This is a genomic window from Enterococcus sp. C74, from assembly GCF_040887125.1.
Taxonomy (GTDB): Bacteria; Bacillota; Bacilli; order Lactobacillales; family Enterococcaceae; genus Enterococcus_B; species Enterococcus_B hirae.
On record NZ_JBFOFA010000003.1, the window covers coordinates 1 to 115,343 of the forward strand.

Consider the following 115,343-nt stretch of genomic DNA (forward strand, 5'->3'; position numbering starts at 1 on the left):
GAAGCAACTCCTCAGCAATAAGCGATGATTTTCTAAAATATGGGAAGCTATTTTAAAAAATCCTCTCTTATTTGCTCGGAGTTAACCGCTTCTTTCACGACCTCTTACACGGCGTTCAAAGAGCTGACCTTTGATAATAGTTCAAAAAACTGCAAAATATGAGAAGCTATTTTTCAGTTTTCTTCACTATTTCTCAGGTCAAACCGCTCTTTTCACGACCTCTTACACAGGAGAATAAATCATGCTTAATCAAAAAAGTTTTAAAGGACATCATGAAACTGGCTCGCTTTATTTAGTACCGACTCCGATTGGCAATTTAGAAGATATGACTTATCGTAGTGTACGGATATTACAAGAAGTAGACTTGATTGCCAGTGAGGATACACGAAATACCCAAAAATTACTGAATCATTTTGAGATCCAGACACCGCAAAAAAGTTTACATGAACATAACTATAAGGAACGAATTCCGCAATTGATCGCTGAGTTGATGTCTGGTCGCTCGATTGCACAGGTAAGTGATGCTGGGATGCCTTCTATTAGCGATCCAGGACATGAGCTGGTACTTGCTTGCATCCAAGCGGGGATTCCAGTAGTCGCTATTCCAGGACCAACTGCTGGGATGACTGCGTTGATTGCTTCAGGCTTGTTACCTCAGCCATTTTTATTTTATGGTTTTTTAGGAAGAAAGAAAAAAGAACAACAAACAACGTTAGAAACATTGAAAGAATACACAGCTACATTGATTTTTTACGAATCTCCTTATCGGATCAGTGCAACTTTAACGAATATGTTGACTGTTTTTGGTAACCGTCAAGTTGTTTTGTGTCGAGAATTAACAAAAATCCATGAAGAATATTTACGTGGAAGCATTGAAGAGTTATTAGACTACATTGAAGAACACCCTGTAAAGGGAGAATGCTGTTTATTGGTTGAAGGAAATACTGGAAGTGAAGAGCCACAAACACAAATTGAAGGATCATTGAAAGAACAAGTCGAACAGTTGATTGCTCTTGGGGAAAAAACAAATGCAGCCATTAAAGCTGTTGCTGTGAAAAACGGACTCAAAAAGCAAGAAGTATATCGACAATTTCACGACTTGGACTAGTTGTATCGAAAAAGATATTTTTTGAAAGAAAGTTATGTCCGAATTGCATAGGAAAGAACGTTTCTTTCTTGGTAATGACCATTTGATTTCAATGAAAATTTAACTGATTTGAGACTTTTTCTAACGATTATCGAGGTGATCAATGTGAAAACATATGTAGGTTTACTTGATAAGATCAGAGTGATAAAGACGCAACCATTGCTTGTTCGGTTTACATTGGAAACCATTCATCAGCCACTTAATTGTATTGTTGCAAATGTCGAGATTGCGGATAAGTTGATGATGATGGAAGAAAGAAAATATAACATTGCTGTTACAGGACACTTGAATCGACGTAATCAGCTAGTTGTTGAGAGTTTGCAAGTGAGAAATCCAGATCAATATACACGAAATCTCAAAATCTAGAGCGAGTGCGAGAAGTACTATGAAATTAGTGCGGTGCAATGTTACCCGCAGATTTCAAATATTAAAACACCATGGAGATTGAATGAAGTTCAACCTCTATGGTGTTTTTACGTAATGTCAACTACATAGCTAAATAAACCATAGTGAAAAAAATACTAGAACGAATTTCCAAAATTTCGCCCATAGTAAGATGAAGGGAACTTAAGCAAACCTAAGTAAACCTAAGAGGTATTTTATCCTATCTAAAGGTTAGCGCGCATTAATTGTCTTCATATGGCTATAGTATAGGTTAAGACAACGATTACTGAAACAATTCTTCATAGCTGATCGTTTCATCAGAGTTATTTAACTGATCCAGCAACGTTTCTAGTTTCGCAAAATTGATAAAGCGTGCTTGTCGTTCGACTTCTTTATTTTTATGGTAGATCAAAATAACAGGAGCAGTCAATATTTGAAAGGCGCTAGCTACTTCAGGTGTTTCCACAGCATCTAAATGAAAACTAGGAAAATCATACTGATCCAATAATTTCTTCAAACGAGGAAGAACAGCATGACATACGCTGCAATTTGGCATAGATAAGTAAAGAACTACCGTTTCATCTTGTGCTAATGACTGATGTACTTCTGATAGATTCGTGGTTTTTTTCATATAAAAAACGTCCTTCCTAATCAAAACAGCGAGACTGGGACAAAACTTGTCTCAGTCTCTTCTAGTATCTCTAAAAACGAATAAACGGTGTTCAAAGAGCTGACCTTCGGCGATAAGTCAAAAAATCTCAAAACATGGGGGGCTGTTTCGAGATTTTCATCCTTAACGCTCAGGTCAAAACACTCTTTTCACGACCTCTTGTTCACGGTGAGACAAAAGTAGCATCTTCGGAAAATTTGCCGAAATTTACCAAAAATTTGAGAAGCACCAAGTAGGTAACAATCAACATCAAAAACTAGTTTTTGTGTTTCTTGTCAATTTTCGGAAATTCCTTCTTATTTCTTGATGATAAACACTTTTGTCTCAACCTAATTTCGTGAACCAATTTAATCACAATAAGAAAAAAAGTCAACTAACTTGTCTTATTTTTATCAAATAAAAGATAAGAGTTAGGTAAGAAATAGAAGTAACCTTGTTTTTTTTTAGCGAAAAGCGTATATTATTCTGGCAAATGATGTTTATAGTAAGGAGCGAAAAAATGTTTTCTTTTATACCAAATTCGGTATTGCAGATGAGTACGATTTTTCTATCAATCGTTATTGAAGCTTTACCATTTGTACTATTAGGCTGTCTCATCTCTGGGGCACTACAAGTCTTTTTAACACCTGAGCGAGTCAAACGCTGGTTACCAGATAATCGCTTTTTATCCATTTTGACTGGTTCTGTTTTAGGATTTTTCTTTCCATCCTGTGAATGTGGGATCGTACCGATCGTTCATCAGTTTGTCAAAAAAGGAGTTCCTGTGCATACCGCTTTTGCATTTATGTTAACAGCACCTATTATCAATCCAATCGTCATTTTTTCTACTTTTATTGCATTTGGGAACTCTTGGGAAATGGCCGGTTGGCGAATGGTTGGAAGCTTTGTGGTAGCGTTGATCATTGGTATCTGGCTCGCTTATTTTCAAAAAGAAAGTGTATTGAAAACGAAGATCCAACAAACAATCGATCATAACCATCATCACAACCATCATCATGACCACACCCATGGTACCAATAAACACGAGGAGGTCAAAATTGGGAGAATCAAGCAACTTAGTCAGCAAACAGGTCATGTCCTCACACATTCAATCGATGAATTTTTTGATACGGGTCGGTATCTGATTGTCGGTGGTCTGATTGCCGCTAGTATGCAAACTTACTTGCCAACTCGTGTCATGTTGACACTGGGCTCAACCAAACTACTAGCAATTATTATCATGCTTCTTCTAGCTTTTACGATGTCCCTATGCTCGGAAGCAGATGCGTTCATCGGGTCCTCCTTACTCAGCCTTTTTGGTACAGCTCCTGTGGTGGCATTCTTAGTATTTGGACCAATGGTGGATATCAAAAACCTTTTGATGATGAAACGCTATTTTAATGGTCGCTTTATTTTGATGCTCATTGGTTTGATAGCCGTTAGTGTGATTGGTTTTACATTATTTATCTAGGAGGAGCAGTATGATACGATTTTTGATATTATCTGGTTATTTTGAGCTAATGATGTATTTACAAGTATCTGGGAAATTAGATCAGTACATCAATGTTCATTATCGTTATTTGGCTATTTTATCGATGATTTTATCTGCTTTACTTGCATTGGTCCAATTGTATATTTGGGTCAAGAGTGATTCAGTAAAAGGGAAAAAACAGGTAGATGAAGAAGTACACCATCACCACGATCATGATCACGATCACGGGTTAACCAAACCCTCACAACGAGTGATCGCTTATGTTCTGTTGGCTTTACCTGTTATTGTCGGTACTTTATTTCCGACAGTCAGTTTAGATACGACGATTGTGGAAGCAAAAGGATTCAATTTTCCAATAAGTAAGGAGTCGGTTGGAGACCCTGAAATGCAGACACAATATTTAAAGCCTGATACGAGCATTTATTTTAACAAGTCTGACTATTTGGATCAGATGAAAAAATTAAAAGAAAAATATGATGACAAACAGCTTATTAAGATCACTGATGAGAATTACTTGGAAGTCATGGAATTGATTTATAATTACCCAAGTGAATTTATTGGGAAAAAAATCTCTTATGAAGGCTTTGTGTATAAAACGCCAGATGGGGAGAAAGAAGATAATTTCTTATTCCGTTTTGGAATCATCCATTGCGTTGCTGACTCAGGTGTATTCGGTCTATTGACACATATGCCGGAAGGAACGAATGTCAAAAATGATGAGTGGTATAAAGTAGAAGGCACCATCCAATCTGACTACTATGAACCCTTCAAACGGGACATTCCAGTTGTAGAGGTCAATACTCTAACCAAAATCGAGGCACCTAAAAATCAATATGTGTATCGGTCATTTTAAAGCAAAGACTAAAATGATTAGTGACAAAAACAACTGATGTGACAATAAAAAACCAAAGTGCTTGAAAATAGCTTGTAGCTTGCCTATTTTGTAGATACTTTGGTTTTTTATTCATGGCACGATTATTTTCGCCGTTACTTTTTCATTTATGAATGTTTTTAGTTGTTCTTTTTTTTCGTTTCAAAAAAATGGCTTCTCGTTTTAATTTGAAGTTTCGGATATTGTGGTTGAAGACCTCTGATAAAACGAGTCCTAAAGCAATAGCACCAGCAATCATGATCGCTTGAACTGTATAACTTGCAGCTGCCTGATACGAGCCAGTTACTAGATTTCTCACTGCTTGATAAGCCAGACCTCCAGGAACTAGTGGTACCATGCCAGGGATATTAAAGATGGTTACAGGCATTTTTAATCGTTTAGAAAAAAGATCACTGATAAATGCAACACCTAAAGAACCCAGTAACGAACCAAAAGCCGGCGTACCACCTAAGTCCACACATACCCAATAGATCATCCAGCCAAAGGCACCAGAGAGCCCGCAACAAATCAAGGCACGTCTAGGAACGTTGGTGATGATCGCAAAAGCCGCTGTGGCTAAAAAGCTAAAAGAAAATTGAATAAATAGATTCCACATCATCATGTTCCTTTCTCAATAAAAAAGTTGGAAGATAAAGGCAATCGCAAATCCGATCATTGTGGCAGTCATCATGGCCTCTGTACCACGAGAAACTCCAGAAACATAGTGTCCAGCTAGTAAATCCCGAATAGCATTTGTAATCTGTACTCCAGGAACAAGGGGCATGACACAACCGATGATGATCAAATCCTGATTGGCACCTAATCCGACACGAACGCTGAGAATAGCTGTAAGACCAATTAACAAGGAGGATAAGAACTCTGACAAAAATTTGATCCGAAAAAATTTTAAACTATATAAGTAAATCGCATAGCCGATACCGCCGATCATCAAAGTGATTGGTAGATCACTCATTTCTCCACCAAATAATACCATGATCGTTCCGCTAATCACCGCAGCACTTAAAATTTGAAGCCATACTGGGAAAAATGACCGATCTTTTTCAATGGCTTGTAAGGCAATGTAGAGATCATTCAAAGTTAACTCACCAGCAACATATTTTCTAGAAAGATTATTGACATTGACAACTTTTTCCAGATTAATGGAGCGATTGGTGATTTGTTCCATTCTAATGGTTGACGTACGGTCAAGACCAATAAACAAACCCGTTTGAGTAACATAGCTGACCAGGCGATAATTGCCAGAAGCAAGAGCGATTCGGCTCATTGTGTCTTCTACTCGGTACATCTCAGCATTGCTTTCCATCATGATTTTGCCAGCTAATAAACAAGTATCAAGTAATAAATCCAACTCTTTTTCTGTCATAATATTTTCTCCAATAGTTCATTTGTTGCTTTTATTTTACTACAAATGACTAAATAAAAGAGAAATAAATAAATACTTGAGTATGAAAAGAAAGAGGCGTATACTGATTTTTGTAAGATGCGGGTGTAGTTTAGTGGTAAAATCCCAGCTTCCCAAGCTGATGTCGCGGGTTCGATTCCCGTCACCCGCTTAAACGAACGATAAGAATGAAGAGAAACAGTATTGATCACATGTTGTTTGATCAATACTGTTTTTTGTTTTTGAGTCACAAGGCATTTTTTGCTTGATTAAGTGAAAACATACTGTTTTAAGATCAATGATTTTTTATGACGTATTCTTTTTAAGAAGAGATCAATTTTTAATTAGTATAGAGAATTAAAGGTAGAAATAAATGGAATAAAATAAGTTTAAATATTTTAAAAAAGGGGAACGTATGTTAAAGTTTAGAATAGTTGTTTAGAAAAGGAGTAAAGAAATGCAGAAAAAATCAACAAAAGCCATTCTGGGTGTGGTTGTTGCTGTTTTAGCAGGGGCACTAGGACTATCAACACAAAAAAATTCAGATATCGTTCAACAAATTACTGGGTTATTTGACTCAACCCCACAAGCGTCAAAAGTAGCAGACGTACCAGAATATGATGGGAAGCATCAAGAAATTGAGATCAATCAGAATCGTCCGGATTTCACTGAAGAAGATTTGAGCTTAGCTAAAGGAACATGGCAAAGCTATTCAAATATTGATCGATTGAACCGTGTAGGTGCGGCCAATGCGTTATTGGGAAAAGACCTTTTTCCCAAAGAAAAACGCGAGCCGTTGTATATTGATCCAACTGGTTGGAAACAAAAAAAATTAAGCGATGGCCAATGGCTTTATAATCGTAGCCATTTGATTGGTTATCAATTGACTGGACAAAACAACAACATCAAAAATTTGATGACAGGTACTCGTTCATTAAATGCGCCGTATATGCTAGTCCATGAAAATGATATTGCCGCTTATATCAAAGAAACCAATCATCACGTTCGTTATCGTGTCACTCCACATTTTAAGGGGAATGAATTAGTTGCCAGAGGAGTGCAATTAGAAGCAGAAAGTATTGAAGATAAAAAAATAAAATTTAATGTGTTTATTTATAACGTTCAAGAGGGTTATGAAATCAACTATGATACTGGACAGGCGAGAAAAAAATAGCTAATGACATTCGATAGTATACGAAAAAAGTATGAACTTTTTGAAGAATTATCGAAAAAGCTTATATTTATTTAAATATAGCGTATACTTTGGTTAAGATACGATCAAGTAACTGAACATTTGATCACAAATATGTTAAAGTAATGAGAAGTCTGTTTATTAATTTAACCGGAAGTTTTTTAAGATTTATTTGTAGTTTTAAGGTAATTCGAGTAAAATAAAAGTGTAGAAGGTAAATGAATACCTTGCGGGAAAGAGGTGTAGAATCATGGGTTTTACAGATGAAACCGTACGTTTTGGTTTTGACGATAGTCGTAAAAAAGAAGTAAGTGAGACATTAGCGATCGTTTATCGGGCTTTAGAAGAAAAAGGCTACAATCCAATTAATCAGATTGTTGGCTACTTGCTTTCTGGAGACCCGGCCTACATTCCTCGTTATCGTGATGCAAGAAACTTGATACGCCGTCACGAACGCGATGAAATCATGGAAGTAATTGTTAAAGATTATCTAACAAACCATGGGGTAAGTATATGAGAGTAATGGGCTTAGATGTGGGCTCAAAAACAGTTGGTATTGCTGTTAGCGATCCATTTGGTTGGACCGCTCAAGGAGTAGAGATCATTCGTATTGATGAAGAGGCGGAAGAGTTTGGCTTTGACCGTTTGAAAGAACTAGTCGATCAATATGAAGTAGACCGATTTGTCGTAGGCTTACCTAAAAATATGAATAATACAATTGGACCAAGAGCAGAAAGCTCAATGGCTTATGGAGAAAAAATTAAAGAATTGTTCTCGTTACCAGTTGAATATCAAGATGAACGACTAACCACAGTTCAAGCTGAACGAATGTTAGTTGAGCAAGCCAATACATCAAGAGCTAAAAGAAAAAAAGTGATTGATAAATTAGCTGCTGTCATGATTTTACAAAATTATTTAGACGGTTCAGGAAAAAAATTATTTTAATTTCAATGAAAAGAGGGAGACTTATGACAGAACATAACCACACACATGACCACGATCACGAAGGGCACGAGCATATCACCTTAGTAGATGATCAAGGAAACGAAACGTTATATGAAATTTTATTAACAGTTGATGGACAAGAAGAATTTGGCCGTAACTACGTATTGCTTTATCCAGCTGGTGTACCAGAAGATGAAGATGTTGAGTTGCAAGCCTATGCTTATGTCGAAAATGAAGATGGCACAGAAGGCGAACTAGAACAAATCGAAACTGATGCAGAATGGGACATGATTGAAGAAGTATTCAACACGTTCATGGCTGAAGAAGAAGAATAGTCTTCAAATGACGGCTGAACCCTTGATGGATAAGGGTTCAGCTTTTTTGTGTTTTGCTTTGACCATGGTTATTAAAAATCGGCTCTTTGTCAAGAAGGACTGATGAGTGGAGTAAAATCAAATCTGAGTCTGAACAATCAACTCGGTTTCATCAGCCACATAAATAATAGAGTCAAAATAGTTAAGTGTATTTTGTTTTAAGGAATGATCAAGAATAAAGTATGCAGAAAATATCTGATTTCTAGATAGGAATATAAAACCCTTCGTAGGGTACGATATAATAATAAGAGGTTCTTTGTGATGAAGTATGTGACTTGTCATTGTTTCTAAGAATGAAATGACAGATAAAGTGAATATTCTTGTCCACTTTTTCAGATGTTCAAGCGTTGTATAGATGAAAGGAGAAAATGAAATGAAACAGGAGGGAACATTTGAAGAAGTATTACTTTTATTAGGGCAAGAAGTAATCAGAGTGCTAATAGAAAAGGGGAGTACGTTGGAAGACGCAGAAGATGCTGTTTCTAAAACCTATGATACTATATTTTCTTCTCTTATCTATATGACACAGGATAATTTACGTCCTTGGTTTTTTAGAGTTTCTTTCAATAACTATATTGATCTATTCAGGAAAAAGAAGCGTGAAAAAGAGCTTATTTTTCGCTATGTTGACTCGCAGTCGAATGGAACTAATGAATCAGAAAATTTATGGATGATTATCGACTCGCTAAAAAGGCAAGAACAAGAATTACTGATTTTTAAGTATTATTATCGACTATCGTATGAGGACATCGCGAGTATGTTAAATCAAAAAGTAGAAACCGTGAAAAAACAATTATACAGAGCACGAAAAAAATTAAAGGCAAACTGGGAGGATGAGTGATGGATTTGAATAGGAGTATCAAAAAAGCCAAAAGAAAGCAGATAATAATGGTCAGTTGTGTTTCAATCATAATTTTTCTTACGATGTCGGGTATCTTGGTTTTTATATTAGATAAAGTCGCTACGAAAAATTATCATGAGCTAGATCAGTCGTTATTTGCTTACCAAACAATTGCGTCACCAAATACACAAATTGACTCACAAGTGATTGCTAACAGCTCAATTTTGGGCGGGGAGGTCGTAACTAACCAATCGAAAAACATTGATGGCTACATTGTACCCTGGAGTAGTTTACATAGTAAGTACAATGTTTTTGGCAACGAAGTGGACAATAATGAACGGATGACATCTTGGTATCATTCCCTTAAAAATTCATATGAATATAATCGTCAAACCAAACAAAAAGTCGCCACATTCTACAATCCGACGATTGAAAACTATTATGGTGGGGTGAAAAATGAATTAGCGGATTTAAAAAGCACGGATGATTTACTTGCAGAAGTAGCGATTTCCTTTGATCGGCCCTATCGCTATAGTGAAGTGAAAAAAATGTTTCCGGAAAATGTCAATGTTGTCTGGTTGTATTTGTTTTCTGAAGAGAGAGACGAAAGCAAAGGACGTTCCGGTATGCCAACGTATGGTTTTCAGTTAAGTTTTGATGAAAAGAATCAGCTGATTGATGCAGAAGCAGATAAAGATTATTTTTTCAGCTCATTTGAATCACACGTTTCTTCTGTGAATAATAAAGCAATGGTAAATTTTCTAAAGGAAAACGAAAATAAGAAAGTAGATGACCTAGAAGTCTTAGGAGTAATGATTACAGGACAAGCAAAGAATTTAGCAGAACTAAAAGACAAACCCTTTGTTAGAGGCAGTTCTGTTGGTGTAACAGTACCGATTGTTCCATACATTGAACCAGAAAAATAGTAAGCTATCCTAAACAAGGAAATTGATTTAGTTCGTTTTATTTTATAAAGGTAAACAGAGGGTGTTCAGAAGACAACGGATTTCTGGACACTTTTGTTGTAATCGAATATGAAGTGTATCCTATTCTTTTTGTGTCTATAAACACTCAAACAAAGTTCATTAAATGTTTAGATGTGCTGCAAGTTTTTTAATTGCTTTATTTTTAGTCGCTTGGCTAAGGTTAACCATCGGTGTCTATTTTCTTGTTAACAGCCAACTGATGAACCTATGTTATCTAATACAATAGAAGAATTGAGGTATAACAGGTAATTAGATATCGTGTTTCTTCTGAAAAATAAAATACTCCAAGCAAAAGAGAAATTCTCAATTGCTTAGAGTATTCGCAAGCCCTTATTTCGATGAACTTTTCCAATTCTCGTATTGTTCTTTCAACTTCTTGATATACCAAGGGATTCGTTCAGGATTGTTGCTCAGAAAAGTCAAAGCATTTTCTTCAGATTCAACAATTTTTTTATCAATCACATAGGCAAATTTTTGTATGTCCATTTCTAACTTATCAATATCACTTATGAAAAATAGTTGTCCGTTAGTTTTTGCGGTCTTATTTAATGAACTCCATTTTATTTGTTTATTTTCATATGAACTATCATTAGACTGATTGTTTTCAAAACGAAATTTTATTTTTTTATTCATAAGCTTCCTCACCCTTTATATTCATCCTAATTTTTTGGTTTCAAGAAATATTTCATTAAGATAGATTGGCTAGACTTATCTTTTTAAGTTATTTTAATTCTTTTTGTTAGTTGGAATTCTCTTTATTTGATAACATATTCATTTTTGCTCAATTTTTTTAAAAAGGTTTTAATTTTTGAATTTAGATAGTATCTGTATATTTCCGCTACAATTTTCGGATAGCGATAGGTGCATGCTATTTCTACCAAATGAGTATAGATGTCATAGAGTACAAGCCTAATCTTATCTTCTTGACTAAACGTAAAATGATCATTTATCACTTTACTGTAACCTGAGATGAAATTTGGATCTTTTTCTAATCTATCTAACATGAATGAAGGGAATGTGGCTAATGGATCTCCGAAAAAGAATCGTTCAAAATCAATAATACCAGAGATAGTCAACTTTTCTTTTTTGGGTGCCAAATATATGTTTCCAGTCCACATATCATAATTAACAAGCTTAGGTGTTTGAATTTCATCCAGCAGTTCTTTTCTTTGTTCTATAGCAGATAAGATTTCAGTATACGGAATTTTGTACCCGTGCTTTCGCGCATCCTCTAACAAATCGCTAACCATAGCTGTAAATGCTTCACTCCAAGATGTGTAACGATAATGACGTTCTTCTTTGATATAGCCAAACCATTTGCCTTCAATCCCATGTAATTTAGCATTGATTTTCCCGAGTTTTTTCATCAACTCAGGTCTTGATTTATTTAAAAGCAAGTAATTAGAAAAATAGTTGGACCAAGTTTTTCCTTTAACACACTCTAATAGAATGTAATTATAAGGAATCACTTTTCTTGAAAAATCATATGCATACATTTTGGGTACAGGGACATGATGATCTTGGAGCAACTGATAAACATAAACTTCTGTGTAAAGTCCGCCTTTTTCTAACAAAGGTAAACCAGCACTTTCGTCAGGTGCAGTCTTTAATACTACTCCGTTGCGTAATTCTTGGGTGCCTTTTATTAGGTAGACTGTATTCAGCGTTCCTTCCTTAAATTGCTTGATACTCGTAACTTCAGAATGTTTAAATTGTTTGTATATAACTGTTTTGATTTGTTCATTTGTTAGCGCATTTTTTGTTGAAATCTTCATACCTTCCTCCATACGTTACTTGCAATAATTTAGTTTCTTCATTCGTCGAAAGAGCATTGATACCAAGCACTTAGATTAGGCTGCAAATTGGCTATTATATAAATCAGCATAGAACCCATTTTGATGAATCAATTCTTCGTGATTTCCTTGTTCAATAATCGTTCCTTTGTCCATGACCAGAATATGATCAGCATCTTGAATTGTTGAAAGACGATGTGCGATGATAAAACTTGTACGGTTTTTCATCAGGGCATCCATTGCTTTTTGAATTTCAGCTTCCGTACGTGTATCTACGCTAGAAGTTGCTTCATCTAAAATTAGAATTGCTGGATCTGCAAGAATAGCTCTAGCTATAGTTAGTAATTGCTTTTGTCCAACAGAAATATTTGATGTTTCATCATCCAAAATAGTTTGATAACCATCAGGAAGGGTACGTATAAAATGATCGATTCGTGCAGCTTTAGCGGCTTTGATAATCTCAGTTTCTGGAGCATCTCTTTTTCCATAAGCAATATTTTCAGCAATAGTACCCGAGGATAGCCAAGTATCTTGGAGAACCATCCCAATGATCGAACGCAATTCTTGACGAGTCATTTCCGTTATATTGACATTATCGATAGAAATCTTACCTCCATTTAATTCATAAAACCTCATGATTAAGTTAACTAATGTTGTTTTGCCAGCACCTGTAGGACCAACGATGGCCACTTTACTTCCCGCTTTAACATCAATATTGATGTTATCCATCAACATCATGTCTTCTTTGTAGCCGAAACGAACATTTTCAAAACGCATTTGTCCTTTGACTTTAGGTAAGCTAATGCGTTTGTTCGTTTCAGGAATTTCTTCTATTTCATCTTCTATTTGATAGATCCGCTCAGCAGCGGCAATAGCTCCTTGAAGTGAATTAGAGATATAGGCAAATGTAGACACTGATTCAGATACTTTTTCAATATATTGTAAAAACGCTTGAATATACCCAATTGAAATACTTCCATTTAAAACAAGAATTGCCCCGCCAATTGCGATTACAACATAGCCTAAATGGTTCATAAATTGGATGATTGGATTGATGACGTAAGTAATGAACTTTGCTTTTTTTTCTTTCTGACACAGATCTTCATTTAAAGACGCAGTATTCTGAATCATTTCATCTTGGATATTAAACGCCTTAATAATTATATTTCCTGTGAATGCTTCTTCGATCTGAGCATTCATGTTTCCCAAAGCTTTCTGGTTCTCAGCATGAGCAACCTGTGTTTTTTTCGTGAACATTGAAGCAATTACCAGACTCAAGAACACAGTGCCTAGTACAATCAAAGACAGCAAAGGACTAATCATAAACATGATGAACAAGGCACCAATCATTGCTACAAATGAAGAAAGCAGTTGAGAAATTCCATCTTGTAAGGTTGTCGAAACTTTTTCAAGGTCGCTAGTGATACGACTGGATATATCTCCTTTTTTATGTGTATCATAAAATCGAAGTGGCACTCTATTCAGTTTTTCACTAATTCGTTTTCTCATTGAAAGCGTGACATTTTCTGCAACACTTGCCAAGACATATTGTTGCAGATAACTAAACAAAGCTCTGGCGGAAAAAATACCAACTAGCAATAGCAGCAACGTATTCATTGAGTGTATGCCTATTGTAAATGCGTTACTTGTTTGTACAGGTAATTGAACTTCTTGGGCAATAAGATTGATAGCCTGAGCTAATAACAAAGGATAAATTATACTCAGTAACGAACTAATCCCTACACCTATAAGAGTTAATAGTAGTTTCCATTTTTGTCCCATGAGATCAGTGTACAGACGAGAAGTTGTTTTTTTCACACTCTTTATTTTTGATGGATTTCCATTTACGGTCGTGTTACTCATGCGATATCCTCCTTGCTAAACTGAGAATCAACGATTTGTTTATAAGGTAAGCAAGTCTCTAATAAAGTCTGATGGGTGCCAATACCTGCTACTTTACCTTCGTCCAAAACAATGATTTGGTCGGCATCGATAATTGTATTGATTCTCTGAGCTACAATGATCATAGCGGCTTCTCTTGTTTCCTTTTTCAAGAGTGATCGAAGTTTCGCATCCGTCTTATAATCTAGGGCTGAAAAGCTATCATCAAATACATATAACTCAGGCTTTTTAATTAATGCACGTGCAATGGCTAGTCTTTGTTTTTGTCCACCAGAAAAATTATTTCCTCCTTGTGCTACTGATGTTTCAAATCTATCATTTAAGCTGTTAATGTAATCATTGACCTGAGCAATTTTACAAGCATGAGTGATTTCCTCATCTGTTGCATCTTTCTTACCATGTTTAAGATTATCTAAAATCGTGCCACTGAATAAAAAAGCTTTTTGAGGCACATAGCCAATTTCCTCTCGGAGGGCTGCACTAGATAAATTTTTGATATTTTTCCCTTTATAGGAAATAGTTCCTGTATAAGAGTGATAAAACCCCATAAGTAAACTTGCGATTGTTGATTTTCCAGAACCTGTACTTCCAACGATAGCTGTAGTTTGACCTTTCTTTACACTAAAACTAATGTCTTCCAACACTGGTTCTTCAGCATTTGCATAACCGAAAGACACTTTATCAAATTTGATTACTTCCGTTACTTCAGCAGTTTCATTGATAGAAGTCTCTGAGGAATCATCTTCCTCAACATTTAAAACAGCTAGTATCCTATCTGCACTTATTTTTGCTTTCGGAAGGCTAGTGATTCCTGCAAGTCCCATGATCAATGACATAAGAATGATAGAAGAGTATCCGATGACGGCAATGATATCTCCTAATTGCATTGATCCATTGGTTACTCTGATATTTCCTAGATAGACAATCAACAATGTAGAAAAATTCATGATAAGCGTAATGATCGGCATGAGGATGGCAAATAGTTTATTTATACTAACTGCTGTTTTATTGTAGTCAAAAAAGGATTTATCCATACGGCTCTTTTCATAATCCATACGATTAAAGGCACGAATGACTCTGACACCAGTAATTTTTTCCCTAATATTCTTATTCATCTTGTCAAAAAGCGTTTGCTGTTTTGCTAGAAGAGGAATCGCTTTTTTGCTAATTAAAAAAGCTAAGAAAAGAATGACCACCATGATTCCCATGATGCTGATTGCTAAACCAGTATCTTTTGAAAAAGTGAGAACTAATCCAGCAATTGCCATGAAAGGAGCGGGTAAGAGCATTTCAACTGATGAAGAAAAAGCTTCTTGGATTTTTGTTACATCGCTGGTATTTCTACTGATCATTGAAGCTGGCCCGAAATCATTGAATTTATCTATTGATAGATTTTGTGCTTTTTGAAATAACGCATTTCGAAGGTCACGGCCTAGATAGGCAGAAATTTTTGAAGAAAGATAAGTACCAAAGATGGAAAAACTCATGATAGTAAGTGCTACCAAAATCATCAGCGTACCAATTTTCCAGATATAATCTAAATCCCCTTGAAGAATACCATTATCCACAATATCTGCAGTGAGGGTAGGGATATATAATGTTCCAAATCCTTGTATGAAAACACATAAGATCATTACTATAGTTTCTTTATAATATGACTTTAAGAAGGAAAATAATTTTTTCATGATTCATTTCTCCTTTTTAAGTAATCTTCTAAAGAGAAAAAGAGTTCATTGGAAAATCTCTCAAAATCATCAATAAAAGTTGGTGCAATTTTCATAGTTTCTTGAAGGGCTTTATTTTCAATCTCATATACCGGTTTTAATACTTCTTGGGCATAGAGGAGACCTTTTTCAGTTAAACAGATTTGTAATTCACGTTTTTTCCCAGGAATATTTTTAAGAGTAATGTATCCATCTGATTCACATTCTTTGATCAGCGTATTGATTGTTGTTTTGGGAAATGACCAATCCTCGCAGATTTGTTTCTGTGAATGGAATTCTCCATCGTCTAAAACATATAAGAGCCAAAATAAATTTTCTTTGACACCAGATAATTTTGAAATTTTCCAATAAACACCATCAAGTGTAGAAGTTATTTTTCCAATTCGTTGATTCGTGTGTTTTTCAGCCATTTATGAACCTCTCCTTTATAATCCTAATTCGTACTTATGATAATAATACGAATTCGTACTAATGTCAATGATGGGATTTAGTTTTTTGATAGGGTTCTTTGTTTTTATTATTAGAGAATAATAGTTGGTCGAAAAAAATAAGAAGTGACTAGTATAACGACTGGATTCATAAGAATGGAGGACACATTTCTAGTAGGGGAAATTTGAATGCTAAAACAATTTCTTAAAACGACTGAATTAGGACTTACTAGATGTGAGGAATGGAATAGGATATTTATTGAGGACACATTTGATTGTTTTTCTTTACTGGAGGGATCAAATGAGGGAAATGAAGGGGGAAAAATGAAAAGATGTTGGTGAACTTCACCAACATCAAAACGTATAAAGCCATTCTATATAGAGCATTTCTTAACTGAAAAACTGTTTTATTTCTAGTGATACTTTGGAGTGACAGCTTTCAATATTTAGTCAGTTGGCAAACATAGTAATCAAATGTACTTTTCTTTTCAAAGCCCATGTTTACATATAAATCATATGCAATTTGATTGGTTGCGTCGACTTCTAAATAAATTTCTTTTTCTTCTTTGATTAATAATTCTTGGATCAAACGGTTCAAGCAAAGTTTACCTAACCCTTGACCACGAAAAGCCGGTGCTACGACTAAGCCGTAGATACCATAGGAAGATAGATCCTCTTCGATTCGGGCACAAGCAATCAGTTGATTTTCTTTATGAAAAACAACTGTTTTCTCTAAATCTTCAGATGACAATGGAGGAACCGTTGCCCCAATTTCTCCTAATTGGAGTTGGGCAATTAGGGAAGATTCCTTTAGAGTAGCTTTTTGTGGTCGATAAGGAGAATCTAGCTGTTTAAATTTGTTTGGCTGAAGAATCAACCGATACTCAGTAAACTGTTTGTTCAATTCTTTTTTCGACTCAAAGTAATTTTTCAAAAAAAGGTCACGTGGATCAGTGATGTAAAGAATCGTTGTTCGACCGATGGTTTGAGCGAATCGCATTATTTCATCAAGTAGTTGTTGTAAACAAGCCAAATTTTCATGCACGATCATTGTCACTTCTAGTTCGCTCTCATCATAAAAACTTAAAAAAGCATAGGCAATAAGTGTCTCTTCTTTAAAACAAAGGACATGGCGGATCTGGTCGTTCGTTTGTTCAGCAAAATCAGGAGCTAGTTTAAACTGGCAGTGACGCTGCTGTTCGATCTGTTCTTTCAATTCACGGATCGTTTGCTTGGTATCAGGTTGTAGCTGTCTTGTGATAGATGCTTTCATTTGTTTTCCCCAATCAAAAGATTTTTCTCATCTTATCTTATTTTTTTAACCAACACAATAAGAAAGTGAATCGCGGTAGTTGGTCGTTCCTTCATTTGGTCATGAAGCCAGAAAGCGAGTCATTGTATTCAACGAGAGTGTCATACAAATGCAATGCTCATAAAAATATAGTTTATAAGGAAAAGTGACATATAAATAAAATTTATGGTAGGTATTAGTTTTGACTATATTCTTTTCTCACGCCTATACTTCCCTTGTTACTAAAACCTAGGAGGAATTAGCTATGTTGACAGGATTAAACTTATTAAATAATCCATTTTTAAATAAAGGAACAGCTTTTACGAAAGAAGAACGTGCGAAATATGGGATTACAGGTATGTTGCCAAGCACAGTCCAAACGTTAGAGGAACAATCGATTCAAGCATACGGACAATATTTGAGTAAACAAAGTGAACTTGAAAAACGAATCTTCTTAATGAATTTATTCAATACAAACCGGACACTTTTCTATAAATTAATGGGACAACATTTAGTTGAGTTTATGCCAGTTGTTTATGATCCAGTCGTTGCGGATTCAATCGAACAATACAATGAAATTTTCTTAAAACCGCAAGATGCTGCGTTTCTTTCAATTGATGAACCAGAAAATATCAAAGCAAGTTTACAAAATGCTGCGGACGGTCGAGACATTCGCTTGATCGTGGTGACTGATGCAGAAGGAATCTTAGGTATGGGTGACTGGGGAGTCAACGGTGTAGATATTGCGATCGGTAAATTGATGGTTTATACAGCAGCTGCTGGAATCAACCCTGCCCAAGTATTACCTGTATCGATTGATGCAGGAACAAATAATGAAGAATTACTAAATAATCCATTGTATTTAGGAAATCGCCATCGTCGTGTGACAGGACAAAAATATTATGAATTTATCGATCAATTCGTTGATGCAGCAACGGATCTTTTCCCAGAACTATTACTACATTGGGAAGATTTTGGACGAGGAAATGCTGCAACGATCTTAGAAAAATATGAAGATAAAATCACTACTTTCAATGATGATATCCAAGGAACAGGGATTGTTGTTCTTGCTGGTGTACTAGGTGGACTGAATATTTCTGGAGAATCATTGAAAGACCAAACTATTTTGACTTTTGGAGCCGGTACTGCGGGCGTAGGTATTGCCAATATTCTATTAGACGAAATGATTCGTCAAGGTGTATCAGAAGAAGAAGCTCGAAAACACTTTTATCAAGTAGACAAACAAGGGTTATTATTTGAAGATACAGAAGGTTTGACTCCAGGACAAATTCCTTTTGCTCGAAAACGATCTGAATTTACTAATTCTGCTGAATTAACAACTTTAGAAGCGGTCGTAAAAGAAATTCATCCAACAATCATGATTGGAACATCGACTCAACCAGGTGCGTTTACGGAAGAAATCGTTAAGGAAATGGCAAGCCATACACCACGTCCAATCATCATGCCATTGTCTAATCCAACGAAATTAGCGGAAGCGAAAGCCAAAGATTTAATTGAATGGACTGATGGGAAAGCATTAGTAGGAACTGGGATTCCGGCAGCAGACGTGGAATACCAAGGAGTAACTTATCAAATCGGACAAGCAAACAATGCGTTGATGTATCCAGGGTTAGGACTTGGTTTGATTGCTTCAACGGCTACACGTGTGAATGCTGAGATCATTTCTCAAGCAAGTCGTGCATTAGGTGGAATCGTTGATGTTACACAACCAGGCGCAGCAATTTTACCTCCAGTTGCGAAGATCACTGAATTTTCTCAAACAATTGCAGAAACAGTAGCGAAATCTGTTGTTTCTCAAAAATTGAATCGTGAAGAAATCACTGATATCAAAGCAGCAGTGGAATCTGCTAAATGGGTACCAGAATACCAAGAGTTAGACAAATAAGCTTGACCAAATTTCTAAAACAAAGTGAATGAAGGATTAGTTGAGCACAATCATACACAGAGTACGTTAATCGGTGAAAGGAAAGCAGCTGATTAGGTGCAACGAGGTGAAAAATGGGAATCACCTGATGAAGAAGCTATAAAAATCAGATATTGAACTATTTTTCAACGTACCTCAGCCTTTCACCGTGCTTTTTTATTCAGAAAGGATCTGTATGAATGACACAAAGAGAAGAATCAACTACAAAAGTTGAAGAAAAAACAAAAGAAGGATTTTGGACAACTAAGATTACTGGAGTAAGTCTTCCTATCTATTTTGTTATGGTATTAGTCCTGATCGTTGCAATGGCACTTGGAAAATTACCAACGAATATGATTGGTCCGATCGCTGTTCTAGTGATATTCGGGAATTTATTTCATTTTATTGGTACAAAAATCCCAATCGTTAGAAGTTATCTAGGTGGAGGTTCCGTATTTGCGATCTTTGCCTCAGCTGCAATTGCGACTTTTGGTATATTACCAGAATACGTGGTGAAAGCTACTGAAAATTTTGTAAGTAACATGGGTTTCTTAGATTTTTATATCGCAGCTTTAATCACTGGGAGTATTTTAGGGATGAACCGTAATTTACTAATGAAAGCATCGGTACGTTTCATTCCAGTAGCACTTATTTCAATGATTGTCTCGTTTTTTGCTGTTGGTCTAGTTGGAATGTTAATTGGTAATGGGTTTGGACGTTCCGTACTGTATATCTCTTTACCAGCAATGGCTGGAGGAGTTGGAGCTGGCGCAGTTCCATTATCTACGATTTATGCGAACGTCTTAGGAACGAATGCTTCCTCTATTATTTCTCAATTACTCCCAGCTACAGCAATGACTAATGTCTTAGCCATCATTGGAGCAGCTTTGGTTGCTCGTGCAGGAAAATCAATGCCTAAATTGAATGGTGAAGGCAAACTTATGGCAAAAGGCGATCTTGGTGACGGTAAACCACGGAATGTGAAACCATCGATCCCTCAATTAGGTGTAGGTCTAATGGTGTCATTGACATTCTTTATTTTAGGACAAATCGGCAACTACTTTGTGCCAAAAATCCATGCGTATGCGTTCATGATTATCATTGTCGTGATTTGTAAAATTACAAATCTCTTACCTGATTATTATGAGGATGCAGCAATTATGTTCAATAATCTGATCGTTAAGAATTTAACAGCAGCTGTCCTTGCAGGAATAGGGATTGCGCTATTGAATCTAAATGTCTTAGCTTCAGCGTTAACTTGGCAATTCGTTGTTTTATGTTTGACAAGTGTTGTAGCAATCTCGCTCACTTCAGGATTCGTGGGCCGTTTATTCGGTTTGTACCCAGTTGAATCAACCATTACAGCTGGATTGTGTAACAACTCAATGGGTGGTACAGGGAACGTAGCAGTATTATCTGCGGCTAATCGAATGGAACTAATTGCTTTTGCGCAAATGGGAAATCGTTTAGGCGGTGCAATCGTCTTGATCATTTCAGGATTTTTGATGCAACTATTTTCTTAAGAAACGAAGACAATAATTTTTTTCCTACTTTAATCGATAAGAAAAACATAGATCTGGAACAACGTTTGTTCCAAATCTATGTTTTTTTGTTTACATTCTTCTAATTGAGCAGGAACTACCCATGATGAAAGTCATGAGTGTTCTTGGATAATCCATCAAACCAAAAGCATGAATCGTAAAAGAAACCAGATCAACAAAAAAATTGGGTTTATCTGACAAAAATCTTCAAGTACTTGCGTATCTCTATTATGAAAAGAGAATGACGAACGTGTTGGTCAAATAGATAGAAAACAGGAAGAGGATTTATGAAAAAACAAAAAATGTTGTATCGTTTAATGAAAATTTTAGGGATAGCAGTAATCATAATCGGAGGGATTGTGTACATGAAACAAAAGCAGCTTAATGAAGAAATGGTCAATATGATTAAGAGTGACCGAGTAGCGCAACTGATCGAATCTGAGTTAAAACGGTTAGATCCCAAAGCATTAGCAGCTGAAGGAATCGTCCATTCGTATGAAATTGATTACGAAAGTATTGAACCTAATCGTTTAGGAGGAATCAACGTTGAATTGATCATTAATCAAGATAAAGAGTTAACATTAGGATTGGTAGTCAATGAGCGCAGGAACCAATTAGTGAATGATGGATTAGTTCTCTCAGAAAAACTAGATAGGCTGATTGAGAGAGCGGATCAGTCATGAGGATGACTGATGAAGAGAGAATAAGAATGATAAGCCAAAGCTATATGAATCTCGAAGTGAACAAAAAAATTTCAGTGAATCGTCAAACATATGGTTATGTATCAAAGATAATAGATAACAAAAAAAGTGGAGAAAAAAGTTTTATCATTACCGACGGAAATCCAAAAGTGCAAAAGCCAAAAGAAGTGAAACAGATAACTATCCTTTATCAAGGCTCGATAGGGATCAATAAAATACTGGTAAATCCTGGAGATGTATGGCGAGATTGGGGAGTAAACAATCTTCCTACGGCTGTCCAAGTGATCAATGAAGGAGGAGCAACTGCGATGCCGCAATTAAAGTCTGCTGCGCATACATTACAAGAAACCATGCAAATGTATCCCAATGCCAAAGTTTCAGTATACGGCCATTCTTTAGGTTCAATGAATGGACAATATGCTATTTCAGATTTGCCGACTGCTTTTCATGATCGGCTAGAGGGAGTATATCTCTACCAAGGCCCCAACATTTACAGTATTTTAAATCCCAGACAACAAGCAGCGGCAGATAAATTAACGAATGAAGGAAAGATTTTCAATTTTATTGACACAAGAGATTTAGTACCAATCGGGTATTCACTGACAAAAAAACAAGTGGGCACAATAATTGAAGTAACATCTAAAAAAGTGAAGTTGGGCAAACAGCATATGTTGGGCGGTTATTTATTTGATCAAGATGGGAATCTAGTGACACAGTCTAAAGGGATTATCCAATTAGCAAAACATCAGACAAGCAAAGAGTTGGATCGGCTCGCTGAGATTCATCATCAATTTAGTCACAGCGGTAAAGGAATTTCTTCTTCACAAGAGATTTTTTTAGATGCGATGCAAGCGAGAACGATTACCTTGGGATACAAACAAGCGATTCAATCTGAGATAGACACAGTGGTCAAGTGGCTAAACAAGGAGATTGAACAGGCTAATCTTCTTTGGAGCCAAACGAAACGGGATACGAACCGCTGGGGTGAACATTTGAATGATACCGAAAAAATGGCTATTCTGGCAGAAAATCAGGTGACAGAGTACACACTAGTCCGTCAGCCAGTGGATACCTATGAACAACAACTAACCCTATTGCAAAAGGTCCAATATGAATTAGATACGCTGCTGAAACAGATAGTAACCACCATTGAAGAACAGGTGAGGACAGATAAAACATTGTCCCAATATCTTTCATAAAATGGAGGGGTTATGGATGAAAAAAGGTAAAGGACAGTCTCAACCTATGGAAAAACAGTTATATTCAGAAAAAAAACAATTAGAAAATCAACTCGACCAACTAAAGAAAGAAAAAAGTAAATTTGATCATTACTTAGATCACTTAGCAGACCAGTTCCATGATTTTTTGTTTTTTGATGTTTCCCCCCACAGAAAACAGTTCTATCATCTGTTAAATGATAGTAAAGAAGAGGCGGAAGGGATTTTTCGCAGAGAGAAAAGAATGATCGAATGTCGCATTGAATGTCCATTAGTAGAGAAGTATTCTGCTTTAGAGAAAGAATCTAATAACTAATAAAAACGAAATGGGAGAAAAACATGTTTGAAGAATTACAAAGAACATTGGAGAAACAACTCATACGGCTTATTGTTGCAACACCAAGTCATGCCACATCGCAAAATAGAAAAAACTTGACCAAACAAACACTTCAACAGAAGAAACAAACGTTGAAACAGCTGACTACAAGTTATGCAAGTCATTTAAGTCACGTTTCTAAAGGAACATGGGTCAAGACAGCTATCCAAGTGATCGAAAGAACGGCGAATCAATTCGAATGGCTTACTTAAGGAAGTAAAAAAGTTGAGCATGAAGTTGTGCTAAACTTTTTTACTACGAGTAAATGATCGATTCAATGATGAACCGCAATAGCAAGAGAAGACGTTCTAAATCAAGGGAGTGATGGATCTTCTTTTGTTTGCCAGTGATTGAATGATTTTTTGAGTATACCTAAGAATAGAAACTAAAAAATCATAAATAAGCATCGATTTCTTCTTTAATGATCCGTAATCCTTTCTTTAAAATCTCCAAATGATTGGATGATAAGGCGATTCGGATAAAAGGATCAGCTTGTTGTTGACTAGTGAAGCGATTCGAGTGATAGATTCTTATCCCTTTGTTCAAAAAATGTTGTTCTACATCTAAGGGAGAAATATCGGCTCGGATCGGAATATTTCGATAATAAGGATAAGGATTCGAAGGACGAGGTAAATCAAAATACGCATCAAAGCAGTCATTTGCTTCGGCTGTTCGCTTTAATTTTGTTGTTAAGATTTTCTGGACTGTTTCTGGTGAGTGCAAGATTTGAGTGATGATTTCTGCATCTAGACCAGATGTTTTGACGTTTATATTAAAGATTGCTCGTTCAATTCGTTCTCTTAAACGTTCTGGGAATACAAGATAGGCTACACGAAGACCTGAACAAATGAATTTGGTCATTCCTGACAAGTAAATGGTTTGGTCAGGTAGCAGCTGTTGAAACGGTGGCAAAACTTGTTGTTGAAAATGGGTCGTTAAAAAAGAATGAATATCGTCTTCAATAACTAATAACTTTTCTTTGGAAATAATAGCTTTCAATTCATTACGCCGTTGGAGAGACATTTGAAAACCAATGGGGTTACTACAAGAAGGCATCAGATAAATCCCTTTTATTTTCTTTTTATGACACTCTTGTAGCAATAATTCAGGTTTCATTCCTTCTTGGTCGAAATCGATCGGAACTACTTCTAAGTGATACAAATGCGCTAACTCAATAAAATTGGAATAGGTATATCGATCAATAGCGATTCGATCTCCAGGAGAAAAAAAGGCGGCAAGTGTCACAGCAAGACCATTTTGAACACCAGAAACGATTGCGGTATGATGAATCGTTGTTTGAACCCCTTGAGTCTGTAACCACTCGACTGCCGTCTTTAATTGAAAATTGGTTCCCATAGGGTCACGATAATTCAATAAACCCACGATATTGGGGTTGAGACTGACTGAATGGATAAAAGGCAGGACAAGATGGTTGCAGTCTTCAAAAGAACTAACTAATCCAAAATCAATCACATGCTCAGCTACTTGATTAGTTGAAATCGTGATTGAAGTAAAAGCATTAGGGGAAACGAACGTACCACTTCCAATATTGGTGTACAAGAGACCTTTCTCAATACCATATTTATAGGCCTGACCGACAGTTGTAAAATTGATATCTAAATAGTCGGCTAATTCTCTCTGAGAAGGAAGTTGGGTATTTTTTTGTAACTTACTTGTAAGAATATCTTCTTCTAGCTGTTGGATCAGAGATTTATAGATGGGGCGTGTTAATTTTGTTTTATCAGGTCGCCAAGTGATCGGATAATCTTCATAAGAATTTATGGGCATTTTATTCACCTCTAAAATTGTATTCCATACAATTATACTATTGAATGTATATAATTCAATGATAATATATGGACGTGAGGGGGAGATTTTTATGAGAAAAATCGATTTTGAAGAAGCAGTATCACGATTAGATTTTCAAGAGGCAATTGAAGTAATGCGTCAGTGTTTTAGCGATTATGGCGAAGGAAAAATTAGTCAAAATACACGTATGGTAGAGATTTTGCCAGATGGTAAAAACAAAAATGTTTTTGCGATGATGCCTGCTTATCTTGGTAAAGATCGTTATTTTGGTGCAAAAATCATTACTGCATTTCCTGATAATCATTTACAAGGACTATCTTCACATTTGGGGGAAATTCTATTATTTGATTCTAAAAACGGTGTACCTGTAGCGCTAATCAACGCGAATGCAGTCACTTGGATTCGTACCGCTGCAGTTTCCGCTTTAGCCACTGATATATTGGCGAAAAAAGAAGCGGCATCATTAGCTTTAATCGGGGCTGGACAACAAGCAAGCTCGCATTTGAATGCGATCTGTGCTATACGTTCAATCAATAAAGTATCTGTATATGACTTGAGTAAAGAAAGAAGTCAACAATTTATTGAGGAGATGCAAACAGCATACCCGGAAATTGAATTTTCAAGTGGAGAAACACTCGCAGAAACAGTGGAACAAGCTGAGATCATTTGTACGCTAACACCTAGTAAAGAGGCGTTTTTGAAAAAAGAATGGCTTACTCCTGGTGCGCATATCAATGCTATTGGTACGTTTACACCAGATACACGTGAAATCACTAGTGAATTGATGAAAAGCAGTGCCATCTATGTCGATGATTATGAAGCTGCAATGAAAGAAAGTGGGGATCTACTGATTCCGATTGCTGAAGGAGAATTATCAGAATCAGCGATCTCAGGCTCGTTAAGTGAATTGGTTTCAGGAAAAAGATTACTAAAAGACCAACAAGAAACAATCACGATTTTTGATGCCGTTGGCTTAGCGATTGAAGATCTATGTTGTGCAGAATATATTTATCAAAAAGTTAAGGAGTCTGAATAAAATGAAGTTAAGTTATTATGTTGTTGATGCATTCACACAAGAAGTGTTTAAAGGGAATCCAGCAGCAGTCTACGTTTTAGAGAAGTGGTTACCAGATACAGTGATGCAAAAAATTGCTATTGAGAATAACTTATCTGAAACAGCATTTACTGTCAAAAAGGAGGAACACTATGAGTTACGTTGGTTTACTCCGGATCGTGAAATCGACTTATGTGGACATGCTACTTTAGCAACAGCGTTTGTTTTGTTCAATTATTATGGGGTAGAGGAAGAAACAATCAAATTTACTAGTCAAAGTGGCGAACTTCTTGTGACAAAACAACAAGAAACTTACTATATGGATTTTCCAAGTATCATGCCTAAAAAAGTAGCAATTTTACCTGAATACGAAAAAGCGATCGGTGCAAAAATCAAAGCTGCTTATTTAGCGCGAGATTTATTTTTTGAACTGACAGATGAAGAAACCGTAAAACAGTTGCAACCAAACTTTTCAGCTATTAAAAATTTTGATTTGGGCGTTGGCGTGATCGTGACCGCACGTGGTCAGAAGGAAGATTTTGTTTCTCGTACATTTTTCCCGAAATTAACGATCAATGAAGATCCCGTTTGCGGTTCTGCTCATTCCAATCTTATTCCTTATTGGGCAAATAAATTAAGTAAGAAAAAAATGATTGCCCATCAGCTTTCACCAAGAGGTGGCTACCTTGATTGTGAGTTACGAGGGGAGCGGATCATGATTGGTGGAGAAGCAGTGCTATTCGCTCAAGGAGAAGCTTATATTCCAGAAAAATAAGCATCGCAAATGAAGCAGGAGTTCCCTCTGACAATCTATACCTTTTTCTTCCAGGGCGATTTCCAGAGGATAGAAGTAAGCCTGTTTTTAGAGATACTAGAAGAGGCTGAGGCAGGTTTTGGCTTAGTCTCTTCTTTTCAACCATAATATTGAAGCTTTCCTAGAAAATCTCTCTATTATTTTACTACTACTTTACTGCTAGAGTTCAAACAGATTATTTGCCTGTATCATTTTTGAGAGGTACGATAATAATGCAAACGCTATCATAAAATTCATGGTTCTTAATTCGAGAGAAAGAAGGCTTTATTATGGAAAAAGTTTATCAAGCTGGTACACATGAAGGGATGATTGATTTCATCAATATGGAAGATCTGGAATTAGCAGCTACTCAAGTAATCCCTAGTGGTGGATATGGCTATATCAGTAGTGGTGCAGGGGATTTGTTTACTTATCGAGAAAATCAAAAAGCCTTTAATCATCAATTGGTTATCCCTCATGTTTTGAAAGATGTGGAATTACCTGATACAACGACCTATTTTTCTGATGAAACATTAGCCGCACCAATCATTATGGCACCAGTAGCAGCGCATGGATTAGCCCATGAACAAGCTGAAAAAGCTTCGGCTAAAGGAGTATCAGAATTTGGAACGATCTATACAGCTAGTTCTTACGCTTCTTGTACCTTGGAAGAAATTAGAGCAGCTGGTGGTCCTGAAGCTCCTCAATGGTTTCAGTTTTATATGAGTAAGGACGATGGGATCAACTTGGATATCTTGGAAATGGCAAAAAGAAACGGAGCAAAGGCGGTTGTTTTAACAGCTGATGCAACAGTTGGCGGAAATCGTGAAACAGATCGGCGAAATGGTTTTACTTTTCCGTTGCCCATGCCAATCGTTCAAGCTTACCAATCGGGAGTCGGTCAAACGATGGATGCAGTCTATAAATCGTCTAAACAAAAATTAAGTCCAAAAGATATCGAATTTATTACGACCCATTCAGAGTTGCCAGTTTATGTCAAAGGGGTACAATCAGAAGATGATGTGTATCGTTCTCTTGATGCTGGTGCACAAGGGATTTGGGTCTCCAATCATGGTGGTAGACAGTTAGATGGTGGTCCAGCTTCTTTTGATTCATTACGCTATGTAGCTGAAGCTGTGGATAAACGTGTACCTATCGTATTTGATAGCGGTGTTAGACGAGGGCAACATGTCTTTAAAGCGATTGCTTCAGGAGCTGATTTAGTTGCCATTGGTAGACCAGCCATTTATGGACTTTCTTTAGGTGGAAGTACAGGGATCAAACAAGTATTTGATTTTTTCAAAACAGAACTTGAAATGGTCATGCAATTAGCTGGAACTCAAACTGTTGAAGACATCAAAAACGCAAAATTGAGAGAAAATCGTTTCATGTGTTAAGACAAAAAATCGGTTTATCAATAGGGATTAAGTAGCAAAATAGCTTGAACAGATAGTGATTTTGGATAGAATTTTTGAATGATCGTGCTTATTTTAGGAAAGAATATTTCAACAAGATATTAACCAGTTTTATAGCGATAATCAAACGAGGTTGAGACAAAAGTGTTCAGCATCAAGAAATAAGAAGGAATTTCCGAAGATGCTACTTTTGTCTCACCGTGAACAAGAGGTCGTGAAAAGAGTGTTTTGACCTGAGCGCTCACCAAGTAAAAACTGCGACGAGTAATCGCAGGAGCATTAAGGATGGAAATCTCGAAACAGCTTCCCATGTTTTGAGATTTTTTGACTTATCGCCGAAGGTCAGCTCTTTGAACACCGTGAATCAGAGGTCGTGAAAACATCGGGTAGCTCTGATGACAATAAGAAAGAATTTTTTGAAACAGCTCCTCATGTTTTGAAAAATTCAGGCTTATTTCAAGGAGCTGATGTTTGAACACCGTTTAGCAATAGGCTGTGAAAGAAGCGTTTAGCTCCGAGCGAATAAGAGAGGAGTTTTTAAAATAGCTCCTCCTATTTTAGAAAATCATCGCTTATTGTTGAGGAGTTGCTTTTTGAACGCCGTTTATCCGTTTTTAGAGATACTAGAAGAGACTGAGACAACTTTTGTCTCAGTCCCGTTTTTTTGTGAGCAGATTATTCCTCTAAAAATTTATCAAGTGATAAACTTGTATTATTGTTTGATAAACTTTTAAAGGAGGAGTTAGATGTTTTTAGCATTAAATGAAATCATACATTCAAAATTACGCTATGCGTTGGTTGCTGGGGTGATGTTTTTAATTGCATATTTGGTCTTTTTTTTAACCGGTTTAGCGTATGGACTGGCACAAGATAACCGAACGGCTGTCGATAAGTGGGAGGCAGACTATATTGTACTGTCAAAAGATGCCAATACGAACCTAGGGATGTCAATGATAACGAAAAAGACAGCGCAAGAAGTAAAAGGGGATAAGGTGGCTTACTTGGCACAAACACCAGGTGTCGTAACCAGTAAAGACAACGATGAGGCAGGAAAAATCAATGTGAGTTTTTTTGGTATTGATCCAGATCAATTTATCATGCCTAATATTGTTGAAGGTAAGGCCTTTGTTGGGAACGATGAAGCAGTGGGTGATATTAGCTTAAAAGAAGAGTATGGTCTAGGAATTGGCGATACAGTTAAACTTTCTGGTAATGACAAAACCTTTCGATTAACTGGATTTACCGAAAATGCGAAGTTCAATGTATCGCCAGTTTTATATACAACACTTGATGCTTACCAAGAAATTCGTTTTGAAAAAACAGATACAAGTGAGAATGCTCGAATCAACGCTGTGGTTGTTAGAGGGCAGATAGATGATTTACCAAATGATCTTGAAAAAATCAGCATTTCTAAATTTATCAATGAATTACCTGGCTATAGTGCGCAAGTACTCACTTTTGGTTTTATGATCGGCTTTTTGATCGTGATTGCAGCGATTGTAATCGGAATTTTCATTTATGTGTTGACCATGCAAAAAATCAATATTTTTGGTGTTTTGAAGGCGCAAGGAATGACAGGAGGGTTTATCGCTCGCTCAGTAGTGGCCCAAACTTTCTTACTCTCATTCTTTGGGATCGGTCTTGGCTTGTTGGGAACAGTGGGGACCTCGTTCCTTTTACCAGATACCGTACCTTTTCAAAGTAATTGGTTATTTTTCGGAGTTATCAGTGTTTTGATGTTAGTGGTCGCCATTTTAGGTGCGCTGTTTTCGGTACGAGCAATTGTAAAAATCGATCCATTGAAGGCAATTGGTTAGGAGATGAAAAAAATGAAAGCAATCGAATTTAAAGATGTCGAAAAGAATTTCAAAGATGGTGATCAAATCGTCCACGCACTGAAAAAAACCAATGTTAGTGTAGATAAAGGCGAATTTGTTGCGATCATCGGTCCTTCTGGTTCAGGAAAAAGTACTTTCTTGACCATTGCAGGTGGCTTACAAACGCCTAGTAAAGGGTCTGTTTTGATCAATGGGCAAGAATTTAGTGCTCAACCTGAGAATCAGCGGGTAAAATTACGTTTTAAGGAAATCGGATTTATTTTACAAGCGTCTAATTTGGTTCCATTTTTATCGGTCAAAAAGCAATTGATATTAGTGGATAAAGTCAAACATGAGAATCGTCAGAAAGAAGCGAATGAACTATTTGAACAGTTAGGTGTTGCCGAATTGGTCAACAAATATCCAGAAGAATTATCAGGAGGAGAACGGCAAAGAGTCGCCATTGCTAGAGCGCTTTACAACGATCCGTCCATTATTTTAGCAGATGAACCAACAGCCAGTTTAGATTCAGAAAAAGCAAGAGAAGTCGTAGATATTTTAGCGAAAGAATCGAAAGAAAAAAATAAAGCCATCATTATGGTCACCCATGATACACGCCTGATTGACAAATGTGATAAAGTGTTTATGATGGAAGACGGTGTTTTTCAAGAAAAAACAGAATAAGCATAAAAAGAAGGTGTGTATGTGGTTCATCGCTATAACAAAGACACGCAAAAAAAGATTTTACATGAAGCCAATCATTTGTTTATGTCAAAAGGCTATCTCGGCACGTCTACTCGTGAAATTGCTAAGAACGCCGGGATTACCCAACCCAATCTTTATCATTACTTTAGTGACAAAGAAAAACTTTACCAGGCAGTTCTGGAACAACATTTGAAAACAGTAGGGGACGATTTGAGGAAGATCGCCGCAACGAGTGCCGATGATTTTCAACAAACGTTGACTAAGATGGCTGAATATCTTATCGAAACCCATCTCATTGATTTGTTTATGATGCTGCATGATTTGAAGCTCAATCTTTCAGCTGAAACAAGAAATCATTTGTTTTGTTTATGGAAAAAGAATTATCGGGAACCTTTTGAAAAGATTTTTGCCAATCATCAACAACTATTACGAAAAAACGTCACACAGGAACTGGCAGCGAAACATTTTTTCCTTTTACTAGCCCCTTATATTACTGAATCTGGTCATTCAGAGGAACAGCCTTTTGATGTGGCGACTTTGATCGATCTTTACTTAAATGGGGTTATTGTTTAGCTTGAGACGAATAACGGTTGTGTAAGCTCCGTTCGATTGGATGGATCTGATGCTTTGGAGACACTATATGCTGTCTCCAAAACATCAGATCCATTTCAAAGAACGAACACTTGCACACCGTTTTTTTGTGTTAATGTTGCCGATGGGATTCATTCGTTAGTTGAAGCGGCTTTTCTATTAGGGGATTTCAATAGTTTTTTTTTTTTTGAAAAAAAAGGAACGTTTCTCCCTATTTTCCACTTTATACTTAAGCTCAATGAATAAACGAGAAGGGAAAGAGAAATGAAAAGAACTTTGTTCTATTTAGATAGGGATAGTTATGTTTGCTATTTATTAGAGAAAATCAAAGAGATAGATGAAAAACGAAGTATCGAACACCATTTATTAGTGGAAGGTGCAAATCGAAAGTCTATAGATACAGTCAGTCAAATCAAGAAGATGGATTTCTTACCAATATTTAAGGATAAAACCCAGCAAGAGATAGTTAACGAAGCCACTCAATACTGTCAATCGCTGCTAAATGTTTTTAATAGTGCGATAGGAAAAAAAGCTATTACAAATTATCTTATGCTACATGACCTGAGTCCAGAATTGACTAAAGAAATTGTTGAAGGACTAGTTTTTAAGGGAACTGTGAACAAACATGGATTTTTTAAAAAGATAGAAAAGAAAAAACAATTACATAAAAAGTTCAATGAAACATTGGTCAAATATGGCACAAATGAAGGGATAAAAGCAATTGAAAATCAACTCATTTTAAATGAACTTCCTCGATCTGAATACAACAAAATAAGTGCAACAATTGGAGAATTTTTGTTTCCTACATGGGAGAATTCCAGATACTCTAAACAAATTACTTTGACGGCCAAAAGATGTAATGTTTTTTTAGAGGATTTCGGTGAGACAGAAGGATTATTAGCTGTTCAATATTATTTATTGTTGCAAAATACAACAGCAGACAGAGCGAAGGATATACTTAATGAAGTTCAATTACCCAAGACAATCAATCAAAAAGAGTATAAAGACCTTCTCGTTACAACGCTCTATTATAATAATATGGGGGCAACAGAAGTAGAAAATCGGCTAGTTCTACAAGGAGTAGATCGTAAATTTTTCAATCGGATAGGAGAAATTTTAAACATCAATTTATTGCCTTCCTTGAAAGATGAACCTTTATCAAAGGAGGAGAAAATAACTAAAGCAGTCAAATATTGCCAAAGTTTTTTAAATTACTGGTATCCAAACAAAGTAAATGGAGTTAAATCAGTCAATAATTACCTTATGTTGGAAGATTTCTCTCCTGCAATCAATATCGAAGTCATAGAGCGAATAAAAGATTCTATGAATGATGAGGACCGAAAAAATTTCCATTTTTGTTTAACTAGATATATAAAATATAGCCAATTTGTTCGAGAATTAGGATCAGAAATGGGCAGAAAAAAATTCGAGAATTATTTTATTTTAACTTATCCTAGTTTACAACAGCTTCATCAAATGAATGAATACATCGATCAATCAATATTCCCAATGATAGATATGACTAAAAGAGGGGCAATTAGCACATTAGTTGATCGGTGCAATTCTTTTTTAGAAGACTTAGGACCAAAAATAGGCTTTGTAGCGATTCAAAAATACTTATTGTTACAAAATACAGCGCCCAAGTATGTTGATAAAATTTTTAGAGATCTAAGGTTTCCTAAAACTATCAATAAATTTTATTTACAGAAACAATTCGAGGAAGTGTACAAGTGCCAATCGATGTTGATAGGATCTGAGGAAACTTTTGGAAAGAAACTATGTGAGGAATATCTTGTTTTACGAGGAATGAATCGAATGCAGATCGATCAATTGAGTAAGATACTAAATGTCACCTTGCTTCCTTCTTTGAAGATGAAGTCGTCTCAAACACTCATTGATGAAGTAGTCCAACGTTGTGAACGTTTTGACCGATTGGCAACACGGAATTATCTCGTGCTTCAAGAGCTGCCTCCAGATATTCTTGAGGAAATTTTTACAAAAATCCCTTCAAAAGTAAATGTTGTTCTTGATAATAGTTATTTGACTATCAAAGAAGAAGTAAGACTTGTTAAGGAGTGCCAAGCATCTTTTAATAAATTAGGGCTCATTGAGTGGAAAAAATCAAGTGAAAATGCCCTTGCCTTAAGGGGAGCGAATCAAGAATTAGTCACGTTGATCAATAACCATGTAAATGAAGAGTTATTCCCCAAAGCTGGACGTTTATCTGGACAATTGAATCGTTGTCACTCGTTTTTAAAGGATTTAGGTAATGAAAAAGGAATGAAGGCTATTGTTCATTTTCTATTATTTACAGAGAGACCACTAAAGGAAACACTCCATGTGATTGATGGGTTTGATTTTTCTTTGCCGGTTTCTTCAGATGCATTAAAGGTGAGCATCATTGAGAAGTATTGTGATCATATCGTACAAAAAAAGGATGATTGGCTCTGGCGAAGGAAAGAAATAGAAAATACATTGATTTCCATAGGTGCAAGTAGAAGAATCAGTAATCGATTAAGTGATCGTTATGAGATTCCATTATTTCCACCGATTTTTGATGGTAAACTCTCAGCAGATGAGATTAACAAAGGGAAAAGGGATATAAGGGAACGTTGTGATGAGTTAATCAAAGAGAACCGATCCAAGGGGGGCATATACATGCGCTGGTCAATTACTTTTTCTTACAAAAAATGCCAGTCAAAATTGCAAAAGAAACCATCAAAAAGCTAAAATTAGAGACCATCACTAAAGACGAGGTAAAAAGAGTCGTGTTAGCTAATTATTATACTTATCTTGGAGAAAAAAAACCACTAGCTGAACATTTAAAATCGGCTAAACGATACTTACGTACATTAAATTGTTTTAGAGAGCAGGAATCGCAGATTAAATATGATCGTCAATTTCGTTGAAAAAGTTTTCAGTTAAATGTTAATGATGAAACGAAAAGAATCAGGAAGATCCAACTCTAAGAGGATACATTCAAAAATGAACAAATCATACATAAAAAGATTCGCAGCATTTTGTCCAATTTATTTTGGCGGAATGCTTTTTTTGTTCTTTTATAAATATAAAAATAAAAAATAATAGTTATTTTAAATAAAGCAGTAAAAAAAGATGAAAAAGAGAAAAGAGAATAGGGATATTTATTAGTTATTTTAGATAACTATAAATATATAAATGTTAATATGCAATACAAAAATATCAAATCATTTGATGCTTTGATAAGATAATGTTAACCTTGTTTTGTAAGGGTTATCATTTTTTGTTTTTTAGGAGGTTGGTTTATTAAAAAATAACTTATTTATTTTATGGGTAATAAGTTTTATTAGGGGAGTTCGTATAGAAAAAGAGGGGAAGGGTTAAAAATGAAAAAGTTGAAAAAAATTAGTTTGGCAGCAATGTTATTTTCTTCTGTTATTTCTCTGACAACGCCATTATTCAGCCACAAAGAACATGTGCATGCTGAAGAAGCACAGGAAATTACAAAAAAAGCGTCTTATCGTAATGTGATGTATTATGGTGATTGGTCGATTTGGGGAGGAGAACAAGAATTTTATCCTAAAGATATTGCCGCAGACCAATTGACGCATTTAAATTATGCCTTTTTGGATTTTGATAGTAATGGTGAGTTGAGATTTACAGATAAAGAAGCCGCTGTAGGCGTGCCAGCAGGTGAAGCAGAAGTCGGATGGGGAAATGCTGCTTCTGGTTTGTTGAATGCGCTTCAAAATTTGCGTGGACAAAATAAAAACTTAAAAATTGGCGTGTCATTAGGTGGTTGGTCAAAATCGGGTGATTTTTCTGAAGTTGCAGCTAGTCCTGCGAAACGAAAAAAATTAGTGGAAAACATTACTAAATTCTTAAAATATACCAACATGGATTTCGTTGATATTGATTGGGAATATCCAGCAGATGTTCGTGAGCCTGATCGTGTCGACAACAAAAATGATGAAGGAACACCTAACGCAAAACCAGAGGATAAAGAAAATTATATTTTACTATTAAAAGATATTCGAGCGGCGATCGATAAACAAGGAGTGGAATTAGGTAAGACTTATGAACTTTCTGTAGCATTACCTGCGTCCCAAGGAATGTTGGACAAGGGAGTTGACATCAAACAACTATTTGAAGTAGTTGACTTTGCGAATATGATGACTTATGACATGAATGGTGCTTGGAGTGCAACAAGTGGTCATCATACTGCACTTTATGGTAATCCTAACGACCCGAACTATGCAAATGGGTTGTCCGTTGATCAGACCGTTCGCTTTTTGAAAGAAAATGGGGCTCCTTCAGAAAAAATCGTTATCGGCGCAGCTTTCTATACTCGTGGGTGGAATGAAGTAGCTAAAGGGACAGACCCAAATACTCCTGGATTATTCCAACCTGCTGAAAAAAGCAATAAAGATGCAGACCAAACGCCGACATATGGTGCGGACAATGAACATTCTCTGGCACTTGGGGATGGTGGCCGAGCAGGTGGAGTTTGGTCCTACCGAAACATTGATGAATTAAAAACTAAAATCCCGACTCTAAAAGAATATTGGGATGATACAGCCAAAGCACCATTTTTATACAGCGAAGTTTCAAAAGAGTTCTTTACCTATGACAATGTAAAATCAATTAATTACAAAACGCAATATGTGAAAGAGCATGAATTAGGTGGTGTAATCTCTTGGATGCAATCGCAAGATAAACCAACAACGAGTACGAAAAGAGATGAACTGACCAAAGCAATCAAAAATGGGTTGTTTGGTACAGAAAAACTTCCAGAGCATAAAATTGTATCAAGTGATCTAAATGTCGAGGTAGGGATTTCTACTTATTCTGAAAACAGTTCAAAAGGGTATGAGTTAGTCATCAAAAATAAAGAAACACTAAATGAAAATTCGGACGTTTTATCAGCTATTGAATCTTCTCACAAGATAATTAAATTACCACGATACACTTTAGCGTTGAATTCAAATGAAATTCTTAGTAGTGGTGATTACAAAGCAGGCGAGGTTTCAACCTCAAATGGAACGGTGACGATCGATTTAAGTGGGGTTTATGAAGGAAAAGAGCTTAAACCAGGGGAGACATATACGTTTAGATTAAAATCAAATGCAACTGATGTATCCGTTGATCATATTGCTTCTATAAATCTAGCACAAAGAATTACAAAAGCCGGTATAGATATCTCGCAACAAACGATTTATGGAGAGGATTCAACTAATCCAACACCAACGCCAACACCAGATCCAGAAGATAAAGAAGCACCATCTATTCCGACTGATCTGACAGCTTCAAATGTGACAGAGACAAGCGTGACGTTGAACTGGACCGCTTCGACGGATAATAAAGGAGTAGCAGGTTATTATGTTTATCGTGACGGACAACAAGTTGGTCAAACAGCTACTACCAATTATATTGACAAATATTTAATGGCTGGTTCAACGTACATTTATACTGTAAAAGCGTTTGATCATTCTGGTAATGTTTCAGAACACAGTCAACCTTTGAGTGTAACAACACTAGATAGCACATCTTCATCAAAATATGAAGCATGGAGTGCTACAAATATTTACAAAGCTGGTGATAAGGTGTCTCATAAAGGGCAAAACTATCAAGCGAAATGGTGGACAAGCGGGGAAGAACCAGGTACTGAACAATGGGGACCTTGGGAGTTGATTGATTAAATTGCTGGTTATTAATGGGTAAAACATACTAAGTTTTAACGTTTGGGACTAATTAATGGGCTCCCATCGCAGTGGAAAAAAGTTCTATTCTACTGTGATGGGAGTTTTTATGCTATCTAAAAGATCAGGCTATGCTCTTAAGGTCAAATGACCAATTGGATAGCCTGTTTTAAGAGGTCTTATGACCGTTGCTTCAACGCTTCATTCCTATAGAATGATTTCTGAAACAACGTTTATTATTTTTAGAATAAAGCGTTAAAGGGATATCATAAACTCATTTTTTTTGCTTTTTCAGTATTCGCAAAATGTAATTTTGCATAATTTGCTAACAAATCAACGCCACCTTGTTCAATGATTTTTGCAGCTATTCGATCCGACTTTGTTCCAGCGCCAGAAGGTAACTCTAGACCGATCTCTGCTGATTCTTTAGCTAATTCTTCTAGAAAACTTGCTCGGCTGATGATCGATGCCGCAGCTACCGCTAAGTGGTATTGTTCTCCTTTAGTCACAAAATAGAGTTTTTCTTGCACTTGATTTTTTTCCAAACGGACATACTTTTTATAATTGCTTTCTGGTGTAAACTGATCGATCAAGATTGCCTCTGGTTTGACAGGAGCAATTTTTTTCAGCAGTAGCTGGATCGCTTGATTATGCAAAGCAACTTTCATACGCACAGCATTGTATTTCGGTTGGATCTCGTTATATTTTTTAGGCTCGAGTACTAAAAGTTGATAAGGGATCGTCTTCTTCAAGATACTAGCCAATTGAATGATTTGAGGATCTTTTAATTCTTTTGAATCACGAACGCCTAGTTTTTTTAGTTGTGTTAGTTGCTCCTTGGCCACGTAAGCAGCACAAACTGTCAATGGACCGAAGTAACTCCCATTTCCCACTTCGTCACTTCCTAATACAGATAAAGATTCGATGTTCTTAGGCAAAGATGCAGCTGTTTTTCCAGCTTTGGGTTTTGCTGAAGCTGCCTTTCCCCATTGACTTGCTTCTTTTTCGGCATTTGCACCTTGGAACATGACTTTTCCTGAGGTGTATGCAGTGATGGTCGTGCCATTTTTTTTAGCAGCAAATACGGTATAAGGAATTTTTTTAGGTAAAAGATAAGAAAGATAAGCTTGTTTCATTTTTTCCATTTGGGCAGTCGTTACTTTGATGATAATATTACTCATTATGTACCTCCAGTTTAGTTAAATTAATAAATTTAGATGCTTGTTAGATGAAAGATCCCTCAATAGTTCCTTGTCGTTCAGTTGGGGACGAGACATAGCATTTTTTCAAAGTTTATCATATAATGATAAGGTAAATATAAGAAAATTTGTGTACAACTGTTAAATCATTAATTTCATGGTACACTAGATAATAATTTTATCAATAGGGGGAAATGATTCGGATGGCGCACGAAAAAACACGCTATAAAGCAGTGATTGCCGACCAAACTTACACGATTATTGGACGTGAAACAAAGCACCATATGGATATCGTGACAAATTTGATCAATGAACAACTAAAAGAATTGAAGGATTTGTCTCCGCAAATCGATAATGAACAAGCAGCGATCTTAATGGCTGTCAATGCGCTCTCGGATCAATTGAAGAAGCAAGAAAGAAATCTCGAACTTGAAAAAGAAGTAGCAGATTTAAAGAAAAAAATGATCAAATTTGTGGAAATGGAAAATCGAATCAAAAGAATTGAAGCGATTGAAAACGAAGCACGAGAAGTGTTGAAAGAAAACGGACAGGCAGATCGAGAAATCAAGAATCATGTGGAAGCCCAACAAATTTTAAATGAAAAAAGAAAAGGTCAAATCAAACAAAAATCTTCAAATTAATGAAAGAGAAAGGAACAAGACATGTTAAGTCTTTTGATTTTATTTATCTTGCTGCTTGCATTTTTTTCAGGTGCGCGACGAGGATTCTCTATGCAGGTCGTTTATACGATCGGTTATATTTTGTCTTTTATGGCAGCACAGCACTTTTATAAGGATCTAGCAAGTCGTCTGGAATTATATATTCCTTATCCTGCGGTAACATCTAATTCCCAAATGGTCTTTTTTGATCAGACATTTTCTTTCAGATTAGATGAAGCTTTTTATGCAGGAGTCGCCTTTTTGCTGATTTTATTTATCGGAGGATTGCTTACTCGTTTTATCGGGATTTTTGTTCATAGCTTGACCTATATTCCGATCCTAAAACAAGTCGATTGGCTTGCGGGAGGCATCTTATCTTTAATCGTTGCCTATGTCACGATATTTTTGCTCTTGAGTTTATTGACTTTTGTGCCAGTAGATATCGTTCAAAAACAATTTAGTGGAAATAGTCTTGCCCGCTTTATCGTAGAGCAGACACCATTTCTAACCAATAAAATCCATGATTTATGGATAACGAATGTGATAAACTAATCAAAAATTTTTTGTAAAAGTGTAACAGTAAGTAGTGAAAGAAAAAAAACGAAGTTGTGACAGGACAGCAAAGACCAATGAGTCAATGCGAAATGTGACAACTTCTTTTAGTGAAAGTTAGGGTGATAACGTGAATAATCGAATCCTAGAAACATTAGAATTTGAAAAAGTGAAACAGCTTGTTCGTCAGTTTGTGGTAACCGCGCAAGGAACAGAAGAACTCGCAAAGTTAGTGCCGATCAACCAACAAGAGAAATTAACAGATTGGTTAGCAGAAACAGAAGATGGCTTAAAAGTTCAAAGGTTACGTGGGGGAATCCCTATTCCTAAGTTAGAGAACATTCGACCTCATATGAAACGAATTGAGATCGGTGCTGATTTAAATGGACTCGAATTAGCGCAAGTTGCGCGTGTTTTATCGACTACAAGTGAATTAAAACGATTCTTTGCTGATTTAGCAGATAGCGAAATTGAATTTTTACGTCTTTATTTCTGGGCAGAACAATTGGTGACGATCCTCGAATTGAATCGACGTTTAAAAGAGTCGATCGATGAAGATGGGCGAGTAACAGATGATGCTTCCCCTGAATTAAAAATCATTCGTCAAAATATTCGTCGAAGTGAACAAACGGTGAGAGAACAACTAGACGGCATTGTTCGGGGGAAAAACGCCAAATACTTAAGTGATACGATCATTACCATGCGAAATGATCGCTATGTGATTCCTGTCAAGCAAGAATACCGGGGTGTCTTTGGTGGGGTAGTCCATGATCAAAGTGCTTCTGGGCAAACATTATTTGTTGAACCAAAGCAGATCGTTGAATTAAATAATCGCTTGAGACAGTATCAAATTGCAGAGCGTAATGAGATCCAACGTATTTTAAGTGAACTTTCTGCTGAACTGGTTCCTCATCGACATGAAATCATTCATAACGCATACGTGATCGGTAAACTAGATTTGATGAACGCCAAAGCACGTTTTGGGAAAGAACTGAAAGCCATCGTTCCTGCAATCAGTGTAGAAAATCATGTCATTTTAAAACAAGCAAGACATCCGTTGATTGATCAAGAAAAAGTGGTGGCTAATGATATCAGTATTGGGAAAGAGTACCAAGCGATCGTGATTACTGGTCCAAATACTGGAGGAAAGACGATCACTTTAAAAACTTTAGGATTGTTACAATTGATGGGGCAATCTGGTTTACCGATCCCTGTAGATGAAGAAAGTCAAATCGGTATTTTTGAGGAAGTATTTGCTGACATTGGTGATGAACAATCCATCGAGCAAAGTCTCTCAACATTTTCTTCCCATATGACAAACACCGTTGATATCTTAGCACATGTGAATGAAAAAAGTTTAGTCTTGTTTGATGAATTAGGTGCAGGAACAGATCCCCAAGAAGGGGCAGCTTTAGCGATTGCTATTTTAGACGATCTTGGGAAAAAATCGGCTTATGTGATGGCTACGACACACTATCCAGAACTAAAAGTTTATGGATACAATCGGGCGAATACAATCAATGCAAGTATGGAATTTGACGTTGATACACTTAGTCCAACGTATCGTCTGTTGATTGGTGTACCAGGGCGAAGTAACGCATTTGAAATCTCTAGCCGCTTAGGATTAGATCAATCAGTCATCAATGAAGCCAAACAATTAATGAATGACGAAAGCCAAGATTTAAATGAAATGATCGCTGATTTAGAAAATCGACGAAAAATGGCTGAAACGGAGTATTTAGAAATGCGCCACTACGTTGATGAAGCACAAGAGTTATATGAAAACTTAAAAGAGGCGTATCGCTATTTCTTTGAAGAACGAGAAAAAGAAATCGAAAAAGCCAAGAAAAAAGCCAATGAATTAGTTTCTGAAGCACAAGAAAATGCGGAAAAAATCATTGCAGATATTCGTAAAATGCAACAACAAGTAGGACAAGGAAATGTAAAAGAGCACCAATTGATTGATGCGAAAACCAAATTGGCAAACTTACATCAAGAAGAACAACTGAAAAAAAATAAAGTGTTGAAAAAAGCCAAAGAACAAAAAACATTGAAACCAGGCGACGAAGTTTTAGTGACAACTTATGGTCAAAGAGGAACCTTGTTACGTAAAAACGGGGAGCAATGGCAAGTGGAAATCGGGATTTTAAAAATGAATGTTTCTGAAAGTGAATTAACGCCCGTTGCACCACAAAAGGAACCAAAACAGCGGGTCATTCATGCTGTACGTTCTGAATCAGCTAGTCACGTGTCGAACCAACTAGATCTTCGTGGCAAACGCTATGAAGAAGCGTTGAGTGAGGTTGACCAATACCTTGATTCAGCGATCCTTGCTGGCTATCCCCAAGTAACGATCGTACATGGAAAAGGGACCGGAGCTTTGCGTCAAGGAATCACCGACTACTTGAAAAATCATCGAAGTGTCAAAAGTTTTGAATTTGCTCCTGCTAACCAAGGCGGTAATGGGGCGACGATCGTTAAATTTAAATAAAACTTACTAAATGTAAGCAGAAGGCTCGTCTCGAATCAAGAAAGGTGCTATAATGACTCTAGACTAAAAAATGGAGGTCTTTGATATGTCACAAGTAGTTACAGATACGACATTTAACGAAGAAACAGATAAAGGCTTAGTATTAATCGACTTTTGGGCAACTTGGTGTGGACCTTGTCGCATGCAAGCACCAATTTTAGATCAGCTGTCAGAAGAATACGATGAAGATGAATTCCGAATCGTAAAAATGGATGTAGATGAAAACCCACAAACACCTCAACAGTTTGGGATTATGAGTATTCCAACATTATTGTTGAAAAAAGATGGGCAAGTCGTTGAAAAAGCGGTTGGTGTACACTCGAAAGAGCAATTACGTCAAATGATCGATCAATATTTATAAACATCTGGAATGTTACTGAGATATCAATCAATGGATTGATATCTCGGTTTTTTTGTCCTTAGCACAAATTTCAGTAAAACCTTTCTCTAGTTTATCTAAACCCTCAAACAAGTCTAGGAAACAAATGAGCCGATTACGATTCTTTTTGACAGACATGTTATAATTAATTCAATGAAATTTGAAAGGAAGTATTTCATGAACGAACGTATCAAAAATAAATTAGCCTTACTTCCTGATCAACCTGGCTGCTACTTGATGAAAGATAAAAATGGCACCATTATCTATGTTGGGAAAGCAAAGATTCTCAAAAATAGAGTCCGTTCCTACTTTACAGGTAGTCATAATACCAAAACCGAACGATTAGTTAGTGAGATCGAAGACTTTGAATATATTGTTACAGAATCCAATATCGAAGCTTTACTTTTAGAAATCAATTTGATCAAGAAAAATGATCCTAAATACAATATCATGTTGAAAGATGATAAAACGTATCCTTTCTTGAAAATCACAAACGAAAAGTACCCACGCTTAGTCATTACACGTAAAGTGTTAAAAGACAAAGCAGTTTATTTTGGACCATATCCAGATGTTGGCGCAGCCAACGAGACCAAAAAAATCCTTGATCGGTTGTTTCCGTTACGAAAGTGTAAACCTAGCCAAACGAAAGAACCGTGTTTGTATTATCACTTAGGACAATGCCTTTGTCCTTATTATTTTGATGTTGATCCACAAGTTTACACGAAAATCGTTGATGAAGTTAAAAGCTTTTTAAATGGTGGCTATGAAAAAGTTGAATCAGAAATCCACCAAAAAATGGTCCAAGCTGCTGAAAAGATGGAATTTGAAAAAGCGGCAGAATACCGCGATCAGATACGAGCCATTGAAACGATTATGACTCGTCAAAAAATGACCAATACAGATCTGGTGGATCGAGATGTTTTTGGTTATGCCATTGACAAAGGCTGGATGTGTGTCCAAGTATTCTTTGTCAGACAGGGGAAATTGATTGAACGGGATGTGTCGATGTTTCCTTTTTATAATGAAGCAGAAGAGGATTTTCTGACTTATATCGGGCAGTTTTATCAAGAAAATGAACATTTTATTCCTAAAGAAGTCTTGATTCCTAACACGATCGATCAACCGAGTGTGGAGGCATTGTTGTCCACAAAAGTTTTACAACCCAAACGTGGTGAAAAGAAAAAATTAGTAGAACTTGCGAATAAAAATGCTACGGTTGCATTGAATGAACGATTTGATTTGATTGCTAGAAAGCAAGAACGAACGATTGGGGCAGTGGAACGTTTAGGGAATGCCATGAATATTCCTACACCTGTTCGGATTGAATCCTTCGATAATTCGAATATCATGGGAACCAATCCAGTAGCGGCAATGGTGGTATTCATCGATGGAAAGCCAGCAAAAAAAGAATACCGCAAATATAAAATCAAAACGGTCACAGGACCAGATGATTATGCTTCGATGCGAGAAGTGATTTATCGAAGATATTCTCGTGTCATTCGAGAAGGGCTTCCTTTACCTGATTTGATTTTGATCGATGGTGGGAAAGGGCAAGTAGATGTCGCCAAAGATGTTTTAGAAAATCAACTTGGGATCGACATACCAGTGGCTGGTATGGCTAAAAATGATAAGCATAAAACGAATGAACTCCTTTTTGGAAATGAACTTTCGGTGGTTCCATTGGAAAGAAATTCGCTCGAGTTCTTTTTACTTCAACGGGTCCAAGATGAGGTCCATCGGTTTGCGATCACATTCCATAGACAACTACGAAGTAAAAATAGTTTTGCTTCTAAGCTGGATGAAATCGAAGGATTAGGACCGAAAAGAAAAAAATTACTTCTAAAAGAATTTAAATCGTTGAAAAATGTTACGGCAGCGACGATGGAAGAACTCCAACAAATTGGGCTACCAAAAAATGTTGCTCAAAATGTTTTTGATAAATTGCATGAGAACTAGCATAGGACACTTTACAAACTACGTAAAGTGTCCTATGATTTTTTGTATAACAAATGATGTAGAATTCGTTTTAGTTCGACGAGGCGGGAAGCGCTATGATGACTATTGGAAATGATTATAGCCAACCTAGATTGAATAAATGTCAAAATGGTCGTTGTTTCAATGAAAAAGTGGGAAAGAATGGTTTTCTTTTTAAACTATTCATTTTTCAATAGACTTTGGACCTTTAATTGATAAAGAATCTCTGGACTATTTCATTTTTTGCATTTGTATGCGATTTAAGTTGTCTGAACTATCTGAATATGGTAGAAGAAATGGAGACGAAGGAGTGAGACGATGTTAGAAGTGAAAGATTTGGTTAAGACGTTTGGAGACTATACCGCTGTTGATCATGTGTCTTTTCCAATACCTGATGGAAAGATTATGGGGCTGATCGGACAAAACGGGGCAGGAAAAACCACAACTTTTCGATTGATCTTAGATTTTTTGACACAGGATCAAGGGGAAGTTTTATGGAATGGACAACCTTTGGGAGAAAAAGACTATGACATTATTGGCTATCTTCCTGAAGAACGTGGGTTGTATCCGAAAGTAACGATTCAAGAGCAATTGTTGTATTTTGCTGAATTGAGAGGCAAAAAAAGAAAAGAGATCGAACCAAAAATCGATTTTTGGATGGAAAAGTTCCAAGTAAAAGGAAAGAAAACCGATAAAGTAAAATCATTGTCTAAAGGAAATCAACAAAAAGTCCAATTGATTGCTACGTTGATCCATGAACCTAAATTAATCATATTGGATGAGCCGTTTAGTGGGCTTGACCCAGTCAATGCAGAATTGCTGAAAGACGGGATCATTGAGTTAAAAGAACATGGCTCATGTGTTATTTTCTCCAGTCACAATATGGATAATGTTGAAAAAATCTGTGATCATTTAATTATGTTACGTAATGGAAAAATGGTGTTAAGCGGGAAAGTCCATGAAATCAGAAATTCTTTTGGACGTACAAAGTTATTCTTAGAATCTGGCTTGTCCCAGGAGGAAGTTGCAATGATCGAAGGGGTCGAAAAAGTCGTCACTCATGAAGATCAAACGCTTGAAATCACTTTAAACGATCCTGATGTAGGAAAAGAAATCTTTACCCGAGCAACACAATTTGGCTATATTCCAATGTTCAATCAACAACCGCCTACCTTAGAAGAGATATTCAAAATGAAAGCAGGTGAGATTGATGCGTAAATTTTGGATCATTACAAAAGATGTTTATTTAAAAAATGTCAAATCTATCTCTTTCTTGATTATGATCTTAGTGCCATTCATTATGATAGGGATCGTTTATTTAGCAGGCAATTTTGCTCAGCAAAACAGTGAGATTAATAAAATTGGTGTATTGTCCGAAAATCAACAAGTAACGCAACAGCTTGAACAAGTAAAAACCGATGAGTTCAGCTTTCAAGCGGTTGATTCGCAAACACAAGCTCAAAAAGAATTAGCCGATGAAAAAATTGATGCCTATTTAGTCGTCACAGTCGAAAACGATCAGCTAAAAGGTCAACTTTACAGTGAAAATTCGTTAGGACAAAGTACACAATTGTTGATCCAACAGCAATTAACTGGATTGCAATCACTATTGCGAGCTAGCCAACTGGGACTTTCTCCTGAAGAAGTAGCTAGTCTTAGTCAACCAGCAAGTTTGACTAGACAAAAAGTAAGTTTTGATAGTAATAACAAAATGAAAGTTGGAGAAGATAATTCTGGCGTACAATATGCGATTAGTTATGCAGCAACCATTATCTTATTTATCATTATCCTGACTTATTCACAAATCATCGCGCAAGAAATTGCTTCTGAAAAGGGAACTCGAATCATGGAAGTCATTTTATCAAGTACGACAGCTCAAAAACATTTTTATGGTAAATTGACTGGTGTCTTGTTAGTTGCTTTAACGCAGATGGCTCTATACGGAGTGATCTTGACTGTGGGATTCCAACAATTTAAACATATGGATTTTGTAAAAAGTATCATAGAGAATATTTCACTAGATAAGATCATCGGACCATTTTTATGGTACGCATTGTTGTTTATGTTCTTTGGTATCTTGATCTTCTCCGTTTTAGCGGCTTTATGTGGATCATTAGTCAACAAAGCAGAAGATACAGCAAAAGCGATTTTACCAGTTACTTATCTTTCTTTAGGTGGCTATATGCTTGGGTTGATCTTAGGCGCATCTGATCCAAACAATATCGTGATTCGGATCACGTCCTATATTCCGTTCCTTTCTTCTTATATTATGCCGATTCGTTTGGCGAATGAGACAGTTGGGATGACTAGTGTATTGATTTCACTTGTAGTGTTAATCATTGTCACATTCCTGCTAATGTTCTTCTCAGCGAACATGTATAAATCAAATGTTCTTGTTTATAGTGAAGGTGGCTTATGGAGTTCATTGAAACAGTCACTTTCAATTATGAGAAATGAACGTAAGAAATCCTAACCGACTGACTATTAAAAGCAGTATCGGCACAACAAAATGGTAAATGAAAAACTAAATGCTGGCGTTATTTCGGTTGATCTACGAAATAACGCCAGCATTTTTTAGGATATTCTAAAGGAAAAAAATCGTTGCCCAATCACTTCAGGACTAAAATTCTTGAACAAAAAAATCAAATAATCCTTGATCAGTGGGATTGCTTGAATGTGTCAGCTCTGGATGCCATTGTACACCAAATAATCGAACATCCTTATCGAGACTTTCAATCCCTTCCACTAGACCATCAGGTGAAAAGGCTGTGGCTTTTAATGAAGGTGCCAGCTCTTTCAACGCCTGATGATGATAAGAGTTTACTAAATAAATATCAGGTAGTAGCTGATGTAAAAGAGTATCGGGTAAAATCTTTACTTCATGAGTAGCAAATTGTGGGGCGGTTGGATGCTGTTCATGTTTGACTGACCACTTAGGATAAGTGGTTAAATCTTGATACAAACTACCCCCAAGCACGACATTTAAGAGTTGCATTCCACGACAAACAGCAAAAATTGGTTTGTTTTGTTTGAGTGCCTCGCTGATAAGTGCTGCTTCAAAGAGATCTCTTTGAAGGTTGGTTTCTAAAAGTTTTGGATGGGGAGGTTCATGATACAGTTGTGGGGAAATATCCTGTCCACCGGCTAAGATCAGTTTATCGATTTGGTCAATATAAGCAGAAGCGGTCTTAGGGGATGAGATCGGTAAAACGATCGGTAAACCATTCGCCTGCTGTACAGCATTGACAAAGCCTTGGGGAGTATAGGTTACTTGATTTCCTTGAAAAGTATCTGTCGCTCGGATCAACTGATTTCCAGCAATTCCAATAATGGGTAACATAAACATTCCTCCAAATCGTCTATTCGTTCTATTCTATCAAGAATAAAAAAAATTTAAAACTATTTGAAATAGATCTAGTTTGGGAATACATATGAAGAAAAAATTTTTTTATGAGAATTTCTTATAAAAAAACAGAGTTACCGAGGAAAAATATGGTGTTCTTATTGAATTTTTTCGTCATTTTGGTACAATAGAATTAAATCACGAATAAAATGGTTGGGCATAATGCTTCAAGGATCGCGTTCTTCAAGGGGTGAGAAGAACATATTGAAGGGCTCAGCATCATTAGTCAACTAAAGGGCACATACTTTCAATGTAACGAGAGCATGTGTCCTTTTTTAATCGAAAGGGGGAAGTGATTGTGACAGAAATGGCACGAATTTTGACAAGAATCAAAGAAGCAGAAGAGAATAATCAGAAAAAAGAAGAGCAGGTCAAAGCTGAACTTGCTCAATATGAACAATTAAAAAATAACGAATTAATCGATTTGAATAAAGAATTCCAAGAACGATTAACCAAGCTGATGAAAGAAAAAAGAAAAAATGAAGAGGAAGTAACTGAAGATGAACAGCACAAACTGGAATTGATTTTAGAACAATTTCGTCAAAAAGTTCTTGAAATAGAAAAAACATATTTAGAAAAAGAAGAAGAGGAAATAGCGAAGAAAAAGAACTTAACAAATGAGATCATTGAAAGGATGAAACAAAAAAATGGCTGTCACTAAAATGGAAAAAGTGACTCTCATTTCAGATAAGAAAAATCGTGAAATCTTGTTGCAAGCAGTTCAAGGACTTCATGCAGTAGAAATCCGTGATCTGTTCCAAGAATCTGAAAACAATCAATGGGTAGAGACGTTTTTTCCTGAACCAGAGATGATCGATAAGGACAAGGAACTGGCGAAATTATCCTATAAATTAACGGATATTCGTACAGCTATCCAATTTATCGAACATCATGGCGAAAAAAGTCAGAAAAAACAACACTTAAAAAGGCGTGAACTTTCGTTAGATACTTTGGAAAAAAATTATTCAGAAGAAGCTTTTTCGAAAAAGCTGGAAGAAGTCTTACTTTTGAAGGAACAATGGGAGCAACTGGTAGACGAACGCCAACAATTGGAAGACCAAGAGAATTGGTTGCTCAATTGGCAAAATCTGGATCTGGCACCTAAAGCATTTGATAGTCAAATGACCAAGCTAGTCATTGGAACGGTCAATGCTAAAAATGCTGAATCTTTTAAAGCTGAAGTTGCTGAGATAAACGAAGCCTATTTAGAAGAAATCAACTCTTCACCAACAACGACTTACTTTGCCTACATTGTTTTACGAGCTGACGAGTCACGCATGGAAGAAATCGCCAGTCGTTATGGATTTGTTAAAGAAGACTATCTGTATGAGGGGACACCACAGCAACAGTTAGTTGCTGCAAAACAAAGTTTACAGGAAATCAAGGACCAACAAAAGAAACTCTCTTCAGCCATTGGAGCTTGTAGTGGGTATATCAAAGATTTCGAATGGACGGAAGAAATCTTCTTGGCTCGCTCTGAACGAGAAGCAATCAAGGACCGGATCATTCATACTCCTTATCTGATTCTGATTCAAGGCTGGGTGGATCATGAAGAAAAACAAGAATTGATCCACATGCTACAAAATGTCTTAGCAAGTGAAGAAGTCTATTTGACCTTTGACGAGCCAACGGACAATGAAATTGCTGAAGAAGTACCGACCAAACTAAAGAATCATCCGATCGTTGCTCCTTTTGAGATGTTAACGGAGATGTATAGTTTACCAAAGTATGAAGAAGTTGATCCAACGCCGTGGATGATGCCGTTTTACCTCGTCTTTTTTGGCATGATGGTGGCGGATATCGGGTATGGGTTACTGATGTTTTTAGGGGCATTTTTACTCCAAAAATTAGTGGTATTGCCACGGGGAATGCAACGTTTTGCAAAATTCTTTGAGATTCTAGCAATCCCTTCGATCATCTGGGGATTTATCTACAGCTCATTTTTTGGGGCGGCATTGCCTAAAGAAATTTTTGGTATTCATTTACCATTTCCGATTTTGTCTACTACAGATGATGTCAACACGATCTTGATTTTATCCGTAATTTTTGGGTTGATCCAAATTTTAGTCGGACTATTTATTGCTGCTAAGGAACATATCAAACGAAAAGCATATGTCGATGCCGTGAATGATGGGTTTGCTTGGCAAGGGATCTTGCTTGGTATCATTCTGATTTTATTGGGAACGATGATCCTTAAAAACAACGCCTTTGTTTATTTAGGCGGTGCATTAGCTGTTCTTTCAGCCGTATGTATTTTGATCATTCCTGTTTTCCAATCTTCTTCAAAAGCCAAGGGGATCGCCAAAGGTGCGTATAATTTATATGGTCTAACTGGCTATATCGGAGACTTAGTCAGCTATACACGACTAATGGCACTGGGAATCTCTGGAGGAAGTATTGCCGCAGCTTTCAACATGTTAGTTGCTTTTATGCCTCCAGCTGCTCGTTTTAGTGTCGGAATTTTATTGATCATTGTCCTACAGGCTTTGAATATGTTCTTAACACTTTTGAGTGCCTATGTACATGGCGCACGATTACAATATGTAGAATTTTTTGGAAAGTTTTACACTGGAGGAGGGCGTTCCTTCAAACCACTAAAAACGGTGGAGAAATACGTCAACATCAATCATAAGAAAAAATAGAAATATTGGAGGAATTTGATACAATGATGGATTATTTGATTACTCAAAATGGTGGAATGGTATTTGCAGTATTAGCGATGGCAACAGCAACGATTTTTTCAGGAATCGGGTCTGCTAAAGGCGTTGGAATGACTGGGGAAGCGGCAGCTGCATTGACGACCAGTCAACCAGAAAAATTCGGACAAGCGTTAATTTTACAATTACTTCCAGGTACCCAAGGATTATACGGCTTCGTTATCGCCTTCTTGATTTTTATCAACTTAGGCAGCGATATGTCTGTCGTTCAAGGATTGAACTTCTTAGGAGCTTCCTTACCGATTGCCTTTACTGGTTTATTCTCAGGGATCGCTCAAGGGAAGGTTGCAGCTGCTGGTATTCAAATTCTAGCGAAAAAACCTGAGCATGCAACGAAAGGGATCATTTTTGCTGCGATGGTTGAAACATATGCCATCTTAGGTTTCGTTATTTCTTTCTTACTGGTCTTAAATGCGTAATAGCCTAGCTTATAAGGAGGAATGACGGTGGATGCGATTGATAAAATCATCACTCAAATAAATGAAACAGCACAACTCGAACGTGCATCATTCGAAGAAATGAAGCGCAAAGAAATCGATCAAAAATTTGAAGTGAAAAAGTGGCAGATCGAAGCAGATTTTCAGAAAGAAAAAGCAAGTAAACTGGAAGAAATTGAACGAAGTTATCGCCAGTTGAGAAACAAGCAAAAAATGCAAGTGAAACAAGAAATCTTAAATGTGAAACAAGAAGTTTTACAGCGTTTATTCACGGAAGCAACGCTTCAGTTAGAAAATGAACCAAAAGAAGAACAACTTGCATTGATGAAGCAAATGATCCAAACATTACCGATCAATGGCACAGCTCGCTTGATCCCAGGAGAAAAATCAGCGGATATCTTAACACCTGCGGTCATCGCTGAATGGAATGAAGAACTTCCTTTTGAATTAATCCGGGAAGACTTTACTGAAAAAGCACAAGCAGGGTTGATCATTGATGATGCTGGTATCCAATATAACTTTTTATTTAGTCACTTGATCAAGGAAATTCAAGAGACGATGAGTGCTGAAATTGCCAAAGAATTATTTGACTAAGGAGGGATTGTTAAATGGAGTATCATGAATTAAATCCCTTGATACGTGGTAGAGAATTAGAGTTGATTTCAAAAGACACGTTTGAGCAAATGATCCAAACCGATTCGATTGATTCACTTGGAGAAATCTTACAATCCACGATCTATCAGCCGTATATCTATGACGGCTTTGACAAGGATTTTGAAGCCAATCTCTCTCAGGAACGCAGCAAATTATTCCAGTGGTTGAAAGAATCTGCACCAGAACCGGAAATCGTTTGGATCTATACGATGCGTTACACTTTCCATAATTTGAAAGTATTGACAAAGGCTGAGATCACAGGGCAAAACCTTGATCACCTTTACATCCATGATGGATTTTATTCGCTGGAAGTGTTGAAAGATGCGATTCACACGCAAGTGTCGGTGGAATTGCCAGACAGTCTCATGGATTATATTCGAGAAGTTCATGAATACTGCGAAGAATCGACTATTTTACAAGGGATCGATGTGATTTATGACCGTTGTTTTCTAACCGAGCAACGTCGCTTAGGGGAACAGCTTGGTTACCCTGAACTATTAGAAGAGATCATTGCTTTTATCGATTTAACGAATATCACCACGACAGCAAGAGGGATCTTGCAGCATCGTTCTGCAGGTTTTATGACAACAGTTATTTCAAGTTCAGGAAGTATTCCGAAAGACACATTGCTTTCCTTTGTTCGTGGGGAAATGGCATCTTTTACTCAGTTTTTACTGACAACAGATTACAGTGAGCTATTAAAGCAAGTCATCCATGAAGAACAGATTGATCTAGTCAGCTTGGAACAATTGAAAGATGATTATTTAAGTTCTTTTTATCAAGTAGCACAGACACAAGCGTTTGGCCCGTTACCATTACTAGCTTTTTTGAACGCAAAAGAAGTCGAAAGTAAAAATCTGCGCCTTTTGATCATTGGCAAACGAAATCACTTTTCACTGGAACAACTAAAAGAAAGGATGAGACAGGTCTATGACTTATAAAATTGGAGTAGTAGGTGACAAGGATTCTGTCTCGCCTTTTCGATTATTTGGCTTTGATGTACAGCATGGTACGACAAAGACTGAAATAAGAAAAACAATCGATGAGATGGCTAAGAATGAATATGGTGTGATCTATATCACCGAACAATGTGCAAATCTGGTCCCTGAAACGATTGAGCGCTATAAAGGACAATTGACACCTGCGATCATTTTGATTCCTAGTCATCAAGGAACCCTTGGTATCGGTTTAGAAGAGATCCAAAATAGTGTGGAAAAAGCTGTTGGACAAAATATTTTATAATAGGAAAAGGAGATAGTCATTTGCAAATTGGAAAAATCATAAAAGTCTCCGGTCCTCTCGTTATGGCAGAAAATATGTCAGAAGCAAGTATTCAAGACATGTGTTTAGTGGGAGATTTAGGAGTCATCGGCGAAATCATTGAGATGCGTCAAGATGTGGCGTCTATTCAAGTATATGAAGAAACTTCAGGAATTGGTCCCGGGGAACCTGTTCGTTCAACTGGGGAAGCACTATCTGTTGAGCTAGGACCAGGAATCATTTCACAAATGTTTGACGGGATTCAAAGACCACTGGATACATTTATGGAAGTGACTCAAAGTAACTTCTTAGGACGTGGGGTCCAATTACCAGCTTTAGATCATGAGAAACAATGGTGGTTTGAAGCGACAATCGAAGAAGGAACAGAAGTAAGTGCTGGAGACATTATTGGGTACGTGGATGAAACGAAGATCATTCAGCACAAAATCATGGTCCCTAATGGTATCAAAGGAACTGTACAAAAAATTGAATCTGGATCATTTACGATCGATGATCCGATTTGTGTGATCGAAACGGAACAAGGCTTAAAAGAGCTGACGATGATGCAAAAATGGCCAGTACGTCGTGGTCGACCAATCAAACAAAAATTAAATCCAGATGTACCGATGATCACCGGTCAAAGGGTCATTGACACGTTTTTCCCAGTAACTAAAGGAGGAGCGGCAGCCGTTCCAGGTCCGTTTGGTGCAGGGAAGACAGTTGTGCAACACCAGATTGCTAAGTGGTCGGACGTAGATCTAGTGGTTTACGTTGGTTGTGGGGAACGAGGAAATGAAATGACGGATGTCGTCAATGAATTTCCTGAACTGATCGATCCAAATACGGGCGAGTCTTTGATGGAACGAACTGTGTTGATCGCTAATACATCGAACATGCCAGTAGCTGCTCGAGAAGCTTCTATTTATACGGGAATCACGATTGCTGAGTACTTCCGCGACATGGGGTATGATGTAGCAATCATGGCAGATTCCACTTCTCGTTGGGCAGAAGCACTGCGTGAAATGAGCGGACGTTTAGAAGAAATGCCTGGTGATGAAGGTTATCCCGCTTATCTGGGCTCTCGTCTAGCTGAATACTATGAACGTTCAGGACGTGTCATTGCTCTAGGCTCTGACCAACGTGAGGGCAGTATCACTGCCATCAGTGCGGTTTCTCCTTCTGGTGGAGATATCTCTGAACCAGTGACTCAAAATACCTTACGAGTGGTAAAGGTTTTCTGGGGATTAGATTCTAGTCTTGCTCAAAAAAGACATTTTCCATCGATTAACTGGATCCAAAGTTACTCATTATATTCAACAGAAGTTGGCAGATATATGGATCAAATCTTACAACAGGATTGGTCTGATATGGTAACTGAAGGCATGCGGATCTTGCAAGAAGAAGAACAATTAAATGAAATCGTGCGCTTGGTAGGGATCGATTCGCTTTCTGATAACGATCGCTTGACCCTTGAAGTAGCAAAATCGATTCGAGAAGACTATTTACAACAAAATGCTTTTGATGATGTAGATACGTTTACTTCAAGAGAAAAACAATTCAACATGTTGAAAGTTATTTTGACTTTTGGGAAAGAAGCACGAAAAGCCTTATCGTTGGGAGCGTACTTCAATGAAATCATGGAAGGTACAGTAGCAGTCAGAGAACGCATTAGTCGGAGCAAGTATATTCCAGAAGAAGAGTTAGCCAAAATTAGTAGTATAAATGAAGAAATCAAAGAAACGATCCAATTGATTGTTTCAGAAGGAGGGATGACCGATGATTAAAGAATATCGTACAATCAAAGAAGTGGTCGGCCCTTTGATGGCAGTCGAAAAAGTTTCGGGAGTCAAATATGAAGAATTGATTGAAGTTCGGATGCAAAACGGCGAGATTCGTCGTGGACAAGTACTAGAAGTCCAAGAAGACAAAGCAATGGTTCAGATCTTTGAAGGAACAAGTGGAATCAATCTAAAAAATTCTTCCGTACGTTTTTTAGGACACCCTTTACAATTAGGGGTATCAGAAGACATGATCGGTCGGGTTTTTGATGGTCTTGGTCGACCAAAAGACAATGGACCTGAAATCTTGCCAGAAAAATATTTAGATATCAATGGCGAAGTAATCAATCCAATTGCTAGAGATTATCCCGATGAATTTATCCAAACAGGGATTTCAGCAATCGATCATTTGAATACATTAGTTCGTGGTCAAAAATTGCCGGTTTTTTCTGGCTCAGGTTTACCACACAAAGAGTTGGCTGCCCAAATTGCTCGCCAAGCAACTGTTTTGGATTCTTCCGATGATTTTGCTGTGGTTTTTGCTGCTATCGGTATTACTTTTGAAGAAGCCGAATTTTTTATGGAAGACTTTAGACAAACAGGTGCGATTGACCGCTCCGTTATGTTTATGAATTTAGCTAATGATCCAGCAATCGAACGAATCGCCACACCAAGAATGGCATTGACGGCTGCTGAATATTTAGCTTATGAAAAAGGCATGCACGTCTTAGTCATCATGACCGATATGACCAACTATGCAGAAGCGCTCAGAGAAATTTCGGCCGCACGTCGAGAAGTTCCTGGCCGTCGTGGTTATCCAGGCTATCTTTACACAAACTTAGCCACCTTATTTGAACGAGCTGGACGGATTAGAGGATTGAAAGGTTCTGTGACTCAAATTCCGATCTTGACGATGCCAGAAGATGATAAGACTCATCCGATTCCCGATTTGACGGGTTATATTACAGAAGGTCAGATCATTTTAACGAGAGAGCTTTATAAGAGTGGGATTCAACCACCGATCGATGTCTTGCCTTCTCTTTCACGGTTGAAGGACAAAGGAACAGGTGCCGGTAAAACGAGAGAAGACCACGCAGCAACGATGAACCAATTGTTTGCCGCCTATGCGCAAGGAAAACAAGCGAAGGAATTAGCTGTCGTTTTAGGTGAATCTGCCTTGTCAGATATTGATAAAATCTATGCAAAATTTGCGGAACGATTTGAAAACGAATATGTCAACCAAGGATTTTACACCAATCGGACGATCACAGAAACGCTTGACTTAGGTTGGGAACTGTTGGCGATGCTTCCAAGAACCGAGTTAAAACGAATCAAGGATGATTTACTGGATAAGTATTTGCCAGAAGGGAAGTGAGTTCCTTATGCGATTAAACGTTAATCCTACGAGAATGGAGTTAACTCGTTTAAAGAAACAATTAACGACAGCGACAAGGGGACACAAACTTTTAAAGGATAAACAAGATGAATTGATGCGTCAATTTATTTTACTGATCCGTAAAAATAATGAGTTACGCCAAGCAATAGAAAAAGAAACCCAAACAGCAATGAAAGATTTTGTCTTAGCAAAGTCAACAGTCGAAGAAGCCTTCATTGACGAACTTTTAGCATTACCAGCGGAAAACGTCTCACTTTCTGTAGTTGAGAAAAATATTATGAGTGTCAAAGTTCCCCTCATGAATTTTCAATACGATGAAACATTGAATGAGACACCATTAGAGTATGGCTATCTTCATTCTAATGCAGAGTTGGATCGTTCGATCGATGGTTTTACGCAGCTCTTACCAAAGCTTTTGAAGCTGGCAGAAGTTGAAAAAACATGTCAACTCATGGCTGAAGAGATCGAGAAAACCAGAAGAAGGGTCAATGCGTTGGAATATATGACGATTCCTCAATTGGAAGAAACGATTTATTATATTAAAATGAAGCTGGAAGAAAACGAACGAGCAGAAGTAACTCGCCTGATCAAAGTGAAAAATATGGGAACAGAAGAGTAAGGCTGATCCAATTCAGCATTCTAATGACTTTTTTCATGATCAAAACAAATCGAATTTAGCGTAAGAAGAAAAAGTAGTCATTTATTTTTCTTCTTGCGCTCGTTTGCTTATAATGGAAAGAGGTCGTGAAAGAAGCGGTCAGCTCCGAGCGAATAAGGGAGGATTTTTTTAAATAGCTTCTCCTATTTTAGAAAATCATCGCTTATTGTTGAGGAGTTGCTTCTTGAACGCCGTGAGTAAGGTCGTGAAAAGCATGGTCTGCTTCAAGAATTAAGAACTAAAAATTGAAAATAGCTTTTCATATTTTTGATTTTTTGAGCTTAATTCCGCAGAAGTAATGCTTTGAACACCGTGAGTAAGGTCGTGAAAACATCGGGAACTCCGATGACAGTAAGAAAGAATTTTTTGAAACAGCTTCTCATGTTTTGAAAAATTCAGGCTTATTGCCGAGTAATTGCTTCACGCCAATGATTCATTTTGTACCTATTTATGATCGCAGAACAAAATGTCGTTCTGAGATCTTAGATAAAAATTAAGCATAAGGAATGACTATCATGAAAAAAAGAGTAAGAAAACGATTATCACCTGTCCAGCTAATTGCTGCTGGTTTTTTTATCTTGATCCTGTTTGGAGGTAGCTTACTGACGTTACCATTTTTTAGCCGCAGCGGAGAAAGCACCCATTTTATTGATGCCTTATTCACTGCAACCTCAGCTGTTTGTGTGACTGGTTTGACGACACTGAATACTGCGGAGCATTGGAATAGTGCAGGACAGTTTTTGATCATGACCTTGATTGAAATCGGTGGGTTAGGCTTTATGATGATCCCGATCCTCTTTTTTGCTATTGCGAAGAAAAAAATCAGTTTTAGTATGCGGATTGTACTAAAGGAAGCCTTAAACCTTGAAGAGATGTCGGGTGTAATTAAGTTAATGATCTATATCTTAAAATTTGCGGTGGTGATCCAAGTAATCGGGGCGGTTGCTTTGAGTGTAGTTTTTATTCCTGAATTTGGTTGGGTTAAAGGAATCTGGTTTAGTATCTTTCATGCCGTTTCTAGTTTTTGTAATGCAGGATTTGATTTATTAGGAGACAGTTTACTCGCGGATCAAACAAATGTTTACCTGATCATGGTCGTTTCAGCGTTGATCATTGCAGGTGGATTAGGTTTTATTGTCTGGCGTGATATTCTAAGTTATCATCGGGTCAAAAAAATCACACTACATTCAAAAGTCGCCTTATCTGTAACTGCACTCTTATTAATTGGTGGATTTATTTTATTTTTCATCACTGAAAGAAATGGACTGACTTTAGTTAAAGGTACGTTTACAGAAAGATTAGCGAATACATTTTTTATGAGTGTGACACCAAGAACAGCAGGCTATTACTCTATTGATTATTTACAGATGAGTCATGCAGGATTGATTTTAACGATGTTTTTGATGTACATCGGAGGAACTTCTGGTTCGACAGCTGGAGGACTGAAAACTACGACATTAGGAATTTTATTGATCCAAATGCATGCCATGTTCAAAGGAAAGACACGAGCAGAAGCCTTCGGTCGAACCATTCGCCAAGCAGCCGTGCTACGTGCATTGACTCTTTTCTTTGTAACTCTCTCTTTATGTGTTGTTGCGATCATGGTCCTATCTGTGACGGAGACGATTCCTAAAACGTCAGGAATCGAATATATTGCGTTTGAAGTCTTTTCCGCTTTTGGGACAGTTGGTTTGACGATGGGGTTGACCCCGGATTTGACATTGATTGGAAAACTAGTCATTATTTCTTTGATGTATATCGGTCGAGTAGGAATCATGACAGTAGTTTTTTCACTACTAGTAAAAGCGAACAGGGCAGAAGCCAATTACAAATACCCAGAAGAAAGCATTATGCTTGGGTAGTTGTGAAGGTATCGGGGAGTTCTGATAATAATAAAAAAGGAGAGGTTGGGACAATAGTCAGAAAAACTGATTATTGTCCCAACCTCTTATGATAGGATAATAAATTGGGAAATATTTAATATGTACTAAGTTAGGATGAATGATTTAAAATTTGCGGTAGCCGTCCAGAATAAAGTTAAAAAATTCTGGTAATAGATATAAATAGTTTTTCTTTTTGACTAAGTAAAGTATTTGTTCTATTATTTATCATATTTTTGAGCTTGATAAAACGAACCACTTATCTCATATCCTAATTTTGCATACATTTCTTTAGGTGTATCTGCATAGTCAGCGATAACAACTATAGTGGTATCATTATAAAATTTTCCTACGTATTGTTGTAACGCGGTTGCAACATATCTATTCCTAAATTTTGGAAGTGTGTAAATATCATAAATTTCAATGTTAGAAATATGCTTAATGACATTAACAAAACCAATTACTTTTTGATTTAAAGTAGCGATAAAAATATCTAGTATTCCTTCTTTAAATAAAGAAAGAAGAAAATTTTTATTTATGTTTGCAAATTCTTCTCCGTATATGATATCTTGATTAAATTTTACTTCTAAAAATTTATCCAGTGTGTTTGTAGTTACTTTTGAGATTTCAAAATTCTGAGATTCTTGAAATACTAGTTTGCTACTTGGAATAGTAAAAATTAACATTTGTTCTGTAAAAAATCCTTTGCTTTCTAGCGTAGCTATGAATTTAGCAGAAGGCTTAAAGTCAAATTTAAAGAGTGGGGAATCATTTAACCATTTTGACATAAATTTAGTATTTATATCATCTAATTCAAGTGTCGAAGGTTCTTTTTTTAACCAAATAAAGTTTTGATCATATAGATAATTAGAATAATTACTGACATGATTTTGAAATAAAGCATTTTCGCTAGAAACTTTTGATCCAGTAAAAAATTTTTTATTCATAGTGATTTTCTCCTTAATAAAGAGAGTAGGACAATAGTCAGAAAAAAACTGATTATTGTCCCAACCTTTTCTTTTTTGCATTTTCTGCGGTTACTCGCTTCGTAAGTTCTTCTGTGGAATGAAGAAGACCATGTTTTCACGACCTTATCCACGGCGTTCAAACATCAGCTCCTTGAAATAAGCCTGAATTTTTCAAAACATGAGAAGCTGTTTCAAAAAATTCTTTCTTATTATCCTCGGAGCTACCCAATGTCTTCACAACCTTATCCCCGAATAACTTCGATTTTATATCCGTCAGGGTCAACAACGAAATAATAAGAAGGAGCTGTTCCTGGAAGTCCTTTTAGGTCTGTCACATTGAATCCTTCTGCTTGGTGTTTTTCGTGAAGTGCTTCTAAATCATCCGCAGCAATAGCAATGTGTCCATAGCCATTCCCTAGATCATAGCCTTCATGATCATAGTTATAAGTTAATTCTAGTTCGTAGTCATCTCCTGGTAAAGTTAAATAAACAAGGGTGAATTTGTTTTCTGGAAAATCACGACGACGACTTTCTTCAAAGCCAAACGCTTTTTGGTAAAATTCTAATGAAGCGTCAAGATCTTTTACTCGAACGCAAGTATGAGCCATTTTCATAAATAACTACTTCCTTTCCTTTTTTTTCATCATAACAAAAAAAGAAAGAGCAATAGAAGATTTGCGCTTGTTTATGAGAAAACTCTCATGTAAAATAAAAAGTAAATAAGCTTAAGGTGGACAAAATGATGGATAAACCAGTATTTGGTGAAAAAGAAGCAGGGGTCCAGTATTCCCCACGATATGCTGCCTATATCATCGTGGAAGAAAAGAACAAACTAGCTTTGATTGAAGCTCCAAATGGTGCTTATTTTTTACCTGGTGGAGAGATCGAAGCGATGGAAACAAAAGAAGCAGCTCTTAAGAGAGAACTCCTTGAGGAAATGGGGATCGTCGCAGAAATTGCGACTTATCTAGGGGAAGCGGATGAGTATTTTTATTCCAATTACCGTCAGACCTATTACTATAACCCAGGCTACTTTTACGTGGCAAACGGCTGGCAACAAGTGGCAGAACCAACTGAAAAGACGAATACCATTTGGTGGGTCACACCACAAGAAGCCATTGAAAAATTAAAACGAGGTAGCCACAAGTGGGCGGTTGAAAAATGGTTATTGAACAATTAAAACAATTAAATCCAGAAAAAATCCAAAACCAGCGTACAGTCAGTGACGAACTGGTTTTGGATTTTTATTTAGTAGCAAGTGTTATTTTTATTATGATAAAACATACGTTTTGATCGCTTCTGCCACACCATGTTCTTCATTTGTTTTAGTGACCACGTTGGCAGCTTCTTTAACTAGCGGAACTGCATTTCCCATCGCAACGCCTAAGCCAGCATATTCAATCATCGATAAGTCATTTTCGTTGTCACCAATCGCCATGATTTCATCCTGATCGATTCCAAGATGTTGCGCTAAGTTCGCAACGGCTGCGCCTTTACTTGCTTCTTTGTTTAATACTTCAAAGTAATAAGGTGCACTTTTCACTGTCGTGTATTTTTCACGGAATGTTTGTGGCAAACGAGCAATCGCAGCATCTAAGATATCAGGTTCGTCGATCATCATCATTTTAACCAAATTGATATCTGGTGTCATTTCTTCAGGTGTGCGGTATTTCAACGGCATATGAACTAAGCTGGCTTCATGGATCGTATACGCACTGATATCACGATTAGAGGTGTAAATCGCCTGATCATCAATGGAATGTAGATGACTGCCAACTCGACGAGCCATCACTTCGATTTCTAAATAATCTTCATGTGTCAAACCATGACGTGCGATGATTTTTCCTGATTTTGTTTGTTGGACAAGTGCGCCATTGTAGGTGATCACGTAGTCATTTTCTTGGAATAAATCGAGTTCATTCAACTGTTCCTGGACACCAGGCAACGGTCTGCCGGTACACAAGACGATAGCTACTCCTTTAGCGACAGCCTGAGCAATCGCTTCTTTGACGTCTGCTGTAATTTCTCTTTTCTCATTTAATAAGGTTCCATCGATGTCGATGGCGACTAACTTGATAGACATAATTTCCTCCAGTGATCGTGTGTTTTAGTTTGTTTGGGTAATCAGTGAACCATTGCGGATATGGCTTGCAAATTCTTGATAGGTTTCGTCAAATAGATCGTAGTGATTTCTTAAAGACGGATCAACCATTTCTTTTGGAAAGAAAAATCGTTCATCTCCTTGTTCTTGTCCAGCAAGAGCAGCCACAAGTTGGCTCACCTCTGATAATTCTACCAAAGTTCCATCATTTCGCAAGATTTCGATTTGTGTTCGATGGCGTCCTTCTTCGGGGCGATAAAAATCATAAGGCAAATCATAACTGGAATTGATGGCAGTATAGTAGACAGGATTGTAGCCAACTTTTTCCACAAGAGCAGTCATTTCCTTGATCAAGGAAGAAGAGCGATCCCCAGAAAAAGTTGCCGATTTTAACGGTTTACGGTATAAGAAACGTTTAGCTAAATCACTTAAGATTGGATCAGAAAATTCTGTCCATTGGGTAAAATAAGTTCCTAAAACGCCATCGTCTAATTTTAAATACTCATCCAGTGTAAAGTTTTCGTCAAGAAACGGTAAGAGTAGTTGAGAATGGGATTCAAACACATTGGGATCTTCTCGATACAACTCATGCGCCCGATGTAACAAGTGTTCTAAAATTACTTCCATGCCACGAGACACAGGGTGAAAATAAACTTGAACGTACATTTGATAGCGGCTCACAATATAATCTTCGACTGCGTGCATCCCATTCATCGAAAAGGCGATCCCGCCTTTATAGGGACGAATAACACGTAAAATTCGGGTTAAATCAAACGTACCGTATTCTGTCCCAGTGTAATAGGCATCTCGCAACAAGTAATCCATTCGATCAGCATCGATCTGACTAGAAATCATTTGGACGACTTGGGGATTAGGATATGTTTTTTGGATCACACTGGCGACTTTTTCTGGAAATCCTTCTTCCACACGATTCAAAATTTGATAAACTTCCGTTTCGGGAGAAGTAATGATCTCTACAGTGATCGCTTCATGATTCGTATGGAAAATATGCTCAAATGTATGAGAATAAGGACCATGACCAACATCGTGAAGCAATGCTGCGCACAATGTAACCAAACGTTCTCGATCATCCCAGCCGTCAGCGCCAATTTTTTCTTGAGGGAAATTGCGGGAAAAGATATCACAGATCCGTCTTGAAATTTCATAGACCCCTAATGAATGAGTGAATCGACTATGTTCAGCGCCGTGAAAAGTAAAGGAAGAAGTGCCTAACTGTTTGATACGGCGCAATCGTTGGACTTCTTTTGAATTGATCAAGTCTAAAATGACTTGGTGTTGGACATGGATATAGTTATGGACCGGGTCACGAAAGACCTTTTCGATCGGTAATAATTGATATTTATAAGGAATAGTCATCAGCAAGCTCCTTTAATTTATTTCGTTCTTCCATTCGATTGATTTGATCCGTCCACTGTTCAGAAGTGACATGTGCCTCTTTCCAGCAGAGCGCATCAACTGAACGACTCTCTCCATAGAGTTGTGTGAGTGCCAATTGGAATTGTTGTTTTACATCCTCAATGGTTAAAGGCGTTTCAAGTAAATCAGCTAAGGTTGCCATACTTTCAGGAACGACCGCCGGATAACCATTCGTACCGAAATCCTCTTTCAGCGCTTCTTGATAGAATCGTTTCATCGCTTGACCTCTGGTTTGTTGTGCGCCATTGACACTAACATACATCATCACAGAAATCCCATTTTTTATGCGACGTTGGGCGATCCCCGCAAACTTTTTACCGTTGATACTCAGGTCATACGTACCAGGACAATAAGAATGAGTCACTTCAAAAGCTTCGATTGATACGGTTGGAAAAGCCAGACGAGTCAATGTGAGCATTTTTTCATAGGCAGCATCAATCGATATCTTCTCCTGTTCGTTTTGAGGGAAAATCAATGAGATATTTAAAACCCCTTGATCAGAGATGATCCCTAATCCACCAGCGTTACGAACGATTGGCTGATAGCCTGCTTTTCTTAGCTCCTGAATGCCTTCATGGAAGTAGGGCGTTCGAGTATCTTTCATTCCTAAGATCACCGTTTGTTCATATTGCCAAAAATGGAGAAAGTTTTGGTTGTTTTTTTTTGAATACTCGGTTAAGATATCCGTCAGAGCAAAAGGGGTAAAATCATTTTTTTGATAAATTTTTTGATCCAAAATAATTGTTGGATTCATTACATTCGCTCCTTTATATAATTAATCATCGATTGACATTCCAATGATTCACGTTTGTCATCGTTTCATGGGAGTTTCTCTCATTATTATACTATACTCTAATATACTCTAAAAAAAGAATTTATTGAGTCTGGGACAAAACTTGGCTCAGTCTCTTCTGGTAGCTCTAAAAACGAATAAACGGTGTTCAAGCATCAGCTCCTTGAAATAAGCCTGAATTTTTCAAAATATGAGAAGCTATTTTAAAAAATTCTTTCTTATTGTCATCGGAGCTCCCCGATGCTTTCACAACCTCTTCGATGACGAGTTGTTTGACAAATAGACGAAAACTAGGAACAATGTACCTATATGAAGTAAAGGAGAAGGTAAAATGGCACAATCGCAAGGAACACCCATTTCAATCAAATTACGGACGAAAGTCATGCAAAATGGGGAGCATCAAGACTTTTTCTTTGATCTGAAAGGTCAAATGGTCAAAATTGGGGATACGTTATACATACGATACCAGGAAATTCAGGAAAATACAGCAGAAGAAATCCCTGTAACGATCAAATTGATGCCCGATGGACAGGTTCAATTGATTCGTGCGGGAGAAACACGGATGCGACTAAAATTCGGGTATCGTGAACGTTTGGAAACAACGTATCGGACACCTTATGGCATGCTTCAAATTGAAACGTATACCAAAGAATTACATGTTAGTCTGAAAGACCGACCAACCGCTGGGAAAGTAATGATTGAATACGACTTGCTAATGGGACCAGAAAAATTAGGGGAATATTATTTAACTTTAGATTTTACTGCTTAAATCGCAAAGAAACGTTTGATTTTTTACGTATGATTTTGTATGATAAGGAGTAGACTGTGAAAGGACGTGTCCTGATTGGAAATTAGTGTATTTGAAGGTGCAAACAAAAACGAATTATCAATGATCGAAGTAGCACATGCGATCTTAGAACAACGTGGCGATGTGATGGATTTTTCTGATTTAGCCAACCAAATCCAAACCTATCTTGGAAAATCAGACAGTGAGATTCGTGATTCACTGGCACAATTTTATACTGACTTAAATATTGATGGTAGCTTTATTTCATTAGGTGACAATCGTTGGGGCTTGCGTTCATGGTATGCGATCGATTCGATCGATGAAGAAGTAAACCATGGAATTGACGAAGAAGATGAAGATACACCTCGTCGACGCAAACGTAAAAAAGTCAATGCCTTTATCAACGATGATGAAGATGCGATCGATTATAATGATGATGACCCAGAAGATACTGACTTGTCTGACGAAGATGACGATGATCTTTTTGAAGATGATGATGACGATGATGAAGAAATCGCTGCTTATAACTCTGACTTGCAAGAAATCGGTGCAGACGACACAAGTGACGATGAAGAAGAATTACCAGGCAACATCGAAGAAGATCTAAGCATCATTGAAGATGACGATGAAGACGAAGACTACGAGGACGAAGAGTTCACCGAAGAATAGACTTTCGGATTCATAGCTGCAGATCCCCCAATAAGGGATCTGCAGTTTTTTTGTATTGTTTTTTTACATAAATTAAAAAAATTGAAACTTTTTGATTTGTTTGATCGTCATAGTAAGTGAGAGGGAAAGGAGATGGGTCCGATTTTTAATCGTTACAAGAAAAAGAAGCAAATCGAAAAATCAAAGAATTTATTAAGTGAATTGATCCAAGAGGAATATGAGAAAATGTTTCGGATCACAATGAATTATGTTCATAACAAAGAAGAAGCATTGGACGTAATGCAAGACAGTTTTCATAAAGCGTTAGCTGCTATTGAACAAGGGAAAGAGATTGAACGATTTTCAGCTTGGTTTTATCGTATTTTGATACGAACAGCGATCGATGCTTGGCGTAAGCAAAAACGAAATCAATCGGAAACATTGGAAGAAGAAACGATTCAACTCGCTCACACAATGGACGATTCATTGACTGATTTACATGGAATCATTGAAGGAATTGATAGCCCCGAAAAGGAAATTTTGATTTTACATTTTTTTGAAGGCTTTCGTTTAAAAGAAATTGCAGAGATTCTTGATTTGAATGAAAACACCGTCAAAACCAAAATGTATCGTACGTTAAATCAGCTAAGAAAAATCTTACAGTAAAAATCACAATAAAGGAGAGAAAGACGGATGTATTCAGCTCAGAAGGAACTAGAACAACTGAAACAAGTCTATCAACAACAAGAAATCCCTCATGGTATCAAAAATGAGATGATCAAGCGCTACTCACTGGAAGAACAAAGGTTTAACCAGCGAGTGAAACGAAAAAAACAAGTGAAAGGACTTATTCTATCTTTTGCTATTATTGCGATGATGTTCAGCAGTGTTTTTTTTAACAATCAAATTCGTAGTTTTGCTGAAGATTTACCCTTGATTGGCCCAGTCGTGAAATTAATTTTAGGGAAAACACTGTCTGATGAAGCAATCGAGATCCGAGTGCCGCAAATCAGTACAAAAGATAAAGAAAATAGTCAGACGATTGCTGGACTGAACAAAAAGTACTTTCGTGAAGGACAAGAAAACTTTGAAAAAGCAAAAGTACAGTACCAAGACTTTAAAACAAATCATTTTCAAGTTACGGGAGATTATCAGAAACTGTTGGATGATCCGCGTTTTTTAGTGATTGAACGAAAGATGACACAAACTGCCGCAGACAGCTATACGGAAAAGCGTTATGATACGATTGATAAAAAAAGCGGAGTAGTCTTATCTTTACCACTTTTATTCAAAGATGATCAGTATCTTTCCGTTTTGACAAATGAAGTCAAAGAGCAAATGCAAAAAAATAGCAAAGAAAACCCTGATCAGTATTATTGGACAGATGATGATTTTAAAGATGGACTAATCAAAAAAACGCCATTAGTTACTAAAGACACATCTTTTTATATCAATAAAAATCACGAGCTAGTCTTAGTTTACGATCAATTTTCGATCGCACCTGGCTATATGGGCACACCAACCTTTGTGATACCTAAAGAAGTGACACGTTCACTTTTAGCTTCTCCAGATTACTTAAATGATTAATTCAACTGAAATAGAGCATAGAGAATAGGAAAACTAAGGTTTGCTATACCCTCATCGTTGTAAAAACGCCTGTAGTTTTCCAAAAAAGACTGACAAATGAACGGATCGAAACAGATTAAGCATAGTGTATAACATCATCCATTGATGTGTTTAACTGCTATGCTTAGTCTGTTTTTTTAGTGAATATACTGAAAGTATAGATGAATAGCCAAGGGAAAACCTTTGAGAAAACGAGTGTCTATCGCTAAATCGGTCAATAAGGATCTGTTGTCCAGGGACAACAATGCTTAACCATATTCACTGAAAAATCACTCTAATTTAGAAGAATTAAAAAAAAACGATCAAAATTTTAAAATAATAAGTGGTTAAATTGAGCGTTTATTAGGGGTTAAAACGAGTAAAATAGCGATACAAGTAAATCAAGTGGATTTGCTTGAATATAGAATTAGTTAGCGACTAGGCAGAAAAAAGGAGGGAAGAAATGAAAAAAACAATTGGACTTTTCGTAGCTGGAATTGCCTGCTTTTGGGGATTGAGCGCTTGTGGTACGACGCATTCGACTACAACGACTTCTACTAGTACTGCTAGCCATACGCAGAAAAAAGCAGAATCGTTGATCGTCAATGGGGTCGAGATGACGCTTACTGATTTTGGAGAAAAGACATTGCTCGATACGAATCAAAAAAAACAAACCATCTATAGCGTACACGTCAAAGGGAAGAATGTATCTGCTGATATGAAAGGCTTAGGTGCGATTGATTTCTTATTGAAAACAGATAAAGGGGAACAAACCATCAATATGGATTTTGCCAGCTTCGGGGACGAAATGGACAAAGGAGAGACGATTGAAGGAGACCTCTATTTCCAATTGAAAAAAGGCGAAACGCCTAAAGCCATTGAATACAAACCAACAGATAAAGTGATGTATTCATGGAAAATAGATGATCAAAAATAAGGACATGAAGGAGTAAAAAAATGAGTAAGAAAAAATTAACAGCAAAACGTAAAAAACAGCTATTAACGATGTTTGCGGTGGCTGGTGTGATGGGAAATACTGGGATTGCACCAACGATGGCATTAGCGGATACTTTGTCACCAACAGCTGAAACTGCTACTGAACAAACACAGGCGAATGAAGCAAAAGAAGTCATCGATCAAACGATACAAAACGTTACAGATCCGTTAGTAAACCCAACGGATTCAACCACTACAACTAGTGATTCATTAGCACCAACCGATGAAACAACTGATGAAACAACTGAGAACACCCAAGAACAAGCAACAGAACAAGACCAAGCAACAGCACCGACTGCTGAAAGTGAAGGGGATGCAACTAATCCAACAGCTGAAGCGCCAAAAGTAGCGCAAAAAGCGAACGTGGCAGCAGCTTCTAAGATAACTGGCACATGGGGTACCAGCTCGTATACGTTTGATGAAGATACAGGAGTATTGACAATCGGAGCGGGTGAGTTAAGTAGCACTTCAGGATCACCATGGAACAGCAAAAAAGTGGATAGTACAGCCATCAAGAAAATTGTCTTGTCTGGAAAAGTAGTTGCTCCAGAAAATGCTAATTTATTATTTACTGGAAGTAGCATTAACCTTAAGAATGTAACTGAAATCGAAGGGTTAAGTCAACTGGATACCAGCAACGTAAGAGAGATGGCTTCTATGTTTGATGGTATGAGCAGCGTAACAAGTTTAGATTTAAGTGGTTTTGATACCAGTAACGTAACAACTATGGGTAATATGTTTTACAATATGAAGAGTGTAACAAGTTTAGATTTAAGTAGTTTTGATACCAGTAACGTAACAACTATGAGTAATATGTTTAACCGTATGAGTAACATAACAAGTTTAGATTTAAGTGGTTTTGATACCAGTAACGTAACAACTATGAGTAATATGTTTAAAGGTATGGATAGCGTAATAAGTTTAGATGTAAGTGGCTTTGACACTAGCAAAGTAACAGATATGACTTCTATGTTTTATAATACTCCACTTAAGAAATTAACACTAGGAGACACATTTAAATTTGTTAATGGACAAGGATCTCTTACTTCTGCTTGGAAGCGAGAAGATGGCAAAGGAAAGGTTTATACAGCAGAAGATTTCATGAAAAACTATGGCACTGGTGATCTGACTGCTGGCACGTATATTTCCGTTGAAACAGGCACGTGGGGCACTAGTCCGTACACGTTTGATGAAAATACAGGGGTATTGACGATCGAAGCAGGTGAGTTAAGTGGTTATGAAGAATCACCATGGAACAGCGGAACAGTGGATCTTGAAGCAATCAAGAAAATTGTTTTGTCTGGAAAAGTAGTGGCTCCAGAAAATTCTGAATTCTTATTTAGTACAAGTGCCGGTGGTAAGGATCTTACGAATGTAACTGAAATCGAAGGGCTAAGTCAAATGGATACCAGTAACGTAACAGATATGGGTTATATGTTTTATGGTATGAGCAGCGTAACAAGTCTAGATTTAAGCAGCTTTGACACTAGCAAAGTAACATCTATGAAGAGTATGTTTCATAATACTCCACTTAAGAAATTAATTCTAGGAGATACATTTAAATTTGTAGGAGCAGACGGAAAAAACGCAAGTCTTACTTCTGCTTGGATGAGAGAAGATGGCAAAGGGACGTTTTATTCAGCAGAAGATTTCATGAACAACTATGGCACTGGTGATTTGACTGCTGGCACGTATGTTTCCGTTGAAACAGAGACGTGGGGTACTAGTCCGTATATGTTTGATGAAAATACAGGAACGTTAACAATCGGAGCAGGTGAGTTAAGTGGCGCTGCAGAATCACCATGGAACAGCGACAAAGTAGATATTAAAGCCATCAAGAAAATTGTCTTGGCTGGAAAAGTAGTTGCTCCAGAAAATGCTAATTTATTATTTACTGGAAATAGCACTAGAGGTAACCTTGCGAATGTAACTGAAATCGAAGGGTTAAGTCAACTGGATACTAGCAACGTAACATCTATGGAATCTATGTTTCAAGGTATGAGCAGCGTAACAAGTTTAGATTTAAGTGGGTTTGATACCAGTAACGTAACAGATATGAGGTATATGTTTTACGATATGAGTAACTTAACAAATCTAGATTTAAGCAACTTTAACACCAGCAAAGTAACAGATATGGCTTCTATGTTTAGTAGTATGGGTAGCATAACAAGTCTAGATGTAAGCAGCTTTGACACTAGCAAAGTAACAGATATGAGTGATATGTTTGCTGATACTTCACTTAATAAATTAACACTAGGCGATCACTTTAAAGCGGTTGGAGACACTGGTTTATCAGCACCGAAAGCATTGAACGATGGAGATCAGCTGACAGGAAATTGGATTCGTGAAGATGGTCAGTCCAAAGGCTATTCACCTGCTGACTTTATGACAAATTACGGAACTGGGGATTTAACGGCAGGAACTTATGTGGCAGAACTAGTGAAAAGTGAGTTGAAACCACAAGAATATCATGTAGGAGATGTCAATATTACTGGAACTTACACAGGGGATATGTCTCTCGGCCGATTAACCGTTAATGGCAAAGTTGTCAGCTGGGGCGGTAGCTTCAAAGATGGTCAATTCAGCTATTATGTCGGTGCTGGCAAATTAAAAGTCGGTGACAAAGTCGTATTAGATGGCTACAACAAAGAGAAGGAATTGATGGATTCCAAAGAGATTGAAGTGATTTCCGAATCTTCAGGATCAATCGATCAAGTGGACGAGTATCAGTTGGGGGATTCAACGATTACTGGAACTTATACGGGGGATATCCATAAAGGGAAATTAGTAGTAAATGGAGAAGTCGTTAGTTGGGGCGGAACCTATAAAGATGGCAAGTTTAGCTATTATGTGAACTCTCAAATCATCAAAGCAGGGGATCAAGCAACGATTCAAGGCTATGATAAATTCAATACGCCACTAGGGGACCCACAACCAGTGACTATAGGAGAACAACTGGGTCAATTAACAGAAGCCCATCGTGTGGGAATCAGTACAGTGATCGAAGGAAGCTACACAGGCGATGTTTACCAAGGAATCTTGTTGGTCAATGGCGAAAAAGTTAGTCAAGGCGGTAGCTTCAAAGATGGCAAGTTCAGTTATTATGTAGGAAACCTTAAAGTATCAGAAGACGATCAGGTAGTCTTGATGGGTGCCAACAATCGAGGACAACAAATTCCAGGATCAGAGATTGGGGTCACTATTCAAACACCAACAGCTGAAATCAACGAATTGACTTATAAAATCGGCACACAAACGATCAAAGGAGCCTATGGTTCTGATACCCAAGTCCACCAAGGACACTTGTTTGTCAATGGTAAACTGATCAGTAAAGGTGGGAGCTTTAAGGATGGGGCAATCAGTTATTATGTGAAGCCAGATCTAATCAAAGCTGATGATCAAGTAACAATGAATTTCTATGATGGAAGTGGCAACTTATTGGCTGAAAACCAAACAGTTTCTGTTAATTAAGAAAAAAATTCCATTAAGATGAACTAAATGGTACTCGCTGATTGCCAGTACCATTTAGTTTTTTAAGTACTTAGTTATCAGAAAGATATCCTTATGAAAAAGCAATGTTCAAAAATAAGAGTAACGAAATGAATAATCAACGAGAAAACAGCTATTAACAATTAGTAATAGAAGAATTTATAAAAAATTATCTTTTATAGATAGGGAGATATTATGAAAAAGATGGCTAAATTAAACGATTTGATCAAAAGATGGGGTTTTTGTTTTTTATTGATGGCGATAACTTGGCAGGTTAGTTCGATGGTTGTTCACGCTGACACGAACGAATTAAAGACGCCAACTGTGGATGTTACTGCTATTCCAAGAGGAGATCTCTATACAGATTATGATAAAGAGCGGAGAAATACTACTCACAATAACTTGGAAGTGACAGGGCTATTTTTACCTCGTGGAGAAGAAATTACGGTAGAAGTCAAAGAGAATCCAGAAAATGTTAGCTTAGTAATCGGGCAGTATGGTAAGTACGAGAATCTTAATTCTGCACCAGAAAGCATTGGTTCAAATCCGGTTGATTATCAGTTAACTAAGGGGATCAATCATATTACTAGAGAAGACAGCGATGGCATGGTTTATATTCGTAACCAATCTTATGACCAAACGATTCATGTCACTTTAACAGGTGGAGTCGAGGTTCCTGAATTTCGATTAGGTGGCAAAAATAATCAAGCAACCTTTTTTCAACGATTGAATGATTCAACGACGAATGTTCCTTTTTTTGTCATTGAGGGAAAATATGTGTTTGGAACATTTCAAATGAGTGAACTAAAAAATATAACGCCTCTTTCCGAAGATCGTTTAAATGAATTGGCTAGTTATTGGGATAAAGTATATCAACTGACTGTAGAATGTTATGGGTTTAATAATCAAGCAGGCTATGCTGCTGAGAAGAACATGAATCAAAGAATTCATATTGCCAATCCTGATTCAGGGGCAGGCTATGCTTATGCGACCAATAACTATATCTCTTTTCAAATAGATACGGGCGCTTCTCAGGATATTTTAGGAAGTAAACCGACAGATCAGCAATGGGGATTTTGGCACGAAATGGGGCATACGTTCCAAACACCTCAATACAAATTTGATGGCATGACAGAAGTGACGGTAAATATCTCTTCTATGTATGTCCAACAAAAATTAGGCTTCCCTTCACGACTTGCAAGCAGCTCAACACAAAAGGTCATTGATGATTACTTTAATATTGATGTAGATAAACGTGATTTTAGTAGTTTAGGCGATGAGCTATTTGCTCAGTTGGGGATGTTTTGGTCCTTAGAGCGCGTCTTCGGTTTAGATTACTATAAGACTGTTTCTCAACTATATCGAACAATGGAAACAAGAGAACTCCCTTCATCCAATGATGAGGAGATTCAGACAATGGTTAAAGTATTTTCTCAAGCGGCAAATCGTAACTTAGTTCCTTACTTTAATCAATGGGGAATAAAAACAACTGCTGAAACAGAAAAATATTGCCAACAGTTTAAGAAACTAGAAAAAGAAATTTGGAAAGATGTGGACGGTCGTGGGGAGGATTATGCACTCCCAGGAGCTGTTAAGCCTTACACCATTCCGACACTGGATTCCTTTACATTGACTAATCTGCCAATTTTTACCACAGCAGGCCAAGTTTCGTTAGAAAACCTCAAATCTATTCCACTTGCTAGTCCTACGAAGATTTCAAATGTTTACTATCAAGGGATTGGCAACTATTCTGATTATCCAGGGAATACCATTAAGCTAACGAATGAGAATGGTGTTTCTAACGTTTTACCTATTAAAGAGGTAACTGGGGGAGAAGCAGTCAAACTTTTTGGTAATGCTTATGGTTTCCAGATCATTGCACCTAATCCAGAAACTAAAACTTTCTCCATGGTGGGGAGATCAGGTAAACTTCATTTTAGTTGGGGAGATGATGTATATGTAACGATTCACCAGTATGATCATCAGATGAAACAGAAAAAAGCGGTTGAATTGTCAGGTGAAGAAGATAGCGACAAGTTAAGTCAAGTGTTTAAAGATGCTCCTTATGAAATCGGTGATTATGTTCATATCACCCATGAAGAATCAGATAATCGGATTGAACGTTACCACAACAATAAATTGATTCCTAATGATTATGAAAAAAGTTATTGGTACCAAATGACAGATAAAGGCTGGAAAGAAGTGGATCTAAAACCAGTAGTTAAATCTCTCACAAAAGAGTTGTTCTTGGGATTACCAGTGGATGCTAAACAATTAGTAGATACAAGCTCAGAAAAAAATATTGTACCAATCACTAAAGTTGAATATGTACAAGAGCCAGATTTTGCAACAGTAGGACAAACCAGCACAGAGATCAAAGTTACTAACAGTGTGGGAGAAACCACAACAGTTTCAAATGATGAGCTGACTGTTCGAGGAGGAGAAGCAGTCAAACTTTTTGGTAATGCTTATGGTTATCAGATTATTGTGCCAAATGTACAGACCAAAACTTTCTCGATGGTTGGAAATTCAGGTAAACTTCATTTTAGTTGGGGAGATGATGTATATGTAACAATCCAACAATACGACCATCAGATGAAACAGAAAAAAGCGGTCGAATTGTCGGGTGAAGAAGATAGCGACAAGTTAAGTCAAATGTTTAAAGATGCTCCTTATGAAATTGGCGATTATGTTCATATCACTCATGAAGAATCGGATAATCGGATTGAACGTTATCATAATAGTGAATTGATTCCTAATGATTATGAAAAAAGTTATTGGTACCAAATGACAGATAAAGGCTGGAAAGAGGTTGATCTAAAACCAGTGGTTACATCAATCACAGAAGATTTATTCTTGGGATTACCAGTGGATGCTAAACAATTAGTAGATACAAGCTCAGAAAAAAACATTGTACCAATCACTAAAGTCGAATATGTAAAAGAGCCAGATTTTGCAACTGTAGGACAAACCAGCACAGAGATCAAAGTTACTAACAGTGTGGGAGAAACCACAACAGTTTCAAATGATGAGCTGACTATTCTGGGGGGAGAAGCCGTTAAACTTTTTGGTAATGCTTATGGCTATCAGATTATTGTGCCAAATCCAGAGACCAAAACTTTCTCAATGGTTGGGAAATCAGGTAAACTTCATCAAAGTTGGGGAAATGACGTGTATGTCACGATCCAGCAATATGATCGTTACCTGAAACAGAAAAAAGCAGTTGAATTGTCAGGTGAAGAAGATAGTGACAAGTTAAGTCAAATGTTTAAAGGCGCTCCTTATGAAATCGGCGATTATGTCCATATTACCCATGAAGAATCAGATAACCGGATTGAACGTTATCATAATAGTGAATTGATTCCTAATGATGATGAAAAAAGTTATTGGTATCAAATGACAGATAAAGGTTGGAAATCAATCACTGAAGAGGAACTTCCAGAAGAAACCAAAGGAACGATTCAGGCGGATCAGTATATCCTTGGTAAAACAACAATTACTGGAAAATACTATGGTAATGTGAAAAAGGCTCGATTAACCGTCAATGGAAAAGTGATCAGCTGGGGAGGAACTTTTAATTCAGATGGAACCTTCTCATATTATTGTGGACCTAAAACAATCAGTGCAGGGGATACAGTTGTTTTAGATGCTTTTGATGAAGAGAATAAATTACTGGATACCGTAACTCTAACGATCACTAGTTATTCTGGAGCGATTACGATGGCTGACTATCAATTAGGTGCTTCTGTTATTACCGGAACATATACAGGAGATGTTCGAATGGCTCACTTAACAATCAAGGGACAGTCCATTAGCTGGGGTGGGACTTTTAAAGACGGGACATTTACCTACTATGTGAAGCCTTCTCAAATTAAAGATGGGGATAAGGTATCGATCCAAGGATATGATCCAAATCAACATTCGTTAGGAGAAGAACAACCGGTCAATCTAAAAAAAGTAACAGGAAAAATAACTCAAGCAGTGAAGAAACAAGGAAGTACAGTCATTGAAGGGACTTATGAAGGCGACATCTACCAAGGTCGTTTAACTGTCAATGGAAAAGTGATCAGTTGGGGAGGTGCCTTTAAAGATGGTAAATTCACTTACTATATTGGTCAACTGGAACTATCTGAAACGGATACGGTGGTTCTTGAAGGAGTGGATAGAAATAAAAATATCATCGAAAACAGCAAAATTAACGTAACCTATCAAAAAAGTGAGGTAAAAGTAACTGATTTAAGCTATACCTTAGGCACACAAACGATTTCTGGAACCTATCAAGGAGAAGTTAAAAAAGGACAATTGTTTGTTAATGGAAAATCAGTCAGCTGGGGCGGTAGCTTTGCTGAAGGAAACATCGATTACTATGTGAAAGCCAATCAAATAAAATCAGGGGATAAAGTAACAATGAACTTATACGCACCAAATGGCCATCAAATTAGCGAAGGAAATGTTGTGACGATCAAAGAAAAATAATCACTCATTATTTTGATTACGTCCAGCTACTATGTAAAAGTGAAAGGTAAAAGTGAAAGGTAAAAGTGAAAGCATCCAGAAAGTCATTGATCTCAGTGAGGCACATAATGTTTTTTCAGAAAACTAACACGAATCGAATTGGTATCAATGACTTAATGATGTTTTACTTTTGAAAGTGAAGAAATTCAAAAATGCCCCGCACATTTTTTGCGAAATATTGTTCTTTCACTAGGGATTAACGTTTACACCAGTTTTTGTCCTTAACTTATCAGAGAGTGTTTATCGTAAAAATTAGTGGCATTTGAATGAGAGGAAAACGATGAGAGACAAACGCATTGATATTTTAAGAGGAGTGGCTATCTTATTCATTATTTTAGCCCATATTTCACCTCCTAATAATCTACTTCAGCTAAGAACTTTTGATGTTCCATTAATAACTATGTTACTAGGGATGAGCTTTAGCTTATCCACAAAAGAAGAAAAATACCGAGTCTATCTTTTTAAAAGATTTAAGCGGTTAATTATTCCTACTTGGAAAGTGTTACTAGGCTATTTTATTCTCTTTGGGGCCATCGCATTATTGAGACATAAGGATTTTCCATATCATTTTGAATATATCATTTCTTCGTTTGCGATGTCTTCTGATAAAGGTATCGGTTATATGTGGATATTAAGGATATTTTTTGAAATAGCCTTATTGAGTCCGATTTTCAAGTGGTTATATTCACTGAAAGAAAAACGGACAGTGATCATCTTGCTATTCATTTTTTGTATGCTGCTATTGGAGTATGCGCAAAATCTGTCATTGGTTTCAACGGGACATTTTTGGATTTTGTTTGCTTTAGAATTAGTTGGCTATTCATTTATCGTATTTATTGGAATCTGTGTTTACAATAATCGGATGGTAGATAATCTCAAATTTTGTGGTTTGTTTGTTTTTCTATTTTTTGTTTCAATCCTTAAAACAAGAAGTTTTGACATACAAGCTTTCAAATACCCACCGCAATTACAGTATATAAGTTATGGCTTAAGCCTATCTATCCTTTTATTTCTAGTGACTACACTATTGAGTAAAAAGATAGTTCAATATAAACTCGACCCAATCATATGGTTGTCAAAAAATTCTATTCAAATTTATTATATCCATATCTTTATCGTACGAGTAGTTGATCGATTACCTGTAGTAAATAATTGGTGGGAGACAAGATACCTTATAACAGTAGGCATAAGTAGTATTGCTGTCTATCTATTTGGTAAAATCAAAACTATGACAGTGAGAAAAAGTACGTTCAAACTTTCTAATAGTCAGTAAAATTTAATAAATAGTATTTGTCCAAGAGGTTATTGATTGTTGCATGTATAGAATTATTGACGGTTTGTAAACGATGCAATGAGAATTGTTCCTTGCATCGCAATAAAAGTCCGCTGTACCACTCAATGAAAAATAGTAAGTGTAAAACTAAATTATTCGAACGATAGTTGATGGATGTTTTGATCATCGATCCTGATGGAGTATCAGGAATATTTCACTATCGTTCGGATATTTTTGTTCTGTTTCCTGATGCTTTTCGATCTTGCTTAGCAAAATCGTCTCTTTGTAAAGGAAAATCAAACAAGAGAAATTGCAAAATGAAAAAACGGTAAGTGGCATTTTTGAAGGGTCAATTTTGTGATTCCTTATAAAAAATAGATAGCCTTACTGGGGTTCTTGAAGTGTGTTTTTTTAGGTACCAACCTTTATATTATTTGGAAAATAAAAATGAGGAATGAAAGTATATTCTTTTTGGTATATACTTAATCCATACTATTTCCTATGGCAAACCATCCTGTTCATTGCTCAAAATGATCGTGTTAACAGGAGCTTGGAAAATATATAGGAGGAATCTCGTGAAAAAACAACCAAAATTTCAAGAAATTGCGAATGAGATTGAGAAGCGAATCATGGAAGGAATTTACGTTTCTAGTCAAAAATTACCTTCAGAATATGATTTAGCAGACGAGTTTCAATGTAGTCGTTTAACTGTTCGTAAAGCAATCGAATTATTGATCAGCCAAAATAAGTTGATCAAAGAAAAAAGTAAAGGCACGTATGTCATGAAACAACCTAAGATCCAAAGTGGCTCTGGAGGATTGCAAAGCTTTACCGAAACTGCTCGAATCCAAGGGAAAAAGACAAAAACGCAAGTCTTAGAATGCGAAGTTACTGAACAACTACCAACGAATGTTAAACAAGCTTTTGGTGAATCGATTTCTGAGCCAATCGTTCATTTGAGACGATTACGTTATTTTGATGACGAACCAATGACGGTTGAAAATCTTTATATTTTAAAACGTTATCTGGGAGAAGTCTCTCAAGAAGAATTAAGTGGGTCACTCTATCAAGTGATCGAAAAAAACGTGGAGATCGCTTATTCTCACCAAGAAATCGAAGCAGTGAAAGCGACGGCTGACGTGGCAAAACTCTTGCAAGTAGCTGTGGATGAACCGATGTTGTTTGTCCATTCAATGACATATTCGCCAGCAGCCAAACCAATCTTATATGACTGCTCGTTTTATCGTGCAGATAAATATACATTCAAAAATACATTGATTCGTCAAAAAAGGAGTGAATAAATTGAAAAAAAGCAAGTCGATGATCGATGATCATTGGGAAGAATTTCTTGAGTTTCTTCAAACAGTTATGAAAGTACCAAGTGTGAAAGGGGAGCCGGAAGATCATGCTCCGTTTGGGAAAGCACCTCGAGAAGTGTTGGACCTTGTACTTAAAAAAGGAAAAGAAGTAGGGTTTAAGACCAAAGTGATTGATGATGCGATCGGGTACGTCCAATGGGGAGAAGATGATGAGGACTATATTGGGATCATTGGTCATTTAGATGTGGTTCCAGCAGGATCGGGATGGGATTTTCCACCCTTTGATTTAAGCGAAAAAGATGGACGCTTTTATGGACGAGGGATTTTAGATAATAAAGGGCCGATCATTAGTTGTTTTTATGCTCTGATCCTGTTGAAAAAAATGGGAGCGGTTCCTAAAAAAACGATCCGCATTATTTTTGGGACTGACGAAGAAAGTGGGATGTCTGATGTGGCTCATTATTTACAGGCTGAAGTTCCGCCATCATTTGGTTTTACGCCAGATTGTAAATATCCAGTTGTTTACGGCGAAAGAGGAGTAGTCAACCTAACGATTCATTTCCCATTAGTTAAAGAAGAAGTTATTCAAATCAGTGATTTTGCAGGGGAGCAATATCGAGATCATGTGCCAGACCAGCTGAGTGTTTCGATTAATGCGAAAAAATTTGATGTGGAAGGAAAACGTTCTCCAAGTAATGCTCCTGAATTAGGAGAGAATGCGATTACACTGCTTGCCGAAAAAATCAAAGCAGATTCAGCTGTTCCAGAACAAATACGAGCTTATTTTGATTGGATCTGGCAAGCTTTCCACAATAAACATTATGGAGAAGGAATCGAGCTTGCTTTGTCTGATGAAGATTCAGGCAGGTTGATTCTTACACCTGTGAATTTGCAAAAAAACACTAACGGGTTAGATTTAGAAGTTGCTTTTCGTTACCCTGTTTCAGTCACAGAAGAAGAAGTCGTGAGTGGGTTGGCTAAACAGTTGCCCGAGAAAGCGACTTTTACAATCAATCGCAGTATTCCAGGGATCTGTCAGAAAAAAGATTCGCCCGAAATCAAAAAACTATCTCAAATTTATGGCGAGATTACTGGGAACGACTCCACGCCAGTGACGACAACGGGTGCTACTTATGCCAGAAAGATTCCTAATGTATTAGCGTTTGGTCCCTCTTTTCCTGGACAGAAAGGAATTGCGCATAACAAAAACGAGTATATGGAAGTAACAGATCTGCGCATGAATTTAGAGATATACCTGCGAAGCATTCAAGCATTGATCGAATAAACAGTTATATATTTTTTAAAAAAAAGATTATCAGAGACTTCTCTTATAAATCAATTAGATTTTAAGAAAAGTCTCTTTTTAGTATAGACATAATAGTATATACTAAATAAAATAGATGTAAGCGCTGTATATAGGAGGAGTAAACATGTGGGGAATTATTGCAACGTGGCGTATGGCACATGATGGTGTGTTAGCTGCCAAAGAATTATTAGAACAGGAAGGAACATGCGGAGATGCCGTGGAAACGTCAATCAAATGTGTAGAAGACTATCCATTTTATAAATCAGTTGGCTATGGTGGCTTGCCAAACGAACGAGGCATTGTAGAAATGGATGCGGCTTTTATGGATGGAGATACGTTCAAAATTGGGGCAGTGGCTGGGATCGTAGATATTGCGAATCCAATATCAGTTGCCAGAAAATTAAGTAATGAAAAATTCAATAGTTTTCGCGTAGGACAAGGAGCCACTGAATATGCAATGCTAGCAGGATTCGAACGGAAAAACATGCTAACGCCAAGAGCTAAAAAAATTTGGCAAAAACGAGTGGCAGAAGTGGCGAAAACGAATCTAAGCCCCTATGACGGACATGATACGGTGGGCGTGGTTTCTTTGGATCAACACACTGGCATGGCTGCAGGAACGTCTAGTTCTGGATTATTTATGAAAAAGCAAGGTCGTGTGGGAGATTCCCCTTTATCAGGTTCTGGTTTTTACGTCGACAGTCAAATCGGTGGTGCGACAGCAACTGGTCTAGGAGAAGATCTAATGAAAGGCTGTCTAGCTTATGAAATTGTTCGCTTGATGGGAGAAGGAGTCACTCCACAAAAAGCCTGTGATCAAGCTGTGTATTCTTTTACTGATTTATTAAAAGAACGGTATGGCAAAGCAGGTGCTTTTTCATTAGTTGCTATGAATAAAGCAGGTGAATGGGGAGTTGCGACCAATGTCGAATTTACGTTTACTGTTGCAACTGAAAAGGAGCAACCAGCTATCTACTTAGCTAATCCAGGAGTTGATCAGACAACGATCATTGAACCAATCACCAAAGAATGGCTGGATGCTTATGAAAAACGCATCAAAGCCCCAGTTTGATCCCAGTATCGAAGTCATTTAGCTGATAATCAGCATATGTATATATAAGGAGGAGAAAAAAATGGCAACAAAAAAAATCTATTTATTCTGTGAAGCAGGGATGTCAACGAGTATTATGGTCAATAAAATGATGGAAGTAGTCACAAAACATCAGATGCCACTAGAAATCCATGCGTTCCCAGCAATCCATGCAGAGGAAAAAGTTGAACAAGAGAAACCGGTAGCCATCTTATTAGGACCACAAGTTCGTCATTTAAGTGACAAAATGAAAAAAACGTTTGAGCCGTTAGGCATTCCTGTAGGCACAATTGCCACAGAAGCATATGGCATGATGGATGGCGAACGTGCGATGAAAGATGTCCTGAAAATGATCAAAGAAAGTAGAAAATGAGTTTTTGTAAACGGAAACAGTCGGAGTCAACAAAAAGATCGGGGGAAAAAAGATGCAAAAATTTTTGAATTGGTTAGAAAAAGTTTTGACACCAATGGCAAAAACGGTTGGAGAAAATAAATATTTGATTGCTATACGAGATGGCTTTTTACTTTCTACACCGTTATTGATCGTGGGGTCATTGTTTCTAGTATTGACCAACTTTCCAATACCAAATTGGAATGAATGGATGGCTGGATTTTTAGGGGAAAATTGGGCAGTCATGTTGAATAAGCCTGCTACCGCCAGTTTTGATATCATGACGATTTTAGCAGTTGGGGGCATCGGTTATAGTTTAGCAAAGCAATTTAAAGTGGATGCGATGCAAGCGGCAATTATTTCTTTAGTTTCATTCTTTATCGTAACGCCTTTTACCACATTATTTACGCCAGAAGGTTCGACTGAAGTATTTGAAGTCGGAAGTCTTCCTTTACGTTGGATGGGATCAAGTGGTTTATTTTTAGGGATGGTAGTTGCTTTAGTAGCGACTCGTATGTTCGTTGCTTTGATTCGCACAGGGTGGACAATCAAAATGCCAGATGGCGTGCCGCCTACTGTTGTTAAATCGTTTGAAGCGTTGATTCCAAGCTTCGTCATCTTAACGTTCTTTATGGTGGCGAATTGGGTAGCGAGTTTAACCACATATGGGAATTTACAAGAAATCCTGTTTAAATTCTTACAAACACCATTGTTAAGTTTAGGGAATACCTTAGGTGCTATGATCATTGCGTACTTATTTTTACATTTTTTCTGGTTTTTCGGAATCAACGGTTCAAGTGTCGTAGGTGCAGTCTTCAATCCAGTTCTTCGTGCTTTATCGATTGAAAATCTAAATGCGTTCAAAGACGGACATGAAATTCCTAATATCATTACAGGTCAATTTCAAGATATGTTTGCAACATTTGGTGGGGGCGGTTCTACCTTATCATTGATTTTGATTATGATTCTTGTATGTAAAAGTCAGCGAGTGAAAAAACTTTCACAATTATCGCTTGTACCAGGAATTTTCGGGATCAATGAACCGATCATCTTTGGTTTACCGATCGTATTAAATCCAATCATTTTGATCCCATTTGCTTTAGTACCGACAATCAATATCATTATTGCTTATTTTTGTATGGACCTAGGGCTAGTTGCTTACACCAATGGGATTCAACTTCCATGGACAACGCCACCGATCATTTCAGGCTTTTTAGTCAGTGGTTGGCAAGCTTCTGTCCTTCAGGGATTACTTATTTTATTAGGAATGGCAGTTTATTATCCATTCATCAAAGTGTTAGACAATCAATATCTGAAAGAAGAGCTTGAGGCAGAAGAATCAACAGCAGAAGAAATCAATTTTGATGACTTTGATTTTGATACCTTATAAAAAGGAGTAGGAGCATGAAAAAAATCATTTTGATCCTCAACCATGTGACCGCAGGTATGGGAAGTGACAAACAAGCACAATTGCCTCCAGGTGGAAAAAAAACAGCTCTAGGACCGGGAGAAACATTAGCGCCATTGTTTAAAGAAAAAAAGGCAGAGATTATTGCTACTTTATACTGCGGTGATCGTTATTATTCAAGTCATCCAGAAGAAGTCAAACAAAAATTTATCGGATTCGCCAAAAAGTTTGGAGCAGATGCGATATTATGTGGACCAGCTATGCATTATCCTAATTTTGGAGAGATGGCAGGCGGGTTAGTCGAAGCTTTTAACAAAGAAGGCATTCCTGCTGCCGCTGCAATGTCTGTTGAAAATCCTGCTGTAGCAAAATATCAGCAAGTGATCCCCATCGTTAAAATGCCAAAAAAAGGTGGGATCGGACTAAATCAATCCTATAAAAATATGGCAACAATCGTGACACAGTTAGCGAAAGGGGAAGAACGAACTTCCTCAGAACAAGAAATGATCTTTTGAATCAAAAGTGAATAAACGGAGCATAATGTCTTTTCTTAAGTTGAAAAGCTGTTTCGATAGATGACGGAAAAAAGCCAATCATTACGTATGTTTTGATTGGCTTTTTGTGTGAAGAAGCTTGCAAAGAATGGTTTGCCACAAGCTGGATCAAGGGAGATGAGGAACACGTAAGGCTTTGATCAATGTCAATGTTTGGGTAGAAAGATTCGATCAATTAGCTAACTGAATTTCATCGTTTGCCAACTTGCTCCTTCTCTTTATTGATTTATTCCTTCTCTTTATTAAAAAGTAGAGTGAAAAATAGACTTGAATCTCAATGGATCGTCCAATAAACTATTTATTGTAAGCGATTTATTCTTAATTGAAGAAAAGTGGTGATGTATGAACAAAGTAAAGATACTCATGACCTTGTTTGTTAGCTCTATACTCCTATTTTTGATTTCTCATCCCCAAGAAATAGCGGCAACTACAAGCAAGTCTAATGTAGAAACACATGCAACATTTTCCAAAGTAATGACTTATGATCAAATGATTGAGCAACTCACAAACGATCTTCAGCTTTCATCAACAAAAGCAAGGCAAAAACTCGAATCTTCGGACAAAATTGTTCACACAGTTACTCGAAATAGAGCAACCTTTCGAGTACTGTCGCATACTGTGACGGTGAATAAGACATACAAGCCAACGATGCGGTTTTATTGTGAAACGAGTGAAAGTGGTCATTTTAGAGCGATTAAACGAATAATAGCAATAAATTTGGTTAGAGAAGACCAGGAAGTGGCAAAAGCCTTTTCCGGAACTGTCTATGTCAACTTAGAAGAAGCCAATCGTATCTATTATATCGTGAATGGTGACTTCTTTAATCAAGGTACGACTTCATGGCAAATCGGATCAACGAGTGGTGTAGACAGTGCGCTAGATCTAAGGTTTACTACAAAGGATGCCGGGAGCCATTACCAATACAGTTATAGTGAACACCGAATCACTTTTTGATTTGCAGGCGGGTAAGGAAGTGGACAGCGATCGCTAACCATTGCTGAATAATAGTGAATGGTTAAAGAAAAGTGATGGGAGAGATATGGGTGGCTCGTAAAACTTAGTTTACACAAAAAATAACGAAAAAAGCTGATCCATACATGCGGATCAGCTTTTTATCTTTTAAATTTAGAAAGCAAAACATTCCCAAATATGCTAAGATAGCAATAGACGCGTCCTGAGGGAATCGAACCCCCGTCTCAAGAACCGGAATCTTACGTGATATCCACTACACTAAGGACGCAAGTACAGACACAATTGTAACGAAACTAAAAAAAAATTACAAGGGGAATGGACAAAAAAATGAAATTTCAACAAAACTTTTCACAAAAACAACAGCAAACACAAAAATTAGCCATGACACAACATCTGCAACAGTCCATCCAGGTATTGCAATATAACAGTGAAGAGCTCTTGGCATTTGTTGAAAATCAAGCATTAGAAAATCCATTGATAGAAGTAGTGGAACCAGAATGGCAATCTGACTATCAGAAGATCAGATCAGCCAATGATAATGAAGAAACCAACTACTTAAATCAAATTCCCGATACCAGTGTTTCCTTATTTGAATCATTGATCGAACAGATCCATTTGAACTATCGGCAGACCTTCTTACGTCAGTTAGTTCTTTATTTAGTCGAGTACATTGATTTAAATGGATTTTTGACGATTGATTTAAAAGAGGCACAAGAACAAACAAATGCTACTTCGATTGAGATCCTTGATGCACTGACGCTGGTCCAACAACTTGAACCAGCAGGTGTGGGGGCACGAAGTTTACAAGAGTGTTTGATGTTACAAACGGAAAGAGATGACTTTGCACCAGAGTTAGCGTATATCGTTTTGGAAGAGTGTTTTGAGTTGCTGGTTGATCGCAAATGGAAAGAGATCGCTCAACGCTTTTCAATCGAACTTAGTGAAGTACAACGAATCTTTGATTACATCCAAACACTTAGCCCAAGCCCTGGACGGATTTTTGATCGAAGCAGTGAATTATATATCATTCCTGATGTCAAAGTGATGGTTGATAAGGACCAAAAAGTGTCTGTCCTTTCTAGACGAGGAAATCAACCAGATGTTCGTTTCCAAGAACATTATTTTAATCAGATGCTTAAAAAAGCAGACAAAGAAACGCAAGCGTACTTGAAAGAACGGAAACAAGAATTTGACTGGTTGAAAAAAACGATTCTACAACGAGGGGATACGATTTTACGGGTGGCTCAAATCATTGTTTCCCATCAACAAGCCTTTTTCACAAATAAAGAACGACCAATTAAACCGCTGACATTAAAAGAAGTGGCAAAAGAGTTGGAAGTACATGAATCCACTGTCAGCCGTGCCGTCAATGGAAAATACCTGGAAACTGAATTTGGGGTTTTCGAGCTTAAGAAATTCTTTACAACTAGACTACAGCAAAGTGGGACAGATACTGAGACCGATCTCTCAGCTGATACTGCACAAAAGAAAATCCAAGAACTTGTAGATCAAGAAGACAAAATCAAACCACTTTCTGATCAAAAGATCGTAGAATTATTAAAAAAAGATGAAATATTGATTTCAAGAAGGACGGTAGCAAAATATCGTGACCTGCTGGGAATCCCAAGTTCATCGAAAAGAAAACGTTATGATAGATAATGTGAATCTCGACTAGAAAAAAATGAAAAGTTTTTTCTAGTCTTTTTTTATTGAAAAAAACGGGTAAAACTGTTAGACTTACATTCGTGAGGTTGAGATTTTCCTTTTAAATACTTAGTAGTAGGAAAGTCGCTTTTCTTTTTTTATCGTACATGGGTCGTTTTGAGTCTACATTGGACAAATATCGTCCAACTAAGGAGATCGCTATGCTTGATGAATTGAAAATGATTGAATCTGTTGCACCGGATATTATCGAGGTTTTACAGGAAAGATATAAAATTTTACGTAATATTTATTGGATGCAGCCAATAGGTCGTCGTAGTTTATCAGAGAGTATGGGCATCACAGAACGCGTATTACGAACAGAAACAGATCTATTGAAACAGTTAGATTTGATCAACACCTCTAAAAGCGGTATGACTTTGACCAAAAAAGGAGAAGAAGTTTATCAAAGTCTTGAGAACTTCATGGATCAACTTTTAGGAATGCATCAGACAGAAAAAAAACTGGCTGAGTATTTTGGAAATCAACGTTGTATCGTGGTATCAGGAAACAGTGAAGAACAGCCTAAAGTGGCGGATGCTTTTGGTGAAGCATTAAATGAAGCTTTAGATTTGTTACTACCGGAGGGCAATAATATCATTGCTGTAATGGGCGGAACAACGATGGCTGTAGTAGCTGAACAACTGACAAATTTGGAAAACAATCAGCGACATAATCTATTTGTGCCAGCTCGTGGTGGTATCGGAGAGGCTGTGACTGTACAAGCAAATTCCGTAAGTGCTAGAATGGCTACAAAAGCAAGTGGAAATCATCGTGCATTGTATGTTCCAGAACAATTAAGTTTAGCAACGTACAATTCCTTGCTCAATGAACCCTCTATTCAAGAAGTGTTAAACTTGATTAGTCAGGCGAATTGTGTTATTCATAGTATTGGACGCGCACTCCATATGGCAGCACGTCGAAAAATGACTGAAAAGGAATTAGTCATGCTGAAACAGGCGAATGCGGTGGCGGAATCTTTCGGCTATTTTTTCAATGAAAATGGCGAAGTCGTATATAAAGTTCCTCGCATCGGAATCGAATTGAAAGATTTGGCAAATGTACCCATCATTCTTGCGATTGCTGGGGGCAAGTCAAAAGCAAAAGCGATTCGCGCCTATATGAAAAATGCACCAAAACAAACGTGGCTCATCACTGATGAAGCTGCAGCAAAAGAGATTTTAAAAGGGGTATCCCTTTAAAATAAATATTTTTTTGATTTTCATAAGGAGGAAATCTTAAATGACAGTTAAAGTAGGTATTAATGGTTTTGGACGTATCGGACGTCTAGCATTCCGTCGTATCCAAGATGTAGATGGAATCGAAGTAGTAGCAATCAACGACTTAACAGATGCTAAAATGTTAGCACACTTGTTAAAATATGACACAACTCAAGGACGTTTCAACGGAACAGTTGAAGTTCACGAAGGTTCATTCAACGTTAACGGAAAAGAAGTTAAAGTTTTAGCTAACCGTAACCCTGAAGAATTACCTTGGGGCGAACTAGGTGTTGACATCGTTCTAGAATGTACTGGTTTCTTCACTTCAAAAGCAGCTGCTGAAAAACATTTAACAGCTGGTGCTAAACGTGTTGTTATCTCAGCTCCTGGTGGAAATGACGTTCCAACAATCGTTTATAACACAAACCACGAAACATTAACTGGTAAAGAAACAGTTATCTCAGGTGCTTCATGTACTACTAACTGTTTAGCTCCTATGGCTAAAACATTAAACGACAAATTTGGTGTTGTTGAAGGATTAATGACAACTATCCACGCTTACACAGGTGACCAAATGACTCTAGACGGACCTCATCCTAAAGGTGACTTCCGCCGTGCACGCGCTGCTGCTGCAAACATCGTTCCTAACTCAACAGGTGCTGCTAAAGCTATCGGTTTAGTAATCCCTGAATTGAACGGTAAATTAGACGGAGCTGCTCAACGTGTTCCTGTACCAACAGGTTCATTAACTGAATTAGTTACAGTTCTTGAAAAAGAAGTAACTGTTGACGAAATCAACGCAGCAATGAAAGAAGCTTCAAACGAATCTTACGGATACAACACAGACGAAATCGTTTCTTCTGATATCGTTGGTATGACTTTCGGTTCATTATTTGACGCTACACAAACTAAAGTAATGACTGTTGGCGACAAACAATTAGTTAAAACTGTTGCTTGGTATGACAACGAAATGTCTTACACTGCACAATTAGTACGTACTTTAGAATACTTCGCTAACTTATAAGATAGACCAAACGTACAAGTGTAATTTATAAGCATGTACACTTAAAAGCGGGGAAGCAATCGCGCTTCTTCCGCTTTTTTTGATAGTAAGTTTATTTAGGAGGAAATAAAATGGCTAAGAAAACAGTGAAAGATATTGATTTAAAAGATAAAAAAGTTCTTGTCCGTGTTGACTTTAATGTTCCTTTGAAAGATGGCGTGATCACAGATGACACACGTATCAAAGCAGCATTACCAACAATCAACTACGTATTAGAACAAGGCGGAAAAGCAATTCTTTTCTCTCACTTAGGACGTGTAAAAACGGAAGAAGATAAAGAAGGTAAATCTTTAGCTCCAGTTGCAAAACGTTTAGGCGAACTATTAGGAAAAGAAGTAACTTTCGTTCCTGAAACTCGTGGTGCAGAATTAGAAGCAGCAATCAATGGCATGAAAGATGGCGACGTGGTTGTTTTTGAAAACACTCGTTTTGAAGACATTGATGGCAAAAAAGAAAGCAAAAATGATGCAGACCTAGGTAAATACTGGGCTTCATTAGGTGATGTATTTGTCAATGATGCATTCGGTACAGCTCACCGTGCGCATGCTTCAAACGTCGGAATTGCTTCAACTGGTATCCCAACAGTTGCTGGATTCTTGATGGAAAAAGAAATCAAATTTATCGGTGAAGCCGTTGAAGAACCAAAACGCCCTATGATCGCAATCTTAGGTGGCGCAAAAGTTTCTGATAAAATCGGTGTAATCGAAAACTTGATTCCTAAAGCAGACAAAATCTTGATCGGCGGCGGAATGACTTACACATTCTACGAAGCTAAAGGAATCAAAATCGGTAACTCTTTAGTAGAAGCTGATAAAGTTGAATTAGCAAAAGAATTGATTGAAAAAGCTGGCGACAAATTAGTCTTGCCAATCGATAACGTTTGTGCTCCAGAGTTCTCAAACGATGTTGAAACACAAGTAATCGAAGGCGATATCCCTGAAGGATTGATGGCTTTAGACATCGGCCCTGCATCAGTGAAATTATTTGCTGATACATTACAAGGTGCAAAAACAGTTGTTTGGAACGGGCCAATGGGTGTGTTCGAAATGAGTAACTTTGCTAAAGGTACAATCGGTGTTTGTGAAGCAATCGCTAACCTTGAAGATGCAACAACAATCATCGGTGGTGGTGACTCAGCAGCAGCTGCAGAACAATTAGGTTTTGCTGACAAATTCACACATATCTCAACAGGTGGCGGCGCAAGCTTAGAATTACTAGAAGGTAAAGAACTACCTGGTTTAGCTGCAATCAACGATAAATAAGCATCGTTCGTTGTATCTGATTTAGATGAAGACAGCTGCTTTTTGCAACGGTGAATTGATTCAAACTCAAATAAACTTAACCAAAAAGCAGCTTTTTCTTTTTATACGTGGAGGAGAGTTCCACGACTCATAATTTTAAAGGAGTGCATACTGTCATGCGTAAACCAATTATCGCTGGTAACTGGAAAATGAACAAAACTGCATCTGAAGCAAAAGAATTTGCTGAAGCAGTAAAAAACAACATCCCTTCAAATGAAAAAGTTGATTCTGTTATCGGATCACCTGCTTTGTTCTTACAAGAACTAATGGCTTCAGCTGAAGGAACAGAATTAAAAATCTCAGCACAAAACTGCTACTGGGAAAACTCAGGTGCATTCACAGGTGAAACTTCACCAGCTGCTTTAGCAGACTTAGGTGTGGACTATGTGATCATCGGACATTCAGAACGTCGTGAATACTTCCATGAAACAGATGAAGACATCAACAAAAAAGCGAAAGCTATCTTTGCAAACGGCATGATCCCAATTCTTTGCTGTGGTGAATCTTTAGAAACTTACGAAGCTGGAAAAACAGCTGAATGGATCGAAGGACAAATCACTGCTGGTCTTGAAGGATTAACAGATGGCCAAGTAAGCAACATGGTTATTGCTTATGAACCAATCTGGGCAATCGGTACTGGTAAATCAGCTGATGCACAAATTGCTGACGAAATCTGTGGCGTTGTACGTCAAACAGTTGAAAAATTATACGGCAAAGAAGTATCTGATGCAGTACGTATCCAATACGGTGGTTCTGTAAAACCAGAAAACATTGCTGAATATATGGCGAAAGAAAATGTTGACGGAGCATTAGTTGGTGGCGCAAGCTTACAAGCTGATTCATTCTTAGCATTATTAGACGCTGTAAAATAATTAGTGAAAATTTGCGAAAAATGCAAGAAATGTTTGCACTAACGCCTAAAATTAACTAAAATCGTATATGAGGGAAATCCCTTAGGAAAAAACAAACTCAAAGGAGAGACAAAACATGTCAATTATTACTGATGTTTACGCTCGCGAGATCTTAGACTCACGCGGTAACCCAACAATCGAAGTAGAAGTATACACAGAAAGCGGAGCTTTTGGCCGTGGAATGGTTCCTTCAGGTGCTTCAACTGGTGAATACGAAGCCGTTGAATTACGTGATGGAGACAAAGCTCGTTATGGCGGTAAAGGTGTAACTAAAGCTGTTGACAACGTAAACAACATCATTGCTGAAGCAATCATTGGCTACGATGTACGTGACCAAATGGCAATCGATAAAGCTATGATCGCTTTAGACGGAACTCCTAACAAAGGTAAATTAGGTGCGAACGCAATTTTAGGTGTATCTATCGCTGTTGCTCGTGCAGCTGCTGACTACCTAGAAGTACCTTTATACCACTACCTAGGCGGATTCAATACAAAAGTTTTACCAACTCCAATGATGAACATCATCAACGGTGGATCACATGCGGATAACTCAATCGACTTCCAAGAATTCATGATCATGCCTGTTGGCGCTCCAACATTCAAAGAAGCTCTACGTATGGGTGCTGAAGTATTCCACGCATTAGCAGCAATCTTGAAATCTCGTGGATTAGCTACTTCTGTTGGTGACGAAGGTGGATTCGCTCCTAACCTTGGTTCAAACGAAGAAGGTTTTGAAGTAATCATCGAAGCAATCGAAAAAGCTGGCTATGTACCTGGTAAAGACGTTGTTCTTGCTATGGATGCTGCTTCTTCAGAATTCTACGACAAAGAAAAAGGTGTTTACGTATTAGCTGATTCAGGCGAAGGCGAAAAAACAACTGACGAAATGATCAAATTCTACGAAGAATTAGTTTCTAAATATCCAATCATCTCAATCGAAGACGGATTAGACGAAAACGACTGGGACGGATTCAAGAAATTAACTGACGTATTAGGCGACAAAGTTCAATTAGTTGGTGACGACTTGTTCGTAACAAACACTCAAAAATTATCTGAAGGTATTGAAAAAGGAATCGCTAACTCAATCCTAATCAAAGTTAACCAAATCGGTACTTTGACAGAAACTTTTGAAGCAATCGAAATGGCTAAAGAAGCTGGCTACACAGCAGTTGTTTCTCACCGTTCAGGTGAAACAGAAGATTCAACAATCTCTGATATTGCTGTTGCAACAAACGCTGGTCAAATCAAAACTGGTTCTCTATCACGTACTGACCGTATTGCTAAATACAACCAATTACTACGTATCGAAGACCAATTAGGCGAAGTTGCTGAATACAAAGGTTTGAAATCTTTCTACAACTTAAAAAACAAATAATTTTAGGACGATCAAATAAGTACGGCGATAGCAGAGCGTCGATTATGTAGCTGTGCTGGTCTACTTCATTCTAAAGTTATTAAAAAGTACCTTTCTCTTATCTTGAAGATAGGAGAAAGGTCTTTTTTTGCAGAAAAAATTTAGAGATTATCCTAACAAAAACTGAATTACATAATCGTTTTTTGTCACGTTTACAAACGATTTAATTATTGCTAAAATATTACGATAAAAGCAAAAAACAGAATAATGGGGAAAGTGTATGAAAGCAAAAATTTTAAAGGGGTTCAAATGGTTCGGTATTTTGCTTCTCAGTACCATTTTATTGGTCGTGATCGCTTTTCAAGTTTCGCCAAGACCAGGTGCTTATGTGATCCGACATCTGTTTAGCGACGCTGTAACGATCACAGATAAAGAAACGTATGAACAAGCAAAAGCAACCACTAGTTTGCTCGCCGATCGTTCTTATCAGTCGCAATTCAAAAAAAACAACTATGATATCTATTCTCCTAAAGATAGTGAAGCACCATTGCCAACGTTGATCTGGGTTCACGGTGGAGGTTATGTGAGTGGGGATAAAGCAGGAGTAAAAGAATTTGCAACAAAATTAGCTTCAGATGCGCACATCGCAGTTGTTGCTATGAACTATGAGCCGGCACCTAGCTCTCAGTATCCCAATCAAGTAGTCCAAGTCAATGAATTAGTCCAACAATTAAAAAAAGAGAACAATCCGAAGTTGGATCTTTCGAAGCTGATTTTTGGGGGTGACAGTGCAGGCGCTCAGATTGCCTTACAGTATGTCACTATCCAAACAAAACAGCAGTATGCAAAAGAAATGAAGATGAACCAAATAATCGATCCATCGGCGATCAAAGGGGCCATTTCTTACTGTGGGCCAGTTGACTTGCAACAAACAGCAAAACAGCAATCGAGTGATCGATTGATGCATTTCTTCGTTAAAACGGTAGCTTGGTCTTTGATTGGAACGAAAGATTGGCAAACAGACGAACGCTTATATCAAGCTAGTTTAGTTGATCAAGTGTCAAAAGACTTCCCGCCTACGTATATCACAGATGGAAATGCGTATTCTTTCCAAGATCAAGGGATTGCTTTCGCAAATAAATTAAAAGAGTTAGACGTTCCTGTAGACGAACTATTTTATAAAGACCAGAAAAAAGAAATCAGTCATGAATATCAATTTAATTATTCATTGCCAGAATCAAAAAAATGTTATGAGCAGACGGAGCGGTTCATTGAAAACTGTTTTCGATCTACAACAGCTCAATAACGAATTGCCGAAGCATCCCGAAATAGCTCCTTCTATTTTGGGGTGCTTCGGTGTCTTTAGACATAGGAGTGTCAATGGCTGCTGCTAGCTAATCGACTGAGAATGGATGAATGATTGAAAATGATACACTGTTTCAGTAAAATAGAAAGAAACAGCAGGAGTGTGGGACAGGATGGGAAATGAAGAAAAAATAGCTATTTTACAAGAACTGATCCGAATCAAGTCAGTGAATGGGAACGAAGGGGAAGTAGCCGCCTACTTAAATCAATTATTGAATCAACATGGAATCCAAGGAGAAATCATTTCTCACACTGAGGGGCGTGATAACTTGGTGGCGACGTATCAAAATGGTCATGGAAGAGTATTAGGTTTGTCTGGTCACATGGATGTTGTGTCTGTAGGAGATGAATCGAATTGGACCTATCCGCCTTTTGCAGCAGAAATAAAAGGTAATCGCTTGTATGGACGTGGTACTACCGATATGAAAAGTGGGCTAGCCGCTATGGTGATTGCGATGATTGAATTGAAAGAGTCTGGGAAACCGTTTAACGGGACAATCAAATTATTAGCGACAGTAGGGGAAGAAGTCGGAGAATTAGGTAGTGAACAACTGACAAAAGCAGGTTATGTCGACGATTTAGACGGATTGATCATTGGTGAACCAACCAATTACAATTTGATGTATACTCACATGGGTTCAATAAACTATACCGTTGTTTCTCATGGTAAAGAAGCCCACAGCTCAATGCCTCAAGAAGGCTACAATGCGATCAACCATTTAAATGACTTTATTACGCGTACAAATGAGCAAATGGATGCTTTAGCGAATGATTTCCAAAATTCAGCGTTAGGAAAAACGATTCATAACGTTACAGTGATCAACGGAGGAAATCAAGTCAACAGTATTCCAAGTCAGGCGCAATTACAAGGAAATATCCGCTCAATCCCTGAATTTCCAAACGATCAAATCATTGATTTATTACAAAAGATCGTGGATGAATTGAATGAAGGAACGAACTATCACTTAGAATTGACGATTGACTACAATAAGATTCCTGTGAAAGCAAATCCTGATTCTTCGTTGATCCACCATATTCAAAAACAGTTCAAGCAACCATTGCCCCTAGTAGGTGCAGCAGCAACGACAGATGCAGCTGAATTTACTAAATCCGCTCACTCCTTCGATTTTGTGGTATTCGGTCCCGGAGTCGTAAACTTGCCTCATCAAATAGACGAGTATGTAGAAATCGATAATTACTTGGATATGATTGACACATATCAAGCAATCATCTTGTCTTATTTAGCATAACAGCCTATTTTGGTTCAAAGTACAAAAAAGTACAAAATAGATCCTTCAATTAAATCAAAAAAAAGCAAAACATGAAATTTGTTTTGCTTTTTTTTGATTTACTAATTGAAGTAACCGACTTCTATTCGCACGTATATTTACTCCAGCTCATCACAACTACGCAGCTCAAATCGCTCTGTTCACAACCCTTTTCGGCAATGCCAAGACGACAAGGGTGACGACGACTACTGAGAGCAGGCGGTCGAGGTAATCGGTACCCGCTTGAACGAGAATCACGCTCATTGTTTGATTGAACCCAATTCCATGGAGGAACTGAACGATCATGCTTGAACCAGAAGAAGTGACTCCCCCAAAGAGTTTTACAGTGATTAGGGAAGAAAGGATGGTTCCAGGCAGTGATAAGACAAGTGCCCAGAAAACTAAGGTCCAGCGGTTCTTACTTCGAGTAAATCGTTGATGGAAAATCACTCCAGCAAGTAAACCTGTTACCATTTGAACAGGTGAATAATACAACGAGAAGATATCGGTGGTAACACCACTTAATACCCCGCTGGCTAAGCCAGTGAGTAACCCAAATACCGGTCCTAACAAAGTCCCAGCGAATATGGTACCGATCGAATCAAGATAGATCGGTAATCGTAGCCATAATGCAATGGTTCCGCCGATATAATTGATTCCGATACATAAAGCGACGATCGTAATCGTCTGTGTGGTGATTCTTTTTTTGCGCATGTTTTTCATCCCATCTTTAATCTTTCCAGATCTTTTTTAATCGTTTCTTCTTGTGCATTTAAAAGAACGGTCAAAAACTTCCGAAAAAATAGATGAGTATCAACTTCTGTCATAATGGTGCTGTTTGGTGCTTTTTGCCAAAAATCAAAGCGATCGACTAGTGTTTGCCCACGGCTGATTCCTTGCGTTTCAACAGCGGTATAACTAGTAAATCCCTGACAAATGCTTTCGTCGATAAAGTAGGCAACGGCCAGAGGATCATTGATGACGCACCCTAGGATTCTTTCTTGTTGCCAGTGAAAATCGAAATAAAAACGAGTGATCGCTTTTAGAAATTCTCCTTCTTCAGGATTGAGCTGACAACAATATTCTAATAAGGTAGGTGTCAAAACGATTTCTCTCGTAACATCTAAACCGACCATTTCAATCGTGTTCCCTAAATTTTCAAACACAAAGGCAGCTGCATCAGGATCGCACCAATAATTGTACTCAGCAACTGGTGAACAGTTTCCGTGGCTTTTGTAGGTGCCACCCATTGAAATAAATCGCTCGAAATGTTTCCCTAAATGTGGATTTTTCATCAAAGCACGAGCAATATTGGTCAAAGGGCCAAGTGCAATGATCGAGGTGTTTGTTTCTTTAGAAAAGTATTCCGCCAAAAAATCGACTGCTGATTTTTCTTCTATTTGTTTTTCTTGTACTTGAGCAAAGTTTGTCTCGCCTAATCCGTCCATCCCATGAGTGTCTTGTGCGCTAATAAACGGCTGTTTCAACGGTTGTGTTTGCCCTTGATAGACGGGGATGTCTAAGCGTCCGCAACGTTTCAAACATTTGAAAACATTTTGGCTACCGATCGTCACAGGTACATTACCGCAGACCGTCGTGATCGCAACTACCTCGATTTCGGGGGACTTGATGGCTAACATCAATGCTAAAGTGTCATCGATTCCAGGATCGCAGTCAATAATTACTTTTCGCATTATTTCCAATCTCCTTTCTGTAGAGATACTTAGTTTTTTATTCTGGGAAGTTTCCGAACCAGTCCAAGGATACTCCTTGATTAAAATGCACGGAATCAGTATACTGGCTTTTAAATAAAATGTAAATGTTATCTTATTTTTTATTCCTATTTGATTGGTTTTAAATTTCAATGAAGCCTAGGGTGAAAACTTGAGCAGTTTTTTTAGAAAATGGTACAATGGAATAGAAGGCTATACGGATTGATAATAGAAAAAATATTTATGGAAAGCGGGGAAGATAAGTGATTGTCATGTATCTTATTCTTATAGTTCTCATTTTAGGCGCAGTCATTTATCGTGGACTTTCTTCTTACTATGCGCAAAAATTAATTCAATCGGGTTTACAAAGAGGATATGATTGGTATGAGAAAACTGGTCATCAGTTGATGGACCCATCGGCTTTTACGATCGTGGAAAAGCAACGGCAACTTGCGGAAACAGAAGCTGAGGGCTTTTGGAATAAAGGCAAAGAAATCGAAGTCAAAAGTCATGATGGGTTAAAACTGTTAGGACGAATCTTTCAAAGTTCCTCTACCAACAAAAAATGGGTTGTTTGTGTCCATGACTATCGAAGTGATGGGAAAACAGATATGTCTTATATTGGAAAGAAATATGCAGAAGCAGGGTTTAACGTCTTGATTCCTGATTTGCGTGCTCACGGCAAGAGTGAAGGAGAAATCATCGGAATGGGTTGGTTGGATCGTTTAGACTTGATTATCTGGATCAACTATATTTTACAGATGCAGCCAGATGCTAACATTATTTTACATGGGAGTTCAATGGGTGCCTCTGCTATCATGATGGCTAGTGGGGAAAAACTACCTCCTGCAGTTCGAGGGTTTATCCTGGATAGCGGGTTTGTTTCCGTCTATGCGGAGTTTCGCTACATGTTGAGCAAACTAACCTTTCTTCCTAAAAAAATGATCATGCGCCATGCAAATCGCTATGCAAAGAAATATGCTGGTTATTCTTTGAAACAGGCGTCAGCAACCCGTCAGTTGGGCAGTAACCATCTGCCAGTATTGATCATTCATGGGGAAGAGGATCAGTTCGTTCCAGTCAGTGCCGCTTATACGATCCAAAATGCAACAGCTGGTGAAAATGATCTTTTTCTGATCCCAGAAGCCCAACATTTAGAAGCAGCCGTGAAAGATCCCACCAAATATTGGACGGTTGTTTTCTCATTTATCGAACAGCGAATCGATTGGAGAGAATCAGGTTATTCCGAGTATAAATAATTGTTTGCTGAGAACTAGACTGTTAGAATCAAGGAGAACAAATTATTTGGTCAATACGGGGAGTGGCGAAAATGGAAATCAAAGAAGAAAAAAATCGTTTCGTATTATTGAATGATGAAGCAAAAGAAATCGGGGAAATGACTTGGTCTGATGCAGGACCAGACATCATGATCATTGATCATACATTTGTAGAACCAGAGTATCGTGGACAAAAATTAGCAGAAAAATTAGTGCTTAATGGCGTAGAACTAGCTCGAAGAGAAGGTAAAAAAATTATTCCATTGTGTCCATATGCGAAGAAAGAATTTGAAAGAAAACCTGAATATCAAGATGTGCTTCGTAAATAATCGACTCGTTTTCGTACGATCGTCAATGAATGAAATGATAAAAAGTGGATCTATCCGCTAAATGAACTTTTTTTAAATTAGAGAAACCGAAATTGTAGCAACCGGCTATCAGCGGTGTTATTCTTTCGGTTTTTTCGTCTTTTCAGTCTTTGCCCATGAATAAGTACTAATACTAAATGTTATCTAAAATTGGAGCCCCATTCGCAAGAGAAGGTTGTCAGAGTTTTTTTTATATGATAAAGTAAAATAGATGATATTTTACGGAAAGGAGGCTGCTTAATGTATAATGTAATTTTAGGAATCGTGATCGTGTTATCGATTGTAATGGTCATTGCAATCATGATGCAACCAAGTAAACAAAACAGTGCAGCAAGTGCATTTACTGGCGGAGCGGATCAATTATTCGGTAAACAAAAAGCACGTGGTTTTGAAGCAGTCATGCAACGTTCGACAGCGGTAATGGGTGCCATTTGGATGATTTTATTATTTGTACTAGCCTTTTTATCTTCTAAATAAAAAGTTGATTTAACGATTAGTCGAAATAATTATGAATCGTTTTTTCGTTCAAAAAATTTCGGCTTAATTTTTTAAGTAGTTGATTTGAATGAGCGAAAAAAGAATTCCTTTCATGCAGAGCAGTGATTGACGTCGCGGCTCTTTTTTATTTGCCAAAAGAGCGGTTTTGTCCTAAGGGATCGCCAATCTATGTTAAAATGAGAAGAACGAGGTGAACCTAATGAAAAGTCTACCAAAACCCCTTTATGCAAAACATAGCAAGAAAGCTGTGCTACTCTTACATGCCTATTCTGGAAGTCCGAATGATGTGCGCATGCTGGCTCGATATTTGGAAAAGTCAGAATATACTGTCTATGCTCCATTATTTACTGGACATGGAACGCTAGCTCCACAAGACATTTTAGCGCAAAAAACGGAAACATGGTGGGAAGATACGAAACAAGCCATCCACTTTTTAAAAGCAGAAGGTTTTTCCCAAGTTGCCGTTTTTGGATTATCAATGGGAGGAATCTTCGCTGTTCGAGCATTAGCAGAACAGTCAGAGATCATTGGCGGCGGATGTTTCTGCTCACCGATTTCACCAGTTGAAAATCATGTACCAGAAAATTTTGAGCGATATGAACGTTATGTGCTAAAACTTGCAGGGGAATCTGAACAGGAAATCGAAGAAACTGTCGCTGCGCTTCGACCAAATGTTTATCAGCAATTAGCAGAGATACAAAATCAAGCAGCAATTACAGAAGGAAAACTTAGTGACATCCAAGCACCTGTTTTTTTAGCCCAAGCCGGTCAAGATGAAATGATTGATCCAGCTGGAGTCTACGAAACAGCAAAAAAATTAGCCGATAAAAGAGTGACCCTTCAATGGTATCCCAACAGCAAACATGTGATCACCGTTGGAGAGTCTAGAAAATTACTGGAAAAAGATGTGTTGGAGTTTCTAGAGAATTTACCTTGGAATGAGGAATGAAAATGACAAAAGAAACATTGAAAGAAAAAATTATTTTTTTTATTGAGAGCGAGCGCAAAAAAAGCTTTTCAATGGAAGAAATCGCCCAAGGATTGGGCTTGCAAAAAAGTGAAGATTTCAAACTACTCGTTCAGACAATCGCTCAAATGGAACGAGAACAAAGTGTGGTCTTTACCAAAAAAGGAAAAGTGAAGCTACCATTAAAACCAGTATTGATCGAAGGAACGTTTCGGGCCAATGAAAGAGGATTCGGCTTTGTGACGATTGATCCAGAAGAAGATGATATCTATATTCCTAAAGAAGCAACTGGGTATGCCATGGATGGCGATACGGTAGCGATCGATATCATAAAAACGGCCGATACTGCGATGGATCGTGGAGCAGAAGGTAAAGTAGTTGAGATCCGCAAACGAGCAACTACGCAGTTAGCTGGAGAATTCGTGGCTTACACAGACGACGAGATAAATGAAACGGATCTTTATGGGGTGGTTATCCCAAAAGACAAAAAATTGAATCAGTTTAAAGTTTATGCAGCAGCTGAAGGGATTCGACCAGTTGATGGGAGTATCGTAATGGTTGAGCTGACCCATTATCCTGAGAAAAACTATGCGACCAGTTTAGAAGGTATTGTCAAACAAGTCATCGGCCATAAAAATGATCCTGGAATGGATATCCTATCGATTGTTGTCTCAAACGGGATTCCGACAAAATTTCCAGATGATGTCTTGGCAGAAGCTAATCAAGTGCCAGATACGATCAATGAAAAAGACCTAGTTGGCCGGAGAGACTTACGTGAACAACTGATCGTGACGATTGACGGAGAAGATGCCAAAGATTTGGATGATGCCGTTACTGTGAAAAAATTAGCCAACGGTAATTATTTCTTAGGTGTACACATTGCAGATGTTTCCAATTATGTGACCGAAGGAAGCCAGTTAGATCGTGAAGCTTACGAACGAGGAACGAGTGTGTATTTAACCGACCGTGTCATTCCAATGATCCCACAAAGATTATCAAACGGGATTTGTTCATTGAATCCTCACGTACCAAGACTAACAATGAGTTGTGAGATGGAGATTGATCCAAATGGTCAGGTGGTATCTCATGATATTTTCCCAAGTGTCATCCAAACGACGGAACGAATGACCTATACAGCGGTCAATCAGATTTTAGAAGAACAAGATGAGCAGGTAATGGAACGTTATCAGCAATTAGTGCCGATGTTTCAAGAGATGCAAGAGCTACATCAAATTTTAGAAGAAATGCGGATTCGTCGAGGAGCGATTTCTTTTGAAGACCGTGAAGCAAAAATACTCGTAGAACCAGATGGACAACCAACTGATATCTTATTGCGAAGCCGTGGCGTAGGCGAACGGTTGATCGAATCTTTCATGTTGGCAGCAAATGAAACGGTGGCGGAACATTTTAATAAACGCAACTTTCCATTCATTTATCGGATTCACGAGCAACCTAAAGAAGAAAAGATGCAACGTTTCTTTGATTTTGCTTCCGCACTAGGAATCGTCGTTCGTGGAACAAAAGGAACGATCACACCTAAAGATCTTCAAAAAGTCATTGAAAACGTTGAAGACAAGCCGGAATCAGCTGTTATCAATACGATGCTGTTGAGAAGTATGCAACAAGCACGTTATTCAGAAGATAATTTTGGACACTATGGATTAGCTGCGGAATATTATACGCATTTCACTTCGCCTATCAGACGTTATCCAGATTTGATCGTTCATCGCTTAATTCGCTCGTATGGACAAGACCCAAGTGAAGCAAATCAAACTTATTGGGAAAATGAGCTACCCGAAATTGCGGAGCATAGTTCGAAGATGGAACGTCGTGCGGTCGAGGCAGAGCGTGAAGTAGATGCAATGAAGAAAGCTGAATACATGATGGATAAAGTAGGAGAGGAATTTGAAGGGATCATCAGTTCAGTTGTTAAATTTGGGTTGTTTATCGAATTACCCAATACGATTGAAGGGTTGATCCATATCAATGAGTTGAAACAAGACTATTTCCACTTTATTGAGAATCATTTAGCATTAGTAGGCGAACGAACAGGGTTAACTTTTAAAATCGGTCAAAAAGTGCGGGTAAAAGTCATCAAAGCAGACCCGGAAGAACGTGCAATCGACTTTGAATTGATTGATGCAGAAGAAATCGTTCCATTAGAACGTCCAAAAACGTCAAACAAAAATCGTCCTTCTAATCGTCATCAAAAACGTTCATCAAAATCTCATACTGAACGGAATGGAAAGAAAAATTCCTATTCAAATGAGCGGAAAAAAGGAAAAGGACCATCTAATAAAAAAGGGAAAAAACCTTTTTATAAGGGAATTAAGAAGAAAAAGAAAAAATAACCAATAACCACTATGAATACCAGTTTGGAGGAATGTCATATGCCAAAAGGCGACGGAAAGTTAATCGCCCAAAATAAAAAGGCTCGCCATGATTATTCGATTATCGATACGATGGAAGCAGGAATGGTGCTGCAAGGAACAGAAATCAAATCGATCCGAAACAGCCGAATCAATTTGAAAGATGGATTTGTCCGTATTCGAAACGGTGAAGCATTTTTGCATAATGTTCATATCAGTCCCTATGAACAAGGCAATATTTTTAACCATGATCCGTTACGAACAAGAAAGTTACTATTACACAAAAAACAGATTTCACGGCTAGAGACTGAAACAAAAAATACCGGGGTCACGATCGTACCCTTAAAAGTATATATTCGTGATGGGTATGCCAAAGTTTTGATTGGTCTTGCGAAAGGGAAGAAATCTTATGACAAGCGAGAAGATCTAAAACGAAAAGATGTGGATCGTCAAATTGATCGAACATTAAAAAATTTCTCTAGATAATTTCATTATCCTTTTTCGCATATTCGGTGCTTTTAGGTTTACTTAATGATAAAATTTGTTAGCATTTAATCTGATAAAGCATGATATCACAGGTTTTTTCTTGTAAAACGCCACGATGATTTTTAGGAAAAAGCAAACTTTTTTGACTGAAATAAAAAATTGTCTGATTTTCATGAAAATGTTTTGAATTTTCTGTTTCATGGTGGTATGATACCGTTTGGTTAGAAAACGATTTAGAAAAACCAGATGTACACATGAATTTGATTTTATGTGAAATTCAGGGAAAAGAGGTGAAATGGATTGGATGAACGCTCGCTAACGTTCCATATTGGACCGGTTTGGTTTGATGGTACTGTTTGTATGATGGTGTTATTGACCTGTTTGATTGTCTTCTTCTTAGTTTACTTCTTTACAAGAAATCTTAAGATGAAACCAACGGGGAAACAAAATGCGCTGGAATGGGTCATTGACTTTACCCGAGGGATCGTAACAGATAATCTGCCTAGAAAAGAATTGAATAATTTTCATTTGTTGGCTTTTACATTGTTCTTGTTTGTCTTCGTGGCAAATAATATAGGTTTAATAACGAAAATCGTCTTACCTAGCGAAACAACACTTTGGAAAAGTCCGACAGCAGACCCGTTTGTTACTTTAACTTTGGCATTTATAATGATCACACTTACTCATTTATTCGGGGTGAAAAAGCTTGGATTTAAAGGGTATTTTGTAAATTCGTTCTTGAAACCATATAGTTTCATGTTTCCAATGAAGCTGATCGAAGAATTTACGAACCTATTAACACTTGCTTTGCGTCTTTACGGGAATATCTACGCGGGGGAAGTTTTACTTACCTTGATTGCCAATATGATGAATAATTTAGGTTGGTTCTCATTACCGTTAGCAATTCCTTTAGAGATGGTCTGGATCGCATTCTCATTGTTTATCGGAAGCATCCAAGCATTTGTCTTTGTCACTTTATCGATGGTATATATGAGCCATAAGATTGAAGTAGAAGAGTAACATCGTTTTTAACAAACTACTATTTATCTATATTTAGGAGGAAATAAATTATGAATTATATCGCAGCAGCAATCGCAATCATGGGAGCAGCTATCGGAGCTGGTTATGGTAATGGTCAAGTAATCTCTAAAACAATCGAATCAATGGCACGCCAACCTGAAATGTCTGGTCAATTACGTACAACAATGTTCATCGGGGTAGCCTTAGTTGAAGCTGTTCCTATTCTAGGTGTGGTTATTGCCTTGATTCTAGTCTTTGCTGTTTAATCAATTAACTGTTTGAGGATAGGACTACTGTCACTAATCCTCTTTTAATTGTCAAAAACTGAAAAAAAACAACCTGATTATTTTCAAAATAATTGAGTTGTTTCATCATAATACTAGAACAAAAGGCGTTGAGGAGGCTGTTTCAATCATTGAAGTCAGGATTCCTTCATCATCCATGAGATACACCTTAAAGAAAGGAAGGCTAGCCTATGCTGAATCAATTGGCAATTGCAGAAGTTGGTAATCCGATGTTAGGTAATATCATCGTTGTCAGCGGCTCATTTTTGATACTAATGTTTCTATTGAAACATTTTGCTTGGGGACCAATCAGCGATATTTTGAAAAAACGTGAAGATAAGATCGCCAATGATTTAGATTCTGCCGAAAAATCTCGCATCAATTCAGCAAAAATGGAACAAGAACGCGAACAACAATTGTTAGCGTCTCGCTCTGATGCAGCTGATATCATTAAAAATGCGAAAGAAAGTGGAGAATTAAGCCGTCAAAATATTTTGAAGGAAACACAAGAAGAAGTTGCACGTCTAAAAAGCAAAGCGCAAACTGATATCATGTTAGAACGTGATACAGCTTTAAACTCTGTAAAAGATGATGTAGCAGATCTTTCTCTTCAAATCGCGGCTAAAATCTTGAACAAAGAATTGTCTCCAGAAATGCATGAATCTTTAATCAATCAATATATCGAAGGTCTAGGTTCTTCAAATGAAACTAGATAAATATACTGTCGGCAGACGCTACGGTAAAGCACTATTTGAACTGGCGATCGATTCAAATAGCGCAGAAGAAATTTACCAAGAATTACTAAGCTTACGCCAAATCTATAGTGAAGTACCTGGATTAGGCAACGTACTTAGTGACGTCCGCTTAGAACCTCACGAAAAACGAATCATTATGGATAAACTTGTCAGTGGGTTTGACGGTATCGTGAAAAACTTTTTAGAAGTGGTCTATAGTTATAATCGGATGTCTGAATTATCGTTTATGATCGATGAATACGAACACCGTTACAACGATTACAAAGGACTACTTTTAGGTAGTGTAAAAACAGCAGTACCACTTTCTGATGAACAATTACAAAAACTAGAAATGAATGTTGCAAAAACAATGGACTATCAAACAGTTGAATTGAAGCAAATCGTTGATTCTTCTATTATTGGTGGGGCAATTGTTGAAGCCAACCATCGAGTGATCGACGGAAGCATTCGCACGCAATTAGAAAAAATGCGTAATCAATTAAATAGATAGTACAAAGAGGTAGGTGAATCGAATGGCTATCAAAGCAGAAGAAATTAGTGCCTTGATCAAAGAACAAATTGAAAATTATCAAAACGTGCTTTCAGTCGAAGAAATCGGTACCGTGACTTATGTCGGTGACGGGATTGCTCGTGCACACGGTTTAGAAAATGCGATGAGTGGTGAGTTGCTTGAATTTTCAAACGGCTCATACGGAATGGCGCAAAACTTAGAATCAAATGATGTAGGTATCATTATCCTTGGTGATTTCGAATCCATTCGTGAAGGAGACAAAGTAAAACGAACAGGTAAAATCATGGAAGTTCCAGTTGGGGACGCCTTGATCGGACGTGTCGTTAATCCGCTAGGTCAACCAATCGATGGGTTAGGAGAAATCGTTACAGATAAAGCTCGTCCAGTCGAAGCAATGGCACCAGGCGTTATGCAACGTAAATCTGTCAATGAACCAATGCAAACAGGTCTAAAAGCCATCGATGCTTTAGTTCCAATCGGACGTGGCCAACGTGAATTAGTTATTGGTGACCGTAAAACGGGTAAAACATCTATCGCAATCGATACGATCCTTAACCAAAAAGGTCAAGATATGATCTGTATCTATGTGGCGATCGGTCAAAAGGATTCTACTGTGCGTACACAAGTAGAAACTTTGAAAAAATATGGAGCAATGGATTACACGATCGTAGTCAATGCGGGTGCATCACAACCTGCGCCATTACTTTATATTGCGCCTTATGCAGGAACTGCAATGGGTGAAGAATTCATGTACAACGGCAAACATGTATTGATTATCTTTGATGACTTATCAAAACAAGCTGTTGCTTATCGTGAACTTTCATTGCTATTACGCCGTCCTCCAGGTCGTGAAGCTTATCCAGGGGATGTTTTCTACTTGCACTCACGTTTATTAGAACGTGCGGCAAAACTAAGTGATGATTTAGGTGGCGGTTCAATGACTGCTTTACCATTTGTTGAAACACAAGCCGGAGATATCTCGGCTTATATTCCAACAAACGTTATTTCAATCACTGACGGACAAATCTTCTTAGAAAGTGACTTGTTCTACGCCGGAACTCGTCCAGCCGTTGATGCTGGGTTATCCGTTTCCCGTGTAGGTGGTTCTGCTCAAATCAAAGCAATGAAAAAAGTGGCAGGAACATTACGTCTTGACTTAGCAAGTTACCGTGAATTAGAAGCATTTACCCAATTTGGTTCTGATTTAGATGCTGCGACTCAAGCGAAATTGAATCGTGGACGTCGTACAGTTGAGATCTTGAAACAAAAACTTCATGCACCACTAGCTGTTGAAAAACAAGTAGTTATCTTATATGCTTTGACACATGGATTCTTAGATAGTATTCCAGTTGACAGCATCTTAGATTTTGAACATGAATTATTTGAATATCTAGATACGAATCATGCAGATATCTTTGAAACGATCCGTACAACGAAAGATCTTCCAGAAGAAGAACGATTGAATCAAGCGATCCAAGAATACAAAGATATTTTCTTAGCGACAAAAGGAAACACTTCTTCAACAGAAGACAAATTGAAATCCATTCAAAATGCATAGTGAGGTGAGATGAATGGGCGCTTCATTAAATGAAATCAAGACTCGGATTGCTTCAACGAAGAAAACGAGTCAAATCACTCGAGCAATGCAAATGGTGTCCGCTTCTAAACTGACAAAATCTGAAGCTTCTTCTCAGAAGTTTCAGATTTATGCAAATAAAGTCAGAGAAATCGTCACTCATTTGACAGCTACTCAACTAAATGATATTGCTTCTGATAATCCTCGTGGAGATATCAATTACAATAGTATGTTAATCAGCCGTCCGGTAAAGAAAACGGGGTATATCGTGATTACCGCTGATGGTGGTTTAGTTGGTGGCTATAACAGTTCGATTTTAAAGCAAACAATGTCTATTTTAGAAGAAGACCATAAATCTCCTGACGATTATGTGATGATCGCAATCGGAGGTACAGGCGCAGATTTCTTCAAAGCTAGAGGAATTAATTTAGCTTACGAATTACGTAATTTATCGGATCAACCAAGTTTTGATGAAGTGCGTAAAATTGTAGGTATGGCAACAACGATGTATCAAAATGAAGTATTTGATGAATTGTACGTATGCTACAATCATCATATCAATTCACTAACTAGCCAATTTCGTGTAGAAAAAATGCTGCCAATTTCAGATTTAGATCCAGAAGAAGCAACTACTTTTGACCAAGAATACATTTTTGAACCTTCAAAAGAAGAAATCTTGGCGCAGTTATTGCCTCAATATGCGGAAAGCTTAATCTATGGTGCAATCGTTGATGCGAAGACAGCAGAACACGCTGCCGGCATGACTGCCATGAAGACAGCAACGGATAATGCTGCAACGATCATTGATGATTTGACGGTATCTTATAACCGTGCAAGACAAGGGGCTATTACCCAAGAAATTACCGAAATTGTTGCCGGAGCTTCGGCGCTAGAATAGTATTGAGATTGGAGGAAAAAAGATGAGTTCAGGCAAGATTGTTCAAGTAATCGGTCCCGTTGTCGACGTGGAATTTTCTTTAGACCAATCCTTACCAGATATCAACAACGCATTAGTTGTTTATAAAAATGATGAGAAAAAATCAAAAGTTGTTCTTGAAACAGCATTAGAATTAGGGGACGGAGTGATCCGTACCATTGCCATGGAATCAACAGATGGTTTACAACGTGGTATGGAAGTTATCGATACTGGTAAAGCCATTTCTGTTCCAGTAGGGAAAGATACACTAGGACGTGTATTCAACGTTTTAGGAGATACGATCGATTTAGGATCATCTTTCCCAGAAGATGCAGAACGTAGTGAGATTCATAAAAAAGCACCAAGCTTTGATGAATTAAGTACTAGTACGGAGATCCTTGAAACTGGGATCAAAGTTATCGATTTGTTAGCACCTTACTTAAAAGGTGGGAAAGTTGGATTATTCGGTGGTGCCGGTGTAGGTAAAACGGTATTGATCCAAGAATTGATCCATAATATTGCCCAAGAACATGGTGGTATTTCTGTATTTACCGGTGTTGGGGAACGTACTCGTGAAGGAAATGACCTTTACTATGAAATGAAAGATTCAGGCGTTATCGAAAAAACAGCGATGGTGTTCGGACAAATGAACGAACCACCAGGTGCTCGGATGCGGGTAGCTTTGACTGGTTTGACGATCGCTGAATACTTCCGTGATGTAGAAGGTCAAGACGTGCTATTGTTTATTGATAATATTTTCCGTTTCACTCAAGCTGGTTCAGAAGTATCTGCCCTTTTAGGTCGTATGCCTTCTGCCGTTGGTTACCAACCAACGTTAGCAACTGAAATGGGTCAATTACAAGAACGTATCACATCAACGAAAAAAGGTTCGATCACTTCGATCCAAGCAATCTATGTACCAGCCGATGACTATACTGACCCAGCGCCAGCAACAGCATTTGCCCACTTAGATGCTACAACAAACTTAGAGCGTAAATTGACAGAACAAGGGATCTATCCAGCCGTGGACCCATTGGCTTCATCTTCAAGTGCTTTGGCACCTGAAATCGTTGGTGAAGAACATTATAAAGTAGCGACTGAAGTCCAACATGTCTTACAACGTTACCGTGAATTACAAGATATCATTGCAATCTTAGGGATGGATGAATTATCTGATCAAGAAAAAGTTTTAGTTTCACGTGCACGTAGAGTTCAATTCTTCTTGTCACAAAACTTTAACGTAGCGGAACAATTTACAGGTCTTCCTGGTTCTTATGTACCAGTTGAAGAAACAGTCAAAGGTTTCCGTGAAATCTTAGAAGGTAAATACGATGATCTTCCTGAAGAAGCATTCCGAAGTGTTGGTAGAATAGAAGACGTCGTAGAAAAAGCGAAAAAACTAGGCTACTAGAAAGGGGTGCCCCATGGATCAATATTTAACTGTGAATGTGGTGACTCCTGACGGTTTGGTCTATGATCACCATGCAGCGATCGTAGTAGCACGTACTACAGCGGGGGAACTTGGTATTTTACCTAAACATGCGCCGATCATTGTTCCATTAACAATTGATGAAGTCCGTGTGAAGAGAACAGACTCTGATACCCACGTCGATTGGATTGCTGTCAATGGCGGAATCATGGAAGTTCGTGACAATGTTGTTTCAATCGTTGCCGATAGTGCAGAACGTGAAAGAGATATTGACGTTTCTCGGGCAGAAAGAGCCAAACAACGTGCTGAGCGACAAATCGCAGAAGCAAAAGAAAAAGAAGATACGAATGAATTGAAACGTGCGACAGTTGCTTTGCATCGTGCGATCAACCGAATCAAGGTTTCAAAACATTCTTAAAAGCAACGAATGAGGACCTAACAAGTAGGCCTTAAAAAATCCAAGATTCTTAAGGAGATTCCTTAGAATTTTGGATTTTTTTATCGTTTTTTTTAATTGGTAGTTATATTCTAAACATAAAAAGTAAAGAACAATTACTTCTTTATTACATAAAAATATGGAACTTTCATCATTATGATACTATGGTAAACTAATTGCAGTAAAAAAGGAGGTATCATAATGCCCAAAAAAATTCAACGTTTTTCCTCAGTAGACACAAAAGAAGAAACACATACGCAACAAAAATCACTATCTTACTCAGAAATAGTAGGCAATCTTACGGATGATCAAACAGTTTCGTTACATAAACAATTACAAGAATTTAGGGACTATCTTTTAAAGAAGAGCCTTGAATCAGAAAAACAAGAGAAAGAGGAGTTTCCATCTAACAGATATCATTTTGGTCCACCTCTATCGGAAAATAATACAGGTAATCTTGCTGAGCAACAACACTCGCGATCGGAAACAATTCAAAGAAAGAGAACGTTGCAAAACATTATTAACGAAAATGAACTGAAAATGACACAAAACCAAGATAGTCATGCAGTGTCAGAACAGAATAACAAAGTACAAGTTCCCCCGTATAAGAAACAAAAAGTTGCTCCAGAGAACGAACTGGAAAATCATTTGGAGTACTCATTAGATGTCGAACGGTTACTAGAAATAGAAGAAATGTTGGGGATCAGAAACACTTCCCAATCAACAACGCTGTCTACCAAAGCCCAAGAGTCTTTATATGAAACTAAGGAATTTGTACAAGATACAAACGTGCCAATAGAAAGTAATAGCGAGTTCAGGTGTTCAACACAACAACCATTGGAGAATGGGCAGACAAGCACTCAAAGTAAGAAGGAACAAGCGCTTGTTGAATCAGTGAAGTGTTTGTTGGAGCAAAGACATAAACTATTTTTTTTGCGATTAGCTAAAAAACATGAGATGAGTTGTCAAACTGTAAAAAACATTTTAATTGAGAATAATATAGATGTAACTGCTGAGAATAATAAAATAAAAGTAGAGTCTGAAGAAAAAGCACGGCAATTATTAACGGAAGTATTTCACGGAAGGAAAAATTTATCATTTGAAAATATTAAACAAATGGTACGATTGAACAACAATGATATTACAATTTTAGCTAAGAATCACTTAAAAGTTCTCCTAGAACAAGCACACGCATCTCATCTGAATGGTTCTCAGAAGGAAACTTCAATAGATAGGATTCTTTTGACATATTCTGGATGGACTATGCCAATGCAATATAAATTGTCAAGGCTGGATACTGAATTAAAAGAACAGATAGATAAACACGGCGTAATAAACATAAATGAAATATTAAAGAAAATACCATGTAGCCAAATTGATGTCATCAAGCGAATAGGACAGTTAAATTATCAGCAATATCTCCCACCAATTTATATGTTTCACCCGCAACTAAATGAGAAAATCCAAAAGCCATTTTATGATGCAATAATACAAGATAAATCGATTCCTACTGATCAAACAAATCAATTTTTTAATCCTAGTACTGATCAAAACATTGCTTATTTGAAGGAACGAATAAAATTAAATCTCGCTAGAAAAGCTGAGTTTGAAACAGCAGAACAAAAAAACAAGACAATTATGGATCAGAGAACTCAGTTAAAAAACCAACCGATTAGAAACAATCAATCTCCCGCTATGGAAGAACGTTGAGTGTTTTAATTTTCGTAGTATGACTATTTTTTTTGTTAAATCGGACTAGGACAAAAGAAAAAAGTTCAAAGGAGGACGATTATTGCTGTTATTATTTACCTTGAAAACTAAAAATAAATAAACTTATGGGAAGGAAAATGAACGATGAAACAGGAAATAATTCTATTTTATGGCTTATCACTAAAAGCGGAGAACTTACAGAAACAGATTGAAAAAATTAGAAAAAAAGGATTCTATTCAAGTGATACTGAAGGACAAGGTCCCTGTGATATCAGAGAGTACAATAATCATTTTTCATCGATTACATATGATCACCCAAAAAATCCGATGAATCTTGAATACTTAAAAGATTTTTCAATAAATTGGAAAAAATATATTTCACCATTTAAAAATTGGTGGCCTTTATGGTCTTACTATTTTCAACGCACACAAGATACTGAAAAAAATAAAGTAATCAATTTTAATCCTGGGCTACATAAAGCTACGAAAAAAAATATAGAACACCTATGTGAGAAAAATCGCAAATATACAGGACAGCTGATTGTTAGAGGTTGTAAAATTGGATTAGACAGTGCAAGAGATAATGAAAATGTAACCATTTATTATTGTATTGATGATTTAGATATGAAACGTATTATAGAAAAAAAAGATAAAAAGGCTTTCACTCCTAAAGAACTTCGCTATCTCTTTCGCAATTGGAAAGATTTTGAAGGAAAGGTACATTTTTTTGAAGATGGATATGAAGTGCCTGCACCTTGGAAAACATCTCCAAATGAATGGGAAAGTTATAAACCAAAAAGTTGGCAAACGTTGAATGAACAACCACCCTTTCAAAAGAATCAAGTGAAACCAGAAACAATCAACCAACGAATATGTAGACAAAATTATCTAAATGAAATAAAAAATAAATTATTTGAGCTAAAAGTAGCAGAACAACCATCCTTTAAAGAAAATCAAGTGAAACCAGAAACAATCAACCAACGAATATGTAGATAAAAGAATTTAAATGAAACAATAACAAATAACTTAGCTGACCTTAAAGTACAAGCAAAGAAGATGGCAAAAAAAAGAAATAGACTTGATTGTACGATCATCAAGAAATTAAACAAAGGATTTTTTGTTCCTACACTATAAGAGAGGGCATATATTTATATTAAATAATCGTTTAATTATCAATGGTAAATTCTATTATAATGATATGAGTACATAAGCAAATAAGGAACAACTTTCATCAAAAAAGCATGTGAAATAGTAGTTAAAATAGTTTATAAAAATAAGGTATTGAAACAGAGTCATCATTTGAATGTAAAGTTCTTGAAAATTCTCGTCTCGTTTAGCCAACAAATTCCATCTTTTTACAACCAATAATTTCTCTATTTTTCCAATTTATGGTATCATCATTTTGTTAGTTATTAAAAAAAGTATAATTTTGAAGGGACGTCACTATGCAAGTATACGGAATTGATGCAATTATTCGAATCGTGAGTCATTTAGCTTTTATTTATCTGGCTTTCTGGTCGTTGCGGTCACTGCGAATTGAGATGTTTTTTAAAAAAATGCATGATACGCAAATTCGAATGGCGATTGTATTCTTCTCTATTTTTTTAGGATATACTGCCAGTAATTTCTTCTTAGAAATTATTGCATTGTGTCGAAATCTTTTCGTTAGCCTGCAGTAAAAAAAAGGTACTATAAAAAAAGGTACTATTTTAATAAAAGAAATGATATAATAGAAAAGATTTTGAGTCTTTATAGCTCATTGGAATTTTTTGGGGGGAACAACATGGAAGAGATCATCGTCAAAGGTGGCAAACAATTGAATGGAACAGTAAAAATCGAAGGAGCTAAAAATGCTGTTCTACCTATTTTAGCTGCTAGTTTGTTGGCTGAAGAAGGAACAACCGTTTTAGACAACGTTCCAATTCTTTCTGACGTCTTCACTATGAATCAAGTGATTCGTCATTTAAACGTAGATGTAGTGTTTGATGAAGACAATAATCAAGTAACGCTTGATGCGTCAAGACAATTAGAAATCGAAGCGCCATATGAATATGTGAGTCAAATGCGTGCTTCTATCGTTGTAATGGGACCATTACTTGCTAGAAATGGTCATGCAAAAGTTGCTATGCCAGGGGGATGTGCGATTGGGAAACGTCCAATTGATTTACATCTTAAAGGATTCCAAGCATTGGGTGCGAAAATCATTCAAAAAAATGGCTACATCGAAGCTATTGCGGATGAATTGATCGGTAACACGATCTATTTAGATTTTCCAAGTGTTGGAGCCACTCAAAATATCATGATGGCAGCAGTAAAAGCTAAAGGAACAACGATCATCGAAAACGTCGCTCGAGAACCTGAAATTGTAGATCTTGCAAATATTTTAAATAAAATGGGCGCAAATATCTATGGTGCTGGTACGGAAACGATGCGTATCGAAGGAGTCGATCATCTGCATGCAGTGAAACACGCAATTGTTCAAGACCGGATCGAAGCAGGTACCTTTATGGTAGCAGCAGCGATGACTGAAGGAAATGTCTTGATCGCAGATGCAATCTCAGAACATAATCGTCCGTTGATTTCTAAATTAATTGAAATGGGTGCAACGATCACTGAAGAAGAAGGCGGCATTCGAGTTGTTGGTCCAAAACATATTTTACCAACTGACGTCAAAACAATGCCTCATCCTGGTTTTCCGACAGACATGCAAGCCCAAATGACTGCTATTCAGTTAGTCGCTGAGGGAACGAGCATGGTGACTGAAACAGTTTTTGAGAATCGTTTCCAACATTTGGAAGAAATGCGCCGTATGAACGCCCATGTGAAGATTGATGGAAACGTAGCGATTATGGACGGGAATCATGAATTACAAGGTGCTGAAGTTTATGCAACAGATTTACGAGCTGCTGCAGCATTAGTACTTGCTGGTTTAAAAGCAAATGGCATAACACGCGTTCGCAATCTTAAATACTTAGATCGTGGTTATTATCAATTCCATATTAAATTGCAAAACTTAGGTGCAGATGTGGAACGTGTGGCAATCGATCAAACGCCCGCTGATAAAACAGCTCAAGTCACTGTTTAAGGACGTGATAAAATGAGTAGCCAACGGTATATTTTAATCACATTGGTGAAGATTTTAGTTGTCATACTATTACTGATTCTTTTATTTATAGCTGGAACAATGATTGGATACGGGGTTATCGGTGGTGGAAATCCGTTTAAGGTTTTTCAACCAAGTTTGTGGCTGCACATCCAAGATTTTTTCAGATAAAGAGTTGTGTGAAAATGATAGTGTAAGCAAACAAAGGATTTCTTAAAACGAATTTTCGCTTTTGAGAAGTCCTTTTTTATTGTGAGTCATTCCACTGTTTGGCAGATTATTGCTCCTTTGAACAGTCGTTTGTCATGAATAGGAGAATGAGGAGCAAAGCTTTAATAATGAGGTGATGAGATGAAAAAAATCTTAGTGGCTATTGTCCGTTTTTATCAACGGTTTATTTCTCCTGCTTTCCCACCTAGCTGTCGGTACTATCCTACTTGTTCAAACTATATGATACGTGCGATTCAAGTACACGGTGCATTTAAAGGAACGCTAATGGGGACAGCACGCATTTTGCGTTGCCATCCATTCGTAAAGGGCGGAATCGATTACGTGCCTTTAAATTGTCAATTGACACGTAATAAGAAAGATAAAGAGATGCCTAATTATGATGAAAAATAAACAGTCAGGTAAGACCGAGCATTCTGAAGAAAAAAGTATCGTCACACTAGAGCAATCAACTTTACCTTGGTCATTATTGTTGGATGCAGATCCTGAAGAGGAAAACGTCCAACGATACATTGATCAAGGGGCTGGTTTTATATGGAAAGCAGAAAATGACATTCAGGGAGTGATCGTTTTTCTCACAAATAAATTAGTGTTTGAAATAATGAATTTAGCTGTAGCTCCAAAAGTTCAAGGTCAAGGAATCGGCTACGCGTTGCTTACCCATACACTAAAAGAAATGAAAAAGTTAAAAACCACTCAACAACAAGTCATTATTCGGACGGGGAGTACGTCATCAGCAGCTTTACAACTGTATAAAAAAATCGGCTTCCTGGAATTTTCTAGAGAAAAAGATTATTTTGTCAAAAATTATAAACAGCCAATCTATGAAAATGGCCAACGTTTACGAGATCAAGTGACTTTAGCAAAGAAAATTTGAACTCATCTATAAAAAGGCTTTCAAAATACTGTGGCTTGACTTAAAATAAAAACAGTATGAGAAAAGGAGACAAATAAATGATGGGTATTTTAGTTTTTGATTTTGGTGGTTCCGCAGTAAAATATGGCTATTGGAATGGACAAGCGCTTGAAGACACCAGCCAATTTTCGACTCCTAAGACATGGGAAGAAATGAAAGCGCATTTAAAACGGGTATTCCAAACGTTTGTAAAACAGAAGGCGATTGAAGGCGTAGCAATCAGCGCACCTGGAGTAGTGAATCAGGAGAAACAGCTGATTGAAGGGATTAGTGCCATTCCTTATATCCACGGATTCAATATTTTTCAGGAACTGGAGGAACTCTTCCATTTACCAGTGACGATCGAAAATGATGCTAATTGTGCTGGAATGGCTGAGTATTATGAAGGCGCAGCGAAAGAATATCAACATGTAGCATTTGTTGTACTTG

Annotated in this window: 106 protein-coding genes, 2 tRNA genes, 1 riboswitch and 1 other annotated feature (1 of these 110 running past the window's edge); of the genes, 88 read left to right on the forward strand and 20 right to left on the reverse strand. The window is 37.3% G+C overall.

All coding sequences use genetic code 11. The features are described from left to right. The first annotated feature begins 241 nt into the window (after nt 1–241). Nucleotides 242–1,108 (forward strand): 16S rRNA (cytidine(1402)-2'-O)-methyltransferase, encoded by an 867-nt coding sequence (rsmI, locus tag AB3H93_RS04510; protein WP_010718684.1) that lies wholly within the window; start codon nt 242–244, stop codon nt 1,106–1,108. 144 nt (nt 1,109–1,252) lie between these two features. Further along, complete coding sequence (locus tag AB3H93_RS04515) at nt 1,253–1,513, forward strand: hypothetical protein (RefSeq protein ID WP_002328071.1); 261 nt, start codon at nt 1,253–1,255, stop codon at nt 1,511–1,513. 301 nt (nt 1,514–1,814) lie between these two features. Here AB3H93_RS04515 and AB3H93_RS04520 read toward each other — a convergent pair whose 3' ends face one another. Then, nucleotides 1,815–2,162: a thioredoxin family protein gene (locus tag AB3H93_RS04520; RefSeq protein WP_002328072.1), complete on the reverse strand. Its 348-nt coding sequence runs from the start codon at nt 2,160–2,162 to the stop codon at nt 1,815–1,817. 538 nt (nt 2,163–2,700) lie between these two features. On the opposite strand from AB3H93_RS04520, the gene AB3H93_RS04525 reads away from it, so the two are divergent. Both AB3H93_RS04525 and AB3H93_RS04530 read left to right on the forward strand, forming a co-directional pair. Beyond that, a complete protein-coding gene (locus tag AB3H93_RS04525) occupies nt 2,701–3,651 on the forward strand; it encodes a permease (protein WP_010738040.1) in 951 nt (316 codons plus the stop codon). Between the two features lie 10 nt (nt 3,652–3,661). Then, entirely contained in the window at nt 3,662–4,525 is an 864-nt protein-coding gene (locus AB3H93_RS04530) for a TIGR03943 family protein (RefSeq protein ID WP_010718682.1), read from the forward strand. Nucleotides 4,526–4,667: 142 nt separating this feature from the next. On the opposite strand, the gene AB3H93_RS04535 is transcribed toward AB3H93_RS04530, so the two are convergent. Next, the gene (locus AB3H93_RS04535) at nt 4,668–5,159 is read right to left on the reverse strand and encodes a threonine/serine exporter family protein (protein WP_034699026.1); all 492 of its coding nucleotides are present in this window, start codon (nt 5,157–5,159) and stop codon (nt 4,668–4,670) included. A 15-nt stretch (nt 5,160–5,174) separates the two neighbouring features. Next, a complete protein-coding gene (locus tag AB3H93_RS04540) occupies nt 5,175–5,927 on the reverse strand; it encodes a threonine/serine exporter family protein (RefSeq protein ID WP_010718680.1) in 753 nt (250 codons plus the stop codon). A gap of 119 nt (nt 5,928–6,046) precedes the next feature. Here AB3H93_RS04540 and AB3H93_RS04545 point away from each other — a divergent pair. The 7 genes from AB3H93_RS04545 to AB3H93_RS04575 all read left to right on the forward strand — a co-directional run bounded on the left by AB3H93_RS04545 (nt 6,047) and on the right by AB3H93_RS04575 (nt 10,223). Continuing rightward, nucleotides 6,047–6,117: transfer RNA gene (locus tag AB3H93_RS04545), tRNA-Gly, on the forward strand. A gap of 285 nt (nt 6,118–6,402) precedes the next feature. Next, nucleotides 6,403–7,119 carry a DNA/RNA non-specific endonuclease gene (locus AB3H93_RS04550; protein WP_178305759.1) on the forward strand — a complete coding sequence of 239 codons (717 nt, stop codon included), beginning with the start codon at nt 6,403–6,405 and terminating at the stop codon, nt 7,117–7,119. A gap of 268 nt (nt 7,120–7,387) precedes the next feature. Continuing rightward, on the forward strand, nt 7,388–7,654 hold the full coding sequence (locus AB3H93_RS04555; protein ID WP_010718678.1) for an IreB family regulatory phosphoprotein: 267 nt from the start codon (nt 7,388–7,390) through the stop codon (nt 7,652–7,654). Further along, on the forward strand, nt 7,651–8,082 hold the full coding sequence (ruvX, locus tag AB3H93_RS04560; RefSeq protein ID WP_010718677.1) for a Holliday junction resolvase RuvX: 432 nt from the start codon (nt 7,651–7,653) through the stop codon (nt 8,080–8,082). Before AB3H93_RS04555 ends, ruvX begins: the two co-directional genes overlap by 4 nt. Nucleotides 8,083–8,105: 23 nt before the next feature. After that, nucleotides 8,106–8,417, forward strand: coding sequence for a DUF1292 domain-containing protein (locus AB3H93_RS04565; RefSeq protein WP_010718676.1), 312 nt, complete (start codon nt 8,106–8,108; stop codon nt 8,415–8,417). 412 nt (nt 8,418–8,829) lie between these two features. After that, nucleotides 8,830–9,297 carry an RNA polymerase sigma factor gene (locus tag AB3H93_RS04570; protein WP_010738038.1) on the forward strand — a complete coding sequence of 156 codons (468 nt, stop codon included), beginning with the start codon at nt 8,830–8,832 and terminating at the stop codon, nt 9,295–9,297. Beyond that, nucleotides 9,297–10,223, forward strand: a complete 927-nt coding sequence (locus AB3H93_RS04575; RefSeq protein ID WP_178305760.1) for an anti sigma factor C-terminal domain-containing protein — start codon at nt 9,297–9,299, stop codon at nt 10,221–10,223. The genes AB3H93_RS04570 and AB3H93_RS04575 overlap by 1 nt, the downstream gene beginning before the upstream one ends. A gap of 390 nt (nt 10,224–10,613) precedes the next feature. Here the strand turns inward: AB3H93_RS04575 and AB3H93_RS04580 are convergent, their stop codons facing one another. The 6 genes from AB3H93_RS04580 to AB3H93_RS04605 all read right to left on the reverse strand — a co-directional run bounded on the left by AB3H93_RS04580 (nt 10,614) and on the right by AB3H93_RS04605 (nt 17,403). Then, complete coding sequence (locus AB3H93_RS04580) at nt 10,614–10,916, reverse strand: hypothetical protein (RefSeq protein WP_010718673.1); 303 nt, start codon at nt 10,914–10,916, stop codon at nt 10,614–10,616. Between the two features lie 122 nt (nt 10,917–11,038). Then, complete coding sequence (locus tag AB3H93_RS04585) at nt 11,039–12,058, reverse strand: phosphotransferase family protein (protein ID WP_178305761.1); 1,020 nt, start codon at nt 12,056–12,058, stop codon at nt 11,039–11,041. A 75-nt stretch (nt 12,059–12,133) separates the two neighbouring features. Next, entirely contained in the window at nt 12,134–13,939 is a 1,806-nt protein-coding gene (locus tag AB3H93_RS04590) for an ABC transporter ATP-binding protein (RefSeq protein ID WP_178305762.1), read from the reverse strand. Then, on the reverse strand, nt 13,936–15,663 hold the full coding sequence (locus AB3H93_RS04595; RefSeq protein WP_178305763.1) for an ABC transporter ATP-binding protein: 1,728 nt from the start codon (nt 15,661–15,663) through the stop codon (nt 13,936–13,938). The genes AB3H93_RS04590 and AB3H93_RS04595 overlap by 4 nt, the downstream gene beginning before the upstream one ends. Beyond that, nucleotides 15,660–16,112 (reverse strand): MarR family winged helix-turn-helix transcriptional regulator, encoded by a 453-nt coding sequence (locus AB3H93_RS04600; RefSeq protein WP_010718669.1) that lies wholly within the window; start codon nt 16,110–16,112, stop codon nt 15,660–15,662. The genes AB3H93_RS04595 and AB3H93_RS04600 overlap by 4 nt, the downstream gene beginning before the upstream one ends. A 457-nt stretch (nt 16,113–16,569) precedes the next feature. After that, the gene (locus AB3H93_RS04605; RefSeq protein WP_010718667.1) at nt 16,570–17,403 is read right to left on the reverse strand and encodes an N-acetyltransferase; all 834 of its coding nucleotides are present in this window, start codon (nt 17,401–17,403) and stop codon (nt 16,570–16,572) included. A 283-nt stretch (nt 17,404–17,686) separates the two neighbouring features. On the opposite strand from AB3H93_RS04605, the gene AB3H93_RS04610 reads away from it, so the two are divergent. From AB3H93_RS04610 to AB3H93_RS04635, 6 genes are all read left to right on the forward strand, one after another. Beyond that, on the forward strand, nt 17,687–19,327 hold the full coding sequence (locus tag AB3H93_RS04610) for a malolactic enzyme (protein WP_368020218.1): 1,641 nt from the start codon (nt 17,687–17,689) through the stop codon (nt 19,325–19,327). A gap of 218 nt (nt 19,328–19,545) precedes the next feature. Further along, entirely contained in the window at nt 19,546–20,868 is a 1,323-nt protein-coding gene (locus AB3H93_RS04615; RefSeq protein WP_010718665.1) for a 2-hydroxycarboxylate transporter family protein, read from the forward strand. A 305-nt stretch (nt 20,869–21,173) separates the two neighbouring features. Continuing rightward, nucleotides 21,174–21,569, forward strand: a complete 396-nt coding sequence (locus AB3H93_RS04620) for a DUF1310 family protein (protein WP_010718664.1) — start codon at nt 21,174–21,176, stop codon at nt 21,567–21,569. A gap of 26 nt (nt 21,570–21,595) precedes the next feature. After that, nucleotides 21,596–22,786 carry a hypothetical protein gene (locus tag AB3H93_RS04625; RefSeq protein ID WP_241546311.1) on the forward strand — a complete coding sequence of 397 codons (1,191 nt, stop codon included), beginning with the start codon at nt 21,596–21,598 and terminating at the stop codon, nt 22,784–22,786. A 16-nt stretch (nt 22,787–22,802) separates the two neighbouring features. Continuing rightward, on the forward strand, nt 22,803–23,120 hold the full coding sequence (locus AB3H93_RS04630; RefSeq protein ID WP_081128129.1) for a hypothetical protein: 318 nt from the start codon (nt 22,803–22,805) through the stop codon (nt 23,118–23,120). Between the two features lie 23 nt (nt 23,121–23,143). Then, nucleotides 23,144–23,392, forward strand: a complete 249-nt coding sequence (locus AB3H93_RS04635) for a hypothetical protein (protein ID WP_081128126.1) — start codon at nt 23,144–23,146, stop codon at nt 23,390–23,392. Nucleotides 23,393–23,573: 181 nt separating this feature from the next. Here the strand turns inward: AB3H93_RS04635 and AB3H93_RS04640 are convergent, their stop codons facing one another. Beyond that, nucleotides 23,574–24,968: a PLP-dependent aminotransferase family protein gene (locus AB3H93_RS04640; protein ID WP_368020219.1), complete on the reverse strand. Its 1,395-nt coding sequence runs from the start codon at nt 24,966–24,968 to the stop codon at nt 23,574–23,576. 91 nt (nt 24,969–25,059) lie between these two features. Between AB3H93_RS04640 and AB3H93_RS04645 the strand changes: the two genes are divergently transcribed. From AB3H93_RS04645 to AB3H93_RS04680, 8 genes are all read left to right on the forward strand, one after another. Then, a complete protein-coding gene (locus tag AB3H93_RS04645) occupies nt 25,060–26,025 on the forward strand; it encodes an ornithine cyclodeaminase family protein (protein WP_010738029.1) in 966 nt (321 codons plus the stop codon). Nucleotide 26,026: 1 nt separating this feature from the next. Then, nucleotides 26,027–26,818 (forward strand): PhzF family phenazine biosynthesis protein, encoded by a 792-nt coding sequence (locus tag AB3H93_RS04650; RefSeq protein WP_010738028.1) that lies wholly within the window; start codon nt 26,027–26,029, stop codon nt 26,816–26,818. 308 nt (nt 26,819–27,126) lie between these two features. Then, nucleotides 27,127–28,233, forward strand: coding sequence for an alpha-hydroxy-acid oxidizing protein (locus tag AB3H93_RS04655; protein WP_034699072.1), 1,107 nt, complete (start codon nt 27,127–27,129; stop codon nt 28,231–28,233). Between the two features lie 764 nt (nt 28,234–28,997). Next, a complete protein-coding gene (locus AB3H93_RS04660) occupies nt 28,998–30,068 on the forward strand; it encodes an ABC transporter permease (protein ID WP_368020220.1) in 1,071 nt (356 codons plus the stop codon). Between the two features lie 12 nt (nt 30,069–30,080). Next, nucleotides 30,081–30,752 (forward strand): ABC transporter ATP-binding protein, encoded by a 672-nt coding sequence (locus AB3H93_RS04665; RefSeq protein ID WP_010718656.1) that lies wholly within the window; start codon nt 30,081–30,083, stop codon nt 30,750–30,752. A gap of 21 nt (nt 30,753–30,773) precedes the next feature. Beyond that, nucleotides 30,774–31,346, forward strand: a complete 573-nt coding sequence (locus AB3H93_RS04670) for a TetR/AcrR family transcriptional regulator (RefSeq protein ID WP_081128120.1) — start codon at nt 30,774–30,776, stop codon at nt 31,344–31,346. Between the two features lie 282 nt (nt 31,347–31,628). Beyond that, on the forward strand, nt 31,629–34,094 hold the full coding sequence (locus AB3H93_RS04675; RefSeq protein WP_368020221.1) for a hypothetical protein: 2,466 nt from the start codon (nt 31,629–31,631) through the stop codon (nt 34,092–34,094). Nucleotides 34,095–34,729: 635 nt separating this feature from the next. After that, nucleotides 34,730–37,042 (forward strand): glycosyl hydrolase family 18 protein, encoded by a 2,313-nt coding sequence (locus AB3H93_RS04680; protein WP_368020222.1) that lies wholly within the window; start codon nt 34,730–34,732, stop codon nt 37,040–37,042. A gap of 266 nt (nt 37,043–37,308) precedes the next feature. On the opposite strand, the gene rnhC is transcribed toward AB3H93_RS04680, so the two are convergent. Beyond that, a complete protein-coding gene (rnhC, locus tag AB3H93_RS04685; protein ID WP_096710054.1) occupies nt 37,309–38,223 on the reverse strand; it encodes a ribonuclease HIII in 915 nt (304 codons plus the stop codon). 221 nt (nt 38,224–38,444) lie between these two features. Between rnhC and zapA the strand changes: the two genes are divergently transcribed. The 7 genes from zapA (at nt 38,445) to AB3H93_RS04720 (ending at nt 46,808) form a co-directional block, all read left to right on the forward strand. Then, nucleotides 38,445–38,882: a cell division protein ZapA gene (zapA, locus tag AB3H93_RS04690; RefSeq protein WP_010718651.1), complete on the forward strand. Its 438-nt coding sequence runs from the start codon at nt 38,445–38,447 to the stop codon at nt 38,880–38,882. 21 nt (nt 38,883–38,903) lie between these two features. Next, nucleotides 38,904–39,452 (forward strand): CvpA family protein, encoded by a 549-nt coding sequence (locus tag AB3H93_RS04695; RefSeq protein ID WP_010718650.1) that lies wholly within the window; start codon nt 38,904–38,906, stop codon nt 39,450–39,452. Between the two features lie 130 nt (nt 39,453–39,582). Continuing rightward, on the forward strand, nt 39,583–41,943 hold the full coding sequence (locus AB3H93_RS04700; RefSeq protein WP_368020223.1) for an endonuclease MutS2: 2,361 nt from the start codon (nt 39,583–39,585) through the stop codon (nt 41,941–41,943). 85 nt (nt 41,944–42,028) lie between these two features. Next, nucleotides 42,029–42,343, forward strand: coding sequence for a thioredoxin (gene trxA, locus AB3H93_RS04705; RefSeq protein ID WP_010718648.1), 315 nt, complete (start codon nt 42,029–42,031; stop codon nt 42,341–42,343). Nucleotides 42,344–42,538: 195 nt separating this feature from the next. Next, on the forward strand, nt 42,539–44,317 hold the full coding sequence (gene uvrC / locus AB3H93_RS04710) for an excinuclease ABC subunit UvrC (protein ID WP_368020224.1): 1,779 nt from the start codon (nt 42,539–42,541) through the stop codon (nt 44,315–44,317). A gap of 336 nt (nt 44,318–44,653) precedes the next feature. Beyond that, nucleotides 44,654–45,553 carry an ABC transporter ATP-binding protein gene (locus tag AB3H93_RS04715; RefSeq protein ID WP_368020225.1) on the forward strand — a complete coding sequence of 300 codons (900 nt, stop codon included), beginning with the start codon at nt 44,654–44,656 and terminating at the stop codon, nt 45,551–45,553. Further along, nucleotides 45,546–46,808 carry an ABC transporter permease gene (locus tag AB3H93_RS04720; protein ID WP_010738019.1) on the forward strand — a complete coding sequence of 421 codons (1,263 nt, stop codon included), beginning with the start codon at nt 45,546–45,548 and terminating at the stop codon, nt 46,806–46,808. Before AB3H93_RS04715 ends, AB3H93_RS04720 begins: the two co-directional genes overlap by 8 nt. Before the next feature lie 147 nt (nt 46,809–46,955). On the opposite strand, the gene AB3H93_RS04725 is transcribed toward AB3H93_RS04720, so the two are convergent. Further along, nucleotides 46,956–47,675 (reverse strand): gamma-glutamyl-gamma-aminobutyrate hydrolase family protein, encoded by a 720-nt coding sequence (locus tag AB3H93_RS04725; protein ID WP_368016432.1) that lies wholly within the window; start codon nt 47,673–47,675, stop codon nt 46,956–46,958. Between the two features lie 214 nt (nt 47,676–47,889). Continuing rightward, nucleotides 47,890–47,938: a sequence feature (sodium ion sensor (DUF1646 type); this cis-regulatory element may regulate processes involved in with the transportation of sodium ions), on the forward strand. A gap of 107 nt (nt 47,939–48,045) precedes the next feature. Between AB3H93_RS04725 and AB3H93_RS04730 the strand changes: the two genes are divergently transcribed. From AB3H93_RS04730 to AB3H93_RS04775, 10 genes are all read left to right on the forward strand, one after another. Continuing rightward, nucleotides 48,046–48,399 (forward strand): ATPase V, encoded by a 354-nt coding sequence (locus tag AB3H93_RS04730; protein ID WP_192924300.1) that lies wholly within the window; start codon nt 48,046–48,048, stop codon nt 48,397–48,399. Then, nucleotides 48,386–50,380 carry a V-type ATP synthase subunit I gene (locus AB3H93_RS04735; protein ID WP_034867349.1) on the forward strand — a complete coding sequence of 665 codons (1,995 nt, stop codon included), beginning with the start codon at nt 48,386–48,388 and terminating at the stop codon, nt 50,378–50,380. The genes AB3H93_RS04730 and AB3H93_RS04735 overlap by 14 nt, the downstream gene beginning before the upstream one ends. Nucleotides 50,381–50,403: 23 nt before the next feature. Then, nucleotides 50,404–50,874: a V-type ATP synthase subunit K gene (locus tag AB3H93_RS04740; RefSeq protein ID WP_010738015.1), complete on the forward strand. Its 471-nt coding sequence runs from the start codon at nt 50,404–50,406 to the stop codon at nt 50,872–50,874. 21 nt (nt 50,875–50,895) lie between these two features. Next, nucleotides 50,896–51,486 (forward strand): V-type sodium ATPase subunit E, encoded by a 591-nt coding sequence (gene ntpE, locus AB3H93_RS04745; protein WP_185079699.1) that lies wholly within the window; start codon nt 50,896–50,898, stop codon nt 51,484–51,486. A gap of 14 nt (nt 51,487–51,500) precedes the next feature. Further along, complete coding sequence (locus AB3H93_RS04750) at nt 51,501–52,487, forward strand: V-type ATPase subunit (RefSeq protein WP_010738013.1); 987 nt, start codon at nt 51,501–51,503, stop codon at nt 52,485–52,487. Continuing rightward, nucleotides 52,477–52,788 (forward strand): V-type ATP synthase subunit F, encoded by a 312-nt coding sequence (locus AB3H93_RS04755; RefSeq protein ID WP_010718638.1) that lies wholly within the window; start codon nt 52,477–52,479, stop codon nt 52,786–52,788. Before AB3H93_RS04750 ends, AB3H93_RS04755 begins: the two co-directional genes overlap by 11 nt. 20 nt (nt 52,789–52,808) lie before the next feature. Further along, a complete protein-coding gene (locus AB3H93_RS04760; RefSeq protein WP_010718637.1) occupies nt 52,809–54,590 on the forward strand; it encodes a V-type ATP synthase subunit A in 1,782 nt (593 codons plus the stop codon). Further along, nucleotides 54,583–55,959, forward strand: coding sequence for a V-type ATP synthase subunit B (locus tag AB3H93_RS04765; protein ID WP_010718636.1), 1,377 nt, complete (start codon nt 54,583–54,585; stop codon nt 55,957–55,959). The genes AB3H93_RS04760 and AB3H93_RS04765 overlap by 8 nt, the downstream gene beginning before the upstream one ends. Before the next feature lie 7 nt (nt 55,960–55,966). Further along, nucleotides 55,967–56,599 carry a V-type ATP synthase subunit D gene (locus AB3H93_RS04770; RefSeq protein ID WP_080292479.1) on the forward strand — a complete coding sequence of 211 codons (633 nt, stop codon included), beginning with the start codon at nt 55,967–55,969 and terminating at the stop codon, nt 56,597–56,599. Nucleotides 56,600–57,153: 554 nt separating this feature from the next. After that, nucleotides 57,154–58,500 (forward strand): TrkH family potassium uptake protein, encoded by a 1,347-nt coding sequence (locus AB3H93_RS04775; RefSeq protein WP_088745692.1) that lies wholly within the window; start codon nt 57,154–57,156, stop codon nt 58,498–58,500. Between the two features lie 239 nt (nt 58,501–58,739). Here the strand turns inward: AB3H93_RS04775 and AB3H93_RS04780 are convergent, their stop codons facing one another. Both AB3H93_RS04780 and AB3H93_RS04785 read right to left on the reverse strand, forming a co-directional pair. Beyond that, nucleotides 58,740–59,465 (reverse strand): GNAT family N-acetyltransferase, encoded by a 726-nt coding sequence (locus tag AB3H93_RS04780; RefSeq protein WP_096710062.1) that lies wholly within the window; start codon nt 59,463–59,465, stop codon nt 58,740–58,742. Between the two features lie 263 nt (nt 59,466–59,728). After that, a complete protein-coding gene (locus tag AB3H93_RS04785) occupies nt 59,729–60,100 on the reverse strand; it encodes a VOC family protein (RefSeq protein ID WP_010718633.1) in 372 nt (123 codons plus the stop codon). A gap of 128 nt (nt 60,101–60,228) precedes the next feature. On the opposite strand from AB3H93_RS04785, the gene AB3H93_RS04790 reads away from it, so the two are divergent. Beyond that, nucleotides 60,229–60,666 carry an NUDIX hydrolase gene (locus AB3H93_RS04790; protein ID WP_034699102.1) on the forward strand — a complete coding sequence of 146 codons (438 nt, stop codon included), beginning with the start codon at nt 60,229–60,231 and terminating at the stop codon, nt 60,664–60,666. A gap of 90 nt (nt 60,667–60,756) precedes the next feature. Here AB3H93_RS04790 and yidA read toward each other — a convergent pair whose 3' ends face one another. From yidA to AB3H93_RS04805, 3 genes are read right to left on the reverse strand one after another with little or no spacing between them, the layout of a single operon-like run. Beyond that, on the reverse strand, nt 60,757–61,569 hold the full coding sequence (gene yidA, locus AB3H93_RS04795) for a sugar-phosphatase (RefSeq protein ID WP_010718630.1): 813 nt from the start codon (nt 61,567–61,569) through the stop codon (nt 60,757–60,759). A gap of 24 nt (nt 61,570–61,593) precedes the next feature. Beyond that, nucleotides 61,594–62,964 carry an HD domain-containing protein gene (locus AB3H93_RS04800; protein ID WP_053765708.1) on the reverse strand — a complete coding sequence of 457 codons (1,371 nt, stop codon included), beginning with the start codon at nt 62,962–62,964 and terminating at the stop codon, nt 61,594–61,596. Beyond that, nucleotides 62,948–63,778 (reverse strand): lipoate--protein ligase family protein, encoded by an 831-nt coding sequence (locus AB3H93_RS04805; RefSeq protein WP_010738006.1) that lies wholly within the window; start codon nt 63,776–63,778, stop codon nt 62,948–62,950. Before AB3H93_RS04805 ends, AB3H93_RS04800 begins: the two co-directional genes overlap by 17 nt. Nucleotides 63,779–64,148: 370 nt before the next feature. On the opposite strand from AB3H93_RS04805, the gene AB3H93_RS04810 reads away from it, so the two are divergent. The 15 genes from AB3H93_RS04810 to AB3H93_RS04880 all read left to right on the forward strand — a co-directional run bounded on the left by AB3H93_RS04810 (nt 64,149) and on the right by AB3H93_RS04880 (nt 84,152). After that, nucleotides 64,149–64,586 carry a DUF1934 domain-containing protein gene (locus AB3H93_RS04810; RefSeq protein ID WP_010718627.1) on the forward strand — a complete coding sequence of 146 codons (438 nt, stop codon included), beginning with the start codon at nt 64,149–64,151 and terminating at the stop codon, nt 64,584–64,586. Between the two features lie 75 nt (nt 64,587–64,661). Further along, the gene (gene rpoE, locus AB3H93_RS04815; protein WP_010718626.1) at nt 64,662–65,273 is read left to right on the forward strand and encodes a DNA-directed RNA polymerase subunit delta; all 612 of its coding nucleotides are present in this window, start codon (nt 64,662–64,664) and stop codon (nt 65,271–65,273) included. Between the two features lie 132 nt (nt 65,274–65,405). Beyond that, a complete protein-coding gene (locus AB3H93_RS04820) occupies nt 65,406–65,918 on the forward strand; it encodes an RNA polymerase sigma factor (protein WP_034699109.1) in 513 nt (170 codons plus the stop codon). 27 nt (nt 65,919–65,945) lie between these two features. Then, on the forward strand, nt 65,946–66,839 hold the full coding sequence (locus AB3H93_RS04825) for an RsiV family protein (protein ID WP_367010513.1): 894 nt from the start codon (nt 65,946–65,948) through the stop codon (nt 66,837–66,839). Nucleotides 66,840–67,320: 481 nt separating this feature from the next. After that, nucleotides 67,321–67,794 carry a DUF4352 domain-containing protein gene (locus AB3H93_RS04830; protein WP_096710067.1) on the forward strand — a complete coding sequence of 158 codons (474 nt, stop codon included), beginning with the start codon at nt 67,321–67,323 and terminating at the stop codon, nt 67,792–67,794. 20 nt (nt 67,795–67,814) lie between these two features. Continuing rightward, on the forward strand, nt 67,815–71,324 hold the full coding sequence (locus AB3H93_RS04835) for an immunoglobulin-like domain-containing protein (protein WP_368020226.1): 3,510 nt from the start codon (nt 67,815–67,817) through the stop codon (nt 71,322–71,324). 213 nt (nt 71,325–71,537) lie between these two features. After that, entirely contained in the window at nt 71,538–75,818 is a 4,281-nt protein-coding gene (locus tag AB3H93_RS04840) for an immunoglobulin-like domain-containing protein (protein ID WP_368020227.1), read from the forward strand. Nucleotides 75,819–76,137: 319 nt separating this feature from the next. Beyond that, the gene (locus tag AB3H93_RS04845; protein WP_368020228.1) at nt 76,138–77,130 is read left to right on the forward strand and encodes an acyltransferase family protein; all 993 of its coding nucleotides are present in this window, start codon (nt 76,138–76,140) and stop codon (nt 77,128–77,130) included. A gap of 575 nt (nt 77,131–77,705) precedes the next feature. Next, nucleotides 77,706–78,431, forward strand: a complete 726-nt coding sequence (locus tag AB3H93_RS04850) for a GntR family transcriptional regulator, LSA1692 subfamily (protein ID WP_063627411.1) — start codon at nt 77,706–77,708, stop codon at nt 78,429–78,431. A gap of 1 nt (nt 78,432) precedes the next feature. After that, complete coding sequence (locus tag AB3H93_RS04855) at nt 78,433–79,734, forward strand: Sapep family Mn(2+)-dependent dipeptidase (RefSeq protein ID WP_368020229.1); 1,302 nt, start codon at nt 78,433–78,435, stop codon at nt 79,732–79,734. 145 nt (nt 79,735–79,879) lie between these two features. Continuing rightward, nucleotides 79,880–80,827, forward strand: a complete 948-nt coding sequence (locus AB3H93_RS04860; protein WP_034699124.1) for a N(4)-(beta-N-acetylglucosaminyl)-L-asparaginase — start codon at nt 79,880–79,882, stop codon at nt 80,825–80,827. A gap of 61 nt (nt 80,828–80,888) precedes the next feature. Continuing rightward, on the forward strand, nt 80,889–81,218 hold the full coding sequence (locus AB3H93_RS04865; RefSeq protein ID WP_010718620.1) for a PTS sugar transporter subunit IIB: 330 nt from the start codon (nt 80,889–80,891) through the stop codon (nt 81,216–81,218). A 52-nt stretch (nt 81,219–81,270) separates the two neighbouring features. Further along, the gene (gene celB / locus AB3H93_RS04870) at nt 81,271–82,626 is read left to right on the forward strand and encodes a PTS cellobiose transporter subunit IIC (protein WP_010738000.1); all 1,356 of its coding nucleotides are present in this window, start codon (nt 81,271–81,273) and stop codon (nt 82,624–82,626) included. Between the two features lie 14 nt (nt 82,627–82,640). After that, on the forward strand, nt 82,641–83,159 hold the full coding sequence (locus tag AB3H93_RS04875; protein ID WP_368020230.1) for a GrdB-related putative oxidoreductase: 519 nt from the start codon (nt 82,641–82,643) through the stop codon (nt 83,157–83,159). Nucleotides 83,160–83,540: 381 nt separating this feature from the next. Next, nucleotides 83,541–84,152, forward strand: coding sequence for a hypothetical protein (locus tag AB3H93_RS04880; RefSeq protein WP_368020231.1), 612 nt, complete (start codon nt 83,541–83,543; stop codon nt 84,150–84,152). 214 nt (nt 84,153–84,366) lie between these two features. Here the strand turns inward: AB3H93_RS04880 and AB3H93_RS04885 are convergent. Next, nucleotides 84,367–84,438: transfer RNA gene (locus tag AB3H93_RS04885), tRNA-Arg, on the reverse strand. Between the two features lie 59 nt (nt 84,439–84,497). On the opposite strand from AB3H93_RS04885, the gene rpoN reads away from it, so the two are divergent. The 8 genes from rpoN (at nt 84,498) to AB3H93_RS04925 (ending at nt 94,335) form a co-directional block, all read left to right on the forward strand. After that, on the forward strand, nt 84,498–85,829 hold the full coding sequence (gene rpoN / locus AB3H93_RS04890; protein ID WP_034699130.1) for an RNA polymerase factor sigma-54: 1,332 nt from the start codon (nt 84,498–84,500) through the stop codon (nt 85,827–85,829). A 152-nt stretch (nt 85,830–85,981) separates the two neighbouring features. Continuing rightward, a complete protein-coding gene (locus AB3H93_RS04895) occupies nt 85,982–87,073 on the forward strand; it encodes a sugar-binding transcriptional regulator (RefSeq protein WP_172595671.1) in 1,092 nt (363 codons plus the stop codon). Nucleotides 87,074–87,113: 40 nt separating this feature from the next. After that, nucleotides 87,114–88,115, forward strand: a complete 1,002-nt coding sequence (gap, locus tag AB3H93_RS04900; protein ID WP_010718614.1) for a type I glyceraldehyde-3-phosphate dehydrogenase — start codon at nt 87,114–87,116, stop codon at nt 88,113–88,115. 110 nt (nt 88,116–88,225) lie between these two features. Then, nucleotides 88,226–89,416 (forward strand): phosphoglycerate kinase, encoded by a 1,191-nt coding sequence (gene pgk, locus AB3H93_RS04905; protein WP_010718613.1) that lies wholly within the window; start codon nt 88,226–88,228, stop codon nt 89,414–89,416. A gap of 155 nt (nt 89,417–89,571) precedes the next feature. Then, nucleotides 89,572–90,327 (forward strand): triose-phosphate isomerase, encoded by a 756-nt coding sequence (gene tpiA / locus AB3H93_RS04910; RefSeq protein ID WP_010718612.1) that lies wholly within the window; start codon nt 89,572–89,574, stop codon nt 90,325–90,327. Between the two features lie 115 nt (nt 90,328–90,442). Beyond that, nucleotides 90,443–91,741 carry a phosphopyruvate hydratase gene (eno, locus tag AB3H93_RS04915; RefSeq protein WP_010718611.1) on the forward strand — a complete coding sequence of 433 codons (1,299 nt, stop codon included), beginning with the start codon at nt 90,443–90,445 and terminating at the stop codon, nt 91,739–91,741. A gap of 259 nt (nt 91,742–92,000) precedes the next feature. Next, the gene (locus tag AB3H93_RS04920) at nt 92,001–93,026 is read left to right on the forward strand and encodes an alpha/beta hydrolase (protein WP_368020232.1); all 1,026 of its coding nucleotides are present in this window, start codon (nt 92,001–92,003) and stop codon (nt 93,024–93,026) included. Nucleotides 93,027–93,198: 172 nt separating this feature from the next. After that, nucleotides 93,199–94,335, forward strand: a complete 1,137-nt coding sequence (locus AB3H93_RS04925) for an ArgE/DapE family deacylase (RefSeq protein ID WP_368020233.1) — start codon at nt 93,199–93,201, stop codon at nt 94,333–94,335. Between the two features lie 165 nt (nt 94,336–94,500). On the opposite strand, the gene AB3H93_RS04930 is transcribed toward AB3H93_RS04925, so the two are convergent. Together AB3H93_RS04930 and AB3H93_RS04935 are read right to left on the reverse strand one after the other, a co-directional pair. After that, nucleotides 94,501–95,067: an ECF transporter S component gene (locus tag AB3H93_RS04930; protein WP_010737992.1), complete on the reverse strand. Its 567-nt coding sequence runs from the start codon at nt 95,065–95,067 to the stop codon at nt 94,501–94,503. Between the two features lie 5 nt (nt 95,068–95,072). Then, entirely contained in the window at nt 95,073–96,047 is a 975-nt protein-coding gene (locus AB3H93_RS04935; protein ID WP_010718607.1) for a nucleoside hydrolase, read from the reverse strand. A gap of 23 nt (nt 96,048–96,070) precedes the next feature. Next, nucleotides 96,071–96,115, reverse strand: a riboswitch (PreQ1 riboswitch). Between the two features lie 213 nt (nt 96,116–96,328). On the opposite strand from AB3H93_RS04935, the gene AB3H93_RS04940 reads away from it, so the two are divergent. The 22 genes from AB3H93_RS04940 to AB3H93_RS05045 form a co-directional block, all read left to right on the forward strand. Then, a complete protein-coding gene (locus AB3H93_RS04940) occupies nt 96,329–97,324 on the forward strand; it encodes an alpha/beta hydrolase (RefSeq protein ID WP_368020234.1) in 996 nt (331 codons plus the stop codon). A 71-nt stretch (nt 97,325–97,395) separates the two neighbouring features. Then, on the forward strand, nt 97,396–97,671 hold the full coding sequence (locus AB3H93_RS04945) for a GNAT family N-acetyltransferase (RefSeq protein ID WP_010718605.1): 276 nt from the start codon (nt 97,396–97,398) through the stop codon (nt 97,669–97,671). A gap of 279 nt (nt 97,672–97,950) precedes the next feature. Next, on the forward strand, nt 97,951–98,187 hold the full coding sequence (secG, locus tag AB3H93_RS04950; RefSeq protein ID WP_010718604.1) for a preprotein translocase subunit SecG: 237 nt from the start codon (nt 97,951–97,953) through the stop codon (nt 98,185–98,187). Nucleotides 98,188–98,407: 220 nt separating this feature from the next. Further along, the gene (locus AB3H93_RS04955; protein WP_178305784.1) at nt 98,408–99,157 is read left to right on the forward strand and encodes a carboxylesterase; all 750 of its coding nucleotides are present in this window, start codon (nt 98,408–98,410) and stop codon (nt 99,155–99,157) included. 2 nt (nt 99,158–99,159) lie between these two features. Then, complete coding sequence (gene rnr, locus AB3H93_RS04960; protein ID WP_178305785.1) at nt 99,160–101,526, forward strand: ribonuclease R; 2,367 nt, start codon at nt 99,160–99,162, stop codon at nt 101,524–101,526. A 39-nt stretch (nt 101,527–101,565) separates the two neighbouring features. Next, entirely contained in the window at nt 101,566–102,030 is a 465-nt protein-coding gene (gene smpB / locus AB3H93_RS04965) for an SsrA-binding protein SmpB (protein WP_010718601.1), read from the forward strand. Between the two features lie 300 nt (nt 102,031–102,330). Continuing rightward, nucleotides 102,331–103,050 (forward strand): F0F1 ATP synthase subunit A, encoded by a 720-nt coding sequence (gene atpB, locus AB3H93_RS04970; protein WP_010718600.1) that lies wholly within the window; start codon nt 102,331–102,333, stop codon nt 103,048–103,050. A 50-nt stretch (nt 103,051–103,100) separates the two neighbouring features. Then, on the forward strand, nt 103,101–103,316 hold the full coding sequence (atpE, locus tag AB3H93_RS04975; protein WP_010718599.1) for an ATP synthase F0 subunit C: 216 nt from the start codon (nt 103,101–103,103) through the stop codon (nt 103,314–103,316). Between the two features lie 209 nt (nt 103,317–103,525). Then, a complete protein-coding gene (gene atpF / locus AB3H93_RS04980; protein ID WP_010718598.1) occupies nt 103,526–104,050 on the forward strand; it encodes a F0F1 ATP synthase subunit B in 525 nt (174 codons plus the stop codon). After that, nucleotides 104,037–104,579, forward strand: coding sequence for an ATP synthase F1 subunit delta (gene atpH, locus AB3H93_RS04985; protein WP_034699144.1), 543 nt, complete (start codon nt 104,037–104,039; stop codon nt 104,577–104,579). Before atpF ends, atpH begins: the two co-directional genes overlap by 14 nt. Before the next feature lie 22 nt (nt 104,580–104,601). Beyond that, nucleotides 104,602–106,158: a F0F1 ATP synthase subunit alpha gene (gene atpA, locus AB3H93_RS04990; RefSeq protein WP_010718596.1), complete on the forward strand. Its 1,557-nt coding sequence runs from the start codon at nt 104,602–104,604 to the stop codon at nt 106,156–106,158. A gap of 13 nt (nt 106,159–106,171) precedes the next feature. Continuing rightward, a complete protein-coding gene (locus tag AB3H93_RS04995; RefSeq protein WP_010737986.1) occupies nt 106,172–107,074 on the forward strand; it encodes a F0F1 ATP synthase subunit gamma in 903 nt (300 codons plus the stop codon). 22 nt (nt 107,075–107,096) lie between these two features. Continuing rightward, on the forward strand, nt 107,097–108,503 hold the full coding sequence (gene atpD, locus AB3H93_RS05000; protein WP_010718594.1) for a F0F1 ATP synthase subunit beta: 1,407 nt from the start codon (nt 107,097–107,099) through the stop codon (nt 108,501–108,503). A 13-nt stretch (nt 108,504–108,516) separates the two neighbouring features. After that, the gene (locus tag AB3H93_RS05005) at nt 108,517–108,939 is read left to right on the forward strand and encodes a F0F1 ATP synthase subunit epsilon (protein WP_010718593.1); all 423 of its coding nucleotides are present in this window, start codon (nt 108,517–108,519) and stop codon (nt 108,937–108,939) included. Nucleotides 108,940–109,158: 219 nt separating this feature from the next. Then, nucleotides 109,159–110,667 (forward strand): hypothetical protein, encoded by a 1,509-nt coding sequence (locus AB3H93_RS05010; protein WP_368020235.1) that lies wholly within the window; start codon nt 109,159–109,161, stop codon nt 110,665–110,667. Between the two features lie 144 nt (nt 110,668–110,811). Beyond that, entirely contained in the window at nt 110,812–111,663 is an 852-nt protein-coding gene (locus AB3H93_RS05015) for a hypothetical protein (protein WP_228011870.1), read from the forward strand. Between the two features lie 449 nt (nt 111,664–112,112). After that, nucleotides 112,113–112,346, forward strand: a complete 234-nt coding sequence (locus AB3H93_RS05020) for a DUF1146 family protein (protein ID WP_010718588.1) — start codon at nt 112,113–112,115, stop codon at nt 112,344–112,346. 104 nt (nt 112,347–112,450) lie between these two features. Then, nucleotides 112,451–113,752 carry a UDP-N-acetylglucosamine 1-carboxyvinyltransferase gene (gene murA, locus AB3H93_RS05025; RefSeq protein WP_010718587.1) on the forward strand — a complete coding sequence of 434 codons (1,302 nt, stop codon included), beginning with the start codon at nt 112,451–112,453 and terminating at the stop codon, nt 113,750–113,752. A 12-nt stretch (nt 113,753–113,764) separates the two neighbouring features. After that, the gene (locus tag AB3H93_RS05030; RefSeq protein WP_010718586.1) at nt 113,765–113,941 is read left to right on the forward strand and encodes a DNA-directed RNA polymerase subunit beta; all 177 of its coding nucleotides are present in this window, start codon (nt 113,765–113,767) and stop codon (nt 113,939–113,941) included. Between the two features lie 180 nt (nt 113,942–114,121). Further along, a complete protein-coding gene (gene yidD, locus AB3H93_RS05035) occupies nt 114,122–114,391 on the forward strand; it encodes a membrane protein insertion efficiency factor YidD (RefSeq protein WP_010718585.1) in 270 nt (89 codons plus the stop codon). Further along, nucleotides 114,378–114,875 (forward strand): GNAT family N-acetyltransferase, encoded by a 498-nt coding sequence (locus AB3H93_RS05040; protein ID WP_368020236.1) that lies wholly within the window; start codon nt 114,378–114,380, stop codon nt 114,873–114,875. The genes yidD and AB3H93_RS05040 overlap by 14 nt, the downstream gene beginning before the upstream one ends. An 80-nt stretch (nt 114,876–114,955) precedes the next feature. Next, a protein-coding gene (locus AB3H93_RS05045) for an ROK family protein (protein WP_368020320.1) crosses the window boundary here: on the forward strand, nt 114,956–115,343 show its start. Its footprint extends 500 nt past the window's final position; the window shows 388 of its 888 coding nt (coding positions 1–388); its start codon is at nt 114,956–114,958; the stop codon falls past the right edge of the window.

What these genes read in the sequence shown, in the direction of transcription:
- rsmI (WP_010718684.1), top strand. Translation starts at nt 242, where the DNA reads ATGCTTAATCAAAAAAGTTTTAAAGGACATCATGAAACTGGCTCGCTT.
- AB3H93_RS04520 (WP_002328072.1), bottom strand. Translation starts at nt 2,162, where the DNA reads ATGAAAAAAACCACGAATCTATCAGAAGTACATCAGTCATTAGCACAA.
- AB3H93_RS04525 (WP_010738040.1), top strand. Translation starts at nt 2,701, where the DNA reads ATGTTTTCTTTTATACCAAATTCGGTATTGCAGATGAGTACGATTTTT.
- AB3H93_RS04530 (WP_010718682.1), top strand. Translation starts at nt 3,662, where the DNA reads ATGATACGATTTTTGATATTATCTGGTTATTTTGAGCTAATGATGTAT.
- AB3H93_RS04535 (WP_034699026.1), bottom strand. Translation starts at nt 5,159, where the DNA reads ATGTGGAATCTATTTATTCAATTTTCTTTTAGCTTTTTAGCCACAGCG.
- AB3H93_RS04540 (WP_010718680.1), bottom strand. Translation starts at nt 5,927, where the DNA reads ATGACAGAAAAAGAGTTGGATTTATTACTTGATACTTGTTTATTAGCT.
- AB3H93_RS04550 (WP_178305759.1), top strand. Translation starts at nt 6,403, where the DNA reads ATGCAGAAAAAATCAACAAAAGCCATTCTGGGTGTGGTTGTTGCTGTT.
- AB3H93_RS04555 (WP_010718678.1), top strand. Translation starts at nt 7,388, where the DNA reads ATGGGTTTTACAGATGAAACCGTACGTTTTGGTTTTGACGATAGTCGT.
- ruvX (WP_010718677.1), top strand. Translation starts at nt 7,651, where the DNA reads ATGAGAGTAATGGGCTTAGATGTGGGCTCAAAAACAGTTGGTATTGCT.
- AB3H93_RS04565 (WP_010718676.1), top strand. Translation starts at nt 8,106, where the DNA reads ATGACAGAACATAACCACACACATGACCACGATCACGAAGGGCACGAG.
- AB3H93_RS04570 (WP_010738038.1), top strand. Translation starts at nt 8,830, where the DNA reads ATGAAACAGGAGGGAACATTTGAAGAAGTATTACTTTTATTAGGGCAA.
- AB3H93_RS04575 (WP_178305760.1), top strand. Translation starts at nt 9,297, where the DNA reads ATGGATTTGAATAGGAGTATCAAAAAAGCCAAAAGAAAGCAGATAATA.
- AB3H93_RS04580 (WP_010718673.1), bottom strand. Translation starts at nt 10,916, where the DNA reads ATGAATAAAAAAATAAAATTTCGTTTTGAAAACAATCAGTCTAATGAT.
- AB3H93_RS04585 (WP_178305761.1), bottom strand. Translation starts at nt 12,058, where the DNA reads ATGAAGATTTCAACAAAAAATGCGCTAACAAATGAACAAATCAAAACA.
- AB3H93_RS04590 (WP_178305762.1), bottom strand. Translation starts at nt 13,939, where the DNA reads ATGAGTAACACGACCGTAAATGGAAATCCATCAAAAATAAAGAGTGTG.
- AB3H93_RS04595 (WP_178305763.1), bottom strand. Translation starts at nt 15,663, where the DNA reads ATGAAAAAATTATTTTCCTTCTTAAAGTCATATTATAAAGAAACTATA.
- AB3H93_RS04600 (WP_010718669.1), bottom strand. Translation starts at nt 16,112, where the DNA reads ATGGCTGAAAAACACACGAATCAACGAATTGGAAAAATAACTTCTACA.
- AB3H93_RS04605 (WP_010718667.1), bottom strand. Translation starts at nt 17,403, where the DNA reads ATGAAAGCATCTATCACAAGACAGCTACAACCTGATACCAAGCAAACG.
- AB3H93_RS04610 (WP_368020218.1), top strand. Translation starts at nt 17,687, where the DNA reads ATGTTGACAGGATTAAACTTATTAAATAATCCATTTTTAAATAAAGGA.
- AB3H93_RS04615 (WP_010718665.1), top strand. Translation starts at nt 19,546, where the DNA reads ATGACACAAAGAGAAGAATCAACTACAAAAGTTGAAGAAAAAACAAAA.
- AB3H93_RS04620 (WP_010718664.1), top strand. Translation starts at nt 21,174, where the DNA reads ATGAAAAAACAAAAAATGTTGTATCGTTTAATGAAAATTTTAGGGATA.
- AB3H93_RS04625 (WP_241546311.1), top strand. Translation starts at nt 21,596, where the DNA reads ATGATAAGCCAAAGCTATATGAATCTCGAAGTGAACAAAAAAATTTCA.
- AB3H93_RS04630 (WP_081128129.1), top strand. Translation starts at nt 22,803, where the DNA reads ATGAAAAAAGGTAAAGGACAGTCTCAACCTATGGAAAAACAGTTATAT.
- AB3H93_RS04635 (WP_081128126.1), top strand. Translation starts at nt 23,144, where the DNA reads ATGTTTGAAGAATTACAAAGAACATTGGAGAAACAACTCATACGGCTT.
- AB3H93_RS04640 (WP_368020219.1), bottom strand. Translation starts at nt 24,968, where the DNA reads ATGCCCATAAATTCTTATGAAGATTATCCGATCACTTGGCGACCTGAT.
- AB3H93_RS04645 (WP_010738029.1), top strand. Translation starts at nt 25,060, where the DNA reads ATGAGAAAAATCGATTTTGAAGAAGCAGTATCACGATTAGATTTTCAA.
- AB3H93_RS04650 (WP_010738028.1), top strand. Translation starts at nt 26,027, where the DNA reads ATGAAGTTAAGTTATTATGTTGTTGATGCATTCACACAAGAAGTGTTT.
- AB3H93_RS04655 (WP_034699072.1), top strand. Translation starts at nt 27,127, where the DNA reads ATGGAAAAAGTTTATCAAGCTGGTACACATGAAGGGATGATTGATTTC.
- AB3H93_RS04660 (WP_368020220.1), top strand. Translation starts at nt 28,998, where the DNA reads ATGTTTTTAGCATTAAATGAAATCATACATTCAAAATTACGCTATGCG.
- AB3H93_RS04665 (WP_010718656.1), top strand. Translation starts at nt 30,081, where the DNA reads ATGAAAGCAATCGAATTTAAAGATGTCGAAAAGAATTTCAAAGATGGT.
- AB3H93_RS04675 (WP_368020221.1), top strand. Translation starts at nt 31,629, where the DNA reads ATGAAAAGAACTTTGTTCTATTTAGATAGGGATAGTTATGTTTGCTAT.
- AB3H93_RS04680 (WP_368020222.1), top strand. Translation starts at nt 34,730, where the DNA reads ATGAAAAAGTTGAAAAAAATTAGTTTGGCAGCAATGTTATTTTCTTCT.
- rnhC (WP_096710054.1), bottom strand. Translation starts at nt 38,223, where the DNA reads ATGAGTAATATTATCATCAAAGTAACGACTGCCCAAATGGAAAAAATG.
- zapA (WP_010718651.1), top strand. Translation starts at nt 38,445, where the DNA reads ATGGCGCACGAAAAAACACGCTATAAAGCAGTGATTGCCGACCAAACT.
- AB3H93_RS04695 (WP_010718650.1), top strand. Translation starts at nt 38,904, where the DNA reads ATGTTAAGTCTTTTGATTTTATTTATCTTGCTGCTTGCATTTTTTTCA.
- trxA (WP_010718648.1), top strand. Translation starts at nt 42,029, where the DNA reads ATGTCACAAGTAGTTACAGATACGACATTTAACGAAGAAACAGATAAA.
- uvrC (WP_368020224.1), top strand. Translation starts at nt 42,539, where the DNA reads ATGAACGAACGTATCAAAAATAAATTAGCCTTACTTCCTGATCAACCT.
- AB3H93_RS04715 (WP_368020225.1), top strand. Translation starts at nt 44,654, where the DNA reads ATGTTAGAAGTGAAAGATTTGGTTAAGACGTTTGGAGACTATACCGCT.
- AB3H93_RS04720 (WP_010738019.1), top strand. Translation starts at nt 45,546, where the DNA reads ATGCGTAAATTTTGGATCATTACAAAAGATGTTTATTTAAAAAATGTC.
- AB3H93_RS04725 (WP_368016432.1), bottom strand. Translation starts at nt 47,675, where the DNA reads ATGTTACCCATTATTGGAATTGCTGGAAATCAGTTGATCCGAGCGACA.
- AB3H93_RS04730 (WP_192924300.1), top strand. Translation starts at nt 48,046, where the DNA reads ATGGCACGAATTTTGACAAGAATCAAAGAAGCAGAAGAGAATAATCAG.
- AB3H93_RS04735 (WP_034867349.1), top strand. Translation starts at nt 48,386, where the DNA reads ATGGCTGTCACTAAAATGGAAAAAGTGACTCTCATTTCAGATAAGAAA.
- AB3H93_RS04740 (WP_010738015.1), top strand. Translation starts at nt 50,404, where the DNA reads ATGATGGATTATTTGATTACTCAAAATGGTGGAATGGTATTTGCAGTA.
- ntpE (WP_185079699.1), top strand. Translation starts at nt 50,896, where the DNA reads ATGACGGTGGATGCGATTGATAAAATCATCACTCAAATAAATGAAACA.
- AB3H93_RS04750 (WP_010738013.1), top strand. Translation starts at nt 51,501, where the DNA reads ATGGAGTATCATGAATTAAATCCCTTGATACGTGGTAGAGAATTAGAG.
- AB3H93_RS04755 (WP_010718638.1), top strand. Translation starts at nt 52,477, where the DNA reads ATGACTTATAAAATTGGAGTAGTAGGTGACAAGGATTCTGTCTCGCCT.
- AB3H93_RS04765 (WP_010718636.1), top strand. Translation starts at nt 54,583, where the DNA reads ATGATTAAAGAATATCGTACAATCAAAGAAGTGGTCGGCCCTTTGATG.
- AB3H93_RS04770 (WP_080292479.1), top strand. Translation starts at nt 55,967, where the DNA reads ATGCGATTAAACGTTAATCCTACGAGAATGGAGTTAACTCGTTTAAAG.
- AB3H93_RS04775 (WP_088745692.1), top strand. Translation starts at nt 57,154, where the DNA reads ATGAAAAAAAGAGTAAGAAAACGATTATCACCTGTCCAGCTAATTGCT.
- AB3H93_RS04780 (WP_096710062.1), bottom strand. Translation starts at nt 59,465, where the DNA reads ATGAATAAAAAATTTTTTACTGGATCAAAAGTTTCTAGCGAAAATGCT.
- AB3H93_RS04785 (WP_010718633.1), bottom strand. Translation starts at nt 60,100, where the DNA reads ATGAAAATGGCTCATACTTGCGTTCGAGTAAAAGATCTTGACGCTTCA.
- AB3H93_RS04790 (WP_034699102.1), top strand. Translation starts at nt 60,229, where the DNA reads ATGGATAAACCAGTATTTGGTGAAAAAGAAGCAGGGGTCCAGTATTCC.
- yidA (WP_010718630.1), bottom strand. Translation starts at nt 61,569, where the DNA reads ATGTCTATCAAGTTAGTCGCCATCGACATCGATGGAACCTTATTAAAT.
- AB3H93_RS04800 (WP_053765708.1), bottom strand. Translation starts at nt 62,964, where the DNA reads ATGACTATTCCTTATAAATATCAATTATTACCGATCGAAAAGGTCTTT.
- AB3H93_RS04805 (WP_010738006.1), bottom strand. Translation starts at nt 63,778, where the DNA reads ATGAATCCAACAATTATTTTGGATCAAAAAATTTATCAAAAAAATGAT.
- AB3H93_RS04810 (WP_010718627.1), top strand. Translation starts at nt 64,149, where the DNA reads ATGGCACAATCGCAAGGAACACCCATTTCAATCAAATTACGGACGAAA.
- AB3H93_RS04820 (WP_034699109.1), top strand. Translation starts at nt 65,406, where the DNA reads ATGGGTCCGATTTTTAATCGTTACAAGAAAAAGAAGCAAATCGAAAAA.
- AB3H93_RS04825 (WP_367010513.1), top strand. Translation starts at nt 65,946, where the DNA reads ATGTATTCAGCTCAGAAGGAACTAGAACAACTGAAACAAGTCTATCAA.
- AB3H93_RS04830 (WP_096710067.1), top strand. Translation starts at nt 67,321, where the DNA reads ATGAAAAAAACAATTGGACTTTTCGTAGCTGGAATTGCCTGCTTTTGG.
- AB3H93_RS04835 (WP_368020226.1), top strand. Translation starts at nt 67,815, where the DNA reads ATGAGTAAGAAAAAATTAACAGCAAAACGTAAAAAACAGCTATTAACG.
- AB3H93_RS04840 (WP_368020227.1), top strand. Translation starts at nt 71,538, where the DNA reads ATGAAAAAGATGGCTAAATTAAACGATTTGATCAAAAGATGGGGTTTT.
- AB3H93_RS04845 (WP_368020228.1), top strand. Translation starts at nt 76,138, where the DNA reads ATGAGAGACAAACGCATTGATATTTTAAGAGGAGTGGCTATCTTATTC.
- AB3H93_RS04860 (WP_034699124.1), top strand. Translation starts at nt 79,880, where the DNA reads ATGTGGGGAATTATTGCAACGTGGCGTATGGCACATGATGGTGTGTTA.
- AB3H93_RS04865 (WP_010718620.1), top strand. Translation starts at nt 80,889, where the DNA reads ATGGCAACAAAAAAAATCTATTTATTCTGTGAAGCAGGGATGTCAACG.
- celB (WP_010738000.1), top strand. Translation starts at nt 81,271, where the DNA reads ATGCAAAAATTTTTGAATTGGTTAGAAAAAGTTTTGACACCAATGGCA.
- AB3H93_RS04875 (WP_368020230.1), top strand. Translation starts at nt 82,641, where the DNA reads ATGAAAAAAATCATTTTGATCCTCAACCATGTGACCGCAGGTATGGGA.
- AB3H93_RS04880 (WP_368020231.1), top strand. Translation starts at nt 83,541, where the DNA reads ATGAACAAAGTAAAGATACTCATGACCTTGTTTGTTAGCTCTATACTC.
- rpoN (WP_034699130.1), top strand. Translation starts at nt 84,498, where the DNA reads ATGAAATTTCAACAAAACTTTTCACAAAAACAACAGCAAACACAAAAA.
- AB3H93_RS04895 (WP_172595671.1), top strand. Translation starts at nt 85,982, where the DNA reads ATGGGTCGTTTTGAGTCTACATTGGACAAATATCGTCCAACTAAGGAG.
- gap (WP_010718614.1), top strand. Translation starts at nt 87,114, where the DNA reads ATGACAGTTAAAGTAGGTATTAATGGTTTTGGACGTATCGGACGTCTA.
- pgk (WP_010718613.1), top strand. Translation starts at nt 88,226, where the DNA reads ATGGCTAAGAAAACAGTGAAAGATATTGATTTAAAAGATAAAAAAGTT.
- tpiA (WP_010718612.1), top strand. Translation starts at nt 89,572, where the DNA reads ATGCGTAAACCAATTATCGCTGGTAACTGGAAAATGAACAAAACTGCA.
- eno (WP_010718611.1), top strand. Translation starts at nt 90,443, where the DNA reads ATGTCAATTATTACTGATGTTTACGCTCGCGAGATCTTAGACTCACGC.
- AB3H93_RS04920 (WP_368020232.1), top strand. Translation starts at nt 92,001, where the DNA reads ATGAAAGCAAAAATTTTAAAGGGGTTCAAATGGTTCGGTATTTTGCTT.
- AB3H93_RS04925 (WP_368020233.1), top strand. Translation starts at nt 93,199, where the DNA reads ATGGGAAATGAAGAAAAAATAGCTATTTTACAAGAACTGATCCGAATC.
- AB3H93_RS04930 (WP_010737992.1), bottom strand. Translation starts at nt 95,067, where the DNA reads ATGCGCAAAAAAAGAATCACCACACAGACGATTACGATCGTCGCTTTA.
- AB3H93_RS04935 (WP_010718607.1), bottom strand. Translation starts at nt 96,047, where the DNA reads ATGCGAAAAGTAATTATTGACTGCGATCCTGGAATCGATGACACTTTA.
- AB3H93_RS04945 (WP_010718605.1), top strand. Translation starts at nt 97,396, where the DNA reads ATGGAAATCAAAGAAGAAAAAAATCGTTTCGTATTATTGAATGATGAA.
- secG (WP_010718604.1), top strand. Translation starts at nt 97,951, where the DNA reads ATGTATAATGTAATTTTAGGAATCGTGATCGTGTTATCGATTGTAATG.
- AB3H93_RS04955 (WP_178305784.1), top strand. Translation starts at nt 98,408, where the DNA reads ATGAAAAGTCTACCAAAACCCCTTTATGCAAAACATAGCAAGAAAGCT.
- rnr (WP_178305785.1), top strand. Translation starts at nt 99,160, where the DNA reads ATGACAAAAGAAACATTGAAAGAAAAAATTATTTTTTTTATTGAGAGC.
- smpB (WP_010718601.1), top strand. Translation starts at nt 101,566, where the DNA reads ATGCCAAAAGGCGACGGAAAGTTAATCGCCCAAAATAAAAAGGCTCGC.
- atpE (WP_010718599.1), top strand. Translation starts at nt 103,101, where the DNA reads ATGAATTATATCGCAGCAGCAATCGCAATCATGGGAGCAGCTATCGGA.
- atpF (WP_010718598.1), top strand. Translation starts at nt 103,526, where the DNA reads ATGCTGAATCAATTGGCAATTGCAGAAGTTGGTAATCCGATGTTAGGT.
- atpH (WP_034699144.1), top strand. Translation starts at nt 104,037, where the DNA reads ATGAAACTAGATAAATATACTGTCGGCAGACGCTACGGTAAAGCACTA.
- atpA (WP_010718596.1), top strand. Translation starts at nt 104,602, where the DNA reads ATGGCTATCAAAGCAGAAGAAATTAGTGCCTTGATCAAAGAACAAATT.
- AB3H93_RS04995 (WP_010737986.1), top strand. Translation starts at nt 106,172, where the DNA reads ATGGGCGCTTCATTAAATGAAATCAAGACTCGGATTGCTTCAACGAAG.
- atpD (WP_010718594.1), top strand. Translation starts at nt 107,097, where the DNA reads ATGAGTTCAGGCAAGATTGTTCAAGTAATCGGTCCCGTTGTCGACGTG.
- AB3H93_RS05005 (WP_010718593.1), top strand. Translation starts at nt 108,517, where the DNA reads ATGGATCAATATTTAACTGTGAATGTGGTGACTCCTGACGGTTTGGTC.
- AB3H93_RS05010 (WP_368020235.1), top strand. Translation starts at nt 109,159, where the DNA reads ATGCCCAAAAAAATTCAACGTTTTTCCTCAGTAGACACAAAAGAAGAA.
- AB3H93_RS05015 (WP_228011870.1), top strand. Translation starts at nt 110,812, where the DNA reads ATGAAACAGGAAATAATTCTATTTTATGGCTTATCACTAAAAGCGGAG.
- AB3H93_RS05020 (WP_010718588.1), top strand. Translation starts at nt 112,113, where the DNA reads ATGCAAGTATACGGAATTGATGCAATTATTCGAATCGTGAGTCATTTA.
- murA (WP_010718587.1), top strand. Translation starts at nt 112,451, where the DNA reads ATGGAAGAGATCATCGTCAAAGGTGGCAAACAATTGAATGGAACAGTA.
- AB3H93_RS05030 (WP_010718586.1), top strand. Translation starts at nt 113,765, where the DNA reads ATGAGTAGCCAACGGTATATTTTAATCACATTGGTGAAGATTTTAGTT.
- yidD (WP_010718585.1), top strand. Translation starts at nt 114,122, where the DNA reads ATGAAAAAAATCTTAGTGGCTATTGTCCGTTTTTATCAACGGTTTATT.
- AB3H93_RS05040 (WP_368020236.1), top strand. Translation starts at nt 114,378, where the DNA reads ATGATGAAAAATAAACAGTCAGGTAAGACCGAGCATTCTGAAGAAAAA.